Genomic DNA, 110,444 nt, shown 5'->3' with positions numbered 1-110,444 from the left:
CGACTCAACCGGGTGTTCAACTGCGCCACCAGACGCTCCATCCGTTTGCGGAAAAACCAACGGACCGAGGGGAATAGGAAGTGTGAGGCAAAGGTGACGGCGGCAAACCCCACCAGCAGAACCAGCGCCCACAGCGGCATTTCAACGCTTCTTGTCATGCGGGCACCATGCCGTGAAACGCGATGGGGGTAAATCTCGCACTGCAGCATTTTCTGACGCTGCGACGCGGCGAATTGACAAGGTTGCAAAATTCCACGTATCACTATCACAGCGAAATAAAGTTACCGACCCGATTCACAGTTCCCGGTAAGAGGAGAGGCCGCCATGACCGAGACCGCCCCAGAGCGCCAAAGAGACCGCCCCTGGCTGTTCCGAACCTATGCAGGCCATTCCACTGCCAAAGCGTCCAACGCGCTTTATCGCTCCAACCTGTCCAAGGGCCAAACTGGCCTTTCGGTGGCGTTCGACCTGCCAACCCAGACGGGCTATGACAGCGATCACATTCTGGCCCGCGGTGAGGTTGGCAAGGTGGGTGTGCCGGTCTGCCATCTGGGTGACATGCGGACCCTGTTTGACGAAATCCCGCTGGAACAGATGAACACCTCGATGACGATCAACGCCACCGCGCCGTGGCTCTTGTCGCTTTACATCGCGGTGGCCGAGGAACAGGGCGCCGACACCAGCAAGCTGCAGGGCACGGTGCAAAACGATCTTATCAAGGAATACCTCAGCCGAGGCACCTATATCTGCCCGCCCAAACCCAGCCTGAAGATGATCGCGGATGTGGCAGAATACTGCTATTCCAACGTGCCCAAGTGGAACCCGATGAACGTCTGTTCCTACCACCTGCAAGAGGCCGGCGCGACACCTGAACAGGAACTGGCCTTCGCCCTTGCCACCGCACAGGCGGTGCTGGACGAATTGCGCCCGCGCGTCCCGGCCGAAGATTTCCCTGCAATGGTTGGGCGCATCAGCTTCTTTGTGAACGCGGGCATCCGGTTTGTGACCGAGATGTGCAAAATGCGCGCTTTCGTCGACCTCTGGGATGAGATCTGTCAGCAGCGCTATGGCGTTGAAAACCCGAAATTCCGCCGCTTCCGCTACGGGGTTCAGGTGAACTCGCTTGGCCTGACGGAACAGCAGCCGGAAAACAACGTCTACCGGATCCTGATTGAAATGCTGGCGGTGACCCTGTCGAAAAAGGCCCGCGCCCGCGCCGTGCAGCTGCCCGCTTGGAATGAGGCCCTTGGCCTGCCGCGCCCCTGGGATCAGCAGTGGTCGCTGCGGATGCAGCAGATCATGGCCTATGAAACCGACCTGTTGGAATATGAGGATCTGTTTGACGGCAACCCCGCCGTGGACCGCAAGGTCGAAGCGTTGAAGGACGGCGCGCGGGCGGAACTGTCAAACCTCGACAGCATGGGTGGTGCCGTTGCCTCCATCGATTATATGAAATCGCGTCTGGTCGACAGCAACGCCGAGCGTCTGAACCGGATTGAGCGCAATGAAACCGTTGTGGTTGGCGTCAACAAATGGACGCAAGGCGAAGACAGCCCGCTGATGACCGGCGATGGCGGCATCATGGTGGTGGATCCGGCGGTGGAGGCCGAACAGGTCACCCGTCTGACGGAATGGAAAGCGGACCGCGATCAGGATGCGGTGGCCAAAGCACTGGCCGCCCTGCGCGCCGCTGCGGAAGCCGGGGAAAATATCATGCCCGCCTCCATAGCCGCGGCCAAGGCTGGGGTGACCACCGGCGAATGGGCCGCCCAGATGCGCAAGGTGCATGGCGAATACCGTGGCCCCACTGGCGTGTCGAAATCCGTCAGCAATAAAACCGAAGGTCTGGAAGACATCCGCGAAGCCGTGGACATGGTCAGCGACCGTCTGGGCCGCCGGTTGAAGTTCCTTGTCGGCAAACCGGGTCTCGACGGGCATTCCAACGGGGCTGAACAGATCGCTTTCCGCGCCCGCGACTGCGGTATGGATATCGACTACGAAGGCATCCGCCTGACGCCAGAGGAACTGGTTGCGGCGGCTCAGGAAAAACAGGCGCATGTGGTGGGGCTGTCGATCCTCTCCGGTTCGCACATGCCATTGGTGGAAGATCTTCTGGCGCGGATGCGGACGGCGGGCCTCAGCCATATCCCGGTGATCGTTGGCGGCATTATCCCGGACGCCGACGCCCAGCGCCTGCTGGAAATGGGGGTGGCCAAGGTCTATACGCCCAAGGATTTTGAGCTGAACGCCATCATGCGGGACGTTGTTGCGCTGGTGGACCCAAAGGCCGTGGCGGCTGAATAGCGCGCCCGGTCTGCGCGGCGAAGTTTTGGGGCGACTCAGGCGGATGTGTTAGGCTGAAGCCCTGCTCAGCCCAAAACCTCGGATCTCGCCATGCCCCATATCACCGTCGAAGCCCGCATCACCGGCAAGGTTCAAGGCGTCGCCTATCGCGCCTGGACCCAATCTCGTGCCCGCCGTCTGGCGCTGAACGGCTACGTGCAGAACGAACCTTTCGGATCTGTCCGCGCGGTCTTTGCCGGCGAACGCAATGCGGTCAATCAGATGCTGGATGAACTGTGGGAAGGCCCCGGCGCGGCCTCGGTGACGGATGTGCAATCCGCCCCGGTAGAGGCCAGCAAAACCACGGCGGAGGCGGCGCCCAGCCCAGCGGCGGACGGGTTTTCCATCCGCTACGGCGCTGACTGATCCCAAGCCGAATTGACCACTAGATATCAGCCTTCACTCACCGCGTAGCTGCCATCTGCCCGGTGCACCTCACGCCCACTGAGCGGCAGATTAAAGACGCACACAAGCCGCAGGTCGGCGCTGGTGGCGCGCACGATATGGCGATCAAGCAGTTAGATCTGCATCTTGGGTGTCGCTGTTTCTGCGGCGCGTCAATTGCGTCGAACTCCCCAAAGCGGGGGAACGGCTGCACCCTTCCACGCGCCGCGCGTTTTCAGCCCCAGAGCGGAGGGGCGGGAGTTGAAACGGCAGCGCTGTCCTGCTGGAAGCAGCCATTGTCGGGCATGGCGAGGTATCTGCGGGCGAAACCACGGACCTGAATGCCAGAAAATAGCGACTTCCAGGCCGGTGTTTTTGGGCTAGGCTCAGTCAGCAACGGGCAGATCAATCCAGCAAGGACCGGGCCACTTCACCGGTTTTCGCCAGCACCTCACCGGCTGATGCCGCCGCTTGGGTCGCGGCCTCCACCAGCGCCTGCGCTTTCGCCGGATCTTGCTGCGCCATTGCCCGCGCCACACCTGCCTCAGACAGGATCTGCATCCGGCGCATGTGATCGGTGGCATCCTGCAAGGCAATCGCAGCCGATTGTGACAGCGCCAGGCTGAGACCGGCCTTGGCCAGCTCGTTGGGGTTCTTGGCCACCAGTTCGCGCAGGGTTTTGGCCGCCTCCAACGCTTGCGAATTCAGCGCCGTTTTCTCTGGCGCGGCTGTTGCTTTTGCTTCGCTCATGACGTGCCTCCTGCCTTGGGCTGCATCGCAGCGGCCAGCAGCGCCTCGGCCAGGGTTTGACCTGCCTGCTGCCGGGACACGGCGTTTTCAAACCCCAGGCCCATCGCGTGGGACCAGACCTGCTGCTGGGTCATCAATGCCGACGCAGGCGCAGACCCTAGTGACAAAACGACGGTTTGTGTCACCGCGTCGGTGATCTGCCCGTTGACTTCTGTTGGTTCCGCCATGCTCAGCCCCCTGCCTTCAGCAGCTGTTTCACCGCCGCCGTCATCACCGCCTGCATCAAAGTGCTGCCCGCCTGCTGCGCCGCCACGGCGTTTTCCATCAGGATGCCGGACGAATGCGCCGAGGTCTGATAGAGCCCCGCCGCCGCCATTGCGGGCGCTTCGGCCACAACTTTGACATTCGCTTGTGTCACCGCATCGGTGATCTGATCATTAACACTGGTTGGAAATGCCATGTCTTAACCCTTCTTCTTATTTTTCACGTCATCAAATCCGGCAAGCCGCTCGGCGCTTGCCCCGGTTGAGGCATCATCGATGGAATAAAGCATCATCACGCCTTGGGTGGTGGCCGCCTGGGTCGCGCTATTGGCCTGGTGCTGCGAGGCAACGGCGTTTTCCATCATGATCCCGGTGGAATGCGCCATGCTCTGATAGAGGTTGCCCATCGCCATGGCCGGACCTTCTGACAGGACCTTGACGTTGGCCTGCGTCACCGCATCGGTAACCTGCTCATTCACGCCGGGGGTTTCGGTTGCAGTGTCTTTTTTCGCCATAAATACCCTCCACCTAAATATCTGTTGGGTCTTAAGTCAGTCTGCGTCATCAGCGCCCCCGATTGACTGGCCAGACAAAATCGCCTGACACCACTTTGCAACGTCCTGCATTTGGGCGTGCTGTGCTGCGTTCTGCCGTTCGGTCGCGGCAAGCAATTGGCGTGAAATATCTGTCGCAAAGGTAAGGTACGACTGGGCCAAGTCTTCGGGGGTCTGAATATCTTCTGCAGTATCTTTTTGTGTCACCTTACTCTCCCATAAGGTGGAAATGCCGCCAGATTACGCCACAAAAGTGAATTTGCACATCTTTTTTCTCTGCCCCCGCTCCCCTTGACCCTCGGCGGGAAATCCCGTCAACCTAGCGCCTCTTACCCGGGCCATCGCGGCCAGAACCAGCAAACGAACAGGTCATCACATGGGATTGGACATTCGCCCCCTTCGCGCCGACGACGAAGCCGACTGGCGCCGCCTCTGGGCTTCTTACATTGAGTTTTACGAAAGCTCGGTCCCGGAGGAGGTCTATGCCACCACCTTCAAACGCCTGATCGATGAAAACCGTCCACAACAAAATGGCCTGATCGCCACTTTGGATGGTGTGCCCGTCGGATTGGTTCATTATATCTACCACGCGCACAACTGGCAGCTGGAAGACACCTGTTACCTGCAGGATCTCTACGCCGACCCGGGTGTGCGCGGCAAAGGCATCGGGCGCGCCCTGATCGAAGCGGTCTACAAAGCCGCGGATGAAAACGGCACACCGAATGTCTACTGGATGACACAGGAATTCAACGCAACAGCGCGCCAGCTTTATGACCGTGTGGCGCGGCTGACGCCCTTTATCAAATACAGCCGATAGGAGCTGACATGACCGTACATATCGGAGCAAAACCCGGCGAGATCGCCGAAACCGTCCTGATGCCGGGCGACCCGTACCGCGCCAAATGGGCCGCGGAAAACTTCCTTGAGGATGCCGTTCTGGTGAACGAAGTGCGCGGCATGCTGGGCTTCACCGGGACCTACAAAGGCAACCGCGTCTCGATCCAAGGCTCCGGCATGGGCATGCCGTCCTTTTCGATCTACGCCAATGAGCTGATCCGCGATTATGGCGCCAAAACCCTGATCCGCATCGGTTCCTGCGGCGGCATGCAGGATAAGGTCAAAATCCGCGACGTGATCGTGGCGATGACCGCCACCACACTCAACAGCCCGTCCAGCGGCATCTTCAAAGAGCTGAACTTTGCCCCCTGCGCCGACTGGTCGCTGCTGAAAGCCGCCGTTGCCGCCGCTGAGGCCAAGAATGTGCCGCCCCATGTGGGTGGCATCTATTCCTCCGATGTTTTCTATGACGAACGCCCGGACCTGAACGAACAGATGACCCGTCACGGCATTCTGGGCGTGGAGATGGAAGCGGCCGAACTTTATAACCTTGCCGCCCGTCATGGCGTGCGTGGTCTGGCCGTGCTGACCGTTTCGGATCACCTGCTGACCGGTGAGGCACTGCCTTCGGAAGACCGCGAAAAGACCTTCGGCGACATGGTTGAGATCGCGCTGGACGCGGCCTTCGCCTAAGCGCCTTTCAAGGCTGCCACAAATCGCGCCAGCGGGTCCCGCACCGGCTGGCGCATCTCAAGCGACAGGGCCAATCCCGTAGCTACCGGCCGTTTGAAGGGCGCTACCAACCGACCGGCCTTCAACAAAGGCGCAATCAGGCTTTCGTGGCCCATCAACACACCCGCCCCATTGACCGCCTCCTGCACCGCCAGTGAATAAAGCGAATAGGTCGGCCCGCGCAGGCTCAACTCCGGCAGGCCCGCGCCGTCTTTCAGCCAATGCGACCAGTCATTGGCCCACACACTGCCCACCAGACACAGGCAATTGCTCAGATCCTCAGGCCGTTGCAACTGGGCTGCCAGGCTAGGGGCGCAGACCGGCTGGATCTGATCCGCAACCAGTGCCTGCCCCTTATCTGCCGGCATATAGAACACCGATAAATCATAAGGTTCCCGCTCCAGATTGGGCGGCTCTTCCAATGCGGTTACTGAGATTTCCAACTCTGGCATTTTCTGCCGCAGGGCCGGCAAACGCGGCGACAGCCACAGCTGCGCCACGGCCGGCAGGGCTGCGATGTGGATCCGGTTCGGGCTGGCCGCCACCCGGATGCCCTGCGCCAGATCGGCGATTTGGTCAAAGGCCCTCTCCGCCATCGGCAGCAACTGCCGCCCCAATGCGTTCAACTGCACGCCCTGCGCCTGACGGTCAAAAAACGGTGCGCCGGCCCAATCCTCCAGCTGTTTGATCTGCTGCGCCACTGCGCCCGGCGTCACGCAGAGCTCCTCCGCAGCGCGGGAAAATCCGCCCAGCCGCGCCGCAGCTTCAAAAGCCCGCAGCGCGTTTAACGGCGGCCCCATCGGGCGGGGTGGTTTGACGGACATGGCGACCTCCGGTCTGGCGGGCATGACACCCATAGTTTTTCTACGCCTACCCTACAGGAAATCTGATTTGCGCCCAGCCCTTATTGCGCCAATCCTTAAACACAAGATCCAAGGCCTCAGGAAAGGATGCCACCATGACCACACTCGCCAAACGGGACTGGGTGCCCGCCCCTTGTGAGACCCGGGTGCAAGAGATCAGCACCGCGGTCCGCGGCACCGGCAGCGCCGCACTGGCCGCCCGGGTGGAAGCGCTGGCAAGCCAGAACAAAGAGATCCACGAACGCGATTGCTTCAACCTCAACCCCGACACCCATGTGATGAACCCGCGCGCCGAGGCGCTGCTGGCCTCGGGCCTCGGCACAAGGCCATCTCTGGGCTATCCCGGTGACAAATATGAGATGGGGCTGGAAGCCATCGAAGAGATTGAGGTGATCGCCGCCGCCCTTGCCGCGGAGGTGTTTGAAGCACAGTTTGCCGAGATTCGCGCGCCATTGGTGGCCATGTCACTCACCACAGCGCAGGTTGTGCCGGACTTTACGGGCTGCAGAGCCATATGGCCCCGGTCACCGCAGATGGCTACACCGTCGATCTGCCCGCGCTGGAGGCACTGGTGCAAAAGGTAAAGCCCAAGCTGATCACCATCGGCGGCAGCCTGAACCTGACCCCACATCCGGTGGCCGAAATCCGCGCCATCGCTGATCAGGTCGGCGCCAAGGTGCTGTTTGATGCCGCCCACCAATGCGGCATGATCACCGGCAAAGCCTGGCCAAACCCGCTGGCCGAGGGCGCGCATCTGATGACGATGAGAACCTATAAATCGCTGGGCGGCCCGCCATCAGGGTTGATTGTAACCAATGAGGCCGCGATTGCCGAGCGGCTGGACGCCATTGCCTTTCCCGGCATGACCGCCAATTTCGATGCCGCCAAATCCGCAGCACTTGCAGTCTCGATGCTGGATTGGCGCGACCATGGCCGGGGCTTACGCCCAGGCGATGATCGACACGGCGCAGGCGCTGGCCGCGGGATTGGAGGCTGAAGGCCTCACCCCGTTTAAAACCCACGCAGGCGCCACACTGTCCCATCAATTTGCACTAGAGGCGGCAGAGTTTGGCGGTGGCCAAGCGGCCTCAAAGCATCTGCGCAAGGCGGGGTTCCTGGCCTGTGGGATCGGCCTGCCCATCGCTGAGGTGGCGGGGGATATGAACGGGTTGCGGATCGGTACGCCGGAACTGGTGCGCTTTGGCATGACGGTTGCGGATATGCCGCATCTGGCCAAGCTGCCGAAGTGGCAGAGTGGCGGGCCAGCTTTGACCAGCTGCAGTTCATCCACGAAAGCTGAATCGCTTTCAACGTTTCAAAAATACTCCGGGGCGCGGGGCAGCGCCCCGCACACTCCCCAAATTCATCACCGCCCGTGGCTGCGATCGTAGCCGTTGACCGGCGGGCTGACCCACTCGCCCAATGCACCCTCGGCCGGGGCAAAGACCTCCACCAGCATCGGGTGGCAGGCCGCCTCATCCGAGGAATGCTCAGACGAGCAATCGCCGCCGGGACAGGCAGACAGCACCCCCAGGAGGTCAATCTCGGCAAACATCTCCAGATAATCGCCGGGGCGCACCGGGCTGGCTTTCATGAAATACTGACCCGTGTCGCGGGTGAAGCCGGTGCACATGAAGACGTTCAGCACATCATGCACCTGCGGTTCCGCCTCGGCCAGCGCGATGCCTTCGTGATCGGCAAGGGCGCGGGTCAGGTTGGAGTGGCAGCAATGATGATACTGCCCCCCGCTCAGCAGGTTGTTGGTGTAGGGATCACAGCGGGTGCCGATCACATCATGCACCGAGCCGCCAAATTCATCGATCCCATACCAGCCCAGCGTATCCGCGGTGATCGTCGCCATCGGGCGCAGATAGGGGTGGCTGGACCACATGCGTTCGCCGGTGGTGATGTGGGTGCCATGCAGCGCGCGGGTCTTGCCGGAGTAGAACTTCTCACTCAGGTCATTGGCGTTGAACAGGTTCAGATCGCCCACCTGCGGCCCCTCGATTGAGGTGATGCGGAAAAACTGCCCGGCTTTGACGGTGAAACTGGCGCCGTCACGCGGGGGCACCGTGACCTCACCTACCTTAACCGCCGTCTGCCGCGCCGCGTGATAGAGCGCCAGATCAGGCGGCGCCAAAGTGTCATTCGGGTAGCAAATCACCGGTTTGACGGCGCGGCGGGCCTCTGCGTCTTCCGGGGTCATTTTCGGGGCAGTGGTAGCAGCGCCAGCCGTGTCAGCGGGGGTTTTGGTCATCTGTGAACTCCTTGCAAACGGGGCCGCTGGCAGCGCATCTAGAGCGACGGCGGCGGCACCTCGGTCCGGCAGATCTTTGGCGGCTTGCCATCGTTTGTAAAGCAGATCTCACCACAGACCACGCAACGGTGATAGCTTTGCCCATCGCGGTCACGCGACCGGTCCGCCCGCCATTTGCACTGACGGGTTTTGCGGTTGCTCAACAGCAGCATAAGAACAAAGGCGATGATCAGCCCGACGACGATAACCATGCCCGTGATGTGACAGAGCGGCGCGCGCGGCGAAAGCCCAAATCGGCGCTAGGCCCCGCTTAGACCGCCCGGCCCGCCGCCCGGCCTGAGAAGATACAGCCACCAAGGAAGGTGCCCTCCAGCGCGTTATAGCCGTGGTAGCCGCCGCCGCCGAAGCCCGCGACCTCCCCCGCTGCAAAGAGCCCGTCAAAGACCGATCCATCCGGCCGCAGAACCCGTGCCTGTTCATCCGTGTGCAGACCACCCAGCGACTTGCGGGTCAGGATGTTCAAACGCACCGCAATCAACGGCCCGGCCTCCGGATCCAGAATGCGATGCGGTTTGGCGGTGCGCACCAATTTGTCGCCGCGATACTGCCGCGCCTGCCGGATGGCGGTGACCTGTGCATCCTTGGCAAAGGGGTTGTCCATCTGGGCATCGCGCGCCTCAACCTGCGCTTTGATCGTCGCCAGGTCCAGCGGCGCATCCGGGGTGATCCGGTTCATGCCCGCAACGAGACCTTCCAGGGTGTCAGCCACCACAAAGTCCTCACCATGTTCCTTGAAGGCCTCCACCGGGCCGGTAGCTTGTTTGTTGAGGATGCGGGACTTGATCACCTCCAACCATTTGCCTGAGGTGAAATCGGGGTTCTGTTCGCTGCCCGAAAGCGCGAATTCCTTTTTGATGATCTTCTGGGTCAGGATGAACCAGCTGTGTTCATGCCCCGTCGACAGGATCCGCTTCAACGTTGCCAGCGTGTCAAAGCCCGGCAGGCAGGGCGCCTCCATCCGTTGGCCCAGAGCGTCAAACCACAGGGAGGACGGGCCGGGCAGGATGCGAATACCATGGTTGGGCCAGATCGGATCCCAGTTCGCCAGCCCTTCGGTGTAGTGCCACATCCGGTCTTCGTTGATGGCGCTGGCACCGGCGGATTTGGCGATCTGCTGCATCTTGCCGTCCACGTAATCCGGCACGCCCGCGACCATCCGCTGCGGTGGTTGGCCCAGCCGGTCCACCGGCCAGTTCTGGCGCACCTGATCGTGGTTGCCGCCAATCCCACCCGAGGTGATCACCACAGCGGAAGCGCGATGTTCAAAACTGCCGACAACCTCACGATTGGTGGAGCGGCCACGCGCGGCGCTGTCATCCGACAGCACATCGCCCTGCACCCCAACACACGTGCCGTTTTCGACGATCAAGCCGCTGACACGATGACGGAAGCCGAAGGTGATTTTGCCCTCTGCCACATGCTGGCGCACCAGCCGTTCGAAAGGCGCCACAACACCGGGGCCAGTGCCCCAGGTCAAGTGAAACCGCGGGACCGAATTGCCGTGACCATCCGCCAGCGCACCACCCCGTTCGGCCCAGCCCACCACCGGAAACCAGCGCATCCCAAGTGAGGCCAGCCAGGGCCGCATCTCACCAGCAGCAAACTCCAGATAGGCCTCAGCCACCTTGCGGGGATTGGCATCCTCCGGCCGGTCAAAACCAGCGCTGCCCATCCAATCGTTCAGCGCCAGATCCGCGCTGTCCTTGATCCCCATGCGCCGCTGTTCCGGCGTGTCGACCATGAAGAGGCCACCGAGTGACCAGAAGGCCTGTCCGCCAAGGCTCTGTTCACCCTCCTGATCCAGAAGCAGAACCTGACGGCCCCGCGATGCAGCCTCATGTGCGGCCACCAATCCAGCCAGACCGGCCCCAACAACGATGACATCGACCATAGGTTCTCCTCCCTTTCGGGAGGAAAGGTAAGGCCAGCCCCCGCTGCACCCAAGGCAAACCTCGCGTCACCCAGAAACAGCAAAGCGCCCCCGATACGGGAGCGCTCCACGCTGGTCCTGCCGGATCCGAGGGGGGTCAGGCGGCCGCAGCGTATTCGTAATATTCGACGGGTTCTTCCACCTCAGCCACCAGAACGGGGGTCGGAGTGTAATACTCATATGCCTGGTTCAGCGCCTCAAGGGCCAGCTCTGCGTCGGTTTTCTGGATCTGTGCGTCGGTCATGTCTGCACTCATTATATGGGGTGGAGGGAGTATCTTTCTGCAATGCAGCATACAGGGTTGGCGCGATTTTCTGCACCCACCAATCCGGTCATGCTGCTATGCAGCAGGCGCATGATTGACCATGGGGAAAGGGGCGGAACGAGTTACCCCAAACAAAAAGGCCCACCAAACCGGCGGGCCCTTCTGATAACTGTCTGTGCCTGGAGGCTGTGATCACACAGCGCGGCTCAGCTGCATCTTCTTGATCTCTGCGATGGCTTTTGCCGGGTTCAGACCCTTCGGGCAGGTCTTGGCGCAGTTCATGATGGTGTGGCAGCGGTAGAGCTTGAACGGATCTTCCAGCTGATCCAGACGCTCACCGGTGGCCTCGTCACGGCTGTCGATGATCCAGCGGTAGGCGTGCAACAGCGCTGCCGGGCCGAGGTATTTGTCGCCGTTCCACCAGTAGCTGGGGCAAGAGGTCGAGCAGCTGGCGCACATGACGCACTCATAAAGGCCATCAAGTTTCTTGCGGTCTTCGATCGACTGCTTCCACTCTTTCGCCGGACGGTTGGTCTTGGTTTCCAACCAAGGCATGATCGAGGCATGCTGGGCGTAGAAATGGGTCAGATCCGGGATCAGATCCTTCACCACCGGCATATGCGGCAACGGATAGATTTTGACCACGTCCGACTTGATCTCATCCATGCCGTAGATACAGGCCAGCGTGTTGATCCCGTCGATGTTCATCGCACAGGAGCCACAGATGCCTTCGCGGCAGGACCGGCGGAAGGTCAGGGTCGGATCAATCTCATTCTTGATCTTGATCAGCGCGTCCAAAATCATCGGACCACATTTGTCCATATCGACAAAATAGGTATCCACCCGAGGATTTTCGCCATCATCGGGGTTCCAGCGATAGATCTGGAACTTACGGATGTTGTTCGCACCGGTCGGCTTCGGCCAGGTTTTACCAACCTTAACCTTGGAATTCTTGGGGAGCGTCAGCTGGACCATATTCGCTTCTCCTAATATTCAGCGTGAAGCGGGCGCGCGCTGCGCCCGCATTTGCATATCTCTTGCTTGGCTCAGAAGGTCCGCGCTTTCGGCGCGATGGTCTTCAAGCTGATACCGCCTTCTGCTTCGGTGGTCAGCGGATCGGTGATCACCGGACGGAAGCTTAGGTCCACTTTGGAACCCTCAACATGAGCCACAGTGTGGACCCGCCAGTTTTCATCGTCCCGCTCAGCGTAATCCTCATGCGCGTGGGCGCCGCGGCTTTCTTTACGGGCTTCCGCACCTACGATGGTCGCCAGCGCGTTGGGCATCAGGTTGTCCAGCTCCAGCGTTTCCATCAGATCCGAGTTCCAAACCAGCGACCGATCGGTGACTTTCAGATCACCCATCTTGCCGGCAATGGCGGTCATCTTCTCAACACCCTCTTTCAGGGTCTTGTCGGTGCGGAACACAGCAGCGTCAGCCTGCATGGTGCGCTGCATTTCCAGACGCAGGTCTGCGGTGGGAATGCCACCTTTGGCGTGACGCAGGCTGTCGAAACGTTCAAACGCCTTATCGACCGAGGCCTGGTTCAGCGTCGGGTTCGGCGCGTCCTTGTCCACAACCTGACCGGCACGGATCGAAGCCGCGCGGCCAAAGACCACGAGGTCGATCAGCGAGTTCGAGCCCAGACGGTTCGCACCATGCACCGAGGCACAGCCCGCTTCGCCCGCAGCCATCAGGCCAGGAACAATCGCGGTCGGATCGTCTTTGGTCGGGTTCAGCACCTCACCCCAGTAGTTGGTCGGAATGCCACCCATGTTGTAGTGAACGGTCGGCAGAACCGGGATCGGTTCCTTGGTCACATCCACACCAGCAAAGATCTTGGCCGATTCCGAAATCCCCGGCAGACGCTCTGCCAGCGCCTCAGGCGGCAAGTGGCTGAGGTTCAGGTGAATGTGGTCGCCATGTTCACCAACACCACGGCCTTCACGGATCTCCATGGTCATCGAACGCGAAACATAATCCCGCGGTGCCAGGTCTTTGTAGTTCGGCGCATAACGCTCCATGAAGCGTTCACCTTCGGAGTTGGTCAGATAGCCACCTTCCCCCCGTGCGCCTTCGGTGATCAGACAGCCCGAACCGTAGATGCCGGTTGGGTGGAACTGAACAAATTCCATATCCTGCAGCGCCAGACCCGCGCGGGCCACCATGCCGCCACCGTCACCGGTGCAGGTATGTGCAGAAGTCGCCGAGAAATAGGCACGGCCGTAACCGCCTGTCGCCAGAACCACCATTTTGGCGTTGAAGACATGCATGGTGCCGTCATCCAGCTTCCAGCAGACAACGCCCTGACACTGACCGTCTTCGGACATGATCAGGTCGATGGCGAAGTATTCGATGTAGAATTCCGCGTTGTTCTTCAGCGACTGACCGTAGAGCGTGTGCAGGATCGCGTGACCGGTCCGGTCCGCTGCCGCACAGGTCCGCTGTACGGGCGGGCCTTCGCCAAATTCGGTGGTGTGACCACCGAAAGGACGCTGGTAGATCTTGCCCTCTTCGGTACGCGAGAAGGGCACGCCGTAGTGCTCCAGCTCATAAACCGCTTTGGGGGCCTCACGGGCGAGGTATTCCATCGCGTCCGTGTCACCCAACCAGTCCGAGCCTTTGACGGTGTCATACATGTGCCACTGCCAGCTGTCCGGGCCCATGTTGCCCAGGGACGCTGCGATGCCGCCCTGTGCCGCAACCGTGTGCGAGCGGGTCGGGAACACTTTGGTCACACAGGCGGTGCGCAGGCCCTGTTCGGCCATGCCCAGTGTCGCGCGCAGACCGGCGCCACCGGCGCCAACAACCACAACATCATAGTCGTGGGTTTCATATTCGTAGGATGCTGTCATGTTCTTATTCCTTCCCTACGCTTAGAGGGCGATTTTCAGCAGAGCGAAAAGACCGGCAGCCATCAGCGTGTAGCAAAAGGCCGTGACCGCAACGAGAGTCAGCTTGCGGTTGATACCGCCAACGTAGTCTTCAACGGCTTCGTGGGCTTCCATCATCAGGTGGCGAATGCCAACAACCAGACCCAGCGCGGCGATCAGCGCCGGGACGGGACGGGCAAAGAAGGCCAGAACCTCTTCGCGGCTGCCGCCAAGGGCAGAGCCGAAGACCACGATGAACAGTGGCACCAGAACCACGATCAGGATCGAGGAAACCAGCATTTTCCAGTGGTGATGGCTGCCGGCACCGCCAGCGCCCAGACCTTCGGCGCGTTTACGATCGGTAAGATACTTCATCGCCTCTCTCCTTACAGTACGATGGCTGCGATCAGCGCCAAAACCGTGGCCCCGGCAAACATGCCATAGCCCAGTTTCTCGGAGATCTTGATGTCCAGGCAATATCCGAAGTCCCAGACCACGTGACGCAGACGCCCCAGCATGTGGTAGAAAATCGCCCAGCTTGCCAGGAACAGGATCAGATCACCGATCAGGCTGGTCAGCAGACCGTCAATGAAGGCAAACGCCGCATCCGAAGTTGCCGCCGCCAGCAGCCACCAGACCAACAGCGTCACAGTGCCCAGCGAAGCCAAAGCGGTGATGCGCACCAGGATCGAGGAGATCGAGGTGATTTGAGGTCGGTAATATGGTCCGATCATAAACGGGGAGAGCGGACGTTTGCCGCGGTTCACATCAGCCATACCAGTTCCTTTCTAGGTTCCTTTGCTTGGCTCTTTCATAGCGAGTTTTACATATATGTCACGACGTAGGGACGACGTGACGCGGCTAATCTTTTAACAAATTACAGAAATAATGCATTTTGTGATCACACGGATATATCGCGTGATCACAAAAGGATTTCCAAGTTTTTTAGTCAGAAAAGCACCGTGATTCTGCCATGCAGCATTCTGCTCGGACAGGTTTAGCGCGACCTATTGCACTTCGAAGGCCGCGATTTCGCGCCTGCCGATTTTCTCAAAATGCGCTTTCAACTCAACCTCGATGGCAGTCCAATTGGCGATTTCAAGCGGCGATTCCAGCAAGGCCTCGGGCAAGCCGTTTATGAAAGCTTGACGATAGGCTGTCGGCGGATGGGTGGTGTCGAGGCTCAGCTTTTCGGCGGAATGTGCGGCCAGTGCACGCGCGGCCTGATCGGGGGGCAGCTGATCCACGGTGGCGGCCAGACGGCTGAGAAAGTCAAAGCCCGCCTCGCCTTGGCGTGGCAGGATGCCGGAACGCAACGCGCCGCTGGCATCGATCCGCACCAGTAGATCCAATGCCGCAAGCGAAGCCTGCCGTCCCGCGACGCGTAGGCCGCTGGCATCAGCAAGGTATTCTGCCTTTTGCGACTCGGCGAAGCTAAGCTTCAAAATGGCCCAGGTCAGCGTATCGACGATACCGCGCAGGGCCGCAGAAAAGAGATCGGCAAAAATGCCATTGCTTTCACGCTCCAAAACGCCGGTATGCGCATCAACGTAGTGATCCATATCCAGAAATTTCTGCCATGCATTCAGCACCATAAGGGCCCTGTCAGGCAGCGCGATCCGGCGTGTGTCACGATGGGCCAAGTGCCCCAGCTCATGGCCCAGAACTGCCAGGCGCTGCGGCCGATCCGAGGCCAGCCACAACAGGGCGCCGATCCCGACAATGGGGGTGTTGCGGGCCTCAGCCGCATAGGCGTTGAACTGGTTATCAAGCACCACTTTGGAAACCTTCGGGGCATCAAGCTGCGCTGAAATCGCGTCCAGCAAGGCAAAGGTTTCCGGCAAGCTGTCCCGCCCCACCGCCCCTACAGGCAGTTGCGGTTTTCGCGGTCTGAGCATCCAACCCAGCCCAAGAAAGGCCCCGCCAAAGACCAGCGTCAGCAGGTTGGGGAAATCCACGAACAGCAGCCCCGCGCCCAGCGCGGCAAACACATAGGGGCAGGCCACAACAAGGGCACTTAGCCCCCACAGCAGCGCCCCGGGCCGTTCGCGTGACGTTCGGCCTGAGGCAAAGTCTTGTAGCGCGGAGAGGTAGATGCCCTCGCCGATCTTTTGGTTGAGTTTCTGGATTCTCTTTTCAATCATTACATGGGCATCAAGGCCCAATAATCGATATCCAGCAAGACCTCAGGCGCATATTTCCCGTCTTCGCCTTTCAGCGCGAAGGGCTCCCCGCCTTTGGTGGCCACCAGACGCAGACGGATCGCGCCAACGCCGGGCGCCGGGGTCTCCGCTTTGTCCAGCACCTCGGTCCAGGCTTTGATGGTGTCGCCGGCGAAACAGGGGTTTGCATGCGCCCCACCATTCAGCCCCACGATCATCTGGGCATTGGCCAGCCCGTTGAACGACAGCGCCCTCGCCATTGAGATGACATGCCCGCCATAGATCAGCCGCTGCCCGTCGGGCCGGAAGGTGGCATCGAAATGCACCTTGGCGGTGTTCTGCCACAGGCGGGTCGCCATCATATGTTCGGCTTCTTCGATGGTGACGCCATCGACGTGATCGATCTTCTCACCCACCTCATAGTCACCCCAGCGATGCGGCTCACCGGATTGCTCAAAGTCATACTGGGTGAAATCAAGCCCCTCAGGGATCAGCAGATCCTCGGCCGGAATGGCGGCGCGCAGTTCAGGGATCACCGTATCGGGCGCCGGGGCGTCCAGATCCTTTTTGCGCACCATCACCCAGCGGACATATTCCAGAACCACCTCACCCATCTGGTTGAAGCCACGGGTATAGACCCAGACCACACCGGATTTGCCGTTGGAGTTCTGCTTCAGCCCGATCACCTCAGAAACCGACCGCAGGGTATCGCCGGGAAACACCGGTTTTACCCAACGCCCTTCGGCATAGCCAAGGTTGGCGACGGCGTTCAACGACACATCCGGCACGGTTTTGCCAAACACCACATGGAACGCTGCCAGATCATCGATCGGGCTGCCTTCAAGACCGCAGTCCCGCGCAAATTCATCCGAGGAATAAAGCGCATGACGCGCCGGATAGAGCGCATGATACAGCGCCCTTTCGCCCTCTGCCACGGTGCGTGGCACGGCATGGACGATCACATCGCCCAGTTTGTAATCCTCAAAAAAGCGGCCTGCATTGGTCTTTGCCATGTGCTTACTGAGCTCCCAGCTTGATGTCAGGTGTGTAGGTGCCTTCGACCTCTTTCACCACGGCCTGACCACAGCGCATCACCCCATTTGCCGCATCAAAGGCATAAGTGGGGGAGCCGTGCAGCTCCCAGCCTTTGTTCAGCGCGTCGGTGACTTTGTGGCAGAAGGCCGAAGTGTCGTCTTCGGTCAGCAGTCGATAAAGTTTCATGTTTTACCCCGGAAATGGTGATGGTCCGATCAGGCCGTGGATATAGCCGATCACACCCAATAGAACGATTGAGGCGACAAAGAACATAGCGTCTTTGGCGATGCTGCCCTTTTCGTTCGGTTGCCAGTCCGGTTCGGACTTGTTGATGGTAATGACCTCAATCACCGCCCAGGCCAGCAGCCCGCCAAACAGGATCAGAGAGGCCAGATCGCCATTGACCAGCAGGTGCGCCGCCGCCCAGATTTTGAACCCGGTCAGCATCGGGTGACGCATCTTGTAAAACAGCGCGCCTTTGCTGGGGCCGGGGCTGGTGAAATAGAGCGCAAACAGCATCAAGAGGTTGTTCAGGTGCAAAAGGAAGTAGGGCGGGTTGTAGACCGGGATAAAGTCCATCGCCCGGTAGCCGATCACCATCAAAACGATGGAGCCCACCAAGATCAGTGCGATCAGCCCTTTGCCCTTCTCCCCCAGTTTGGCGCGCGCATCGGGCGCGAACCGTTTGAACAGATGTGCGCCGCTCCACAGCAGCACGCCCAGAATAAGCCAGATCATAGATGCCTCCGTATGATACGTGGGTGTCAGGTTTCGTCTGGGCTGAGCTAAGTCTTATTCGGCACGCTCCGCAATAGCTGCGGCTTTCGCCAGCAGTTTTGTCGCGGTTTCAACATGCAGGTTTTCCACGATTTTCCCGTCCACGACGGCCACGCCCTGCCCCGCCGCCTCGCTTTCCTCAAAGGCGGCGATCTGGCGCTTGGCCAGGTCAATCTCGGCCTCCGACGGGGCGAAGGCCTCATTCGTGAGGGCAACCTGCGCCGGGTGGATCAGGGTTTTGCCGTCAAAGCCCAGATCGCGACCCTGATCACATTCAGCTTTCAGCCCCTCATCATCTTTGAACCGGTTATAGACGCCATCAACCGCCACAACACCATGCGCGCGGGCGGCCAGCAGCATGGTCTGCAGCGCCATCTGCATCGGCAGGCGGTCGGCCCGGTAGCGGCAGTTCAGTTCCTTGGCCAGATCATTGGTGCCTGCAACAAACCCCTGCAGCTGCGGGTGGGCGGCAATTTCCAGCGCGTTCAGCACCCCCAGCGGGGTTTCGATCATCGCCCAAATCGGGGTGTCATTGCCCAGAAGATCCGCCAGCGCCTGCACATCCGCGGCCGAGTTCACCTTGGGCAGCAGGAACGCATCTGCATCTGCGTCGCGCAGCGCAGCTACGTCCCCTTCGCCCCATTGCGTGTCCAGCCCGTTGATCCGCACGATCTTGGCACGGTTGCCATAGCCGCCCTCGGCCAGTGCAGCCTTCAGGGTGTCACGTGCGCCTTCTTTGGCATCTGGCGCCACCGCATCTTCAAGGTCAAAGATGATGGCATCCACCGCCAAGCCGCGGGCCTTGTCCAGTGCGCGATCCTTGGATCCGGGAATATAAAGAACCGATCGGTAAGGGCGGGCGGCCATGTCCATCTTTCGTCTCCTCGCAATATTGTTGCGCCACAAAGATCAAAAACGTTGCAAAACTTCAAGCCAAATTTCGCCGCATCGCAGAAAAACGCCAGATCTGCCGCAGCGTCTTGGCACTGGATCAGCGGTCTGGCGGCAGGAACGCAAGGGAAACGTGCTGCAAATTAACCAAATTTTCAGGCCTCAGGCGCAACCTGTTTCGCAACGGACCAATGGGAGGCCCGCAACCCGGTGACACAAAGTCCGACCTGACAGGGGTGTGAAATAACCCGCCATCGCAACCGCGCAGCGGGGACACAGCCCCAGATTCGAAAGGATGAGACCATGAAACCGATGTTTACCACCGCCATACTGCTTGCGCTGATCCTGCCTCACAGTGCCAACGCACAACGGACCTGCGCGCCGCGTGATGCCGTGGTGCAGAAACTGGCTGAGGATTATGGCGAAAGCCGCCAGTCGATTGGACTTGGTCACGACAATTCCGTGGTTGAGGTCTTTGCCTCACTGGCCTCCGGCAGCTGGACCATCACCGTCACCCGTGCCAGCGGACTGACCTGTCTGGTGGCCAGCGGTCAGGGCTTTGAAACACTACAGGAACAGGTCGCGGCACAGGGCGCGGAGCTTTAGCCTCAGCTCAGCCCGTCCCAGATCAGCTTGGCACCGGTTACCGTCAGCATCACATAGGTCAGGGCAAAGAAGGCCGTTTCAGGGATCTTGAAATGCAATTTGACGCCAATCCACGCCCCGATCAGCGCCACCGGCGCGAGGATCAGGTCGATGGTGAAGGTCTCAATGGTAAAGATCCCCAAGAAAGCATAGGGCACGAACTTGGCGATATTGATCACCCAGAACACGATCACTGTGGTCGCCTGAAACGGGGTTTTGCCCAATCCGCGTGACAGCAGGTAGACCGCCGCTGGGGGACCACCTGCATGGCTGACAAAGCTGGTGAAGCCCGCAACACAGCCCGCAAGCGCCCCACCCCAGGGTGGCATGGCCCGCCGTGCCGCCGGTATCATCCCCGCCTTGAGGGAGATTTGCCACATCACAAACCCGAGGGAGATGGCACCGATCAGCACCCGGAACACATCCGCATCCGCCACCTGATAGAGCCAGGCGCCCAAAGCGACCCCCGGCAACGAGCCCAGGATCAACACGCGGGCATCGGGCCAGGACCAGCGTTTCCAATAGGGTTTCAGCGCGGCCACATCGACCAGCATCAACAGCGGCAACATGATCCCAAGCGCCTGTCCCGGCTCCAGAACCAGCGCAAGAATCGCTGCCGAAGCAAAGGCCGCGCCAGAGCCAAAGCCCCCCTTTGAGATCCCGGCAAACAGCACTGCGGGGGCGGCAATCGCCAAAGTCGTCAAATCCAGCTGCACCATCTCTCCCCTCTGGTGTTAGCGCTATCTGCACTGATTTAGCAGGTAAAACCGTCACAAGACAGTCACAAAAATCCGCTTGCCGCATTGCAGCACTCTTGCGCGAGTCGCCGGAACAGACTACCCCATGCGCGATTTCAAAACGGACCGGAGATGAATTCCATGGCCAGACCCAAGATTGCCCTCATCGGCGCTGGACAGATCGGTGGCACCCTTGCACACCTCGCAGCCCTGAAAGAACTCGGCGACGTTGTACTGTTCGACATCGCGGAAGGCACCCCCGAAGGCAAAGCCCTCGACATCGCGGAATCGGGCCCCTCGGAAGGCTTCGACGCGAACCTGAAGGGTACCCAGGATTACGCTGACATCGCAGGCGCAGACGTCTGCATCGTCACCGCCGGCGTGCCGCGCAAACCCGGCATGAGCCGTGATGACCTGCTGGGCATCAACCTGAAAGTGATGAAGTCGGTCGGCGAAGGCATCCGCGACAACGCACCGGACGCATTTGTGATCTGCATCACCAACCCGCTGGACGCAATGGTCTGGGCCCTGCAGCAATTCTCGGGTCTGCCCGCGAACAAAGTCTGCGGCATGGCCGGCGTTCTGGACAGCGCCCGTTTCCGCCACTTCCTGGCAGATGAGTTCCAGGTGTCGATGAAAGACGTCACCGCCTTCGTTCTGGGTGGCCACGGCGACACCATGGTCCCGTCAGTGCGTTACTCCACCGTTGCCGGTATCCCGCTGCCCGACCTGATCGAAATGGGCTGGACCACGCAGGAAAAAATGGACGCTATCGTTCAGCGTACCCGTGACGGCGGTGCCGAAATCGTTGGCCTGCTGAAGACCGGTTCGGCCTTCTACGCGCCCGCCACCTCGGCAATCGAAATGGCCGAAGCCTACCTGAAAGACCAAAAACGCGTCCTGCCCTGCGCCGCCTACTGTGACGGCGACCTGGGTGTGAAAGACATGTATGTTGGCGTGCCCACCGTGATCGGTGCCGGCGGTGTTGAGAAAATCGTCAACATCAAGCTCAACAAAGAAGAGCAAGAAATGTTCGACGTCTCGGTCAAAGCCGTTCAAGGCCTGGTCGAAGCGTGCAAAGGCATCGACAGCTCGCTGGCGTAAGTCCAGTTTCAGAACCAAGTGCAACAGGGCCCGGCCACCACGCCGGGCCCTGTTTCTTTTTGCCATTTCAAATTGTAAAGCTTAGGTCGAACGTAGGCCGTTATTTTTGTGCCGAAGGAAGTGACATTGAAACAAAGCAATCTGGCGCAGCCATCACGGGGCTATATCTACGCCGCTACAGGTAAAAAGTACGTCACGCTGGCACGCCGCGCCGCCCGTGCCCTGCGCCAAGTTCATCCCGATGCTCAAATTGACCTGTTCACCGACGAACCGCTGACGGATTCCGTGTTCGATCAAATTCACATCCTTGATCGGGCGACCACCCGGCCAAAAATCGAAGCTTTGGCTCGCAGCCGGTTCGATCAGACGCTCTATCTGGATGCGGACACTTTGGTAATTGCGCCAATCGATGATGTCTTTGAATTGCTCGGCAAATATGAGTTCCTCGCCGCGCAGGGGCGCGGCAGCAATATGTCGCTGGCCTACGCACCAGTCTCACGTCAGGTACCGCATAGTTTTCCGATGGTGAATTCGGGTGTGGTGGCGCTGAAGAAATGCAAAAACAACGAAGCTCTTCTGGCCGACTGGGCCGAGAGCTGGCATGGGCGCGAAGCGGGCCCAGATCAGCCGCATCTGCGGCAACTGCTGTTCAAAAGCCCCGTTCTTTTGGGGATATTACCTCATGAATACAACATGATGATGCTAAGACGGCTTCATGCCTGGAGCAGCCATAGCCGCGCACCCAGGGTTTTACATGCACCGCAACTTCATCGCCGCAGCTATCAGGGTAATCCTGACAATCCACTGACCCTTGAGGACGTGCTGACAAAAGAGTTGTGTAAGCACGTTCGCGCTTTGCAAGCTGCAGATCGATCGATTCACGGCAACCGCGGATCTCATGTACCCGTTTTCGCACATATGCGGCGTAGCTATTCACCGCTGCGACTACTCGATAAGGTGGTTAACCATGCAAAGCGTCGAAAGAGTTAGCTTGCGAACACTCCTTAGCAACCATCCCTAAAAGAACCTACTCAGCAGCCTCGGTTCTGCCTTTTTGCCGTTTTCTTTCCTCGAACTCGGCCTCAGTTTTGGCACGCATTTGGATATGATCGGCAAGCGCTTTATCAATTGCTGCCGGTGACAGATCGACCGTCAGATCCGGGAATTGCGCCTTCAGCGCGGCCGGAACGTCGCAGACCATACGGTGCACCCGCCGCCAGCGCCGCAAGCGCAGCATTTGCCAGAGACTTAGCGTTTTGACCCTGCGAAACAGCTCGCTCCGCTTTTTCTGGTCATCCCCGATTTCCCACAGTTGGCGCACCTGGTTCTGCCGCTCCCGCACGGCCGGGTGGTTGGTCCGGCCCTTGTCAGATTTGCGGGTCATCTTGTCGAGCCAATGTTTGGCGGTGAACCCGTCAAAATGCACCACGCCCACCGCTTGATAATTGGCGATATGGGGCTTTGCCGATCCTGGTTCTTTGTTCTGGAGGGAATGAATACCGTAGTCAAAATCGCTTTTGACCCGGAAGAAACACTTCCCAATCGCGTATCCCGCTACACCGCGTCTGAGAAACCCGCTCCACTCACCATGGATCGCCTGAACGGCAGGGTGTTCCACATTGATGAACGGCGTGCGCAGCCAGCCGGAATAGATGTGCTTGGGGCGGGAACCGCGCAGCTCAACCCGTTCGGCGTTGTGCATATGAACGCAATAGATGTGATCCGGTTGCTTTGCTACAAAGGCCATAACGCTGGGGATGTGAACCGCAAATTCGTCAACATCGAGGTGGCCAATCCAATCCGCTTGTGACAGGTGTTTCACGATACGCCCGTTGGCGATCTGCCTTGACGTCAGTGGCCCACCAAATTCACGCCCGTGCAGTTCTGGCCAATCGGCACGACCCGCAGGAATCAATGTCACGCGGTCCAGATCTGCAACGATCTCTGCAAGGTCAGGATCTGGGGTCTCCATAAACATCCAGATATGGTTGGCCCCCTGCTGCAAGTGGTGCGCGATATAGGCCAAAAGGGTCGGCGTCGGCTCAGACGCCGTACAAAACAAATCCCATTTCATCTGCAATCCCCAGTTCCCCGTAAAAACGCAACTTTTCTAGAATATTCCGCCAAACGGCTCAACCGTCACGGCAGATCTGCCGTTATGGAGCATAATCACACGATTCGAGCCTGTGGATAACTTTCCATCCAGCAGGCGGCATGTGATTTGTGATCACGCCTTTTCCACGTGTGATCACAAATCGTAGAAAATCGGCCACAATCCCCCCCTCGCTTCAAAAACAGCTTAAATAATTGGTCACCCTGTGCGTATAGGGAGTCTAATCGTAGCAAGACGGGATAGGTTCATGAACATTCATGAGTATCAGGCGAAAGCACTGCTTCGCGAATACGGCGCCCCGGTTTCTGATGGACGTGTTGTCCTGAAGGCCGAGGATGCAAAAACCGCAGCTGGTGAACTTGACGGCCCGCTGTGGGTGGTTAAGGCCCAGATCCACGCAGGTGGGCGCGGCAAAGGCACCTTCAAAGAGGCTGACGCTGGTGAAAAAGGCGGTGTCCGTCTTGCCAAGTCGGTAGAAGAAGCTGCTGAAGAAGCCAAGAAAATGCTGGGCCGCACGCTGGTGACACACCAGACCGGCGAAGCGGGCAAACAGGTCAACCGCATCTACATCGAAGATGGTTCGGACATTGAGCGTGAGCTGTATCTGGCTCTGCTGGTTGATCGTCAGACCTCGCGCATTTCGTTTGTATGCTCGACCGAAGGCGGCATGGACATCGAAGAGGTCGCCGAAGCAACCCCTGAGAAGATCCTGAGCTTCTCGGTTGATCCGGCCACCGGCTACCAGCCCTACCACGGCCGCCGCATCGCCTTTGCTCTGGGCCTGGAAGGCGCCGCGGTAAAGCAGTGCGTTAAACTGATGAGCCAGCTGTACCAAGCCTTCACCGAGAAGGACATGGAGATGCTGGAGATTAACCCGCTGATCGTCATGCCCGGCAACGAGCTGAAGGTTCTGGACGCAAAACTGGGCTTTGACGGCAACGCGGTTTACCGCCATGCCGATGTTGCGGCCCTGCGCGATGAGACCGAAGAAGACCCCAAAGAGCTGGAAGCGTCGAAATACGACCTGAACTACATCGCTCTGGACGGTGAAATCGGCTGCATGGTGAACGGCGCTGGTCTGGCGATGGCCACCATGGACATCATCAAGCTCTACGGTGCGGAGCCTGCAAACTTCCTCGACGTTGGCGGCGGCGCCACCAAAGAGAAAGTGACCGAAGCCTTCAAGATCATCACCTCTGACAAAAACGTCAAAGGCATCCTGGTGAACATCTTCGGTGGCATCATGCGCTGTGACGTGATCGCAGAAGGCGTTGTTGCCGCGGTGAAAGAAGTTGGTCTGGAAGTGCCGCTGGTTGTGCGCCTCGAAGGCACCAACGTCGAAAAAGGCAAAGAGATCATCAACACCTCCGGCCTGAACGTCATCGCAGCTGACAACCTGTCGGACGGCGCTGAGAAGATCGTTAAAGCGGTTAAGGGTTAAGCCTCGAGATGGACGCCAGCGTTGATCCCAAAACTGTAACCAAACACCCCGGTGTTATGGTGTCGGTTGTCAGCTTGACGCGGGCAACCGATCGTCGGGCATTGGTCGCGGAGCAGTTCGCTCACGCCAATGTCGACGCGCAGTTTTTTGATGCAACCGATGGCGTCGTCACGCCCGAAGCTCTGTCTGCATTTGACGATTTCGGCCCTTGGGGGCCGATGGAAATGCACGCAAAGGCCTGCACGCATAGCCACATCCAGGCGCTGCGTGCATTCCTGAGCACCGACGAGAGCTACTGTCTGATGCTGGAAGACGACGTCTTCCTGTCTGAAGATCTGGGCGCATGGTTGGCTGACATGTCTTGGTGGCCAAATGATGCCGACGTTGTCAAAATTGAGCGCTGGCTTGATGATCGCTTGATCGTCCTGTTGGCGCCCAACGGTGCAACGCACTTGGGGCGTTGCATCAGTCGGCTTCGCTCACGCCACTCAGGCACCGCAGGCTATCTGGTGTCACGGACTGGGGCGCAGAAAATTGTCGCACATGACAATCGCAACGTCCCGATCGACCACAACCTTTTCAACGGTGCGGTCTCTCCACTGGCGCGGAAACTGGTGACCTATCAAGTGTCCCCTGCACTTTCAGTGCAAGGTAACCTGCCCCCTCAGACCAAAGGCGATGGCGGCGCAGCTGCACCAATGCACGCGCCGAAACCGTCCCCTTGGATGGGCAAGCAACGCAAAGCGCTGCTGCACGGCTGGCACGAAGCAAAGGTGCTTCCTAAGTACCTTCTTCTGTGGGCACTTGGGCGGGTGCAACCAAGCAAGATCGCGTGGCAAGACAAGGCCTCCATCTCATCTCAAAACACAACGCAAGGAACGGCGGGGCCGATTGGCGCCGCTGGTCCTTCAAACTGAATTCAGAAAACAGGAGAACGCCAAATGGCAATCCTCGTAGATGAAAATACCAAAGTGATCTGTCAGGGCTTCACCGGCTCGCAGGGGACCTTCCACTCGGAACAGGCGATCGCATACGGCACCAAAATGGTTGGCGGTGTGACCCCCGGCAAGGGTGGTCAGGATCACCTGGGCCTGCCCGTGTTCAACTCGGTGCATGAAGCCAAGGCAAAAACCGAAGCCAACGCCTCGGTGATCTATGTTCCGCCGCCCTTCGCGGCCGACTCGATCCTGGAAGCGATTGACGCGGAAATGGAACTGATCGTCTGCATCACCGAAGGCATTCCGGTGCTGGACATGATGCGCGTGAAGCGCGCGCTTGAAGACAGCTCCAGCCGTCTGATCGGCCCGAACTGCCCCGGCCTGATCACCCCCGGCGCCTGTAAGATCGGCATTATGCCCGGCCACATCCACAACCGTGGTTCGGTTGGCGTTGTGTCGCGTTCAGGCACCCTGACCTATGAAGCTGTGAAACAGACTTCGGACATCGGTCTGGGCCAGTCGACCGCCGTTGGTATCGGCGGCGACCCGATCAAAGGCACCGAGCACATCGACGTCTTGGACATGTTCCTGGACGATGATGAAACCACCTCGATCATCATGATCGGTGAAATCGGTGGTTCGGCAGAAGAAGAAGCGGCTGAGTTCCTGGCGGAACAGAAGAAAAAAGGCCGTTGGAAACCAACTGCTGGCTTCATCGCTGGCCGCACGGCGCCTCCCGGCCGCCGCATGGGCCACGCAGGCGCAATCGTCGCCGGCGGCAAAGGTGGGGCTGAGGACAAGATCGAAGCCATGAAATCGGCTGGCATCGTTGTTGCAGACAGCCCCGCAACCCTGGGTGAGGCTGTGCAGAAAGCCATCGAACTGGGCTAAGCCATTCGTGGGCGGGGTTTTTAACACCCCGCCCGCATTCTCATTTGCCGAAGCATCGCGGCAGGGACCGGAACCAAGATCACTCGGGTCTCTCTCCTGTTGCTTCAGGTCGGACACAAGGAACGCAAAAATGAACGATCAAAGCCCCAACGACCTCTTCCATGCCTCCTCTTTCATGCAGGGGCATAACGCGGAATATCTGGAACAGATGTACGCCCGCTACGCTGCCGACCCGAATGCGGTCGATGAGGTGTGGCAGGAGTTCTTCCGCCAGCTGGGTGATGCTGAGCTGGACGTGAAGGCCGAGGCCGCTGGCCCCTCCTGGGCGCGCTCTGACTGGCCGCCGATGCCCAATGATGACCTGACCGCCGCGCTGGACGGCCAGTGGCCCGCTCCGGCGGCCGAGGCAAAAGGCGCTGGCAAAAAGATCAAAGAAAAAGCCGCCGAAAAGGGTGTTGAGGTCTCGGATGAGGCGATCAAACGCGCAGTGCTGGATTCGATCCGCGCGCTGATGATCATCCGCGCCTACCGGATCCGCGGCCACCTGATCGCGGATATTGACCCGCTGGGCATGCGCGACCAGACCCCGCATCCTGAACTGGATTACAAATCCTACGGCTTCACTGACGCCGATCTGGACCGCCCGATCTTCATCGACAACGTGCTGGGGCTGCAGATCGCCTCGCTGCGTCAGATCATGGACATCGTGAAGCGCACCTATTGCGGCACCTTTGCCCTGCAGTACATGCATATTTCGAACCCCGAAGAGGCCTCATGGCTGAAAGAGCGGATCGAGGGCTACAACAAGGAAATCACCTTCACCCGTGAGGGCCGCAAAGCGATCCTGAACAAGCTGGTTGAGGCCGAGGGCTTTGAGAAGTTCCTGCATGTGAAATACATGGGCACCAAACGCTTTGGTCTGGATGGCGGCGAAGCGCTGATCCCGGCGATGGAACAGATCATCAAACGCGGCGGCAGCCTGGGCGTCAAAGAAGTGGTGATCGGCATGCCGCACCGCGGTCGTCTGAACATCCTGGCCAACGTGATGAGCAAGCCTTACCGTGCCATCTTCAACGAATTCCAGGGCGGCAGCTTCAAACCCGAAGATGTTGATGGCTCGGGCGATGTGAAATACCACCTCGGGGCTTCCTCCGACCGTGAGTTTGACGGCAACTCGGTGCACCTGTCGCTGACCGCGAACCCCAGCCACCTTGAGGCTGTGAACCCGGTTGTGCTGGGCAAGGCCCGCGCCAAAACCGACCAGCTGAAAGACGACGAGCGCACCTCGGTTGTGCCGGTGCTGTTGCACGGTGATGCGGCCTTTGCCGGCCAGGGTGTTGTGGCGGAATGTTTCGCCCTGTCGGGTCTGCGCGGTCACAAGACCGGCGGCACCATCCACATCGTGGTGAACAACCAGATCGGTTTCACCACCGCACCGCATTTCTCGCGCTCCTCGCCCTACCCCACCGACAACGCGCTGGTGGTTGAGGCGCCGATCTTCCACGTGAACGGTGACGACCCCGAAGCGGTGGTTCACGCCGCCAAGGTCGCAACTGAGTTCCGCCAGAAATTCCGCAAAGACGTGGTGATCGATATCTTCTGCTACCGCCGGTTTGGTCACAACGAAGGCGATGAGCCGATGTTCACCAACCCGCTGATGTATAAAAACATCAAGAAGCATAAGACCACGCTGCAGCTTTACACTGACCGTCTGGTCGCCGACGGGCTGATCCCCGAAGGTGAGATCGAGGATATGAAGGCCTCGTTCCAGGCGCATCTGAACGAAGAGTTCGAGACCGGCAAAGAGTATAAGCCCAACAAGGCTGACTGGCTGGATGGCCGCTGGTCGCATCTGGACAAACAGGATGAGGACTACCAGCGTGGTCAGACCTCGATCAAACCGGAAACCCTGGCCGAGGTTGGTGGTGCGCTGAGCCGCTTGCCCGAAGGTTTCCCGGCCCACAAGACCGTGGCCCGTATTCTGGATGCCAAGGCCAAGATGTTTGAAACTGGCAAAGGCTTTGACTGGGCCACGGCCGAAGCGCTGGCCTTTGGCTCACTGCTGACCGAAGGCTATCCGGTGCGCCTGTCTGGCCAGGATGCCACCCGTGGCACCTTCTCGCAGCGTCACTCGGGCATTGTGAACCAGGAAACCGAAGAGCGGTTCTTCCCGCTGAACCACATCCGTGACGGCCAGTCGCGCTATGAGGTGATCGACAGCGCCCTGTCCGAATATGCGGTTCTGGGCTTTGAATACGGCTATTCGCTGGCGGAACCTAACGCGCTGACCATGTGGGAAGCCCAGTTTGGCGACTTCGCCAACGGCGCCCAGATCATGTTCGATCAGTTCATCTCTTCGGGTGAATCGAAATGGCTGCGGATGTCCGGCCTGGTCTGCATGCTGCCGCATGGTTTCGAAGGCCAGGGTCCTGAGCACTCCTCGGCCCGATTGGAGCGGTTCCTGCAGATGTGCGGTGGCGACAACTGGATCGTGGCCAACTGTACAACGCCCGCAAACTACTTCCACATCCTGCGCCGCCAGCTGCACCGGACCTTCCGGAAGCCTCTGATCCTGATGACGCCGAAGTCGCTCCTGCGCCACAGGCTCTGCATCTCGGAAGCCGAAGACTTCACCACCGGCTCTTCGTTCCACCGGGTGCTGTGGGATGACGCGCAGAAAGGCAACTCGGACACCAAACTGGCGGCTGATGACAAGATCAAGCGTGTGGTCATGTGTTCCGGTAAGGTCTACTTCGACCTCTTGGAGGAACGTGACGCCCGCGGCATCGATGATATCTACTTGCTGCGTGTCGAACAGTTCTACCCGTTCCCGGCCATGTCGCTGACCAAAGAGCTGGAGCGTTTCAAAAACGCCGAAATGGTCTGGTGTCAGGAAGAGCCGAAGAACCAGGGCCCCTGGTCGTTCATCGAACCCAACATCGAATGGTGCCTGAGCCGCATCAAAGCCAAACACACCCGTCCGGTTTACGCCGGCCGCGCCGCCTCGGCTTCGCCGGCGACCGGTCTGGCCAGCCAGCACAAAGCACAACAAGCCGCGCTCGTGAACGAAGCGCTGACCATCGAAGGGAAATAACCCATGACGACTGAAGTTCGCGTCCCCACCCTGGGCGAATCCGTGACCGAAGCCACTGTCGCCACCTGGTTCAAGAAGCCGGGCGATGCCGTGGCTGCTGACGAAATGCTCTGCGAGCTGGAAACCGATAAGGTCACCGTCGAAGTGCCCAGCCCCGCCGCGGGTGTCCTGGCCGAGATTGTGGCCGCCGAAGGCGAAACCGTAGGTGTTGACGCCCTGCTGGCCAACATCACCGAAGGCGGCGCCGCTGCTGCACCAGCTCCGGCCGCCGCAAGCGCCCCGGCCGCTGCCCCTGCGGCAGACGCACAGGCGATCGACGTCATGGTGCCCTCCTTGGGTGAATCGGTGTCTGAGGCCACCGTTTCGACCTGGTTCAAAAAGGTAGGTGACAGCGTTGCACAGGACGAAATGCTGTGTGAGCTGGAAACGGACAAAGTGTCGGTTGAAGTGCCCGCGCCCGCCGCTGGCGTTCTGGCCGAAATCGTTGCCCCCGAAGGCACCACCGTGGATGCCACCGCCAAACTGGCCGTGATCTCTGCCGGTGCAGGCGCAGCTGTTTCTGCCGCCCCGGCCGCCGCTGCAGCCCCCGCCGCAGCCCCGGCAACCGGCGCCAAGGACATCAAGGATGGTCCTGCCGCTGAAAAAGCCATGGCCGAGGCAGGCCTCAGCCGTGACGCGGTGACCGGCACCGGCCGCGATGGTCGCGCCACCAAAACCGACGTGGCCCGCGCCGCTGCCGCCGCCGCTGCAGCCCCGGCACCCGCCGCCGCACCGGCCCCCACCGCGGTTCCGCGTGGTCCGGTCAGCGCCGATGATGCCTCGCGCGAAGAGCGTGTGAAGATGACCAAGATGCGTCAGACCATCGCCCGTCGTCTGAAGGACAGCCAGAACACCGCCGCGATGCTGACCACCTACAATGAGGTCGACATGACCGAGGTGATGGCGCTGCGCAAAGAGTATAAAGACCTGTTCGAGAAGAAACACGGCGTCCGTCTGGGCTTCATGTCCTTCTTCACCAAGGCCTGTGTGCACGCGCTGAAAGAAGTGCCTGAGGTGAACGCCGAAATCGACGGCACCGACATCGTCTACAAAAACTACGTCCACATGGGCGTGGCTGCGGGCACCCCGCAAGGCCTGGTGGTTCCGGTGATCCGTGACGCGGATGCCATGTCCTTTGCCGACATCGAGAAAGCCATCGCCGAAAAGGGCCGCCGCGCCCGTGACGGCAAACTGTCGATGGCGGAAATGCAGGGCGGCACTTTCACCATCTCCAACGGTGGTGTCTATGGTTCGCTGATGTCCTCGCCGATCCTGAACCCACCGCAGTCCGGTATCCTCGGCATGCACAAGATCCAGGACCGCCCGATGGCGATCAACGGTCAGGTTGTGATCCGTCCGATGATGTATCTGGCGCTCAGCTATGACCACCGTATCGTTGACGGCAAAGGCGCCGTGACCTTCCTGGTGCGCGTCAAAGAAGCGCTGGAAGATCCCCGCCGCCTGCTGATGGATCTGTAACAGGTCAAGCAACGTAAGTATTGAAACTTAAGGCACGCCAAATGCACGTTGATCGCCAAGATATCCAAAACGCGCGTTTTTACTTCATTTGGCGTGCCTGCCCCACACTCATAGGTTTGTGGTTGACCGCGCAGTTGTTTCTGCCGAACACATCTCACTCACTTGGGGCCAGTCTTGCTCTACATTACAGCTTTCTTTTATGTTTCTTGACATTGATGTTCCTTAACAAGGGCGCCCTCGCTTTGTTGGCGGGCCTCCAGCCAAGACTGCCGATACAGGCGATGAAGTACTTTGGTTTGGCCTTTGGAATCTTTTATGCCTTGACCGGGCGGGAGTATCTGAACTTCGAAAAGCTCCGGCCCTTTTTGTTTCTGACCTCCAGTTTGTATTTCAGCGTTCATGCGGTCGGGATCATCACCGCCCTTTTGAAACCCGCAGAGGCAGCTTTGGTTGTGAAACTACTGAAACAGCAGCGTAACCGATAGACTGCCTCACATGTTTATCTCGCAGCTATTTCCGTGCCACAGCCCATTGCCCAACAGGCACGGCGAGCCTTGTTGGTCAAGCACTTGTAGTTCACCACCGTTTTTCAGGGAAAGCCCGGGAAAATGGCTGTAACATTGACCCTCGCCTCCTGCATGCGCAATGAGGGGATCTTTGTGCTGGAATGGATCGCCTATCATCAGACCCTTGGGTTTGATGAGGTGGTGATCGTGACCAATGATTGCACCGATCACTCCGACCAGTTGCTGGACCTGCTGGCCCAGCACGGCGAGGTGAGCCATATCCGCCAGACGCTGACCGCCGGGGACAACCCGCAGGATAAGGGCATGGATCATGCCCTGGCCCATCTGCGTCAGAACAACACCACCTGGTGCCTGCATATCGACAGTGATGAGTTCCTGTTGATTGAGGCCGGGGATGGCAAGCTGCCGGCACTGCTGCAGAACGTGCAGGATGCCGATTGCGTGCCGATCATCTGGCGCACCTTTGGCGACAGCGGGCGGGCCCATTGGGCCCCCGGGGACACTGTGGTGCAGGCCTTCACCCGCGCGGAACCTGCGCCGGAGCCAGGGCAGAGCAAATCCAAATGCCTGTTCCGTGTCGCCAGTTTCAAGGCCGCCACCGATCACAACCCGCGCCAGCCCACCGTGGCGGATCCCAAAGTGGTCAACGCCGACGGCACGCCGCTGTCAAACGCATCGCTGAGCCAACGCAAATCCTCGCGCTTCCGCCCCCATGATCTGGCCTGCGCCGCCAAAACCGCGCGGATCAATCACTATGCCGTCAAATCGCAGGATCTGTTCCTGATGAAAAACGACCGCGGCGATGGTCAGGGCAAAACGGGCGAGCGCAAGTACCACCTCGGCTCGGCCTGGCATCGCAAAGCCAATCGCAACGATGTCGAAGACCGCGCCATCCTGCGCCATCTGCCCGCGCTTGAGGCCAATCTGGCCCGTCTGCGCGCCCTGCCCGGCGTTGCTGAGGCGGAACAGAAATGCCGGGACTGGTTCGAAACCCGCCGCAACGCTATCCTCACCGAAAGCCAGCGCAGACTATGGTCAACGGAGCATGCAAAATGACTTCTTCGTTTGCCAAAATAATTCCCCGGGGAACGGTCCGTTTGGGCCGCAGGGCGCATTGCCTGAACCCCATCCGAAACATATGTGACACCAATAAAGAGACCTGACGGAGACACCTCATGGCACAATATGACGTCATCGTAATCGGCGCCGGCCCCGGCGGCTATGTCGCAGCGATCCGCGCTGCCCAGCTGGGCCTGAAAACCGCCTGTGTAGAAGGCCGCGAGACGCTTGGCGGCACCTGCCTCAACGTGGGCTGCATCCCCTCCAAGGCGCTGCTGCACGCCAGCCACCAGCTGCACGAGGCAGAGCATAACTTTGCCAAAATGGGCCTGAAGGGCAAATCTCCGTCGGTCGATTGGGACCAGATGAAAGCCTACAAGGGCGAAGTTGTCGAAGGCAACACCAAGGGCATCGAGTTCCTGTTCAAGAAGAACAAGGTCGACTGGCTGAAAGGCTGGGGATCGATACCTGAGGCCGGCAAGGTCAAGGTGGGTGATGAGGTCCATGAGGCCAAGAACATCATCGTCGCCTCGGGCTCTGAACCCTCCTCGATCCCCGGTGTTGAGATTGATGAGAACCTGGTTGTGTCCTCGACCGGTGCGCTGGACCTGCCGAAGATCCCCAAGAAGATGGTTGTCATCGGTGCCGGTGTGATCGGTCTGGAACTGGGCTCGGTCTATCAGCGTCTGGGCACAGAGGTGACCGTTGTTGAGTATCTCGACAAGATCACCCCCGGCATGGATGGCGACATCCAGAAAAACTTCCAGCGGATGCTGAAAAAGCAGGGTCTGAAGTTTGTGATGAGCGCTGCGGTTCAGAAGGTGGAAACCACCAAGACCAAAGCCAAAGTCACCTATAAGCTGCTGAAGAAAGACACCGAAGAGACGCTGGACGCCGATGTGGTTCTGGTGGCAACCGGCCGCAAACCCTTCACCGATGGTCTGGGTCTGGAAGCACTGGGTGTGGAACTGTCCCCGCGCGGTCAGATCAAGACCAATGCGCATTGGGAAACCAACGTCAAAGGCATCTATGCGATCGGCGACGCCATCGATGGCCCGATGCTGGCCCACAAAGCCGAAGACGAAGGCATGGCAGCCGCCGAATGCATCGCCGGCAAACATGGTCACGTGAACTACGACGTGATCCCCGGTGTGATCTACACCACGCCCGAAGTTGCCAGCGTTGGCAAAACCGAGGAGCAGCTGAAAGAAGAAGGCCGCGCCTATAAGGTTGGCAAGTTCCCCTTCATGGGCAACGCCCGCGCCAAAGCGGTGCATCAGGGCGAAGGCTTTGTGAAACTGCTGGCCGATGCGGAAACTGACCGGATCCTCGGCTGCCACATCATCGGCCCGGCCGCAGGTGACCTGATCCATGAGATCTGCGTCGGCATGGAATTCGGCGCCTCCGCCGAAGACATCGCCCTGACCTGCCACGCCCACCCGACCTTCTCGGAAGCGGTGCGCGAAGCCGCCCTCGCCTGCGGCGACGGCGCCATCCACGCCTGATTCAACGGCTCAGAGAAATCTTGAAAGGCCACCCTTCGGGGTGGCCTTTTTGCTTCAGACTCTGTTTGTCGCTCATGCGCCGCGCGTGCTAACGTCTGGCGATTGGGACAGCAAAGGCATTGGTCATGACATCGGAAATCGCACGCAAACGCGTATTGGTCGCCGGGGGCGCCGGGTTTGTCGGCTCCCATCTGGTGGACGCGCTGATCGCCCTTGGGGCAACCCCGGTCATTCTGGACAATTTCCACACGGGTGATGCCGCCTTTCTGAGCCATCTGGATCAGCCCGAAATCATCGAACATGACATCACCCGGCCCTTGCCTGCCAGCATTGGACCCGTGGATCTGGTCTATAACCTCGCCTGCCCTGCAGCGCCGAAACACTATCAGGCCGATCCCCTGCGCACCTGGCGCACCTCAGTCTATGGCACGGACAATCTGGCTGAATTTGCCCGTGTCCATGGCGCGCGGATGGTGCAGGCCTCCACCAGTGAGGTCTATGGGGACCCGCTGGTGTCGCCACAAAGTGAAAGCTACACCGGCAATGTCTCGATGCATGGCATCCGCGCCTGTTACGATGAGGGCAAGCGCGCCGCTGAAACGCTGCTGATGGATATGATCCGCAGCTATGACATGGACATCCGCATTGCCCGGATCTTCAACACCTATGGGCCGCGCATGGCGCTGAACGATGGCCGGGTGGTGCCCAACTTCGTGCGTCAGGCACTGGAGGGCAAACCGCTGACCGTCTATGGCCACGGCCAGCAGACCCGCTGTTTCTGCTATGTGGCGGACACGGTGGATGGGTTGCTGCGGCTGGGCGCTAACGACGGGCTGCAGGGGCTTGTGGTCAATATCGGCAGTGATGTGGAACAAACCGTCTACAGCCTGGCCGAGGCTGTGGCCGCGCTGGTGGGCGTGCCCTTGCAGACGCAGGACTGCGATATGCCACAGGATGATCCGCAGGTGCGCCGCCCTGATTTGTCCCGCGCGCGGGACCGTTTGGGCTGGTCGCCCAGCACCCCGCTGGACAGTGGGTTGCAGCAAGTGATCCGCTATTTCCAAGACGACCACCGGGTGAAACGGGCGCTGTCCGTCTAAACCCTGATCTGCCAGAAGGTATCATGGGGGCACCATCAGTTGCCTGTGTCCGGGGGCGAAACCCGCCCCCGGCTTTTTTGTTGCTCATCGCATCAGGCGTTTTGGAACCAACAGCAGCAGCCGGTCCAGGATCAGGGCCAGGATCAGGCTGGCGCCCATCAGTGGCAGCAGCACTGACAGCACCACAACAAGCGCAATCATCCCCCAGCCCAGCGAGGCCTCAGGCGCCGCAGGTACCCCAAGCCGCCCGGCAGGGCGCCGTTTCCACCACGCCACAAAACCACTGAGCGACAGCACAAAGGCCAGCACTGCCGCCAGCGTGTTCTGTGCCAGGTTCAGCCAGCCATACATCTGCCCCTGATGGAAGGAGATGCCCCAGCTGACCGCCCGCGCCACCACGGGGTTGTCACCGAACTCATGCCGTTTCAGCACCGCGCCGCTGTATTGATCGATGATTAGCTCCGTCTGCTCAGCCCGGTCGCGGCTGGCGGAGCGCAGCCAAAACGCCGCGCTTTCGTTTTTCGGCGGCCGCATCTCGTAAGGGGCCACCAGCCCTTCCGCCTCTGCAATGGCAAAGACCTCGGCATAGGCCAGGGTCTCCCCCTCACTGGTCGTGGAACCGGGCACTTTGCGGGAAAACCGCAAGCTGCCGCTGCTTTGTCCGGTCTGTTTCTGCACATAGCTGAGGCCACCGCCCCAGACATCGGTCCAGGGCAGACCGGTCACCAGGATCGGCACCACCAGAACGGTGGCCAGCATGCCGGTGAACAAATGGGTCTCGCGCCACCAGCTACGGCCCCGGGTTTTCGGGGTGCCACGCGGGGGCTGAACCGCCTTGGCCAGGGAGCGCTTGCCACGTGGCCACCACAGATAGGCGCCGGTGACAAACATCACGATGGCCCAATGGGCAGAGAGTTCGACAAACTTGGTGCCGAACTTGCCCAATAGCAGCTCACCGTGGAACTTTTTCAGCATCCGCATCGGGGTCTCATCCCGGGCCACATGCCCCAGGAGCGCCCCGGTATAGGGATCGATCCAGGCATAGCTGCGGATGTTGTCGCTGGTGTTGAACTCCACAAAGGTGGAGCGGCTGGGATCATCAAACTGGGTGATGCCGCGTAGCCGTTTCACCCCGGGGCCCTCCTGCAATGCGGACAGCTGATCCTCAATAGGCAGGGGGGCGTCGCCCACATCCACATACATCTGATCTGCATAAAGCCAGCCTTCGATCTGCGGCTTGTAGAGGTAAATGCCACCGGTGATGGCCAGCATGGCCATGAAGGGCAGAACATAAAGAGAAGCGAGGAAGTGCCACTTCCACACAAGACGATAAAGCGCACCGCCCGAGACAGACTCGGGGGGCGCCGACGACAGGGTTGCGTCGGTCATGAGAATAATTTCCTACGTTTGGTTAGATTTGGATTTTGGGGAACTCAAATCAGCGCAGGCGGCCCGCGGGGCGGGTCCTGCTGACGTAGGTAATCGCAGGTCTGATAGGGATTGGGGGTTGCCACAAAGGGGCAGCGGTAGCTGCGCGCCAGGGCGACCCAGGGGGCCTCGGGCTGCGGCTGGTCCTGGATCAGATCGGCCAGCACACAGTGATCCACCGCCGGCTCAACCTCTTCGACGGGTTCGCCATCCGCGTTGAGCGTCAGCGTCACCATTTCGCTGCCGGTACAGATGGTCACCACCATAACGCCCGGCACCAGCGAGGCGACCACCGCCGACATCTTCGGCAGCAGCAGGCCCACCACAGTGGCCAGCACCAGAAGCGTATGAAATCCCACCCGGATCATGCCCGGCAAAGAGCATGAGGCGATGGTCAAAGGCAAGCCTCTTTCCACCACCTGCGGCACGGCGTCCGATGTGTTCCCTGTGACGCCCCGCCCGCAGGGCAAATCTGCGCGAGGGCTCGGGTGGGTCCGGGTGGGACGCCCGAGCGCAGATTTACATGCGGCTTAAAGCGCACTTACCACATCGACTGGGCGGCGCGGTCGGGCCATTCGCGGTCATAGGCGTCGCCGTCTATGTCGCCATCGGTCATCGCACTCAGAATCTCACCGATGGAGGGGAGATCACCGCTTTCGTCCTCACCCGACCACAGTTTAGACCGCATGATCGCGCGGGCGCACTGCACATAGATCTCGTCAATACGGATCACCGTAACGCTGCGCGGCTGCTTGCCCTGTTTTTCAAACCGGGCGCACAGCCCTTCGTCAAAGGTCACCCGCGCCTGGCCGTTGACCCGCACCGCATTGGTCGATCCCGGCACCATGAACATCAGGGCAATCCGGGAGTCGCGCACGATGTTGCGCAGCGTGTCGATCCGGTTGTTGCCGCGCCAGTCGGGCAGCGCCAGCGTGCGCTCATCTAATTCTTCGACCACCGGCCCCTCATCGCCGCGCGGACTGCCATCGGCACCCTCCGGCCCCACCGTGGAAACCACGCAGAAACGTGAGGCTTCGATCCAGCGGCGGTATTCCGGTGTCAGCCGTTTCGCGACTTTCGCGATTGAGGCGCCGCGCGCCTCACCATAAACGGCTTCCAGCTCAGCAACATCCTCAACCCATTTCATCGCATCTCACTCCTCAGCGAAGGTAAACCCAGCGTCGCGCATCAACGCATTGGACCGGCTTTCCACATCCTGTTCCAACCGGGCCATAAAATCATCCCGCGGCAAGCCCGCAGGGATACGCGGCAGGAACTCCACCACCGCAACACCTGCTTTGCGCACCACGCCACGTTTGGGCCACAGGACCCCGGCATTGGTGGCCACCGGGACCACATCCTGTCCGGTTTCCTCAGACAGCACATGGGTGCCGACCTTATAGGGCTTCTTGACCCCGGGCGCGACGCGGGTGCCCTGCGAATAGATCACCAGCTGGCCGGGATGCTGCGCCCCGCTGGCCACATCGGCCACCATCTTCTTGATGGCTTTGCCGCGTTTGCCCCGGTTCACCGGCACGCAGCCGATGCGGTAGCCGTATTGGCCAATGATCGGCATGAACAGGATTTCGCGTTTCATGATGAACTTGCCCGCGGGGATCGCGTTGAAAATCATCAGAATGTCGAGGAAGGACATGTGTTTGGCCGCGACGATCACCTCATCGGTCGGCACTTCACCGCGCACCTCGGTCTTCAGCCCCAGCATCCAGCTGGCGGTCCACAGAACCCAGCGGCAATAGGATTTGCAGGCAGCAAAGGCGCCTTTGCGGCTGAACAGCGCCCAGGGGAAGAAGACCACCCCCAGAACCGCCATGGCCACATACATCTGAATATTGAACACAAGACTGCGCAGCCAGCGCCAGGCATAGGCCATCACGGCAACTCCTTCAGTTTACGTTTTGCAGCCGCGCGTGTTGCGGCAAAGGCCACCAGCCCCCCCAGGAGCGGGATGCCCAGCGGCCAGAGCCAATGCAGCCCCTGAAAGCCAAGCCCGGTCAGGAAGCCCCCCGCAGCCTGCGCTTCGGGCAACAGCCAGACGGCCAGCGCGCCCAGCCCCGCGCCGATGCCCGCACCGGTAAAGCCGCGATAGGTGAAGCGGCGCACAAAGGCCCCGGCGATGTAACTGTCGCGCGCGCCCACAAGGCGCAGCACCGTGATCACCTGGGTGTTGGCCGAAAGCGCGGCATGGGCCGCCAGGGTGATCATCGCGGCCATCGCACCGCCAATCAGCACAAAGGCCGCCCAGCCCAGTATGCGGATCCGCGTTGCCGCCTCGACCAGTGGTTTGCGCCAGCGGGTGTGGTCATCCAGCACCGCGCCGGGCACCTCAGCCGCCAGCCGCAGCCGCAAACCAGTGCTGTCATAGCCCTGATCGGTCTCATTGATTTCAATCAGCTGCGGGATTGGCAGCTCTTCGATCGGCAGATCAGGGCCAAAGAAGGGCTCCAGCAGCGCCTTTTGTTCCTCTTCGCTGAGCGCGCGGGCGCTTTCGACACCGGGGGTGGTTTCCAGCACCCGCAGCGCCGCCGTGATCTGGGCCTGCATCTGCTCCTCAGGGGCTGAGATCCGCAAGGTGGAGGATCGCGCCAGCTCGTTCGACCAGCGATCCGCCAACCGGCCCGAGGCCAGTGTCAGCGCCAGCGCAAAAACCGCAAGGAACCCCATCGCAATGGCGCTGAAGGTGGTCAACGTTGCGGTGAACCCGGTGGGGGGCACCACACGGTCGGCCTGTGCATCGGGCACAAAGAGGGTGGTGAAACCTTTCAAAACGCTCATAGATCCGCCCCCGCCAGTTGTACCCGACGATTGGCGATCCGCAGCACCCGGGCCTGCACCTGCCCTTTGGCAGCGCGGATCAGGTTCATATCGTGGGTCGCGACCATGATGGTCTTGCCCATCCGGTTCAGCTCAACCAGCAGCCGCAGCAGGCGCTGTGACATTTCCCAATCGATGTTGCCGGTAGGTTCATCGGCCAGGATCACATCCGGTGACATGATCACCGCACGGGCCAGCGCGGCGCGTTGACGTTCGCCGCCCGACAGTTCCGGTGGCAATGCCTCAGCGCGGGATTTCAGACCGACCCAGGCCATCAATTCCTTGAGGTTGGCCAGTTCATCAATGTTGTCGCGGCCCGATACGTTAAGCGGCAGCGCAATGTTTTCGGCGATCGGCAGGTGATCCAGGAACTGACAGTCCTGATGCACCACCCCGATACGGCGGCGGTTCAGCGCCACCTCATCGCGGTCCATCTGGCGTACATCGCGGTCAAACAGGCGCACGTGACCCGCCGTCGGCAATAGCGCCCCATAGCAGAGCTTCATGAAGGTGGTTTTCCCCGCACCCGACGGTCCAGTCAGGAAATGGAAGGACCCCGGCGACAGCTTGAGTGAGATCTCACTGAGAAGCTCACCACCCCCATAGCTATAGGCCACATTTTCTAGCTCAATCACCGGCTGCCCCCATTTTTGCCTGCCTTTTCTGCACGAGCCTCGGCACAGATGCAATGCGCCAAAAACCGGGACGGCGGCTGTGTGCCAGACCGCAGAACAGGGTCAAAACGCTTTACGCTTTTCCAAATGCCTTTTCCGCCATATAGTTGCGCCATTCAGGTGTGTGTTAACGAAGGTTAACAAAAGCTGGGACAGACCAGCTGAGCAGGTGTGAGAGGCAAGCCAATGCGTTTGATCTGCCCGAATTGCGGGGCGCAGTACGAAGTGCCGGATGACGTGATCCCGGACGCCGGGCGCGATGTGCAATGCTCAAATTGCGGCAACACCTGGTATCAGCACCATCCCGACAATGATCCGGAGCTGCGCGAAGAGCTGATCGCCAGCGGACTTGAGCCGGAAACCACCGCTGGTGAGATGCCAGAGACCGATGTGGAGGCCCCGCCAGAGCCAGAGGCCCCGCCGGAACCAGACCCCGCGCCCGCAGAGACCACCGCGCAATCGCCGCAACGCCGGTCCCTTGATCCGTCGATTGCCGAGGTGCTGCGCGAAGAGGCTGAGCGTGAGGCCCGCGCCCGCGCCGCAGAAGGCGGCATCGAAACGCAGCCTGATCTGGGCCTTGGTGAGCCAGAGGATGAAGCCGATCGCCGCGCGCGTCAGGTGCGCGAGCGCATGGCCCGGATGAAGGGCCTGCCGGACGAACCAGACCCCGTGCCCGAGGTGGCCGAGGATGACACGCCGGTCTCCCGTCGTGATCTGCTGCCCGATATTGACGAAATCAACTCCTCCCTCCGTGCGGCCTCGGACCGGCGGCCTGCTGAAGCGGCTGATCACGAACTGCCCGGTGAGATGGAGCGCCCGGAAACCACTGTCGCCAGCGGCAAAAGCGGTTTCCGCCGTGGCTTTGCTTTGGCCCTGCTGCTGACCGCACTGCTTTGGGCCGCCTACAGCTTTGCCCCGCGCATCAGCGCGCAGGTGCCCGCGCTAGAACCGACGATGACGCGTTATGTCGCCATCGTGGATCAGGGCCGCGCCCTATTGGACGAACAGGTGCGCAAGCTGCTGATCCAGGTCGACGCGATGAGCGCCGAACAGGGCGATAGCTGATCGCGGGTCGCTGATCCTTAGCTGAGTTTTTTGTAGAGGCTGCTCAATCGGGCGGCCTCTTTTTCTGTGCCGAAGGGTGTGTTGACCACGATCATGCCCGACCCGATCATCCGGTGGCCTTGCCGGGCCGGCCCAAATGACACCTCATGGCGCAGCACCTTGGGCAAATCCAATGCCTCCAGCGCCTTTAGCATCGGCTTGTGCGCCCCGGTGGTCAGCACTGGATACCAGATCGCGATCACCCCCACGTTCCACTTGCGATGCAGCTTGGCGACGAAGCCGGGAATGGCGTCATATTCCGATTTCACCTCATAGGCCGGATCAATCAACAACAGTCCCCGGCGCGGTTCAGGCGGGGTCCGTTCCATCACCATCTGATAGCCGTCTTGCTTGACCACATTGGCCTGCCGGCGGGGGAACAGATCATCCAATGCTGCGTGTTCCTGCGGGTGCAACTCGGCCAGTGACATACGGTCCTGATCGCGCAACAGCTGCCGCGCCAACAGGGGCGATCCGGGATAGCTGCGCGGCCCGTGCTGGTCCCGCACCGCCTGCAGCGCCTGCATGTAGGGATGTGCCGCATCAAACCAGCCCAAGCCCGCCACGGCATCGATGCCCGCCGCAGCCTCCCCGGTTTTGACGGCCTCCGCCGCATCCAGCCCATAAAGGCCCCGGCCCGAGTGGGTTTCGAAGTAGTTGAGCGGTTTGTCCTTCACCGTCAGATAGGCCAGCATCTGGCACAAAAGCGCGTGTTTCTGCACATCCGCCAGGTTTCCGGCGTGGTAGATATGTTGATATGACAGCATGTTGCGCTTCCTTTCACTCCGCAGGCCGGCCCGCTGATGCGGCCTGCCCCTTACCCCCATCCTTGCCCCAGTGCCACGAAATTGACCAGCCTTGGCAAAAAGGCGCTGATCGGGTCCGGATGCACCCTTTCCCAAAGCGGCACAGGCCCGTATAAGCGTTTCTGCCTCCGACGGGGATCGGCGGCATTTGAAGGACTATCACCACCGCGGGGCACCATCCATATGGGAATCATCGACAATCTGCCGGGCCTGTTTTCGTCTGACATGGCGATCGACCTGGGCACGGCAAACACGCTGGTCTACGTCAAAGGCAAGGGCGTTATTCTAAGCGAACCGTCGGTGGTGGCCTATCACGTCAAAGACGGCGTGAAAAAGGTGCTGGCCGTGGGCGAAGACGCCAAGCTGATGCTGGGGCGGACCCCCGGCTCGATCGAGGCGATCCGCCCGATGCGCGATGGTGTGATTGCCGATTTCGACGTTGCCGAAGAGATGATCAAACACTTCATTCGCAAGGTGCACAAACGCTCGACCTTCTCCAAGCCGAAGATCATCGTCTGCGTGCCCCACGGCGCAACCCCCGTTGAAAAACGGGCGATCCGTCAATCCGTTCTCTCGGCAGGTGCGCGTCGCGCAGGTCTGATTGCAGAACCGATTGCAGCGGCCATCGGCGCCGGCATGCCCATCACCGACCCCACCGGCAACATGGTTGTCGACATCGGTGGTGGTACGACCGAGGTGGCGGTTCTGTCGCTGGGTGACATCGTTTACGCCCGCTCAGTCCGTGTTGGCGGGGACCGTATGGATGAGGCGATCATCAACTACCTGCGCCGCAACCAGAACCTTCTGGTCGGCGAAAGCACCGCTGAGCGCATCAAAACCACCATCGGCACCGCGCGGATGCCCGATGATGGCCGTGGTGCCTCGATGCAGATCCGGGGCCGCGACCTGTTGAACGGTGTCCCGAAAGAGACCGAAATCAGCCAGGCACAGGTTGCCGAAGCGCTGGCCGAACCGGTGCAGCAGATCTGCGAAGCGGTGATGACCGCGCTGGAAGCCACCCCACCGGATCTGGCAGCTGATATTGTCGACCGTGGCGTGATGTTGACCGGTGGCGGCGCGCTGTTGGGTGATCTGGATCTGGCGCTGCGCGAACAGACTGGGCTGTCAGTTTCCATTGCGGATGAAAGCCTGAACTGTGTGGCCATGGGCACCGGCAAAGCGCTGGAATACGAAAAGCAGCTGCGCCACGCGATTGACTACGACAGCTAACCTCCCCACCTTTTCCTGAAAAGGGGGTACCTTGGCCAAGGACCGTTCACAGAGCGAAGACTATCTGGGACCGCTGAAGCGTTTGCTGACAGGGGTCCTGATCCTGTGTCTGATCGGCCTGTTCATCCTCTGGCGTATCGACAGCCCACGCGTGGAACGGTTCCGCGCGCAGGTTGTTGATAAGGTGGTGCCGTCCTTTGACTGGGCGATGGCGCCGGTCACCGGCATGGTCAATCTGGTGCGTGACTTTCAAAGTTATCAGCGCATTGTTGAGCAGAACCAGGAACTGCGCAGCGAGCTGCAGCAGATGAAAGCCTGGAAAGAGGCCGCGCAGCAGCTGGAGCAGGAAAACGCACGGCTGCTGGATTTGAACAACGTACGGCTGGACCCGCGACTGACCTATGTGACCGGTGTGGTGCTGGCCGACAGCGGTTCGCCCTTCCGCCAATCGGTGCTGCTGAACGTCGGCGCGCGCGACGGGATCCTGGATGGCTGGGCCACGATGGATGGCATTGGTCTGGTCGGTCGCATCTCTGGTGTGGGGCCGAACACTGCGCGGGTGATCCTGCTGACCGATACCTCCAGCCAGATCCCGATCACCATCCAGCCCTCAGGCCAACAGGCGATCCTCAGCGGTGACAACACCGCCGCACCCTTGATCACCTTCCTTGAAAACGGCGATCTGGTGCGCGCCGGTGACCGGGTGATCACCTCAGGTGATGGCGGTGTGTTTCCCGCCGGCGTTCTGGTGGGCCACCTGGCCGAAGATCCTTCGGGCCGGCTGCGGGTGCGCCTGTCGGCAGATTATGAGCGGCTGAAATTCCTGCGCGTGCTGCGCAATCAGGCGGCACCGCTGATCAGCGATCCCGGTGCCCTGATCACCCCCGGCGGTGCGCCGCTAGCGCGGGCGGACACCGAAGCGGAGGAAGGGGAGGTCAGCCAATGAGCGACAGCGCCCCGACCAAACCCTGGGTGATGCAATGCGCCTTTGCCGCGCTCACGCTGGCGGTGATCTTTTTCCAACTGCTGCCCCTTGAAACCACACCCCGGCGCTGGACCGGCCCGGATCTGGTCTTGCTGATCAGCTTTGCCTGGGCCCTGCGCCGCCCGGATTACGTGCCCGCCTATCTGGTTGGGCTAATCGCCCTGATGGCGGATCTGATGCTTCAACGCCCCCCTGGACTGATGGCTGCCCTGGTGGTGATCGCCGTGCAAACCTTGAAAAAACGATCCCGCCTGCTGCGCGATCAGGGGTTTGCGGTGGAATGGCTGACCGTGGCCTCAACCCTGCTGGCGGTGATGCTGGCCTTCCGTCTGGTGCTGACGCTGACCGCCGTGCCACAGGCCCCGATGGGGCTGACCCTGATCCAGCTGGTCATGTCCGTAATCTGTTACCCCGCCGTGGCCGCGCTAGCGCATTTTGCTTTTGGGGTGCGCCGCGTGGCCCCTGGCGAAGTGGATGCATGGGGGCATAAGCTATGAAGCGCAACAATCGCGATAGCGCCGACAGCGCCCGCCGCATCACCCGCCGCGCCCTGCTGCTGGGCGGTGCCCAGCTGGCCTTTGGTGGCGTGCTGGCCATGCGGATGCGCTACATGCAGGTGGATCAGGCAGATGAGTTCCGCCTGCTGGCGGAGGAAAACCGCGTCAAGGTGCGCCTCCTGCCGCCTGCCCGCGGTGAGATGTTTGACCGCAACGGTGCGGTGATCGCCAAAAACGAACCCAGCTACCGCATTGTTCTAGTGCCCGAGGACGCAGGCGACGTCGAACAGGTGATTGCCCGTCTGGCCAATCTGATTGAGCTGGACCCCGATGAACTGGCCAAGGCGCGCAAGGAAATCTCGCAGAATGCGCCCTTCCGCCCGGTGACATTGGCCGATCGTGTCAGCTGGGAGGCGATCAGCCGCGTCGCCGTCAACGCCCCCGCCCTGCCCGGCATCACGCCCGAGGTTGGCCTGTCCCGGCAATACCCGCTGGGCCCGGACATGGCCCATGTCGCGGGCTATGTTGGCCCGGTCTCTGATTATGACCTGTCAAAAATCGATGCTCCGGACCAGTTGCTGCTGATCCCGCGCTTTCAGATCGGCAAAGTGGGGGTTGAGGCCAAGCTGGAGGATTCCCTGCGCGGTAAAGCCGGCAATAAACAGGTTGAGGTGAACTCCGCCGGGCGCGAAATGCGTGAGCTGAATCGCCGTGAGGGCCAGCCGGGCGCCAACCTGCAGCTGACCATCGATCACCGGCTGCAGAACTATGTGCAGGCGCGGCTGGGCCGCGAAAGTGCTGCCGCCGTGGTGATGGACTGCGAAAGCGGCGATATCCTTTGTGCGGCCTCCGCGCCAAGCTTTGACCCCAACCTGTTTGTGCGCGGCATTTCCGTCAAAGACTACCGCGACCTGACAGAAAACAAATACCGCCCGCTGGCCAATAAGGCGGTGCAGGGTCTCTACCCACCCGGCTCCACCTTCAAGATGGTCACCGTTCTGGCCGCGCTGGAGGCCGGGGAAGTCACCCCCGATGAAACCGTCTACTGCCCCGGCCATATGGAAATCTCCAACCGCCGTTTCCACTGCTGGAAACGTGCCGGACACGGGCAGGTGGATCTGCTAACCTCGCTACGCGAAAGCTGCGACGTTTATTATTACGATCTGGCGCTGCGGGTCGGTATCGAAAAGATCTCGGAAATGGCGCGCAAGCTGGGCCTTGGGGAACGTTATGACATCCCGATGTCCGCCATCGCCCGTGGCCGCGCCCCTACGAAGGACTGGAAGCTGGAAACCTACGGTCAGGATTGGGTGGTGGGCGATACTGTCAACGCCTCCATCGGGCAGGGCTACGTGCTGGCCTCCCCGATCCAGCTGGCGGTGATGACCGCGCGCATGGCAACAGGCCGCGCCCTGGCCCCGCGTCTGGTGAAATCGATCGACGGGGTGGAGCAGCCGATGCCCTCGGACGCGGAACTGGACGTGAACCCTGAACACCTACGGCTGGTCCGCCGCGCAATGTATTCGGTTTCCAACCACCGCAAGGGCACCGCCTATGGATCGCGGATCATTGAGGATGAGTTGCGCCTTGCCGGCAAGACCGGCACCAGCCAGGTCCGAAACATCACCGCCGAGGAACGCCGCCGTGGGGTGACCCGGAACGAGGATCTGCCTTGGGAACGCCGCGACCATGCGCTGTTTGTGAACTTCGCCCCCTATAAAGACCCCAAGTTTGCCGTGGCCGTGGTTGTTGAACATGGCGGCGGTGGCTCAACCGCGGCAGCGCCGATTGCACGCGACATCACGCTACAGGCCCTTTACGACGGCGAACCGCCACTGGAGGCCTACCCGAAAGCCGCACGTTCCAAGGTGAAGGCCCAGCAGGAACGGCTGCGCCGCGAACGGCGTGAGTTCCTCAAGCGGGAAAGTGACCGCGCATGAGTTATCTTGAGTATGCCGTCAAAACCGTGCCCTCGGGCCTGCGCAAGGTGCTTTACCTGAACTGGCCGCTGATCCTGTTGCTGACGGCGGTCTGTTCGGTCGGGTTCCTGATGCTCTACTCAGTTGCGGGCGGGTCCTTCCAACCCTGGGCAGAGGCGCAGATGAAACGGTTCGGCCTTGGCATGGCTGTGCTGTTCGTGGTGGCCATGGTGCCGATCTGGTTCTGGCGCAACGTGGCGGGCGTGGCCTATCTGGCCTCACTGGCGCTGCTGCTGTTTGTGGAGTTCTTTGGTTCTGTCGGGATGGGCGCGCAGCGCTGGATCGATCTGGGCTTCATGCGGTTGCAGCCCTCTGAGATGGCGAAGATCACCTTGGTGATGCTTTTGGCCGCCTATTACGATTGGCTGCCGATGAAAAAGGTTTCCCACCCGATCTGGGTGGCGGTGCCGCTGTTCCTGATCCTGCTGCCCACGGCGCTGGTGCTGAACCAGCCGGACCTTGGCACGTCGCTCCTGCTGGTCTTTGGTGGTGCGGCTGTGATGTTCTTTGCCGGGGTGCATTGGGGCTATTTCACTGCCGTTATCGGCATTGGCATTGGTCTGGTGACAGCCGTGTTTCAGACCCGTGGCACCCAGTGGCAACTGCTGAAAGATTACCAGTACCGCCGCATCGATACCTTTCTGGATCCCGCCAGTGATCCGTTGGGCGCCGGCTATCATATCACCCAGTCCAAGATTGCGCTTGGCTCAGGCGGTTGGACCGGCCGCGGTTTTATGCAGGGCACGCAGTCCCGGCTGAACTTCCTGCCGGAAAAACACACTGACTTCATCTTCACCACCCTGGCGGAGGAGTTTGGCTTCATCGGCGCAGTCTCCCTCCTGGTGCTCTATGTGCTGATCATCATCTTCTGCGTCGCCTCGGCCGTTGCCAACCGCGATCGCTTCTCGTCGCTGCTGATCCTGGGGATCGGGGTGACCTTCTTCCTGTTCTTTGCGGTGAACATGTCGATGGTGATGGGCATGGCGCCCGTTGTGGGCGTGCCGCTGCCGCTGGTCAGCTATGGTGGCTCGTCGATGCTGGTGCTGCTGGGCGCCTTTGGTCTGGTGCAAAGCGCCCATGTCCATCGCCCCCGCTAGGGGATTGCCTTAACCGCTGATCCCCAACACCTGCCGCAACACCTGCTGCACCGGGCGGCGGCTGTCGCGCTGCCAGGACAGCAGCCCAACCTGCCGGGTCGCCCCGCCCAAGGGAGTGAACTGCGCATCAGGGTGGCGGCGCTGCAATCCGGCCCATTCCGGCACAACGGCGCGGCCAACGCCATCCTCAACCAGTTGGGCAATGGTTTCCAAAGCATCCATTTCGCACAGCACCCGTGGGGCGCCAAACCGCTGCTGCAACAGCCGATGGCAGGCCGCCCCACCCCAGGCCGCCCGCGCATACAGCAGGAAGGGCAGGTCCACCTCGCCCCCGCGCGGCTGCAACAGGCCAAGACGTTGTTCAGCCATGACATCAAAGCGCATGGTTTTGGGCAGGACAAAAGGCGGGGCAACGATCAGCGCCGCCTCCAGCCGACCGGCTTCAAAGGCATCATACAACTCGGCTGAGGCACCCGGGCTCAGCGTCAGATCCACCTCAGGCGCGGCCTGTTTCAACCCCTGCACCAGATCCGCCGCATGATCCCCCAGCGCGGTCGAAATCAGCCCAAGGCGCAATGGCCCCACCAGCTGATCCTGCGCCAAAACCTGGCCCAGACCTGCCCGGATTGACACCAGCTTGCGCAGCTCCGGCAGCAGGGCCTCACACTCCGGCGTTGCCGCCATGCCGCGCCCGGACCGGATCAGCAGCGGCACCTGCAGCTCAGTTTCCAGCGCCTCCACGCGCTGCGCCACGGCGGCGGGGGTCACGCCAAGACGCCGCGCGGCGGCGGCAAGTGAGGTCTCATCCACGGCGGCAATCAGGGTTTCCACAAATCTCAAATCCATAGAAAACCTTATGTTTGAAGTCACAAAAACAAGCTAGCCTTTTTACAACCGCCTCCGCTATTCCTGTGCCCAAGCAACATTGCACCGACGAACAAAGGGACGCTTTGATGAGTATTTTCCACCTCGCCTATCACGTCGATGACCTCGACAAGGCCCGCGCGTTTTACGGCGACCTCCTGGGCTGCACCGAGGGCCGCAGCACTGAAACATGGGTCGATTTCAATTTCTTCGGCCATCAGATCAGCCTGCACCTGGGCCCTGTTATCGCCACCGCCAACACCGGCAAAGTGGGCGAGCATATGGTGCCGATGCCGCATCTGGGGGTGATCCTGCCAACCGATCAATGGCAGACCCTGGCCGAAAAACTGACCGCCGCCGGTGTCGCCTTCACCATCGCCCCCACCACCCGCTTTGCTGGTGAGCCCGGGGAGCAGAACACCATGTTCTTCCACGATCCCGCCGGCAACCCGATTGAGATCAAAGGATTTGCAGATATGGCCGGGGTGTTTGCCACATGATCAACGTCCTCTTCGCCGCCCTGCCCGAACGCTGGGACAGCTACGCCCCCGCCCTGCGCAAAGCCTTCGACGACGCCGGGCTGCAGGTTGACCTGCAACAGAATTTCGCCCCAGACTTGGTCGACTATATCGTCTATGCGCCAAACTCGACGCTGCAGGATTTCACCCCCTACACCCGCTGCAAGGCGGTGCTGAACCTCTGGGCGGGGGTCGAGGCAATCGTTGGCAATCAGACCCTGACCCAGCCGCTGGCGCGCATGGTGGATTTCGGCCTGACGCAGGGCATGGTGGAATGGGTCACCGGCCATGTGCTGCGCCATCATCTGGACATTGACTATAACCTCGAACGTCAGGCCGGCGTTTGGGACAAGCATCTGCCGCCGCTGTCGCGTGACCGGCCGGTGACCGTTTTGGGCATCGGTGAATTGGGCGGCGCCTGTGCGCAGGCCATTGCAGGGCTGGGCTTCCCCGTCACCGGCTGGAGCCGCACCCAGAAAGAGATCGATGGCATCACCTGCCTTTCGGGTGAGGCGGGTCTGAAACAGGCGCTGTCGACGGCACAGATTCTGGTATTGCTCCTGCCCCTGACGGCCGGCACAGAAAACGTGATCAATGCTGAGAGTTTGGCGCTGATGCCGAAGGGTGCCTATATCATCAACCCCGGCCGGGGACCGCTGATCGATGATGCCGCGCTCCTGGCGGCGCTGGACAGTGGCCAGATTGCACGGGCCACGTTGGATGTGTTCCGGGTTGAACCTCTTCCTGCCGAGGACCCCTATTGGTCCCACCCCAAGGTCACGGTCACCCCGCATATAGCGGCGGAAACCCGACCGGGAACCGCGGCAGAGATCATCGCCGACAACATTCAGCGGGCTGAGGCGGGGGAACCGCTGCGCTTCCTCGTGGATCGCGGCGCTGGCTACTAAACAAAAGAACGGGGGGCCCTGCCCCCCGCTTAAGAAACCGCAAAAGCGCTTTCACTGTTTCCTAAATACTCATGTCACTGCATCAGCGCAGGATCGGCGGCTTCTCGGGGTCAGAACCGGGGGCTGACAGCCCCACTTCCTGTGCCTCTTCGTGCTGCGGCAGGTCAAACCGCAGCCCCCATTGCGCCAGTTTCGCCGCCAGCGGATCACTGGCCCGCAGGAAGCTGACATCCAGCGCACCGGCCTCAATCCCCGAAAAGGTCAGCGCCTCAGACACCGCCTGCGCCAGCGCCCCTTCGGCGGCGGGCACCGCATCGATAAAGGCCAACAGGTGGTTGCGCGCGCCGCCCTCATAGGTGGCGCCTGCCAGATAGGCCGAATGGGCCAGCCCGGTGGCGGTAGCCAGTTTCGCATCCAACGCGGTCAGCAGCGCCTCAGGCAGCCCCATGGGGCGGCCAATCTCTTCGATCCGCGCCTCAGCCTCTTCAGGGGTTTGCCCCAGGGTCTGATCCAGCCAGACCACCGCCTCGGACGGGATCAAGATCGACGATGGCGCCACCTCAAGGTTCACCCCCAGACCAATCCCCTGCCCGGCCAGGATCGAGGCGATCATCCGCCCCGACAGCGCTGCATAGGGCGCTTCGCGGCCAACGAATTGCGCCAGCCGGTCTTCGCGGTCAAAGATCAGCACGAAGCGATCGTCGGAGACCTCAAACAGCTCGGGCGTCACATTGTCATCAACCGGTTCTTCTGCCAGCAGCAGAAACATCTCGCTATCGGCCAGACGCTCGTAAAACCGCAGCCGTGCAGTGTCATCGCTTTCATCCGCCAACATGGCAGCATGGGCGAGGTCCAGTGCGGTCTGATCAGTGGGGGCGTTTGTCATCTCGGGCTTCCTGACACTCGTTGCGCAATTCGGGCTTGCCCTGCGGTAGCCTGCGCGCCAGCTTAGGGCAAGAGCTGAGCAAGGACAGATATCCCGATGCCCCCGCAAAAGCCCGCAGCGTCACAGCCTGACCTGCCGCAGGAGATCGCCCGCTGTCGTCTCTGCGCGCCGCGCTTTGCTGCCACCCGAACCGCCCATAGCCCGCGCCCTGTGCCCTGGTTCCACCCCAAGGCGCGGATCCTGATCGCCGGACAGGCCCCGGGACTGCGGGTTCACGAAAGCGGCCGACCCTTTGATGACAGGTCGGGGGATCGCCTGCGCGATTGGCTGGGGATCGACCGGGCCACGTTTCATGATCAGGCGCTTTTGGCCTGTGTGCCAGCGGCCTTCTGCTTCCCAGGTTATGACGCCAAAGGATCCGACCTGCCGCCGCCAAAACTCTGTGCTGAAACCTGGCAGGACCGGGTCATGACCACCCTTTCAGCGGTGAAGCTGACAGTGCTGGTCGGCGGCTATGCCCACCGCGGCCATCTGGGGCTGAAAACCAGCGTCACGGAAAATGTCCGACACTGGCGTGACTATGCACCTGCAACGTTTTTGCTGCCGCATCCCTCCTGGCGCAACACCGGCTGGCTGCGCAAAAATCCCTGGTTTGAGCAGGAGTTGCTGCCTGAACTGCGCCGCAGCGTTGCCGCCTGTGTGACACCGCCGCCTTGATAGGCGGCCCGATTGCCGTCGTCTGCGTCAACCCACCGGCGGCAATTGGCCGATTTCCCTGGAGGTGGATTAAGTTCCAGTCAATTTTTGTCAGGTTTTCAAACGCACTAAACTTGCTGCACCCGGCCAAATAGCCTAATCCTTTCTCATCTCCGAGGGGAAATGCGCACATCAGGCAATCTGGGGCGAACAGGGCAGGAGGCACTATGTACCGCGTTTGGAATTTCATCACGAACTACTCACTATTGCTGATCCTTGGGGCGCTGACCGCCCTGGTTTGGGCAAATGTGAACCCGCACAGCTACCACGAATTTGTTGAGTTCAAGATCTGGGATCACGCCCCGATTGGCCATCTGCATGACGGCCACCGGACGTTGACCCTGCACTATCTGGTCAATGACATGTTGATGGCCTTCTTCTTTGCCATTGCGGCCAAAGAAGTTTGGGAAGCCATTGCTCTCAAGAACGGCTCGCTGCGCGGCAAGAAGGCAGCCACCCCGCTTTTTGCCACGGTGGGGGGTATGATTGGGCCAATTGCGGTCTACCTCGGGCTGGCGCTGCTCTTGGGCTCGGAAACCTATGATGCTGTCAAGAACGGCTGGGCGATCCCAACCGCAACAGACATCGCATTCTCATACCTTGTGGGCCGTATGGTCTTTGGCGCAGGTCACCCGGCCGTGCGCTTCCTGCTGTTGTTGGCCATTGCCGACGATGCGGCAGGTCTGATCGTTCTGGCCGTTTTCTACCCCTCGGCCGAGTTGATGCCGGAATGGCTGCTGCTGTCGGCCGGATCGGCCATAGCTGTTTATCTGCTGGCCAACTGGCTGCCACGTCGGATGGACCGCCACAACCAGCTGCGCCCCAACTCAACCTGGATGCGCAAGAAGCTGGGCTTCTGGCCCTATCTGATCGCGGGCTGCGCCAGCTGGTATGGCTTCATGATGGCAGGGATTCACCCGGCGCTTGGCCTGTTGCCGATCGTGCCAACCATCCCACATGCCGACCGCGCCTTCGGGATCTTCAGCGAGGCAGAGCAATATCTGACCGATCTGCTGAACCATATCGAACACGCGCTGAAACATCCGGTTGAGGTGGTGCTGTTCTTCTTCGGCCTGTTGAACGCAGGTGTCGAATTTTCGGCAATCGGTGCCCCGACCTGGCTGGTACTGGCCGGTCTGATCGTCGGCAAACCCATCGGTGTTCTGATCTTTGGCGTCATCGGCGCCCATGTGCTGCGGCTGGGTCTGCCCCAGGGGATGCGCACATCGGATCTGTTCATCATCGGCTGTGTGGCCGCCATCGGCTTTACCGTTTCGCTCTTTGTGGCTTCGGTCGCCTTCCCGCCGGGTGATGTTCAGGATGCTGCTAAAATGGGGGCGCTGTTCAGCTTTGGCGCAGCGGTGCTGTCCTGGCTGGCGGGCAAGCTGCTCAGGGTCGAAAAACAGACGCTGTAACAGCACGCTTTCTGTAAACAATCTTGTGAAACCGGCGCTATTAGGTGTCGGTTTTTCAACATTAGGCCTTAATTTTGCCCCCTTGCCCGTGTCATAATCTAATCAAAAGCCCAAATGGGCCGTTCTTAGGAACATCCCACCTCACCAAGGGCGAGCAGGAGAGCACAGGCCGCACATGCTTGAGTTTGACAATGTCAGCAAGTCCTTCTGGACCGGCACCCAACGCAAAGTGATCCTTGAGAAAGGATCATTCCGGGTAGACTTGGGCCAATCGCTGGGCATCCTGGCCCCCAATGGCACCGGGAAAACCACGCTGATCAACATGATGGCCGGTTTGGAAAAACCGGACGAAGGGGTGATCCGCCGCGGCTGCAAAGTCTCCTTCCCGCTGGGGTTCATGGGCGGCGTTGTCTCCAAACACACCGCCGTGGAAAACAGCCGCTACATCGCCCGGCTTTATGGCTTGGATCCCGACTATGTGGAATCCTTCTGCCGCTGGCTGTGCAACCTGGGCGAATACTTCAACCAGCCGCTTGGCACCTACAGTTCCGGGATGCGCGCGCGGTTTTCCTTTGCGCTGCTGCTGGCGCTGGATTTTGACATCTACCTGATCGACGAAGGCATGCCCTCCTCGACCGATGTCGATTTCAACAAAAAGGCCGGGGACCTGCTACGTGAGCGGCTGAACCGGACCACCGTGATTATCGTGTCGCACTCGCCCGCGACGCTACAACAATTTGCCCGTTCAGCGGCCGTTCTGATGAATGGCAAGCTGCATATGTTTGACACCTTGGAAGAAGCGAAACAGCTCTATGACTACGAAACCCAAGGCTAAAAAGTTCCGCATCCGCCGTGGTGGCTCCTCTGACGGGGCCACCGGTGCACCTGCGGCCAACGCCCCGGCCCCTCAACCTGAGGCGCCCGCCAATCAGGCTGCGCAAACGCCGCGGCCGACCCGCCCGCAACAGGGCGCGCGCGACTACGCCGAGCAGATGCGCAAACAGGCCGCCCAATCGCTGCAGCCGCAAGAAGGGGGCGAAGAGGAAATGCAAAGCCTCGCCGCTATTGCCGCCCGCCGCAAAGCGCAGGCGCAGGCTCAAACGCAGGCACAGCCCCAGCCTCAATCGCCGTCGCCGGCACGCCCAGCGGCCCGTGCTCAGCAGGCCCAGCCCCAGCAACCTGCTCAACAGGCCGCACAGCGCCCGCAACAGGCTCAGGCTCAATCTCAGGCCCAATCTCAGGCAGCACGTGAGGGCATGGTCGCCTCGCCGCAGGAAGTGACCGCCGATCAGGAAATTGACGCCATTCGCCGCGAAGGGCTGACCGGGCGCCAGCTGCGCATGGCCCGCCGGGTGGCGCAGAAACACGGGCTCGCCCCAACCTCGGATTTTGACGCCGTGCGCCTGTTGCGCGCCAGCGGCATTGAGCCGTTCAAACGCACCAACCCGCTGGAACTCGTGGTGCCCTCCGCCGCCAAAGACGGCGCTGAGGCCGCAACACAACTGCCCCAGACCGTTACGCCCGAGGCCAGCAAACTGCCCTCAACCGAAATGGCCCCGGCAGAACGACGTCTGCAGGAAATCAGCGAAATTCAACGCGATATCATGCGCCGCCGCCGTCGCAAGATGATCCTGCTGCTGACGCGCCTCAGCTTTTTCGTGTTCCTGCCGACCCTGCTGGTGACCTGGTACTTCACCTTCATCGCCTCCCCGCTTTACTCGACCAAGTCCGAGTTCCTGGTGCTACAGGCCGATTCCGCAGGCGGTGGCAGCATGCGCGGTCTGCTGGCCGGCACACAGTTTGCTACCAACCAGGATGCCATCGCGGTGCAGAAATTTCTGACCTCAAGGCCAGCGATGATCCGGCTGAACGAAGAGTTCGGCTTCAAGGAACACTTCAGCCAGGACAGCATTGACCCGATCAAACGTCTTGAACCTGATGCCACCAATGAGGCTGCCTATAAGCTGTTCAAACGCTACGTGAAAATCGGCTACGACCCGACCGAAGGTGTGGTCCATATGGAAGTGATCGCCGCTGATCCGGTGGTGGCCACAACCTTTGCCGAGGCACTGATTTCCTATGCTGAGGAAAAGGTCGATGAACTGTCGCTGCGCAAACGGGATGACCAGATGCGCGAAGCCCGCGCCAGCCTGGAACAGGCCAAACAGGAACGGACCGAAGCACAGCGCAAACTGGTAGAACTGCAAGAGGGCACTCTGCTGGATCCGCAGGGCGAAATGGCCGCGATCCGGGCGCTGATCAACAATGTTGAGATCCAGCTGCAGGACAAGGAACTGCAACTGCAGACCCAGCTGAACAACCAACGCCCCAACAAGCCCAAAGTGCAGGCGCTGGAGGTTGAGATCCGCATTCTGAAGGCCGAGCTGGACCGCCAGCAGGCCCGCCTGAATGAGGCGCAGAACGGCGACAGCTCACTGGCCGCCAAGGCAGCGCAGATCCAGATGGCGCAGGCTGATCTGGCCACCGCAGACCTGTTCCTGCAATCGGCAGTCCAGAACGAAAAGCAGACCGCCCAGGCCGCCGCACGGCAGGTGCGTTATCTGACAACGGCTGTGGCCCCGGTTGTGCCCGATGCGGCCTCTTACCCGCGGGTCTTTGAAAACTCGATCCTCGCCTTCCTAGTGCTGTCGGGCGTCTATCTGATGATTTCGCTCACCGCATCGATCCTGCGTGAGCAGGTTTCAACCTAAGCTCTTACCCCCTGTTCATTCAGAACGGGGGGCTAACCCTCTGGATAGGGGGTATCCCCGTCTGTTTTGTTGAATCGTAACGGTTTGCTGGGCATAACAGGTTCAGCATCGCCTTCCCCATCCTCCCGGGGTGGGCGCGCCGAAAAATGCCGGACCAACCCTTTCAAAGTGAGTAATTTCAGTGACCAAACCTCTTGCAGATGTGACACCAAACACTTGGGATTTCCTCAAACTGCCGATGATCAAACCCACCGGCTTTCGCGAATATGACGCCCGCTGGAAATTCCCGGATGAGATCAACCTGCCCGGCATGACCGCCCTGGGTCTGGGCATTGGCACCCAGATGCGCCTGCATGGGCTGGAGCCAGTGATCGCCGTCGGCAATGACTATCGCGACTATTCGTTGTCGATCAAAAACGCCCTAATCGTCGGTCTGATGCAGGCCGGCATCAAGGTGAAGGACATCGGCCCCTGCATCACGCCGATGGCCTATTTCAGCCAGTTCCATCTGGACGCACCCGCCGTGGCGATGGTCACCGCCTCGCACAATCCAAACGGTTGGACCGGTGTCAAAATGGGTTTCCAGCGCCCGCTGACCCATGGCCCCGATGAGATGGGTGAGCTGAAGGATATTGTGTTGAACGGCAAGGGCCAGCCCCATGAAGGCGGCATGTATGAATTCGTCGATGGCGTCTGGGACGCCTATATGGATGACCTCGTTGGGGATTTCAAAATGTCCCGCAAGCTGAAGGTTGTCTGCGCCTCGGGCAATGGCACCGCCGCAGCTTTCGGCCCCGCACTGTTTGAACGGTTGGGTGTGGAAATGGTCGATAGCCACAACCGGCTGGACTACACCTTCCCCAACTACAACCCGAACCCCGAAGCGATGGAAATGCTGCATGACATGTCAGACAGCGTAAAAGCCTCAGGCGCGGATTTTGCGCTTGGCTTTGACGGGGATGGCGACCGCTGCGGAGTTGTCGATGATGAGGGTGAGGAGATCTTTGCCGATAAGGTTGGCGTCATCATGGCCCGCGACCTGGCCAAGCTCTACCCCGGATCGACCTTTGTGGCGGATGTGAAATCCACCGGCCTCTTTGCTTCGGACCCTGAGCTGCAGAAATATGACATCAAGGCCGATTACTGGAAAACCGGCCACAGCCACATGAAACGCCGGGTGCATGCGATTGGCGCGCTGGCGGGTTTTGAAAAGTCGGGCCACTACTTCCTGTCGGGTGACATTGGCCGCGGCTATGACGACGGCATGCGCGTCGCGGTGGAGATCTGCAAACTGATGGACCGCAACCCCGACATGAAAATGTCAGACCTGCGCGAGGCGCTGCCAAAAACCTGGTCCACCCCCACCATGTCGCCCTATTGCGCCGATACCGAGAAATACGGCGTGCTGGACCGGTTGGTGGAAAAACTGGTGGCCAAGGCAGAGGCTGGCGAAACCCTGGCCGGCAAGGCGATCAAAGAGGTAGTGACCGTCAACGGTGCCCGGGTGATCCTGGAAAACGGCTCCTGGGGGTTGGTGCGCGCCTCATCCAACACGCCGAACTTGGTGGTGGTCTGCGAAAGCAGCGAAAGCGAAGCAGAAATGCGCGCCATCTTTGCCGAGATCGACGCGGTGATCAAAACCGAGCCGCTGGTCGGGGAATACGACCAAACGATCTAAGGGTCTCGCGATGCGATCTCTTTGGTTCTCTTTGGGGTTACTCAGCCTCATTGCCGCCTTTGCATTGCCCCTGCTGACATCTGATGCGGGGGCAGTCCATCAGGCTTTTCTGGTCGGATTAGCCATTTGCTGCGCTCTTTTGTGGATCCTTTCCCGGCCACGGCGCCCCAAGCCCGGGAAGCGTCAGGCGATCCTGATTGACGGATCAAACGTCTTGCACTGGCGCGGCGGCGTTGCTGATATCGCAACTGTGGCGGATCTGGTACGCAGCCTGGAGGACACCGGATATCGCCCGGGCGTCGTGTTTGATGCAAACATCGGCTACAAAATCGCTGACCGGTTTCTGAACGACCGCCAGCTTGCCAAGGTTTTGGCCCTGCCCGTGAAACAGATCCTTGTTGCACCCAAAGGCACCCCGGCCGATGCCTATCTGCTGCAAGCAGCGCGCGACATGGACGCCCCGATCATCACCAATGATCGCTTTCGTGACTGGGCCGACGACTTCCCCGAATTGACCCAAGAGGGCCGTTTGATCCAGGGCGGCTATCGGGAGGGTGCGCTTTATCTGAAACAGCCGTAAGCGCTGCGCAGGGCCCCGCCACCCATCCAAAAAATCCGCATAAGCCAGATGCAAACTCGTAAATTCCGCATACGCTGATCAGTCGCTATCTAACCGCTATCGCCCAAACGGGCCCTTCAAAACGAAAAAGCGATTAGAGAAAGCGAACCCTGCCATGCATCTGAAATTTCATCACCATATTCTTGCCCTGTCTGCCCTGATCACCCTGGCCGCCTGCGCCGATCCACTGGATCGTCAGGTGCAGCTGTCAGGTCCCGCCGGGGCTAATTTTGCGGCTGATCAGGCCGCCTGCCGTCAGGTGGCCAAATCCTACACCGATGAACGTGCCCGCCGCGGCACATATGCCGGCGTTGCCGTTGGTGGCTTGGCGGGCGCTGCTGAGGAAGAAGACCTAGAAGGCGCGCTGATTGGCGCCGCGCTTGGCGGTGTCATTGGCCGCGCCGAAGCGGAGGCAGAAATCAACGAAGACCGCCGCGCCGTGATGCTGCGCTGCCTGCAAAACAAAGGCCACCCCGTTGTGGGGTGACCTTCGATCAAATCAACGCTGCATCCCGGGCCCTGCCCCGGGGTGCATCACTTAGCTGAGGCCGCGCCCTTTAAGCAGCGCCTCAACCCCGGGCATCCGGCCCCGGAACGCCACATAAAGCTCTTCGGCCTCTTTCGATCCGCCGGTGGACAGGATGTTGTCCTCCAGCGCCTTGGCCTTCGTCGGATCAAAGGCGCCACCGACCTCTTCAAAGGCGGCGAAAGCATCGGCATCCATCACCTCGGACCACATGTAGCTGTAATAGCCGGACGAATAGCCGTCACCGGCAAAGACATGGGCAAAATGCGGCGTCGCATGGCGCATGGCGATCTGTTTCGGCATGCCTAGCCCGGCCAGAACCTCCGCCTGTTTTGCCATCGGATCCGCGGCAGCCGCGCCGCGGTGGAACGCTAGATCCACCATGGCTGAGGCGACATATTCCACCGTCTGAAAGCCCTGATCAAAGTTGGCCGCGCCCAGCACCTTTTCCAGCATTGCGGCGGGCATGGCCTCGCCGGTTTCGGCGTGGGTGGCAAATTCCTGCAGCACCTCTGGCACCTCAAGCCAGTGTTCATAGAGCTGGCTGGGCAGTTCCACGAAGTCCCGCGCCACCGAGGTGCCGGAAATGCTTTCATAGGTCACATTTGACAGCATCTGGTGCAGCGCATGGCCAAATTCATGGAACAGGGTGCGCGCATCGTCATAAGACAGCAGGGCCGGGTCGCCCTTGGCAAAGTTGCAGACGTTGATCACCACCGGCGCCTGCACCTTCGGGAACTTCGCCTGTGCTCGCATCGCCGAACACCAGGCGCCGGATCGTTTGGAGCCACGGGCGAAATAGTCACCAATAAAAACGGCCACATGTTCGCCGTTCCTCGTCACCTCCCAGGCGCGACAATCCTCATGGTAGAGCGGCACATCCAGCGGTGTGAACTCCAGCCCGAACAGGCGGGTGGCGCAGGCAAAGGAGGCCTCAATCATCCGTTCCAGCTGCAGGTAGGGCTTCAGCTCAGCCTCATCCAGATCATGTTCCGCCTTGCGCCGTTTGGCGGCGTAATAGTGCCAGTCCCAGGCTTCCAGATCACCGTTGATGCCTTCGGCGTGCATCATCTCTTCCAGCACGGTGGCATCTGCCTCGGCGCGGGCCTTAGCCGGCTGCCAGACCGCTTCCAGCAATTCAGCCACCCGATCCGGCGTCTTGGCCATTTCGGTTTCCAGTTTGTAGCTAGCAAAATCGGCATAGCCCAAGAGATGCGCACGTTCTTCGCGCAGGCTCAGGATCTCAGCCGCGATGGCGCGGTTGTCATTGTCATTGCCGTTGGCCCCACGCGCGGTAAAGGCCTGATAGGCCTTCTGGCGCAGATCGCGGCGGGTGGAGAATTGCAAAAACGGGGTGATGATCGATCGTCCCGTGGTCACCACTGGCCCGTCCGCGCCCTTTTCAACGCCCGCTGCGCGCATCGCCTCGACGGCGAAATCGGGCAACCCGTCCAGATCGTCTTCGGTCAGTTCCATAAACCAATCGCGCTCATCCGCCAGCAGGTTCTGGGTGAACTGGGTGCCCAGCACCGCCAATCGGCCCTTGATTTCGCCCATGCGGGCATCGGCTGCGCCTTCCAGCGCGGCGCCGGCGCGCACGAAACCACGGTGGCTCAGCATCAGGACGCGTGCCTGTTCCGGGCTGAGGCCCAGATCATCGCGCCGCGCCCACAGATCAGCCAGACGGGTAAACAGCGCCTTGTTTGAGGAAATCGCAGCAAAATGCGCCGCCATTTTGGGCGAGAAGTCGCGCTGCAACGCCTCTCGCGCCGGGTTGCTGTCGGCACCTGCGACGGTGAAAAACACCGAAAGCACCTTGTTCAGCGCCTCACCCGCGGCCTCCAGCGCTTCGACGGTGTTGGCAAAGGTCGGTGTGTCCGTGTTTTCGGCGATGGCTGCAATTTCAGCGTTATGCGCGTCCAGCGCTGCCTCAAACGCGGGGGCAAAATCCTCATCACGGATGGTGTCAAACGGGGCAAGTTCAAAGGGGGTGTCCCATTGGGACATCAGCGGATTGGTCATAACGATCTCCTTTGAGGGAAAGCTATGCCCGCGCATTGGGATCGTCCAGAGGAGGGGCGCAAAAAGGATGTGATCAGGGGCGCAAACCGGACCACAGCGCGCCCCAGTAGAAGGCCGTCACCCCACGTCCTTGCGCCGCAGATGCCGCTCAAACCGTCTGAGCAGCAGCGACAGGCCAATCGTCATGGTCAGATAGATCAGCGCCACCACGTTATAGGTCTCAAAATAGCGGAAGTTGCTGGCGGCGGTGACCTTGCCCAGCTGGGTCACATCCAGAACCCCCAGCACTGACACCAGTGAGGAATCCTTAACCAAGGCCACGAAATCATTGCCCAACGGCGGCAGGATCGTGCGGATCGCTTGTGGGAAAATCACCAGCCGGAACCGATGCCAGCGGCTGAGGCCCAAGGCCTGCGCCGCCTCAATCTGGCCGGTATCAACAGATTGCAGACCCGCGCGGAACACCTCGGAAATAAAGGCGCTATAGGCAATCATTAGGGCAAGGATGGCACGCCACAGCAATGGGAAATGCCGGGTGCGGATCGGATCAAGGCCAATCATCTCCCCCAGATAATTGTAAAGGGCGACCAGCGCCGGGGCGAGGGCGAAGGCCACATAAAGCAGCAGCACAATGATCGGCACGCCGCGCACCACTTCGACGTAGAACCGGCAGAGCTGACGCACCACCAGATAGCGTGACCCAGACCCCACCGCCAGGAGCAGCCCCAGACCCGAAGCCAAGACAAAGCTGACCAAAGTGACAAAAACTGTCAGTTTGACACCTTTGCTGAGGGTCGAAAGGATCTGCACATAGAGGTCATCCGTGACCACTTGCCAGCCCAGATACAGCCCAATGGCCACCACGGCGACCAGCCACCAGGGGAAGTCTTCTTTGTTCTCGCGGACCGGGCCCATCTTGCCTGCCTTTCAGAAAAATCCCCGACACGCAGGTTGCGGCCGGGGATCTGTCATCAACTTTATTCGATCTTACTGACCCAGTTTATATTCCAGGAACCACTTGGTGTTCAGCGCGTCCAGCGATCCATCCGCCTCCATCGAAGCGATCGCGGCATTGATCGGGGCAACCAGATCCGAGCCTTTGGGGAAGATGAAACCAAAGTCTTCGGTGCCCAGCGGATCGCCGATGATCTTCAGACGGCCGTCAGATGCCGCCACATAGCCGTTGGCCGCGGTGCTGTCGGACAGGGCCAGATCCACATCGCCCACGCGCAGGGCCTGAATGGCCGCGCCGAAGGTTTCAAACAGGGTGATGCGCGGGTTGGCCTCATCGCCATCCAGAATATCATAGACGGTGACGTAGAACGGCGTGGTGCCCGGTTGCGCGCCGGCCAGCAGATCGGCGTTGGCGGCAAAGCTTTTGGCATCGTCAAACCGGGTTTCATCGCCCGCAACAATCATCCGCATCTGCGAGGTCATGTATTTGTCCGAAAAGTCGACCTTTTCCTTGCGGTCTTCGCGGATGGTGATGCCGGTCATGCCCAGATCGAACTGACCTTCGGAGACCGCGGGAATCATCGCGTCCCAGCTGATGTTTTCGTAAACAACGGTGATGTTGATGCGCTTGGCAATCTCTGCCATCGCGTCATATTCCCAGCCGATCGCCTCGCCGGTTTTGGGATCAACAAACTGCAGCGGCGGATAGGCGTTTTCGGTCACAACAACCACTTCCTTGCCGCCCAGATCCGGCAGGTCCGCCGCCATAGCGGTGGAGGTCAGGCCCAATGCGGCCACCATCGACAGAACAAATTTCATGCTTAAACCCTCTCTGTTCACGCCGAAGGCTTTCCGGCTTATGGCACTGTTTTAGCGGATCGCGGCAGTTGCTCAACCATCCGTTTTGCCACAAATCGGGCAATCAGCGCGCGGTTTTACCGTGAATTTACGGGTTTCCCCCCAAAGCGCGTCGTAAATCATCATCTCACCGCGCAGCACCGCGCCCGCGCGGGTGATCAGTTTCATCGCCTCAACCGCCATCATCGTGCCAATGACCCCAGGCAGCGGCGCGATCACCCCGGCTTCGGCACAGCTGGGGGCCAGCCCGGCAGCAGGCGCTTCGGGGAAGATACATTGATAGCAGGGTCCCCCCTTTTTGGGATGAAAGACGCTGATCTGCCCTTCCCATTGCGACAGCGCGCCGGAAATCAGCGGCTTGCCCTGGTCTACGCAAATCCGGTTGGCCAGATAGCGGGTGTCAAAGTTATCCGTGCCGTCCAGCACGATGTCATACTCCGCAATCAAATCCGCGGCTGTCTCCGCCTCCAACCGCCGTTTGTAGGGGCGCACCTCCACGAAGGGGTTTTGCGCCTTCATGGCCTTTTCAGCGGAAAACACCTTGGGCAGGCCGATGTCTGCATCGCGGTGGATCACCTGACGCTGCAGGTTGGAATTGTCCACCTCATCATCATCAATCACCCCAATGGTGCCCACACCCGCTGCCGCCAGATAAAGCAGCGCTGGGGAGCCAAGACCACCTGCACCAATGACCAGAACCTTGGCGTTTTTCAACCGCTTCTGACCGGTGCCGCCCACCTCACGCATGACGATATGGCGGGCGTAGCGGTTCAGTTCTGTCTCAGAAAACGTTGGTTTCGGCGCGCTGTCTTCCACCTCATCCGGCTGGGCACGCTGGCGCAGCCAGCCAAGGCCCATCCGGTAAAGCCAGACCAAAACACCGGCCCCCGCCAGCATCAGCCAGAGCGCAACCGATCCACCCGTGGCCTCCCGCAGGGGATGACCCTCAGGCAGCGTCAGCTGGGCCAGCACCACGGCGAGCCATAGCAGGAAGGTCAAGGACCAGCGCATGCCTTTGGGCAGGCCGATCAGCTGTCCGACGCCCCAGATCATCCCAACAAATGCAAATACCAGCAGCATTGACCGCCTTTACCTTTCTGCCCCGCTTATTGACGCCCGTTTACTGACGCCCTGTGGAGCCAAAGCCCCCCGCGCCGCGCGCCGTGTACTCTAGATCTTCGGCCACGGAAAAGGCCGCCATTACCACAGGGGCCACCACCATCTGCGCGATCCGGTCACCGTGATTGATCTGGAACGCCTCCTGACCGGCGTTCATCACAATGACGCCCAATGGGCCGCGATAATCGCTGTCAATGGTTCCGGGGCTGTTGGGCAGGGTGATGCCGTGTTTCAGCGCCAGACCCGAACGGGGGCGCAGCTGCACCTCATAGCCTTCGGGGATCGCCATCCGCAGCCCCGTCGGCACCAGCGCGCGGGCGCCGGGCGCCAGTTCGATACCGCTGTCGCGCAGATCCGCGCCAAAATTCGCCCGCAGATCTGCGCCCGCGGCGCCCGCGGTGGCATAGCCCGGCAGGCCAAGGGATTGATCCGCCTCGGGCAGCCAGCTCAGCACAATTTCAACCATGGTCACGTACTCTTTCAATGTTCCCAAAATACTCTCGCCGAAGGCCGCTGCGCCTCAGCGCAGCACCGCCTCAGCAATGCGGTTGGCCAGTTTCACCGCCACCGCATCTTTGCCCATACGGGGCCAGTTTTCCGCGCCATCCTCGGAAATCAGGGTCACGGCATTTTCGCTGCCGCCCATGATGCCGGTTTCCGGGCTGACGTCATTGGCCACGATCCAGTCACAGCCTTTGCGCTGGCGTTTGGCCGTGGCATTGGCGATCACATCGTCGGTTTCCGCGGCAAAACCCACCACCAGACCGGGGCGGCCCTGATCCAGCTGGCTGATCGTTGCCAGAATGTCGGGGTTCTCGGCAAATTCCAAAACCGGCAGTTTGCCGTTCTGTTTCTTGATTTTTGAACCTGAAGCCGAGGCCACGCGCCAATCCGCAACGGCGGCAGCGAAAACACCCGCATCCACCGGCAACGCCGCCTCAACTGCCGTTAACATATCCTTGGCGCTTTCCACCTGGCGCAGCACCACCCCCTCCGGCGGGGGCACGTCTGCGGGCCCGGTGACAAAGACCACCTCTGCCCCCAGCGCCACCAAGGCCTTGGCAATTGCCGTGCCCTGCGCCCCGGAAGAACGGTTGGCGATATAGCGCACCGGATCAATCGGTTCATGGGTCGGGCCCGAGGTGACAAGGATCCGTTTGCCTTTGAGGGGACCGTCAGTCAGCGCCGCCTCAATCCCGGCCAGAATCTCCATCGGTTCAACCATGCGGCCCGGACCATATTCGCCGCAGGCCATATCGCCCTCATTCGGGCCCAGAACAGTGATGCCATCACCTTGCAACAGCGCCAGATTGCGCTGGGTCGCCGGGTGATCCCACATCCGCACGTTCATCGCAGGCGCAATCATCACCGGGGTGTCGGTGGCCAGCAGCAGGGTCGAGGCCAGATCATTGGCCTGACCTTGCGCCATTTTCGCCATCAGATCGGCGGTCGCCGGGGCCACCACCACCAGATCCGCCACACGCGACAGCTGGATATGGCCCATCTCGGCCTCATCGGTCAGATCGAACAGATCCGTGTAGACCTTTTCTCCCGCCAGCGAGCCGATGGTCAGCGGGGTGACAAATTCCTGTGCAGCCTTGGTCAGAACCGGCGTCACCGAGGCCCCGCGTTCGCGCAGGCGGCGGATCAGTTCGGGCAGTTTAAAGGCCGCGATCCCGCCCCCGATAATCAACAAAATGCGCTTGCCGTTCAGCATGTTCACCCCCGCAGTAACCTGTGGCGGACAGTAGGGCGCTGCGCAGCCAAGGACAAGGGCGCGCGCGGGTCGGGGCGGCGCTTAGCGGAAGGCATCGCAGGGATCCCCCCGGTCAACGCCGGGGCTGTCGATGATCAGATCAAAGCCACCGTCGGGCGTTTGCCCATCCTCAGATTGCCCCAACGCGATGACCGTGATCTCAGCGTCCAGCTGGCGGATCAGGGCGGTTGCCCCCCAATCGCTGCGGGCATGGCCATTGCCGGTGATCACCGCAACCGGCCCGCCCGTTTCCAAGAGGGCCTGCATCGCAGCACGCGCCAGATAGGCATCCCGCAGGCGTTGCAGCGCCACCATTGGGGTCAGGCTTTCCCGTGGGATCGCCTCACAATGGGCCTGAAACTGCAATGTCAGACGCGCCTGCATCTGATCGGCCGGCAAATCCTTGGTCAGACCGTAGGCCTCAGAATAGGCGCCGAAACTGTCGGAGATACCGTTGGAATAGGCGGCTCTGGCCTCCGCCCGGGGCAAGCCGGCGCCATAGAGCTGCGCCATGGGGGCCGCGGCAAACACAGGCGCGTAGATCTGGAAATCGGGCCAGCCACTGTCAGCCCAGCCCAGCGCCCCGGCCAATGCGGCCAAATCCTGACGATCAACCCCCTCTGCTGCGGCGACCTGCGCCGGTGTCAGCATTTCAAAAACCAGCGCCGCGGGTTGCATCAACGTGACGATGCGGGCCTGCTGAAGGTGATGGTCGGGATTGTCATGCACCTCGCCCAGCAGGGCGATGTCAGCGGCAGTGAACAAAGCATCCGCCACCTCATCTGCATGAAGCGGCGGTGCAACGAAAGTGGCCAGAACGGCAGCAATCAACATCCTCATAAGAGGAGATCTTGCACCTCTTCGCTTTCGGCTTCCAGCTGTTTCCGCATCTTCTTCAGCGCTGCGGCCTCCAGCTGACGCACCCGTTCTTTCGACAGGCCCAACTCAATCCCGAGGGATTCAAGCGTGCGCACAGGTTCGCGCAGTTTCCGTTCCCGGATGATGAACTGTTCGCGTTCATTGAGGCGCGACACCGCATCGGTCAGCCAGCTGCGCAATGCCTTGCGATCATGCTGATCCGCAACGATCTCAGCCGCCTGTGAACGGTCATCTTCCAGCGTATCAATCCATTCCCGCCCCTCATCTTCGGAGCTTTGCGTGGCGTTGAGGGAGAAGTCGCTGCCAGAAAGCCGCCCCTCCATCATCTCCACATCATGGATCGGAACCCCAATCTCCATCGAGATGGCCTGACGCATCTGATGCCGGTCCAGCTCTTCACCGCGGGAAAACGCTTCCCGCTCCAGCCGGGCCTGAACCCGACGCATGTTGAAAAACAGCGACTTCTGAGACGAGGTCGAGCCGGTGCGCACCATAGACCAGTTGCGCATGACGTAGTCCTGAATGGATGCTTTGATCCACCAGACCGCATAGGTTGAAAAGCGAACGCCGCGATCTGGATCAAATTTGTCCGCGGCTTTCATCAGCCCTAACCCAGCCTCCTGGATCAGGTCATTCATCGGTGCGCCATATCGTTTAAATTTGGCCGCCATCGAAATGGCGAGGCGCATGTAGGCAGTAATTAATCGGTGCAGGGCCGCTTCATCGCGATGATCGCGCCATGCGTATGCCAATTGTCTTTCCGTTTCCGCATCCAGCAATTCAGCCTTCATGGCTGTGCGGGACAGCGAGAGGTCCTTGGGTGAATCAAGTGCCATGATATTCCCCCATGTTTGTGACGCGTGAAATAATCTTGCGTCTTGTTATCTTAGCCGCATGAATGCTACGCACCGCAAGGTGTACTGGATCACAATAAGGTGTGAAAAACATGCTGCAGAAGCTGACACTGGTCCTTGGCGGGGCCTCCTCCGGCAAGTCTGCATTCGCCGAAAACATCGTGATTCAAAGTGGTTACACCCGCATCTACCTGGCCACATCGCAGGCCTGGGATGATGAAATGAAAGAGAAAATTCAAAGACATATTCAACAGCGTGGCGAAGGCTGGAAAACCGTTGAGGCGCCTTTGGACCTCACTGAGGTGCTAGCCGCTGTGAAGAAGAAAGAGGTCGTGCTGCTGGATTGCGCCACCATGTGGCTGACCAATCATCTGCTGGCGGACCACGATCTGAAGGCCGAAAGCAAACGGCTGCTGAAAGCACTGAAAGACTGCAAAGGCCATGTGGTTGTGGTCAGCAATGAGGTCGGTCTTTCGGTGGTTCCGGAAAATGCGCTGGCGCGCCGGTTCCGTGATGCGCAAGGCACGTTGAACCAACAGTTGGCCGCCCGCGCCGATACCGTGGTTGCGGTGATGGCGGGCCTGCCGCTGGCGCTGAAGGGGACCTTGCCATGAGCCGCTTCTTCTGGGTACGCCACGGGCCAACCCATGCCAAAACCATGGTCGGCTGGTCGGATCTGCCTGCCGATCTGTCTGATACCGCACAGGTTGATCGGCTGGCCGGGCATCTACCGGAAAACGCTTTGGTGATCTCTTCCGATCTCAGCCGGGCGCGGGCCACTGCAGACGCCATTCAGGGCCAGCGTGACCGTTTGGCCCATGATATGGATCTGCGGGAAATCCATTTCGGCGACTGGGAGCTGAAACGTTTTGATGAGATTGAGGATGAGGCGCTGATCCGCAATTTCTGGGACAATCCCGGCGATGTGCGCCCGCCCAACGGCGAAAGCTGGCATGAGGTCAGCGCCCGTGTCGACCGCGCCGTCGCCCGTGTGATGGCGGCCCACCCCGGCCGGGACATCATCGCAGTGGCGCATTTCGGGGTGATCCTGACCCAGGTTCAGCAGGCCTTGCAGACCGGCGCTTATGAGGCCTTTGCCCATCGGATCGAAAACCTTTCGGTCACTGAACTGCATTGGCAGGGTGGACGCTGGCACGCCAAGGGCATCAATCACCTTCCGTGATGCAGTTACCGCACAGATTTTCGTTTCACAGACAGGGTGTTGCCGCCTAGCTTGCCACCAGAACAACGCGGACAGGCACGGAGGCCCCCATGAGCTACGAACTCTTCATCGGTGATCGCACCTTTTCCAGCTGATCGCTACGCGGCTGGCTGATGCTGGAGAAGTTTGACCTGCCGTTTCAGACCACCACGCTGAGTCTTTATGACGGCAGCTTCCGCAGCGCGCTGGCCCCTTTGGCGCCCGCGCGTCTGGTGCCGGTTGTGCGCTGTGCAGACGGAACGGTGATAGGCGAAACCCTGGCGATTGCTGAGGAGCTGAATCAGCGCCACCCCGAGGCGCAGATGTGGCCCGCCGACCCTGCCGCCCGCACCTTTGCCCGCTGGATCTCGGCCGAGATGCACGCCGGGTTCATGGCGCTGCGCAGTGAATGCCCGATGCAGCTGATCCATCAATATCAGGATTTCCCGGTCAACGATGCCGTCGCCGCTGATCTGGCCCGGGTTGAGGATCTGTGGACCCGGGCGCGCCAACAGTTTGGCGCCGAAGGCCCCTGGCTCTTTGGGCGCTACTCACTGGCGGATGCGTTTTACGCGCCGGTTGCGGCCCGGATCGCAGGCCACGGCTTACCGGTAGGCCAGATCGCTGCGGACTATGTGGCAACCACGCTGGCCGATCCCAGTTTCCGCCGCTGGCGCGCCCTGGGTCTGACCCGCAGCTATGATCCTGTGCCTTACGCAAACGATCATGCCACCACGGTTTGGCCCGGGCCCGCGCGCCTGCCTGCGGTGGCGGTCGACGGCAAAACACCGGTCAACGCCGCCTGCCCCTATTCGGGCCGCCCCTCCACCCATTGTCTGGAACTGGACGGCGTGGTCTACGGGTTCTGCAACGCCACCTGCCGCGACAAAACCGTTGCGGATGCCGAGGCCTGGCCGAAGTTCACCGCTCTGCGGGCCGAACATGGGGCTTGAAGCCCCCGTTCCGCTCAATCGTTAACGCTTCGGTAAGCACTGCGCGGTTAACGTTCCCCTAACCAAGGGGGAAAGCTATGGTTGCGCGGGCCTATACCGTTGCTTTTGAAGGCGTATCTGCCCGGCGGGTTGAGGTGCAATGTGCCCTGTCGCCCGGCTTGCCTGCGTTTTCCATCGTGGGCCTGCCGGATAAATCCGTCTCAGAGGCGCGGGACCGGGTGCGCGCCGCGCTCAGCGCTTTGGCCATCGCGCTGCCGTCGAAACGGATCACGATCAACCTCTCCCCCGCCGATCTGCCGAAAGAGGGCAGCCATTTTGATCTGCCCATCGCCATGGCGCTGCTGGCCGCGTTGGAGATCATTCCGCCGGATGCGGCAGAGGCAATCACCGCCTTGGGCGAACTGTCCCTTGATGGCGCATTGATCCCGGTGATCGGTGCCCTGCCCGCCGCCATGGCCGCCGCGGAGGAGGACCGCGCGCTGCTCTGCCCTGCTGCCTCGGGGGCGGAGGCTGCCTGGGTCGGGGCCTGCCAGGTCATTGCCGCACCAGCACTTTCTGACGTGGTGCGCCATTTCACCGGCCAGTCCCCGCTGCCCCCTGCCGAACCCGGGGAGGTCACAGGCACATCCGGCGGCCGTTGCCTGCGCGATGTCAAAGGTCAGGAACGGGCGAAACGGGCGCTGGAAATCGCTGCCGCTGGACGCCATCACCTGTTGATGAGCGGCCCGCCGGGGTCCGGCAAATCGATGCTGGCGGCGCGACTGCCCGGCATCTTGCCGCCCCTCAGCGCAGCGGAGGCATTGCAAACCTCCATGATCCATTCGCTTGCAGGCCTTTTGGACGAGGGCGGCATTTCACGCAGCCGCCCGTTCCGTGAACCGCATCACACCGCCTCGATGGCGGCGATTGTGGGCGGTGGGCGCAGCGCCAAACCGGGGGAGATTTCGCTGGCCCATAATGGCGTGCTGTTCCTTGACGAATTGCCTGAGTTCAACAGGTCCGTTCTGGAAACCCTGCGCCAACCCATTGAAACCGGGGAGGTTATGATCAGCCGCGCCAATGCCCATGTGACCTACCCTTGCCGGTTCATGCTGGTGGCCGCGGCCAATCCCTGCCGTTGCGGCCACCTGACCGATCCGGCCCGCGCCTGCAATCGCGCCCCTAACTGTGGCGAGGATTACATGGGCCGGATCTCAGGTCCGTTGCTGGATAGATTTGACCTGCGCCTTGAGGTGCCGCCGGTCAGTTTCACCGATCTGGACCTGCCCGCCACGGGTGACAGCTCGGCGCAGGTGTGCAGCCGCGTCGCCAAAGCCCGGGCGCGACAGGCCGCGCGGCATGGTGCCGAAGATGGTTTTGCCAATTCCGATCTTGAAGGCGGCGCGCTGAGCGAGGTGGCGACGCCTGATTCTGAGGGGCAGGCCCTGCTGGGGCAGGTGGCGGAACGGTTTGGCCTAACGGCGCGGGGCTATCACCGGGTCCTGCGGGTGGCGCGCACCATTGCCGATCTGGATCTCAGCGACACAGTGCGCCGCCCCCATGTGGCTGAGGCGATCAGCTACCGGCTGATGCAGCCGCAGTCGGGTTAGGTGAAGCGCTGCAGGAAGCGGGCGACGTCGCGCAGGGCGGCACGTGCCTCTGGAAACCAACCATCAAAGATCTGCCAGACATGCGGGGCGTCCTGCCAGATCTGCAGGATGACCTCCGCACCTGCGTCGTGCAGCTTATCGGCCATCCGACGGGCATCATCATAGAGGATCTCAGCGTCCGAGACCTGGATCAGCACCGGTGGGCAATCCGGAAAATTGGCATATAAAGGTGAGGCGCGCGGATCGTCGGGCGCCAGATCTCCCAGGATCATCTGCGCCAGATAGGGCCCGCGGTCACCGGGAAAAAAGTGATCCCGCCGCCCGTTGCCCTGCACGGAGGCCCCCGTGAAGGCAAGATCACAAAAGGGCGAAAGCGCAAAAGCGGCCGCCGGGGGCTGACTGTTTTGACACAGCTCCGCCAACAGCGCCAGGGCCAGACCGCCGCCGGCACTGTCACCGCCAAGGATGATCTGATCGGGCCGATAGCCCCTCTGCAGAAGATGGGCATGGGCGGCCCTGGCGTCCTGCAGCGCGGCGGGCAACGGATGTTCAGGCGCCAGACGATAGTCCGGTACAAAGGCCCGCAGACCGGTCATGCGGGATATCCGGGCCACCATGGCCTGATGGGTTTTCGGGCTGCCGGCGATATAGCCGCCGCCGTGCAGATAAAGCAGCACCTGATCCGACATGACCGGCCCCGCCCCGACCCAGAGTGCATCGCGGACCGCGTGCAGATCTGATCCGGGGGCGGGAAACTGGCAGGGAATGGCGTGCATGTGCGGCACCGGTCGGAACCAGCGCCGCGCCGCACGTTCGAAATGGTGCCGCATTTTCTGCGGATCCGTGGCGCGCCGCATCATCGGGCGCACCGTGAGGCGCATCATCGCGCCCATAAGGCGGAGCGTTAGGCTCACGCCCGCTTGGCCTCAATCGCCTCCCAGATTTTCTGGGCGGTATTGGTGCCGTCAAACCGCTCCAGCTCCTGAATGCCGGTGGGGGAGGTGACGTTGATCTCCGTCAAGTAGTCGCCGATGACATCGATGCCGACAAAAACCTGACCTTTTTCCCGCAACAGCGGGCCGATCCGCTCACAGATTTCACGGTCACGGTCGCTGAGCGCGATTTTCTCAGGCCGGCCGCCCACATGCATGTTGGAGCGGGTTTCGCCAGCCTGCGGCACCCGGTTGATGGCACCCACCGGCTCGCCGTCCACCAGAATGACCCGTTTGTCGCCTTTGGAGACATCCGGCAGGAACTTCTGCACGATCAGCGGTTCGCGGCTGAACCCGGTGAACAGCTCATGCAGCGAGGTCAGGTTGCGGTCACTTTCGGTCAGACGGAAGACACCAGCGCCGCCATTGCCGTAAAGCGGTTTCAAGATGATGTCGCCGTGTTTGTCTTTGAACTCCCGAATGGTCTGCAGATCGCGCGCGATGGTGGTCGGCGGGGTCAGGTCAGGGAAATCAAGCACCAGCAGTTTTTCCGGGTAGTTACGCACCCAGAACGGATCATTGACCACCAGCGTGTCCGGATGGATCCGGTCCAGCAAATGGGTGGTGGTGATGTAGAACATGTCAAACGGCGGGTCCTGACGCAGCCAGACCACATCAAAACTTGCCAGATCCACCTCTTGCTCAGGGCCGGTGGCATAGTGGTCCCCTTCGACCTTTTGCACAGTCAGCGGCCAACCGCGGGCGACGATGCGCCCCTCCTGATAGGAAAGGCGATCGGGCGTGTAATAAAACAGCTCATGCCCACGCGCCTGCGCCTCAAGCGCGATGCGGAAGGTGCTGTCTGCATTGATGTCGATGGGACCGATCGGATCCATCTGAAAGGCGATTTTCATGTCTGCCACCTGTTCTGGCCAAGGGAGGTATCGACAGAATACATGACCCAAGCCCGCCAGAGTGGCAAATCAGAAATCAACAATCGCACGTATCAGTGATCACTTAAGTGGTCCCAGCCGCCCCCGGCGAAGGCATTTTCCAGCACCTCAATCTGGCCCTGCGTGTCAACCATGGCCACGTCAAACCGCATATTGGTCAACAGGCCCGCCCCACATTGACCCAGAAATTCCTCAGCCGCGCGCATGATCCGTTGGGCCTGACGGGGGCTAACCCGCGCCAGGGCGTGACCGAAAGAACGTGATTTCTTAACCTCGACAAAAACGAACCCATCGCGATCCGGTGGCCGCAGGATCAGGTCAATTTCCCCCGCCTTGCCACGCCAGCGCGCGGCCTCAAGGTGATAGCCGCGGGTCAGGTAGTGGGTCACCACCTGATCTTCGGCGGCGAGCCCGGCCAGATAGGCCAATTGGCCACGGTGGTGTTTGTGTAGCCCGCGATGCCGCTGCCGCGCGGGCGGCGCGGCCAAAGGCATATCCAGATCAAAGCACAGCTGGGTCAATCCGCCCCCGTTTCAGCCCTGATCCAGCGCCAGCGCCATCTGATAGATTTTCCGGCGTTTCACACCGGTTTTTGCTGCCAGTTCATCCGAGGCATCGCGCACAGACATGGTTTCCAGCAGCAGTTTCAGCTCTGCTTCTATATCAACTTCACTAACATTTGGTGAACGCGGCCGGTCGATCAGCACCACAATTTCCCCCTTCAGGGAACGATCCGCACAGATGTCTGCGAGGTCCTGCAATGGGGCGCGAATGACCTCTTCGAATTTCTTGGTCAACTCGCGGCACACCGCCGCGTCGCGCGCGCCTCCCATGACATCGGCGGCATCTTTCAGCATGGCCGCCACCCGCTTGGGGCTTTCGTAAAACGCCAGTGTGGCGGGGATCGCTGAAAGCTCCTCCAGCATCTTGCGGCGGGCGCCTTTGGCGTTGGGCAGGAAGCCTGCAAACATAAACCGGTCGGTGGGCAGGCCGGCGAGTGTCAGCGCCGTCACCACAGCAGAGGGACCGGGGGCGGAGATCACGTCATAGCCTTCGTCCCGTGCAGCGCGCGCCAGATCAAAACCGGGATCGGCCACCATCGGCGTTCCCGCCTCAGAGGCATAGGCCAGCGATTTGCCCTCTGCCAAGAGCCCCATCAGCCGTGGCCGCATCTGGGCGCCGTTGTGATCGTGATAGGACAGCACCACCCGTTCCCCCAAGGGGACGCCGTGGATCTCCATCAGTTTGCGCAGGCTGCGGGTGTCTTCGGCCACCAGCACATCCGCGCTGGCCAGAACATCCAAGGCACGCAGCGTGATATCGCGGGCAGTTCCAATGGGTGTGGCCAGCAGGTAGACACCGGCCGCCAGTTTTTTCGGTTGCAGATTCAGCACTGGACCCGCCCCTTCCTGTGTTTATTATCGGCGCAAAGACCATTCTGCGCATTTTCGCCGGTCCCGAAGGAGCCATTTATCCAATGTTCGCCGTTTTCAGCAGCGCCCGCAAGACTGCCCGTCGGGCAATTGTCCCGCTTTTCTCCGCCCTTTCACTGACCGCTTTGGCCGCTTGTGTGCCAGCCACCAGCGGCGGCCCCTCTATCAACACCTCCAAACCCGTGCCCGTGGCCCTGCTGGTGCCCGGTGGCAGCGAAAACGCTGGCGATGTCATCCTGGCGCAAAGCCTTGAAAACGCAGCCCGTTTGGCAATCACCGATCTGGACGGCGTGAACATTGACCTGCGCGTCTACAACACAGCCGGCAACGCGGATCAAGCCGCCAGTCAGGCTGTGGCCGCGGTACAGGATGGCGCCAAAATCATCCTTGGCCCGGTCTATTCTGCCTCAGCCAATGCGGCGGCGGTGGCGGTGGCCCCGCGCGGCGTGAACGTTCTGTCGTTTTCCAACAACACCTCGGTTGCCGGTGGTAACCTGTTTATCCTTGGCCCGACCTTCCAGAACACCGCGAACCGGCTGATCGCCCATGCGGCATCGCAGGGCAAAGGCAATGTAGTGATTGCCCATGATGCCTCGGTTGCGGGGACCCTGGGGCGCGATGCGATCTCAGGCGCAATCAGCCGCACAGCCGGTGCCTCGCTGGCTGAGGCCGTGCCTTATGAGCGCTCACAGCAAGGTGTTATTCAGGCGATCCCCACCATCCGCTCGGCCGTTTCAAGAGGCGCGAGCTCCGTCTTCCTGACCGCCAGCTCCGAAGGTGCGCTGCCGCTTCTGAGCCAGCTGCTGGATGAATCCGGTGTGGACCCGGCTGAGACCCAGTATATCGGCCTGACCCGTTGGGACGTGCCGCCGCAGACGCTTGAGCTGCCCGGCGTGCAGGGTGGCTGGTTTGCCAAGCCGGATCCGGCGCTGACGCAACAGTTCAGCAGCCGTTACAGCGCCGCCTTTGGTGCCACGCCACACCCGATCGGTGGTCTGGCCTATGACGGCATTGCCGCGATCGGTGCTTTGGTCAACGCCGGCAACCGTGACGCGCTGACCGCCAGCGCGCTGACACAGGGTGCTGGCTTCCAGGGGGTCAACGGGATCTTCCGTCTGCGCCCGGATGGCACCAATGAACGGGGTCTGGCCATTGCCCAGATCCAGGACAAGAAAGTGGTTATCATCAGCCCGGCGCCCCGCAGTTTCGGCGGCACCGGTTTCTGAACCAACATTCGGGGGGCCCAGCGCCCCCCGTTTCTGTTGCCCAACCACCGATGCCCCCTTCCGCGACCCTGCCGTGCTGACCCGGATCTATGCAGCCGCCCTGTTCCGCAGCCACGCAGGCCCCACCTGACCCGATAGAAGACGCCCCAAAGACAAAGGCCCACAGATGCTGAACCTCCCTAAAGCGCCGGACAAACTGATTTGCCCGGCAGGCGACATCTTTGATGCCCAGGCCGTTGGCGCCGAAATCGCTGAGGCGGCGCAAACCGCACCGGATGCGGCCCAGTTGCGCAGCGCGGTGGTGCCGATCCTTCTGAAGGCGCGCAAGGCCGGGATGGCCGCCATTGCCGAAGCTTTTGCTGCCGATCCCTTTAAGGCGCGCCCCACCACACGGGCCTACACCTGGCTGACCGATTGTCTGGTGGTGACCGCCAAACATGTGGCCACCCAGCATATGCATCCGAACCCGGATGCCGGTGAAGAGGACCGGTTGAGCCTGCTGGCCGTAGGCGGCTACGGGCGTGGTGAAATGGCACCGCAGTCTGACGTCGACCTGTTGTTCCTAACCCCGAAACAGATCACCCCCTGGGCCGAGAAGGTGATCGAATCGATGCTCTATATCCTGTGGGACCTGCGGCTGAAGGTCGGCCATGCCTCGCGCACGGTGCGCGATTGCCTGAAGCTGGGGCGCGAAGATTTCACCATCCGCACCGCATTGATGGAACATCGCTATCTGACCGGGGACGCGGAACTGCCGACGGAACTGGCGAAACGGCTGACCTCGGAGCTGTTCAAAGGCACTGCGGCGGAATTTATTGAGGCCAAGCTGGAAGAGCGTGACGCACGTCATGAACGCCAGGGAGGGCAGCGCTATGTGGTGGAGCCAAACGTCAAAGAGGGCAAAGGTTGCCTGCGTGACCTGCAATCGCTGTTCTGGATCGCCAAATACGTCCACAACGTCCGCAACGTGAAAGAGCTGGTGAAGCTCAATGTCTTCAGTGAGGACGAGTTTCAGCTGTTCAAACGGGCTGAGGATTTCCTCTGGGCGGTGCGTTGTCATCTGCATCTGATCACCAACCGGCCCTCGGATCAGCTGACCTTTGACCTACAGGTCGAGGTTGCGGCCCGGATGGGCTATGAGGACAAGGAGGGCCGCCGCGCGGTGGAACATTTCATGCAGGAATATTTCCGCAATGCCACCGCCACCGGCGATCTGACCCGCATCTTCCTGACCAAACTGGAAGCGATGCACGTCAAGAATGAGCCGCTGTTGCAACGGATCTTCCGCCGCAATCCGCGTGTCAAAAAAGGCTACAAGGTGGTCCACAACCGTCTGGCGGTGGACAATGAGAAGGCCTTCCTCTCTGACAAGCTGAACCTGCTGCGCCTGTTCGAAGAAGCGCTGCGCACCGGCATGTTGATCCATCCGGATGCGATGCGCCTGGTCTCTGCCAACCTTGATCTGATCGACGATGAGATGCGCAACGACAAAGAGGCGCGGCGGCAATTTCTGGATCTGATGCTGAAACACGGCAACCCCGAACGCGCCCTGCGCCGGATGAATGAACTGGGGGTTCTGTCGACCTTTATCCCCGAGTTTGAGCCGATCGTGGCGATGATGCAGTTCAACATGTACCACCACTACACAGTGGATGAGCACACGATCCAATGTATCCGCAACCTCAGCGAAATCGAACATGGCGATCTGGTGGAAAGCCTGCCGTTGGTTTCTGGCATCCTGAAAGAAGGGGTGAACCGCAAGGTGATCTATGTGGCGCTGCTGCTGCACGACATCGGCAAAGGCCGTGATGAAGATCACTCAATCCTTGGCGCCAAGATCGCGCGCAAGGTGGCGCCGCGTCTGGGCCTGTCCAAGTCTGAGGTTGAAACGGTGGAATGGCTGGTGCGCTATCACCTGTTGATGTCGGACATGGCGCAGAAACGCGATATCTCTGATCCGCGTACGGTGCGTGCCTTTGCCAAGGCGGTGAAAACCCGCAAGCGGTTGGATCTGCTGACCGTGCTGACGGTCTGTGACATTCGTGGCGTGGGCCCTGACACCTGGAACAACTGGAAGGCCGTGCTGATCCGCCAGTTGCACCGCGATACCGCGCAGGCGCTGGAACACGGGCTGGAAGAGGTCAATCGCGAAAACCGCGGCGCCGAAGCACGCAAGCTGCTGCGCGAACGGCTGTCAGATTGGGACAGCGCCCCGTTGCGGACGGAAACCGGCCGCCATTACCCGCCTTATTGGCAAGGTCTCGACACCAACACCCATGCGGTGTTTGCCACCTTGCTGCGCGACATCCCTGATGATGAGGTGCGCATCGACCTGCACCCGGATCTGGACCGCGATGCGACCCGCGCCTGTTTTGCCATGATCGACCACCCCGGCATCTTTTCACGCCTCAGCGGCGCGCTGGCGCTGGTCGGGGCCAATGTGGTGGACGCGCGCACCTATACCTCCAAGGATGGCTATGCCACCGCGGTTTTCTGGGTGCAGGACGCTGATGGCCACCCCTATGAGGAAGAGCGCCTGCCGCGGCTGACCCAGATGATCAAAAAGATCCTGCTGGGTGAGGTGAAAGCCACCGAAGCGATGAAATCGCGCGACAAAATCAAGAAACGCGAACGTGCCTTCCGCGTACCGACCTCGATCACCTTTGATAACGAGGGATCGGATATCTACACCATCATCGAGGTGGACACCCGCGACCGGCCCGGTCTGTTGTTTGATCTGACCCGAACGCTGGCCAACAACAACGTCTATATCGCCTCAGCCGTGATCGCGACCTATGGCGAACAGGTGGTCGACAGTTTCTACGTCAAAGACATGTTCGGGCTGAAATTCCACTCCGCCCCGCGCCAGAAACAGCTGGAAAAGAAGCTGCGCGAAGCCATCACCAAAGGCGCGGAAAGGGCCAATTCATGAAGTCGATCCGCCTGATTTCCGGCTTCCTGACGGTTGGGGCCTGGACCTTGCTGAGCCGGGTTCTGGGATTTGTTCGCGATGCGATGATCCTGGCCTATCTGGGCACCGGCCCGGCCTATGAGGCCTTTGTGGTGGCGTTCCGCCTGCCCAATATGTTCCGCCGCTTCTTTGCCGAAGGCGCGTTCAACATGGCTTTCATTCCGCAATATTCCAAACGGCTAGAAGGCGATGAAGATCCCAGCGGTTTTGCCAGTCAGGCCATCAGTGGTCTGGCCACCGTGCTGATCGTTCTGACCCTTCTGGCGCAGCTGTCGATGCCCTGGCTGATCTACGGTCTGGCCTCGGGCTTTGCCGGGCAGGAACAGTTTGACCTCTCCGTCGCTTTTGGGCGGATCGCCTTTCCTTACATCCTGTTTATCTCCCTCGCGGCGCTGCTGTCTGGCGTATTGAACGCCCATGGCCGGTTTGCGGCCGCGGCGGCGGCGCCGGTCCTGCTGAACATCCTGATGGTGGGCGCCATGCTGGGTGCGGTTCTGGTCGGGGGCGATGTTGCGCAAAGCTTGATCTGGATGGTGCCCTTTGCCGGGATCGCGCAGATGGCGCTGGTCTGGATTGCGGCGCAACGTGCTGGCATCAGCATCCGGTTGCAGCCGCCCCGGTTCAGCCCCGAGATGAAGCAACTGGTGATCGTGGCCGTGCCCGCCGCCCTTGCGGGTGGTGTGGTGCAGGTGAACCTCTTGGTCGGCCAGCAGGTCGCCAGCTATTTCGACCGTGCCGTAGGCTGGCTCTATGCAGCGGACCGGCTGTACCAGCTGCCCCTTGGTGTGGTGGGCATCGCCATCGGTGTGGTGCTGTTGCCGGACCTGTCACGCCGGCTGAAGGCCGGGGATCACGACGGATCGCGCAACGCGCTGAGCCGGGCGGCAGAAATCTCATTGGCGCTAACCATCCCGGCGGCTGTGGCTCTGGTGGTTGTTCCGCTGCCGCTGGTTTCGGTCCTGTTTGAACGGGGCGCGATGACCTCAGACGACAGCGCGGCCATTGCGGTGGCGGTTGCGATCTATGGCCTTGGTCTGCCGGCCTTTGTGCTGCAGAAAATCCTGCAGCCGCTGTTCTTTGCCCGCGAAGATACCAAAACCCCGTTCCGCTATGCCCTTGGGGCCATGATTGTGAACGCGGTGATTGCCGTTGGCCTTGCACCGTTTATTGGCTGGATCGCCTCGGCAATTGCGACCACGCTGGCAGGCTGGGCGATGGTGGCCATGCTCGGCATTGGCGCGCGCGGATTTGGCGATGTGGCCCGCTTTGATCGCCGGTTTCACAGTCGGATCTGGCGCATCGTCGCCGCTTCGCTTGCGATGGGGGCAGTGCTGTGGATGGCCAATGTGGCGCTGACACCGTTTCTGGGCATGGCGGGCCTGCGCTATGGCGCTTTGGCCGTGCTGGTTCTGATCGGGATGGCCAGCTACTTCGGCATTGGACAGCTGATCGGTGCCTTCCGTCTGGCCGAGTTCAAAGGCGCGATGCGTCGGGGCGGCTGAAAACCAGGCTGAAAACGGGGCGGCGAAGGCTGCCCCGATCTATTCACCACCCAAACGATACCAAAATCAGCGGGTGCGCAGGCGATCCCGCAGACGGCGCAGACCGCCAGGGATCAGGAACACCGCCAGTACCAACCCGGTGACAAAGCCCGCCACATCAGCCAGCCAGTCCGGCGTGCCGCCAAACAGCGCACCAAAGAGCAGCTGAATACCCAGCAGGAAACCGATCAGCGAAAACGCCCGGATCTGCTGTTCGCCCAGCATACCAAGGCGCAGCCACAGCAGGTAGGTATAGGCCCCGATCATCGCATAGGCACCGGGATAGGCCCCGATCAGAGGGGTATCCACATCCAGAACCAGCCCGTAGATCAGCGCCCCGTTGGCCGCCCCCATCACAAAGAACAACAGCAGGGCAAACTGGTTATAAACCTCGCCCGCCATCTTGCCGAGCGCCAGAAGGATCACACAGCCAAACAGCGCATGCACAAAGCTGAGATGCACAAACCCGTAGGTGACAAAGCGCACCATATGTTCAAACGGATACTGCCCGGTGGCCCGCATCCATTCAAAGATCTCATCCGAAAAGGCGTATTTCTGCAGCGCCGCCAACCGCCAGCCCACCGCCTCGGGCCCGCCAAGGATGCCGCGCGCACCGAGATTGAACAGAACCTCAATCCCCAGAATGAACAGGAACAGCGCCACGATCACCGGCGGCAGCGGGTTCACCGGGTTGTTGTCTGCTTGCATGTTTTCGTCGTTCATTCCCTGCTCCTCAGATGCCCGCCTTGACGGGGGTATGGGGCATGGGTAAGCCACCAGAACAGATAAATCCAGACGGAGAACCACCATGTCGGATGCGGTCCAAACGCAATCCACCCCGAACGCCGGGTTTACCCCCCGGGTGTTTTCGGGCATCCAGCCCTCTGGCGGGCTGACCCTTGGCAACTACCTTGGCGCGATCAAACGTTTCGTCGAGAAGCAGGCAGAGCCGATTGAGCAGGTCTACTGTGTTGTGGACATGCACGCCATCACCGTCTGGCAAGACCCTGAGGCCCTGCGGCGCCAGACCCGCGAATTGACCGCCGGTTATCTGGCCGCCGGGATCGATCCGACCCGCTCGATCCTGTTCAACCAAAGTCAGGTGAAAGAACACGCCGAACTGGGCTGGATCTTCAACTGCGTCGCCCGCATGGGCTGGATGCAGCGCATGACCCAATGGAAGGACAAGGCGGGCAAGAACACCCAGAACGCCTCGCTCGGACTCTTGGCCTACCCCTCGCTGATGGCGGCAGACATTCTGGTTTACCACGCTACCGAAGTGCCGGTGGGTGAGGATCAGAAACAGCACGTGGAGCTGACCCGCGACATCGCGACCAAGTTCAACCACGACTACGGTGTAGATTTCTTCCCGATCCCCGAACCCCGGATCGAAGGCGCGGCCACCCGCGTCATGTCGCTGCGCGATGGCTCCAAGAAGATGTCGAAGTCGGACCCGTCGGATGCCAGCCGCATCAACATGACCGATGACGCCGACACGATCGCCAAGAAGATCCGCAAGGCCAAGACCGATCCCGAGGCGCTGCCCTCTGAGGCCAAAGGCCTGGAAGACCGCCCCGAGGCCCGCAACCTGGTGAACATCTACGCCGGTCTGGCCGAAATGTCGGTCGATCAGGTGCTGGCCGAAGCCGGTGGCAAGCAGTTCTCGGAGTTCAAACCGATGCTGTCGGAACTTGCGGTGGCCAAACTGTCGCCGATCTCAAATGAAATGTCCCGCCTGATGCAGGACCCGGCTGAGATCGACCGCATCCTGGGCCAAGGTGCTGATCGCGCCCGCGAAATCGCCGCGCCGATCCTGACCAAAACCAAAGAGATTGTCGGGATGGTTGGCTAAGATCCCGATGCCAGACAGGAAAAGGGCCCCTCGCTGGGGCCCTTTTTTGTTTGGGGGCGACTGTGCCGCAGAAGACGATCCGCTACCGTAGATGCCCCCACTGGACGGCCCGGCGGATCCCCCCTAGGTTGCCCCCACGCAAAGATCACGATCACGGGGTTCAAACCATGGCGCTCAGCAACACCATCCGCACCTATTACAAAGGCACCTGGCATCAGGGCGATCTGCCGGTGATGAACGCCGCCGATCACGGCGCCTGGCTGGGCTCTACCGTGTTTGACGGGGCGCGGTTTGTGAACGGGCTGACCCCAGACCTCGACAAACACTGTGCCCGCACCAACCGGTCCGCCAAGGCGCTGATGCTGAACCCCACCGTTTCACCCGAGGAGATGGAGCAGATCGTTCTGGAGGGGCTGCGCGGCTTTGATCCCGGCGCGGCGGTCTATATCCGGCCGATGTATTGGGGCATTCACGGTGATGCCACCGGCATTGTCCCGGTGCAGGAGGAAACCGGTTTCTGCATCTCGCTCGAAGAGATTCCGATGGCCCCGGAAGGCGCCTCCACCACGCTGACCCGCACCCGGTTCCGCCGCCCGGTGCTGGAGGATGCGGTGGTCGATGCCAAAGCTGGCTGCCTCTACCCCAACAACGCCCGCATGATCGCTGAGGCGAAATCCAAAGGTTTCGGCAACGCACTGGTGGCGGATGCCATGGGCAATGTGGCTGAAACCGGCTCGGCCAATATCTTCATGGTCAAAGATGGGGAGGTCTTCACCCCGATCCCCAATGGCACCTTCCTGGCGGGGATCACCCGCGCGCGCCACATTGCGAACCTGCGCGCTGACGGAGTGACCGTGCATGAAACCGTGCTGAGCTTTGAGGATTTCCACGGCGCGGATGAGGTCTTCATGTCCGGCAATATGAACAAGGTCACCCCTGTCACCGCCTTTGACGACACCAAGTATCAGATCGGTCCTATGACCAAACGGGTGAAAGAGCTCTACTGGGACTGGGCCGCCAGCACGCGCTAGGCTCGCGCTTTCACTGTTTCAAAAATACTCAAAATCCCGCCGTGCGTCCCCCGCGCGGCGGTGTCTTATTGGGGCTGCACTTATTGAGACAAGGCTTATTGGGGCTGCGGCAGCGTCGCCAGAAACCCGTCTGCCGCCGCTTCGATCAGCTCAACCACAGCATCAAACTCGCCAGTGTAGTAAGGATCCGGCACATCGCCGATGTCACGACCGGCGAAAGGCGCAAACCGTTTGACCGGGGTCAGATTGCCCGGCGGGCGCATCGCCTCCACATCGGCCTGATTGCGGCCATCCATCACCAGGATCATATCAAACCGCATAAAATCGGCCGGGTGAAACGGGCGCGAAACCTGCTCGGTGATGTTATAGCCTTTGCGCAGGGCTGCGTGCTGCATCGGCACATAAGGCGGATCCCCCGCATGCCAGTCCGAGGTGCCGGCAGAATCCACCAGCAGATGCGGCGCTTTCTGGCGCAGCACCCCTTCTGCCATTGGGGAACGGCAGATATTTCCAAGGCACACAAAGAGGATACGTCTGGTCATCACCTTCTCCTTCGGGGCAGAGTGTAGCGGTCCCCAATCCCACCGCAAGGAGACCCACCCCAATGAGTGCTGAAAAAATCGTTATCCTGACCGGGGCGGGTATTTCCGCCGAAAGCGGCCTTGGCACCTTTCGCGATGAAGACGGGCTCTGGGCGCAGCACCGAATTGAGGATGTGGCCACCCCGGAAGGCTTCGCCGCCAATCCGCAACTGGTACATGATTTCTACAACGCCCGGCGCGCCCAATCAGTTGCTGCCACCCCCAATGCCGCCCATCAGGCGCTGGCGCGGCTGGAGGCCGCGCACCCCGGTGAGGTGCTGGTGGTGACCCAGAATGTCGACGGGTTGCATGAGGCGGCCGGATCAAAGGCAGTGATGCATATGCACGGGGCGCTTTCAGGGGCGCTTTGCGCGGCCTGTGAGAACCGCTGGCCGGCCCCTATGGTCATGGCGCCCAGTGATCCCTGCCCCGTCTGTGCCAAGCCCACCACGCGCCCTGATATCGTCTGGTTTGGCGAAATGCCCTATGACATGGACCAGATCTGGGATCACTTGCGGGCGGCGGATCTGTTTGTGGCGATTGGCACCTCGGGCAATGTCTATCCGGCGGCAGCCTTTGTGCAGGACGCCGCACGATACGGCGCCCATACGGTTGAATTGAACCTGGAAGCCTCCGCCACTATCAGCGATTTTGCTGAGGCGAGGTTTGGCAAGGCCAGTGAGGTGGTGCCAGCCTGGGTGGCAGAGGTGCTTGGCACATAAAAACGGCCCCGAAGGGCCGTTGATCTGTTCAGCAGTGTGACGCCCTTAGTGGGACATCTTGTGATCGCCGTGGCCGCCTTTGCGCTTCAGGTCAACGGGTACGTCAACCACCACGTCACCGGCTTTTTCAAAGGTCAGCGTGACCTCGATCACCTTGCCCTGCTCAAAGCTTTCGGTCAGGCCCATCATCATCACATGGTGGCCGCCGCGCTCCAGCATCAGCATGTCACCCGCTGCGATCTCAAAGCCTTCGGGCACATGCATCATCTGCATCACGCCGTCGCTGATTTCTTTGTGGGTGTGCAGCTCGACCTTCTTGGCCACCGTTGCCTTGGCATCGATCAGCCGGTCATCCTGACCGGAGTGGTTCATGATCATCATGAAGGCCGCGCCGGTTTTCGCCATCGGGGTGGCGGCACGGGCGTAGGGGTCTTTGACCATGATGCCTTCGGCCAGGGCAGGCATAGCAACAAAAGCGGCAGCCGCCGCGGCGAGGAGGGTGGTTTTCAACGACATAATTCTGGTTCCTGTAGTCTGTCTGTCTTTGGGGCCCGATGGAGCGGGCGATAAGGATCAGGACAGAACCGGCGGACCACGCGCGCTGGCTGGTATGACCTCAGCGGCAATTGCCTTTTGGTCACGCTCGATTCGCAGTACAACACCCTGCCCCAGAGGACGCAAATTTGGGACAAAGCTGGGCTGAAGGAGCGCCACCAGACTGACCGAGCAGTCGGGGCAATAATGCGGAGGATCAACGGGCTGGCCGTCTTCGTCGTAGTAGACTGTAACGGTCTCATTGCCGATACAGAGCACCATTTCGCCCACAGGGTCCGACATGCCACGCGCCAGTGCCATGGTCTGTGTGGTCAGAACCATGCAAAGCGCGATCAACACCGCCAGATATGTGCGCAAAAGTGCCATAGGTTCCCTATAGGCCGATCTGATCGGAAGGGAAAGATGACAAAAGGAAACAGCCCCATCCCAAAGGGGATGAGGCTGCTTTATCCTTGAAGGATCCGGAAGAGATTAAGCGGAGGCCTGTGCCTTCGCGATCTGCTTCTTGATCTTCAGCGCGTTGGCCGACAGCTCAACGTCTTTGGCTTTTGCCAGGAACGCGTCCAGACCACCACGGTGGTCAACGGAGCGCAGAGCAGCCGCCGAAATGCGCAGTTTGAAGCCGCGGCCCAGGGCCTCGGACTGCAGGGTAACGTCGTTCAGGTTCGGCAGGAAACGACGTTTGGTTTTGTTGTTAGCATGGCTGACATTGTTGCCAGACATCGGGCCTTTTCCGGTCAGTTCGCAACGGCGCGACATGGGTCTATCCTCGTCTCTTCGCGGGGCGCTAGACGACCCCTTCAACATAAATGGGTGCCGCCAACAGCGGTGCCCAGAATTCCGTTCGGCGTCATTAGGCGGAATCAGTAGGGAGGTCAAGGGCCAGATCCGAAGCCGCAGCGGATTCCTTGCCGCTTTGACCGTCCTGATCCCCAACGTCCCCGATAAACCCACCAGACTGACGTGCCCAGAGCCCCGCATAGACGCCGCCCTTGGCCAACAGATCGTCATGGCTGCCATCCTCGATGATCCGGCCTTCGTCCATGACGACAATCCGGTCCATCTGCGCAATGGTCGACAGACGGTGGGCAATGGCGATCACCGTCTTGCCTTCCATCAGGCCAAAAAGCGTGTCCTGAATGGCGGCTTCCACCTCACTATCAAGGGCCGAGGTGGCCTCATCCAGCACGAGGATCGGCGCATCTTTTAGGATGACGCGGGCAATGGCGATCCGCTGCCGCTGTCCGCCGGACAGTTTCACACCCCGTTCGCCCACATGGGCATTGTAGCCCTTGCGGCCTTTGGGATCTTCCAGCGTGGCGATGAACTGATCTGCCTCCGCACGGGCTGCGGCGGCCATCATCTCGGCCTCGCTGGCGCTTTGGCGGCCATAAAGGATGTTGGCACGAATCGACCGGTGCAGCAGCGAATTGTCCTGACTGACCATACCGATCTGCTGCCGCAGCGAGGTTTGCTTCACCTCGCGAACATCCTGACCGTCGATCAGGATCTGGCCGTTCTCCGCATCACGGAACCGCAGCAACAGGTTCACGAGCGAAGATTTCCCTGCCCCGGAACGCCCCACCAACCCAACTTTCTGGCCCGGTGCGATGGACAGGTTCACATGGTCCAGTCCACCACGCCCTTTGCCGTAGTGGTGACTGACATCGCGAAACTCGATCGCCGCCTTTTCCACTGACAGCTTAGGCGCAACCTCCCGGTCGGTCACATCATGGGCGACCGCAACGGATTGCAGACCCTCACGGATCACACCGGCATGTTCGAACAGGCGCACCGTGACCCACATGATCCAGCCGGACATGCCGTTCAGACGAATGGTCAGCGCCGACGCTGCCGCCACCTCACCGACCGAGATCACACCGTTCGACCACAGCCAGACCGCCGGGCTCATCATGCCAAGGATCAAAACGCCATTGATGACGTTCAGACCAAAGCTCAGCTCAGTCATCAGGCGCAGGAACCGCTGGAAGCGCAGGCGCAACCGGCGCATGGCCGACAGGACATAGCGTTCTTCGGTGCCTTCATCGGCAAACAGCTTGATGGTTTCGATGTTGGAATAGGCATCCACCACCCGCGCTGTCACCATGGACCGTGCGCCCGACCATTTCTCCGAGGCGTGGGCGACGCGCACAGCAATGTAGCGCACGTAGAAAACGTAGATCACCACCCAGACCAGCAGCGGCACCGCCAAGAGCGGATGCACGCCCGACAGGATCAATGCAGCAGACACCACATAGGTCAAGGCATACCAGATGCCTTCAAAGGACATGTAAACGGCATCTTCCACTGCGCCGCCCATCTGCATCACCCGGTTCGACAGCCGGCCAGCAAAATCGTTCTGGAAGAAGCTGGTGGATTGCCCCAGCAGGTGTTTATGCGCGCGCCAGCGCACCTGTTCCTGCATGTTGCCCGCCAAGAGCTGTTCCAGGAACAGGTGGTTGATGGCAATAAACAGGGGCCGGATCATCAGGATGAACGCTGCCGCCAGCAGCAGCTCAGTACCGTGATTGTCAAACAGTTCAGCCGGAGTGTTGCCGCCCAAAAGGTCGATCAACCGGCCAGAATAAAAAATCAGCCCAGTTTCCACGAGCGCCACAAGGACGCCGGTGATGGCCATCGCCACTATCCATTTGCGGAACGGGCCGACTTGGGTTTTCAGATAGGCCCAAAGGGTTTTGGGCGGTGTGGCCTCATCAAAAGAGGCAAAAGGATCAACAAGGTTCTCAAAGAATCGGAACATGACGGGACCTACGGGTTAAATGGAAACCGCAAAACTGAAGATCAGCAAAGCGTTTCAGTGTCTGATTGTCAGAAAGTAACGGGCAAGGATGTATGCGAAGATACGGGGCGGTGGCTTAGGGTCACCGTCACGCAGGGAACGGCGACCTTAGGAAAAGGTGCGTGGAATTCCCTGATACATCTGATTGCCTCCGTCATTAGGTGAGACAGTGCTAGCGCAAGCAATTTGCGCTGTCACGTCTTTTCTAGGGTTTTCTGAGTATGCAATTGCACACCTTTCAGCTGTGCTTCAGCTGCTCCAGCATCCGCTGCGCCGCCACACTTGGGCTAACTGCACCGGTGGCCACGTCCAGCCCCAGCTGATCCATCGCGCCTTTTGCCGCCGCGGTCTGCAGCTGGGCCAGCAAGGCCTGCTTAACCTCTTCTTCGAACCAGAACCGGGCCTGCGCGGCGCGGCGGCCCTCAAAATGGCCATTCTCACGCCGCCAATCGGTCAGCGTGCGCATTTCCTCCCAGGCCTTAGTCAGCCCATCCTCCTCCAGCGCCGAAACCGTCATCGCCTTGGGGAAGTCTTGGGGATCCTGGGGCCGTTTGCGCAACAGCCTGAGGGCGCCGGAGTAATCCGCGCAAGTGCGCGTTGCAGTGGCTTTCAGATCGCCATCGGCCTTGTTCACAAGGATGATATCGGCCATCTCCATGATGCCGCGTTTCACCCCCTGCAACTCATCACCGCCTGCGGGCGCCAGCAGCAGGATGAACAGGTCCGACATTTCCGCCACAACGGTTTCCGATTGGCCAACGCCCACGGTCTCAATCAGGATGACGTCAAACCCCGCCCCCTCACAAAGCGCCACCGCCTCACGGGTACGCCGCGCCACGCCGCCCAGATGTGACTGGCTGGGCGAGGGGCGGATAAAGGCGTTGGGATTGCGGCTGAGCCGCTCCATCCGGGTTTTATCGCCAAGGATCGAGCCGCCAGAACGCGCCGAACTGGGGTCAACTGCCAGCACCGCCACCCTAAGGCCCTGTTCGGTCAAAAAGGTGCCAAAGCTTTCGATAAAGGTGGATTTCCCCACCCCCGGCGTGCCCGACAGACCGATGCGCACCGCCTGATGCGGGGCTTTGCGGCGGATCTCCTCCACCAGCGCAGCGGCCTGGGCACGATGATCTTCGCGGCTGCTTTCCACCAGGGTGATGGCGCGGGCCAAGGCCCGACGGTCCTGTGCCACAACCTTGTCGCTCAAGCCCTGAATATCCATACCGCCCCCTGCTGCGCCGCTTCCTTGCCGCGTTTTTGCCAAGGTGGCGCGTCCCTGTCCAGTGCTGGTGCCCGCCTGCGGCTTTACCCCGCGCCCGCCATGACGGATAAGCAGGGCATGTCCCAATTGACCCGACTGCCGATCCACGACGCCCTGCCCGATCTGATCTCTGCGCTGAAAACGCGGGGACGTGCGGTGTTGCAGGCGCCACCCGGTGCTGGGAAAACCACCGTGGTGCCGCTGGCCATGCTGGAAGCAGGCCTGACCGAAGGCCGCATCCTGATGTTGGAACCGCGCCGCCTGGCGGCCCGTGCGGCGGCAGAACGTATGGCACAGACCCTTGGTGAACCGCTGGGCCAGACCGTGGGCTACCGCATTCGCGGCGAAAGCAAACGCTCGGCCGCAACCCGGATTGAGGTGGTGACGGAGGGCATCCTGACCCGGATGATCCAATCCGATCCTGAGCTGACGGGCATCGGCGCGGTGATCTTTGATGAATTTCACGAACGCTCCCTCACCGCGGATCTGGGGTTAGCCTTGTGCCTGGAGATTGCCGAGGCGTTGCGCGACGACCTGATCCTGCTAGCCATGTCGGCCACATTGGACGCAGAACCGGTGGCGGGCATCATGGGGGACGTGCCGGTGGTGACCTCCGAAGGGCGGGCCTATCCGGTGGATCTGAAATGGCTCGACCGGCCGTTGCCGCCAAAACATCGCCTGCCCGAAGAGGTGGCCAAACTGGTCACCCATGCGGTTTCTGAAACTGAAGGCGGCGTGTTGGTCTTCCTGCCCGGGGAAGGTGAGATCCGCCGCACTGAGGCGCTGCTGAAGGACCGGCTGCCGTCGGAGTGTTCACTGCACATGCTGTTTGGTGCAATGGAGTTTGCCAAGCAACGCGCCGCAATTGAACCGGCCAAACAGGGCCGCAAGGTGGTGCTGGCGACCTCAATCGCGGAAACCTCACTGACCATTCAGGATGTGCGGGTGGTGGTGGACGCAGGCCGCGCCCGCCGCGCCCGGTTTGACCCCGGATCGGGCATGTCGCGGCTGGTGACGGAAAAGGTGACCAAGGCCGAGGCGACCCAACGCGCCGGGCGTGCAGGCCGTGTGGCTGAGGGCACCTGTTACCGGCTGTGGACCAAGGGGGAAGAAGGCGGGCTGCACCCCTTCCCCCCGGCGGAGATTGACACGGCCGACCTCGCGGGCCTCGCTTTGGAACTGGCGCTCTGGGGGGCGGGACCTGCTGATCTGGCCTTCCTGACGCCGCCCAATGCGGGCACCTATGCTGAGGCGCAGGCGTTGTTGCGGATGCTGGGCGCGCTGGATGAGGCAGGCCGGATCACTGAACATGGCCGCCGCATTGCCGCCCTGCCGCTGCATCCGCGACTGGCCCATATGCTGAGCGTCGCAGGCCCGGACGCCGCGCCTCTGGCGGCGCTCCTGGCCGATCGCGATCCCTTGGCGCGGTCCGCACCGGCGGATCTGGCGCTGCGCATTGCGGCGGTGCGCGATTTCCGCAGCTACAGTGAGCGCCATCCCCATACCGCCAATCGCGGCGCGGTGGAGCGGATCAAACAAGAGGCCAAGCGGCTGGCCCGTCAGGCTGGCAAAACCGATGGCGGGTATTCCGACGCGGAATTGGCCGCATTGGCCTACCCCGACCGCATTGGCTTGCGCCGCAAAGGCGATGCAGCGCGATTTGTGCTCTCGGGGGGCAAAGGCGCGGTGATGGAGGATCACGACCCGCTGGCCGGCAGCCGCTTGATCGTGGCCACTGATTTGGACGGCAACCCGCGAGAGGCCAAAATCCGGCAGGCGATCCAGATCTCTGAGGCCGAGGTGCGCAGCCTTTATACAGACCAGATCAGCTGGGTCGACAGCTGCGCCTGGTCGAAACGCGAACGCCGGGTGATTGCCCGGCGGCAGGAACGGTTCGGCACTGTAGCGCTGGATGACCGCATCTGGAAAGACGCCCCCGGTGAGGCCGTGGCCGAGGCGATGCTGGACGGGGTGCGTGATCTGGGGCTGCGCCCCTCGGACGCTGCGAAACGGTTCATTGCCCGTGTCATGCTGGTGCGGGACACATTGCCGGATCTGCCGGACATGTCCGAAGACGCGCTGATGGAGGGTATCGAGGATTGGCTGCTGCCGCATCTCGGCGGGGTGAAAACCGCCGATCAGTGGAAGAAGTTTGATATCCTCAATGCCCTGCGCGCCATGTTAGACTGGAACCAGATGCAGGCGCTCGACAAGGCAGCGCCGGCGCATTTCACCACCCCGCTGGGACGGCAGATTCCGATCGATTATTCCGGCGAGGTGCCCGAAATCAGCCTGCGCCTGCAGGAAATGTTCGGCCAGAAAACCCACCCGATGGTCGGCCGCACCCCCTTGCGGGTTACCCTGCTGTCACCTGCACAACGCCCGGTTCAGACCACCATGGATATCCCCGGGTTCTGGGCCAGTTCCTATGCGGATGTGCGCAAAGACATGCGCGGCCGCTACCCCAAACACCCCTGGCCCGAGGATCCCACCGAGGCCGATCCGACCCTCAGGGCGAAACGGCGCGGCAATTGACATCCAATTGATACATTCTGCAGGCACTTTTGCCTTTTGTCACAATTCCTATATAAGGCTCTGTCAAAACAAACGAGCAGCCGCAAATTGATGCAGAAGACCGTGCGTAAAGCCTGGACCGAGTTTATCCAACCGCTTCTTTATCGCCCGCCCCAGGTACAGGTGGCGGCGCTGCCGGTGCGCGGCAAAGGCAAAGACAAAGAGGTGCTGCTGATCACCTCACGCGGGACCGGGCGCTGGATCATCCCGAAGGGCTGGCCGATGACCGGCAAGACCGATGCCGAAGCGGCGGCACAGGAAGCCTGGGAAGAGGCGGGAATCAAAGCCCGCAAAGTCTCCCCCGCGCCGATTGGCAGCTACCGTTATGCTAAATCCGGCGCCGGCGGTATCGTCACACCGATGCAGGCGATGGTTTACCTCTTGAAGGTGGACACGCTGGCCAAGAAATACCCCGAAGTCTCTGAACGCAAACGCAAATGGTTCTCCCCCGAGGAGGCAGCGCAGCGGGTCGATGAAATGGGGCTGAAAGATCTGCTGTTGAAGCTGTAACAGTTTTTCAAAGTTTTTATGACAAAAACCTTGAGTTTAGAGCGCGTGCGCTCTAGGCCGCAGGCAAATTTTGCAAGGTGGATGTCATGGCCGACAAACCGACGGATAAAAACTGGAAGACGCTCGATAAGGATCTCGGGCGGATCAGCCAATTTGAAAACGCTGCAAGCTATGTCTCGCGCCCGATGGTCGCGCCGGGCATCGCGCTGATCTTTATCGTGCTGGCCGGTCTGGCAGCAGGGATCTTCTTTGGCGGTGCCTCAGGTTCAGCCATTGTGGTGGTTGCGGCCATCTTTGGCGCCTATATGGCGATTAACATCGGTGCCAACGATGTGGCCAACAACATGGGCCCTGCGGTGGGTGCAAATGCGCTGACCATGGGTGGTGCGATCCTGATCGCGGCCATCTTCGAAAGCGCCGGTGCGCTGCTGGCAGGTGGCGATGTGGTTTCAACCATCTCCAAAGGGATCATCGATCCAGCCGGAATCGCGGACAGCGGCATCTTTATCTGGGCGATGATGGCGGCGCTGGTGTCGTCGGCGCTTTGGGTCAACCTGGCAACCTGGGTTGGCGCGCCGGTTTCGACCACCCATTCGGTTGTTGGTGGTGTGATGGGCGCAGGGATCGCAGCGGCCGGCATGGCAGCCGTGAATTGGCCCACCATGGGCAAAATCGCCGCCAGCTGGGTCATCTCACCTGTCTTGGGCGGTGTCATTGCGGCGATGTTCCTGGCCTTCATCAAAGCCCGCATCGTCTATCAGGAAGACAAGCTCGCCGCCGCGCGCCGCTGGGTGCCGCTGCTGATTGCGATCATGGCTGCGGCCTTTGCCGCCTACCTGTCGCTGAAGGGTCTGAAAAAGATCATCAAGATCGACATCACCACCGCGCTGCTGATTGGCGTGGCTGTTGGTGCCGCCTCATACTTCATCTCAAAGCCGCTGATCGCCAAACAGTCAGAAGGGCTGGAGAACCGCAATAAATCGCTGAAAGTGCTGTTCTCGATGCCGCTGGTTTTCTCGGCGGCGATGCTGTCGTTTGCTCATGGCGCCAATGATGTGGCCAATGCTGTTGGCCCGCTGGCCGCCATTGTCCACGCAACCGAGTTTGGCGATTTCGCCGCCAAGGTTGCCATCCCCAGCTGGGTCATGGTGATCGGGGCCTTCGGGATCTCCTTCGGTCTGTTCCTATTCGGCCCCAAGCTGATCCGCATGGTCGGCAGCCAGATCACCAAGCTGAACCCGATGCGCGCCTACTGTGTGGCGCTGTCGGCAGCGATCACTGTGATTGTGGCCAGTTGGCTGGGCCTGCCGGTCAGCTCCACCCACATTGCGGTGGGCGGTGTCTTTGGTGTGGGCTTTTACCGCGAATGGCACACCGAGCGCCGTCGTCGCCAGAACCTGGCCACCAAAGCCATCAAACCGGTGACCGCCGAGGAGCGCCGTCGCCGCAAGCTGGTGCGCCGCTCGCACTTCATGACCATTGTCGCGGCTTGGGTCATCACCGTACCTGCAGCCGCTGCCATGTCGGCAGTGATCTTCACGCTGCTGCACGCAGTGGCCGGCTAACGACCGCCACAGCAACACGACAAGCGACAAGACAATCGGGCGGCCTGCGGGTCGCCCTTTTCCTTTGGCTGAATCACAGGGCGGCACAATCGACCAAAAGAAAACGCCCCACACCAGAGGTGCAGGGCGTTGTCCTGAAAACAGTCTGTCGCTTAACGGCGACGATCGCGGCGCGATGACATCGGCTGGAACGCCACGCCCACATGCGCTTCGCAATAGGGTTTGCCGGACTGCACCGGCAGACCGCAGAACCAGAAGTCATCGGTGGCCGGGTCGCCTACGGGCCATTTGCAGGTCCGTTCGGTCAGCTCCAGCAGGCTGAGCTTCTTCGATTTCTTTTCGACCTCATTCACCTTGGCCAGCGCTTCGGGGCTGATCTCATTGGCGGAGGGCTGCGGCGGCAGCGGCTGGCCGGCAGGAATGATCGCCTTGCGCGCTGGGCTGACCGCCGGGCGCGGTGCCGGGGCTGCAGCAGGCTCTGGTGCGGGGGCGGCGGCCTCTTTCACCTTGGGCTTTGCCGCCTCTTTCTTGGCGGCAGGCTTGGCCTTGGCTTCGGTCTTCGACGAATCGGTTGAGCCGCCACCACTGGAACGGTTGGACAGACCCAAACGATGCACCTTGCCGATGACCGCATTTCGGGTCACGCCGCCCAATTCTTTAGCGATCTGGCTTGCCGATTGGCCTTCGCCCCACATTTTCTTCAGAAGTTCGACGCGTTCGTCGGTCCAGGACATGCCGGTTTCCTTCGGTAAAAAGCGGCCCGTGGAATCGAGCCGCCCTGAAATTCTTGATCAGCCCCTATTCTAGCCAACAGGGGCTGAGTTACAAGGCGTCGAATCGGGCTGTGCAAAGGCGTGGCTGCGACAGCACATTGAGACAGGCCCAAGGGCCGTACAGAGGAATGCAGATCATGAGCCAGACCAGCGACAGCACAACCGTTGCCAACAGCAGCCTCGCCAATATGGGGGATCGCCGGTTTGGCCGGTTCAACTGGCTAGGCATGGTGACACTGGCCCGGCGTGAGATCCTGCGGTTTCTGGTGGTCTGGACGCAAACCCTGGTGGCGCCGCTGACCACAGCCGCGCTGTTCCTGATGATCTTCTCAGTTGCGATTGGTCAGACCCGTGGTGAGGTGATGGGCCTGCCGTTCACCCATTTCATTGCGCCCGGCATCCTGATGATGACCGTGATCCAGAACGCCTTTGCCAACACCTCCTCCTCAATCGTGATTTCGAAGGTGCAGGGCAATATCGTTGATACGCTGATGCCACCGCTGTCCCCGCTGGAGCTGGTGCTGGGCTATCTGGCAGGCGCCGTGGCGCGCGGGGTGATTGTGGCACTTTTGTTGAGCGTCGGGCTGGTGCTGTTCCTCGGCATCGTGCCAGCCCATCCGCTGCTGGCACTGGCCTTCGTCATTCTTGGCGCGGCGCTCTTGGGGTCAATCGGCATGGTGGCCGGGATCTATTCCAACAAGTTTGACCAGATGGCCGCGATCACCAATTTCATCGTGACGCCTTTGGCCTTCCTCTCGGGCACCTTCTATTCGGTGCAGGCCCTGCCGCCGGTGATTGCCGATATGACCCGTTTCAACCCGATCTTCTACCTGATCGACGGGGTGCGCTATGGCGTGCTTGGCGTGTCTGACAGCGCGCCGATGCTGGCGCTGACCGTTTCAGCGCTGGTGACATTGGCGATTTCCGCGCTGGCCTGGGCCCTGTTCCGCAGCGGCTACCGGTTGAAAAACTGACGCCGACGCTCAGGCTTTCTGGCGTGTGGCAAGCCCTGCCTCGCGCCAGGCCAGCAATGCGGCCCCGCTGACAATGATGCCTGCCCCCAGATAGGAAATCAGATCGGGCAGCTGGGCAAAGACCACCCAGTCATAAAGCGTGGCAAACACCAGCGTGGCATAGGCAAAGGGCGCAACAAAACTGGCCTCAGCCCGCGCCACCGCGTTGATGAAACAGGCCTGCGCCAGCGCCATGCAGATCCCAAGGCTGGCCAGCACCGCCCATTGCGCCAAACTGGGCCCCTGCCAGAAAGCAATGACCGCGATCGTTGCGATCACCACCCCAATGGCATTGTTGATCAAGAGGATCTGCAGCGGCGGCTCACGCCCAGCCAACTTCTTGATGAAGATCAGCTCAAACCCCATCGCCACCGCCGCCGCCAGCGCCACCAAAGCCGCCAGTTGAAAGCTTTCCGGCGTTGGGCGCAGCAGCACCATCGCCCCGATCAACGCAATGCCCGCTGCCGCCCAGCGCACCGGGCCCACCCGTTCCCCCAGAAAGGGGATCGCCAGCATCATGGCAAAGACCGGGTTCAGAAAGCTGATCGCAGTGGCATCGCTGTGCGGGATATAGGCCGCCGCCGCAAACATGCAGGTGGCCCCCAGCCAGCCGAAAAACGTCCGCCCCAGATGCAGCCCCCAGGCAGGGCGGCGGATCTTCAACCGCATCGCCGAGGCCACGCCAGCATAAAACAGAAAGGCAAAGACAAATCGCCCGTGGCTGACTTGCAGCGGGTGCAACGGATCGCCCAGCGCGTCGGTGCCCAGCGCCTTGGCCATCAAGGTGGTGCCCGCGATGAACGCCGTGGCCGACAGCATCAGCACAACGGCAAGACGCGGGTTTGCGGCAGGGGGCTTGGAAGCGTGTTCGGAGGGGGCAACAACATCGGACATGCCTCAGCTATCGGCCAGAGCTGCCTTTCCTACAAGCCCCAAACCGCCGCCAAAATGACTAGTGCGCCACGAAAACAGCGCAAATTGCCAAGCCTGACAAAAAACGCTTTGCATTTTGAAAATTCCTGCCTATGCAGACGACATGTTCAAACGACGCCATATCCTGACCAGCCGACGCCGACGCCGTAGCGCCTGACGTCCGCCCTGCTATGTGCGCCCCGTAGATTTACCGTGCACTGGCTGTTTGAACCGCTGCAATCGCAGCAAAACCACCCGAAATTGTTGACACCCCTGCCCCGTAATGCATCTTCGGGGCTTCCCAAGGAACAAGGATGATCCAATCATGATCGCTTCCGTTTTGCCGACCTATTCCCGTGCCCCTCTGACCTTTGTCAAAGGTGAAGGCTCCTGGCTGATTGAGGCAGATGGCCGACGTTTCCTGGATCTCGGCGCAGGCATTGCGGTGAACGCCCTGGGCCACGCCCATCCGGCCTTGGTTGAGGTGCTGAGCACCCAGGCCGAGACCCTCTGGCATGTCTCCAACCTCTATAACATCCCGCAACAACAGGCGCTGGCCGATCAACTGGTTGAACACAGCTTTGCCGATACGGTGTTTTTCACCAATTCCGGCACCGAAAGCTGTGAACTGGCGGTCAAAATGGCGCGGAAATACTGGTTTGAAAAAGGTCAGCCCGAAAAGGTTGAGATCCTGACCTTCGAAGGTTCCTTCCACGGCCGCTCCTCCGCCGGTATCGCCGCCGCCGGATCCGAAAAAATGACCAAAGGCTTCGGTCCCATCCTGGGTGGGTTCACTTCCCTGCCCTGGGGCGATCTGGACGCGGTGACCGCCGCCATCGGCCCGCAGACCGCAGCCATCATGGTGGAACCGGTACAGGGCGAAGGCGGCATTCGCCCAATGGCGGACGTCGATCTGAAGGCGCTGCGCCAAATCGCCGATGAAAACGACCTGCTGCTGATCCTTGATGAGGTACAATGTGGCGTCGGCCGGACCGGCAAGCTGTTTGCCCATGAATGGGCCGGCATCACCCCTGACATCATGATGGTCGCCAAAGGCATCGGCGGCGGCTTCCCGCTGGGCGCCGTGCTGGCCCGTGAAGAGGCTGCCAGCGGCATGACCGCGGGCACCCATGGCTCGACCTATGGCGGCAACCCGCTGGCCTGCGCCGTCGGGGGCAAGGTGATCGAGATCGTCTCGGATCCGGAGTTTCTGGACGCCGTGCGCGCCAAGTCCGGCCTCTTGCGGCAAAAGCTGGAAGGGCTGATCGCCGACAACCCCGAGGTCTTTGAAGAGGTGCGCGGCACCGGGCTGATGCTGGGCCTCAAATGCAAGGCAACCAATATGGATGTGGTCAACGCAGGCTACGCGCATGAGGTCATTACCGTGCCCGCCGCCGACAATGTGATCCGCCTGTTGCCGCCCCTCACCATCACCGAGGCCGAAATAGACGCCGCCATCACCCTTCTGGATGCCGCCGCCAAATCCCTCAGCTGAGTCACCGTTTCCAAAATACTCCGGGGGAGTCGCGCATCGCGCGGCGGGGGCAGCGCCCCCACCCCGCCCTCCAGAAAGCAAAACCTATGAACCATTTCCTCGATATTCACAAAACCGCGCCCGAAGATTTGCGGGCCATGATCGACAGTGCCCGCAGCATCAAAGAAGCGCGCAACGGCAAACCCAAAGGCACCCCGGATGCCGATCAGCCGCTGGCCGGTCACATGGTGGCGCTTATCTTTGAAAAGCCCTCCACCCGGACCCGTGTCAGCTTTGACGTGGGCGTGCGGCAGATGGGCGGGGAGACCATGGTGCTCTCCGGCGCGGATATGCAACTGGGACATGGCGAAACCATCGCTGATACCGCCCGGGTGCTCAGCCGCTATGTCGATCTGATCATGATCCGTACCTTCGAAGAGCAGACGCTCTTGGAAATGGCCGAATATGCCTCGGTTCCGGTGATCAACGGGCTGACCGACCGCACCCACCCCTGCCAGATCATGGCGGACGTGCTGACTTATGAGGAACACCGCGGCCCGATCAAAGGCAAAAAGGTGGTCTGGTGCGGCGATGGCAACAATGTCTTTGCCTCCTTCGCCCATGCGGCTGGCCAGTTTGGCTTTGACCTGACCTTTGCCGGCCCTGAGACGTTGGATCCCGAAATGGTCTTCGTCGAAGAGGCCCGCGCCAAAGGCTCCAAGGTTGAAATCATGCGCGATCCAATTGCCGCCGTGCAGGGCGCCGATCTGGTTGTCACCGACACCTGGGTCAGCATGCATGATCCGCAATCCGCCCGCGAACGCCGCCACAACCAGCTGCGCCCCTATCAGGTCAACGAGGAGCTGATGAGCCACGCCAAATCGGATGCGCTGTTCATGCACTGCCTGCCGGCGCACCGCGATGATGAGGCCACCAGCGCCGTGATGGACGGGCCGCATTCGGTGATCTTTGATGAGGCTGAAAACCGCCTGCACGCACAGAAGGCGGTGATGCGCTGGTGTCTGGGCAAGTAAGGCCCACACACCAAAACGCCTGGGTCCTGGCCATATAGGCAACAGGGGCTTTGCCCCTCTACTGCCCTCTATGAGGGCCGTATTCACCCCAGAGTATTTCGGGCAAGATGAAACGCCCTCGGCAGGAAATGGCCGGGGGTGTTTTGCTGTCTGGGACTGGCGGCGGGCCTTGGCTAAGCTGACCCCAGTTTGGCCGCGTTGGAGGGTCCTGTGATGCGTTATTCCCGTCGTTTCTTTGTCCTATCCGGGCTGATGCTCGCCGCTTGTGGCCGTCGCCGCGCACCGGCCCCGGTGGAACCACCGCTTTATCCCAATGAAACGCCTGAGATCCGGGCGCTGATCAATCAATACGCCGACCTCTATGAGGTGCCCCGCACCCTTGTTCACCGGGTGGTGCAACGCGAAAGCATGTATCGGCCTGGTGCTCGCAACGGGCCCTATTGGGGGATGATGCAGATCCTGCCCGCCACAGCCCGTTCCATGGGGTTCCGCGGCCAGCCCAGTGACCTGTTGGATGCAGAAACCAACCTGAAATACGCGGTGAAATATCTGCGGGGTGCCTGGCTGGTGTCTGACGGCGATGAGCCCACCGCGGTCATGTGGTACGCCCGCGGCTACTACTACGAGGCCAAGCGTCGTGGGATGCTTTATGAGACGGGCCTGCGCAGCTAGGAACGCTGCAGTCAAGCTGATTGACACTTAAGGAAGTCCTGATTACCAAAAAGCTACCTTAAATTGAATATCAATCAGGATTTCCAATGTTCAAGCGATTTAGCCTTATCACACCTGTCCTTCTGCTCGCGGCTTGTGGTGCGACGTCATCCAGCAACCCTGAAATGTTCTCCTTCTTTGCCAGCGAACGCGGCATCAAAGGCAGCTACAACTTGGCCACCTATAGCCAAGCGCATGTGCGCGCGCGGGTGGCGGGCCTCGCCTGCAAATCCGGCAAGCTGGCGTCGTACTCAGAAACAAACAAGGACGGAATCGTAAGCTTCGACAGCGCTTGCGTGGGCCCGCAGAGCTATGAGGAAAGCACTGCGTTCACCGTGAACGATGTGCAGAAAACCGGCCACATCACCACATCGATGGACGGCCAGCTGATCCAAAAGAAGCTTTGAGTTAACCCATTCCCAACCGCCGCGCCTGATCAGACTGATTTAACCTGATCGGGCGTGGCGTCTTTAGCCGGCATCAGCGCAATAGCTTGCCAAGCCCTTTCAACAGCTCATCTTCCAGCGTGCGTTTGGCGGCATCTTCCAGGCTTTCACCGTCTTCCTGTTTGATGCCCAGCTCTTTCTTCACCTTGTTTTCCAATTCGGCCTTGGCTTTGGCTTTTTCCTCTTTCAGGTTCAGATCCACAGCCTTTTCCAGATCCGGCCAGACCTTGGGCGCGGCCCAGGGGCCTTTGATCCGCACCGGGATCGCCAGGCCGCCCTGGCTTTCCAGGCTGCCCAGCTGCGGCGTGAAGAGGTAATCGATGTCCTGTTGGCCAAGCCCTACCCGGCCTTTGCCGGTGGCGGTGACCACGGGCAACTGCAGCAGCAGATCGGGGTTTTGCAGATCGCCGTTTTCCATCGTGAAACTGGCCGAGAGCTGATCAAAGACGGTGGTGCCCCCTGTGGCCAGACCCTGCCGCATCAAGCTGTCCAGATCGATGCCCTCAATGGTGCCGCGCCCCATGTGGATACGCCCATCACCCGACAGGGAATTCATGATCTGATGCAGGCTTTCCCCCACCCCCAAATAGGCGATGCGGGCCTCGGCCTGACCGGTAAACCGGGTCACCCCCACCAGATCTCCCAGCAAGGTTTTCATCTCCACACCGCTGGCCTGCACATCGCCGCCAACGCTCAGCCCGTTGCGATTGTTGGCCACCACCTGACCGGCAAAGCCCCCGTCATAGCCCTGCAACTCATTCAGTTTGACCACAAGGCGCGCCCGATCCAGCGTTGCCCGTACGTCCAGCGTTTGCAGGCTCAACCCCGCCACCGACAGGGAAGGCGCCGTGAGTGAGATATCAGCGTTCAGCAGATGCAGGGCAGAGGCATCGATCGGCGCTTTGGACCAGCCCGTCTGAACGGGGGTGTCCGTTGTTGCGGTGCCAGTATCGCCAGAGCTGAGGCCATTCAGATCCAGCGCCGAGGCCGCCAGCCGGGCAGTCAGATAGGGACGCTGCTGGGCCAGATCCAGATCCAGCCCGCCGTTGATCTGATGCTGATCCAACGTCAGCTGCATTTCCCGCAGGCTCAGCTGCAATGCCTCGGTCAGGGTCACCTCTGCCGACAGACCAGCGGCCCGGCCCAAGCCCTGCGGCAGTGTAACCCCCGGCAGCCCAGCAGCCGCCAAAGCGGCGCCGGTGTCGGGGCTGCCCAGGGCAATCCGCCCCTGCACCTGCAGAGGTATCCCAACCTGACCTGTAAACGAGGCCCTGCTGCCGCCCAGCTGGGCCGTGGCCGCAACATCGGTGATCTGCCCCTCAATCAGCGCGGCCAGATCGCTGACGTCACCCGTGAGGCTCACCGCCTCCGCCCCATCCGGGCGCAGGCTCAGCGCGAAATCTGCAGCGCCACGATAGACCGGCCAGCTGAGATCCAGTGAGATATCGCGGAAGGTCATATCGCTGCCCGCCGCATGATCCAGATAGCGCAGCTGGCCGCCTGAGATCAGCGCCCGGTCCAGTGACAGGGCCAGGGCGTTATCCGCCCCCGCAACTGGGGCCGACTGACCCGAGGGGCTGACCCCATCCACGCCAATTTCCCAATTGGCGCGGCCATCAGCGTGGCGCTCCATCAGGATCTGCGGAGACAACAGCTCCAATCCGGTGATCTTGATATCGCCCTGCAGCAGCGCCGCCAGATCCACGCCGATCTTCAACGCCTCAGCCCGCAACAACGGCCCGGCTTGCGACCAGTCTGCATTGGCAATCTCAACCGCGCCGGTGCGGGCGCCAAGGATCGGGTAATAGCTGAGCTTCACCTCACCGTTCAGACGCACCTGCCGACCTGTCTGCGCCTCAATCTGATCCAGCGCCACCCGGGCAATCCGTTCCCCCGGCAACAGCAACAGCCCAGCCACCGCCAGCACAGCCAACAGCCCCAGCATCACAACAACACGCAACAACCACCGCATTCCCGGTCCCCCTACCGTCTTTGTGCCAAGGTTAGGCGAGCCGTCGCCGCAGAACAACAAAGCAAGGGGCGCCACGGCGCTTTTTGGCGCAAAAGCCTTTGCCACAGTCGCATCGCTCTACTATATGCCGCCCCATGACCAGCAATCCGCCAGATCTACGCCCCGACCTCGCCCCCCGTGCCCAGTTCAGCGACACACCCCGTGACGGCCAGCCGACCATCGGCATGGTCTCGCTCGGCTGTCCAAAGGCGCTGGTCGACAGTGAGCGGATCCTGACCCGGCTGCGGGCCGAGGGCTATGGTATCTCACCGGATTACACCGGTGCCGATGCGGTGATCGTGAACACCTGTGGTTTTCTGGACAGCGCCAAGGCCGAAAGCCTGGAAGCCATTGGTGAAGCACTGAATGAAAACGGCAAGGTCATCGTCACCGGCTGTCTGGGGGCGGAACCTGAATATATCACCGGTGTGCATCCCAAGGTGCTGGCCGTCACCGGCCCTCATCAATACGAACAGGTGCTGGATGCGGTGCATGGCGCGGTGCCACCCAGCCCCGATCCCTTTGTGGATCTGCTGCCGGCCTCCGGCGTCAGCCTGACGCCCCGCCACTACAGCTACCTGAAGATTTCCGAGGGCTGTAACCACAAGTGCAAATTCTGCATCATCCCCGATATGCGCGGCAAGCTGGCGTCGCGCCCGGCCTTTGCGGTGATGCGTGAGGCTGAGAAGCTGGTAGAAAACGGCGTCAAGGAACTGCTGGTCATCTCACAGGACACCTCGGCCTATGGGCTGGACCGCAAACACGAGACGGAGCGTGGCTATCGCAGCCACATCACCGATCTGGCGCGCGATCTCGGCTCACTCGGGGCGTGGGTGCGTCTGCATTACATCTACCCCTACCCCCATGTGCGTGAGTTGATCCCGCTGATGGCCGAGGGGCTGGTGCTGCCCTATCTGGACATCCCGTTCCAACACGCCCATCCCGACACGCTGAAACGCATGGCCCGTCCCGCAGCCGCAGAACGCACGCTGGACCGGATCGCCGAATGGCGCAGCATCTGCCCGGATATCACCCTGCGTTCGACCTTCATCGTCGGCTACCCTGGGGAGACCGAGGCGGAGTTCCAAACCCTGCTGGACTGGATGGATGAGGCGCAGTTGGATCGCGTTGGCTGCTTCCAGTACGAAAACGTCGAAGGCGCCCGCTCCGCCGCGCTGCCCGACCATGTGCCAGATGAGGTCAAGCAGGAGCGTTGGGAACGTTTCATGGAAAAGGCACAAGCCATTTCCGAGGCCAAACTGGCCGCCAAAGTAGGTCAGGTGATGGATGTGATCGTCGATGATATCGACGAAGACGGCATCGCCACCTGCCGCACCAAAGCCGACGCCCCCGAAATTGACGGCAACCTGTTCATCGACGAAGACACCGAAGGCCTGTCCGTCGGGGACATCGTCAGCGTCGAGGTGGATGAAGCTGGTGAGTATGATTTGTGGGGTCAGCTGAAACGCTAAAGCCAATTCCCCCGGGGCACACGCCCCGGTCGCGCCCGACCCCGCCCCCAAGGGCGGGCGCGAATTGCAACGTTTCTGATCGGATAGACGTTGTTGGGGCCGAAGGGGTAGCGCACCACGGCACCCCGCCCTCGGGCTCGGGCGCGACCTCTCTACCGGAATCGGATGCGGCTGACTTGCTTCAGGCCGAGGCCCACCAACATCCTCCCGTGGGGAGGGTCGGGCGCTGCCAAATCTTTGATTTGGATTTAGAGGCTCAGCCCCAGAGCACCACCACCCAGGCGACACCGGCGGCGATGGCGGTGACAGCCACCGCGGCGGAGCCTGCGTCTTTGGCTTGTTTGGCCAGCTCATGCTGATCCAGCGAGATGTAATCGACCACCCGTTCAATCGCTGAATTCATCAGCTCCATCGCCAGCACCAGAATGCCCAGCGACAGGATCAGCGCGCGTTCCCCCGGGCTCAGCGGCAGGGTGAAGGCCAGCGCGGCCGAGGCCAGATTGGCCCAGACCCAGCTGCGGAAACTGTGTTCGGTGCGCCAGCTGTCGAGCCATCCGGCCCAGCTCCAGATGCAGCGCAGTTTCAGGCGGTGTAGAAAGTCAGTCATTGGTCCTCCGGTCCGTTTTCTTGAACCGAAGGCTCCGTTGCGTCAAGGGTGAAGGCCTACGGGTTTTGGGCGGATTTTCAGGACACCGCGCGACGGAACCTGTGATCGGCCCCGTATAAGCCCCTGTTCCGGATGCGGATGGGCCCTTGGGCCAGCCGCAGCTGGGGCGCAGGGCGGGGCACATTCACATCCCCTACTGCACCTCCCCGCCCTGCTCTCTTCTCTGAGGGGATGAAAACCCAACGCCGCCTTGCCTCACCAAAGCGGCGTCTTGGGTCAGCCCTGTGGTCAGCCCTGTTTTTCGGTGTCTTTTGCCAGCCGCTGCAACATCTCCTTGTTGCGGCAATAGTCTGGCGCGGCGTCGGCCTGATGCACCCGTTCGATCCAGGCGCGGCAAGCGCCATCTTTGGAACACTGGGCGCAGCGCATCAGCGCGTCACGGTATTCTGCTGCGGCATAGGGGCTGTGGTCCATCCGATCCGCCCAATCTATCCCTAATCGCTGCGCAAGGCGCGGCATCAGGTCCACATTGCGGACCAGTCGGTCGAAGAAGCTCATATTGGGGTCCTTATCTGAGTTTCTTATGGTGAAAACTAGTGCCGTAATCGGTTGAAGATTGCGGCGTTGAGACAGTGATCCGGCGCCTCAGGGGCGCAGGTGCTTTGGGCCAGCCAAGCCTGACAGGCACTGACATGCGGGCATTGGCGGCACCGGGTCACCATATCGGCATAGGACTGCGGCGAGAGCAGGTCATCGGCCATCGCGTCACTCAGGTTCACGCCAAGCCTGCGTGCCATGGAACGGGTCAGCCAGAAATGCGTCTCAGGCGAGCCAAGGGGAAAGATCTTGCCCATGTCACTGCCCCCGATCGGAGGCAGCATCCTCCGGGCTCAGCGCCCGGCGCACCTCAGAAAACCGGTCCCCGTTGAGGCAAAAAGACGGTGCCTCGGCCCGTCCCCCCGACTGCTCGGCCGTCGCCAGCCAGCGGGTACAGCGCTCAGGTTCGCTGCAACTGCGGCAGCGTGTGACCATCGCGGCCCATTCGGGTTGACGCAGCTGGCCCGCCTCACGCGCGTTTGCCAGATCCGTCCCGGTTGCCTTGGCCATGCGTTTGGCCAGCCAGAAATGTCGTTTAAACCGTCCTAGGGGTTTCATTGCCTTGCCCTCCTGTGATCAGCCGGAGCTTATACAGTCAGGGCGGGGTGTTCTTTGACCCGCATCAACCAAGACGCACGTTGCGCTGGCCTGCATCAGTCCTGCGGCAGCTTACCCAGCACCCGCTGGATCCGCAGGAAGGTGGCATTGCGGCAATAGCCCGGCGGCAAATCTTCCTCACCGGGGGCGGCGTGTTCCAGCCAGACCTTGCAGGCACCGGGACCGGCGCAGCCTTTGCAACGTTCAATAGACTGGCTCAGATCTTCGAGCTTCAACCGTCCGGACAGGAGTTCTTTTTCAAGGTTAACGCCCATGGCATCCGCCATGTGATGGAAAAGAGCCATATGGTTCTTTTCAGGGGTGCGATCGCTCTGCATCGGGGGCCTCTCTGCAGCTATAGTGAGAGGTCGTTAACTAATTATCGAGTCGGAAAGAGGCTTTGATCCAGATCAACTAATGCAGGCATTCAGCTTTTTAAAAGCTCTTCCAGATAGGTATTTACACAGGTCTGCACATGGCGAAACCGGTCCCCACCCAGATGTTTACCGCCATACCAGCGTGTCACCACCACGATATGATCGCGCAGGTCTTCGCGTTCCAGCATACGTAGAATCACATTGCCCGCGCCGCTCTCGCCATCATCGCCTTTGCGCTGGGTGCCATCCCCCTGCAACATCGCCCAGGTGTTATGGGTTGCCTTGGCGTATTTCTTGGCGCGTTTCAGCTGTTTGAGGAAGGCAGCCACCTCCGCCTCATCGCGCACCACCCCGCCCGAAACCGCATAGCGTGAGCCGCGGTCGCTGACGACATTTTCAATTTGCAGCATCGTCTTGTTGGCCCGTCTCGTTACATCGCAGCCGCGGCTTTGCGCACGGTGGCCAAGCGGTCTGCGTTCGGCGGGTGGGTGCCAAGGAACTGGTTGCCGGGATCAGGAAGGCGACTAAAGAACTCGGCCCCGCGCACCGCGTCATAGCCCGCTTTCAGCGTGATGATCGTGCCCAAAGCATCCGCTTCCAGCTCAAAATCCTTGGAGTAGCGTCGCGCGCCCAGGATTGCGCCAAGCTCTTGTGCTTCTTCAACTTCTTTGGCGTTGCCCCCCTGCATGGAGACCAATCCCCCCATGATCGCAGCGCCCTGCAGCGCGCTTTGGGTCTGCTTTTCCAGATGGCCCGCAATATGATGCGCCGCCTCATGGCCCATCACAAAAGCCAGCTCATCGGCGTTGCGCACGGACCGGATCAGCGCAAGGTTGAAGGCGATGACCGGCTGGCCGCTGTCACTCAGAAATTGGTGGGCGTTGGGCGGCTGGTTGGGGCGATCATCAACAACAATCAGGAAGTCACAGTTGGACCCGAACGCACGGCGGCGGCATTCCCGCTCGGCCACAGGTTCCACCGTCTCCACCACGGCAACAAACTGCTGTGCTGCTGCGCGCGAGGGCACATTTTCCAGCGACCCGTTCACGCCAGACACCGGCGCCACGGTACAGCCCGCCAACGCAAGACCTGCCACCATTATCATTGCCCAAATACGCATAAACACCTCTCCTTCCCCACATATGTATCACTGTTTGGCCGCCTTACCAGTCTGAAGCCACAGCAAAACCTTGCGGAATGGGTTTAATCGCCTATCGTTGAGATATGTTTACGATCGAACACGATTTCGACGCCACCGTGGTGACCCTGATTGATGAGGGCGACAGCCCCCTCCAAGAAGACATCACCATTCACGCTTTTCAGGAATGCGTCACGCTGGAACAGTATGATCCCCGCGATGATGAGGTGAAAAAGATCACCCTCTCGCTGCATCAACTGCAGGAACTGGCCGCCGCGCTTGATCTGCCTGAAGGGGTCTACAAACTGCAGGGCAAAGGTGCCAACGCAGGCTGAGCCACGGCTAGCTGTCGATCTGAAAGACCTTATCGCGGCTGGTCTGGCCGCGGATCAAACGCAGCTTGCTTTTGGCCAGCCCCAGTTCCTTGGCCAAAAGCTTCTGCACGGCGGCATTGGCTTTGCCAGCGTCGGGCACGGTGGTCACATAGACACGCAGCTGCCCGCCATCGATCACGATCCGGTTGCGCGCCGCTTTTGGGGTGACTTTCACGCTCAGCTGGCCATCGCGCAGACACTGCCACAGATCGCTCTGGTCCATACACCTTCCCCTTGCAGCCATTGATGATGGACAACCCAATCCTCGCGCCAGATAGTGGCCCCCAAGTCAGGGAGAAGACAAGATGAGCACGGGATTTTTCTGGGATGAGCGGTGTTTCTGGCATGGCGGTGGCGACTATGCGCTGACCCTGCCCTTGGGTGGGGCAATGGGCGGCCATGTGCAGCCCCTTGCAGCAGGCGGCCTGCCCGAGAACCCTGAAACGAAACGGCGCCTGAAAAACCTGATGGAGGTCACAGGGTTGATTGGGGATCTGAGTGTCCGCACTGCGCCGGCCGCCACCGCACAGGATCTAGCGCGGGTGCATCCGGAAACCTATCTGCAAAACTTCAAGGCGATGTCGGATCAGGGTGGCGGCGAATTAGGCCTGCGCACCCCATTTCTGAAAGGTGGCTATGACATCGCCAGCCTGTCTGCCGGTCTGGCGACATCCGCCCTTGATGCGGTTTTGAAAGGCGAGCTGCGCAATGCCTACGCTCTGTCGCGCCCACCCGGCCACCATTGCATGCCCGATTGGCCTAATGGGTTCTGCCTGCTCAACAATATTGGCATCGCGATTGAGGCCGCCCGCGCCGCAGGGCTGGCCAAGCGGTTCGCCGTCGTCGATTGGGACGTGCATCACGGCAATGGCACCGAGGCGGTGTTTTATGACCGCGAGGATGTGCTGACGATCTCGCTCCATCAGGAATGGAACTACCCGCTGGACACTGGTGCGGTGACCGATCGCGGCACTGGTGCGGGCCTTGGCTATAACCTCAATGTGCCGCTGCCGCCCGGCGCGGGGCATACCGCCTATCTGGAGGCGATGGAGCAGATCACCCTGCCCGCGCTGGCCCAGTTTCAGCCTGACGTGATCATCGTCGCCTGCGGGTTTGACGCCTGCATCTTTGATCCGCTGGCCCGCATGATGGCGACACCCGAAACCTTCCGCCTGATGACCCGTCAGGTGATGCAGGCCGCCGATCACTTATGTGACGGGCGCCTCGTCTTGGTGCATGAAGGCGGCTATAGTGAGGCCTATGTGCCTTTCTGTGGACACGCCGTGATGGAGGAGCTGTCAGGCTCCGACAAAACCGCCGTTGATCCCATGGCCGAGGCCGTGAAAATCCGCCAGCCATCAGACCGCATGAATGCGGTCTACAGCACGCTGATCCGTGAAATCGCTGCTGAACTGCTGCCCCTTGGCGCGCCAGCCTGATCCAAACCTTGACCCTTGCGCCCCGAGGCCCGACATAGGGGCAACGCCAGAACAGAGAGGCCCCATGCCTGACACCACCACACCTGTAATCAAACCGCTGGAAAAGGATGAGGCCGCGCTGGCCTTCCTGCTGAGCCGCCGCTCTCGCCCGGCAAAGACGCTTGTCACCCCGGTGCCCAGCCGTGATGAGCTGCTGCCGATGCTGACCGCCGCCGCCCGCACCCCCGACCATGGCAAACTGGAACCCTGGCGTTTCATCGTGCTGGAAAAACCGGCGCTGGACCGTCTGGCCGGTGTTGCCCGCACCCGGGGCGAGGCGCTGGGTCTAGACCCGGCGCAGGTGCAAAAAGGCGTCGATCAATTTGCCAATGGCAACCTGGCCGTTGCGGTGATTGAGATCATCAAACCCAATGAAAAAGTGCCCGCCGTAGAAATCACCTATTCCGCCGGCGCCGCCTGCCTGCAGCTGTTGAATGCGGCGCTGGCCTCAGGCTGGGGCGCAAACTGGCTGTCAGGCTGGGCCAGCCATGACCGCGGCTTTTGCACCGAAGCATTGGGTCTGGCGGAAAATGAACGTATCGCCGGGCTGATCCATATCGGCACCGAAAAAGCCACCCCGCCGGAGCGCCCGCGCCCAGATCTAGAGGCGATTACGACATGGCTTTCGGAATGATCTTTTCGTCTTTTTTCAGCACATTAGGCCAGCTGGACGATCCGCGCTTCCGGCGTGTTCTGGGCCTTGGCATTGTGCTGAGCATCCTCTTGCTGATCCTGGCCTATGTGGGGTTCCTGTGGTTCCTGCAGGCCATCCTGGGCGAAAGCAGCACCCTGCCCTTGGTGGGTGAGGTCACATGGATCAACGATCTGGCCACCTGGACCAGCCTGCTGTTGATGATCGTGCTGTCGGTGTTTCTGATGATCCCGGTGGCTTCTGCCATCACTTCGCTGTTTCTCGATGATGTGGCCCAGGCGGTGGAGGATAAGCACTACCGCCATCTGCCACCTGCCATGAAGGTCCCCTTCGCCGAAGCGTTCAAAGATACCGTGAACTTCCTCGGCGTGCTGATCGCCGCCAACATCCTGGCCTTCATCCTTTATGCGATGTTTGCGCCGGCGGCGCTGTTCATCTTCTGGGGGTTGAACGGCTTCCTGTTGGGAAGGGAATATTTCACCCTGGCGGCCATTCGCCGGGTCGGACGCGTGCGCGCCAAAGAGCTGCGGCGCAAACATCTGGGCACAATCTGGCTGGCCGGGACGCTGATGGCGGTGCCGTTGTCGATCCCGCTGATGAACCTGGCCATTCCAATCCTGGGGGCAGCGACCTTCACCCATATCTACCACAAGCTGACGCAGGCCTGATCGGCCGCGGACCTCAGTCCAGACACAAAAAAACGGCGCCTCAACCGGGCGCCGTTTTCGTATCTTCCCTTTGGGTGGATCAGCTCAGATCCGGCTGGCTCATCTTGTTGAACCAATCCAGATCGCGCACGGTAATCGTCTCGGTCAGGATGATCCCGGCGATGATCCCCCACAGAACGGCCGCAATCACGGTGGTGATCAGGGCCTTTTTCTTGAGGTTTGTCTCATAAGGTGCACCGGCATGAGTGCCGGGCACGATC

At 60.9% G+C, this 110,444-nt stretch carries 119 protein-coding genes and 1 pseudogene (2 of these 120 only partly in view); 57 read left to right on the top strand and 63 right to left on the bottom strand.

The features are described from left to right. Window positions 1–158, bottom strand: partial view of a 1-acyl-sn-glycerol-3-phosphate acyltransferase gene (locus tag TL5118_RS01820; RefSeq protein ID WP_058260713.1) — the beginning only. Its footprint begins 1,231 nt before the window's first position; 158 of the gene's 1,389 nt are visible here — the first part of the coding sequence; the start codon lies at window positions 156–158; its stop codon lies beyond the left edge, outside the window. Between the two features lie 166 nt (window positions 159–324). On the opposite strand from TL5118_RS01820, the gene TL5118_RS01815 reads away from it, so the two are divergent. Both TL5118_RS01815 and TL5118_RS01810 read left to right on the top strand, forming a co-directional pair. Next, the gene (locus TL5118_RS01815; protein ID WP_058243270.1) at window positions 325–2,304 is read left to right on the top strand and encodes an ethylmalonyl-CoA mutase; all 1,980 of its coding nucleotides are present in this window, start codon (window positions 325–327) and stop codon (window positions 2,302–2,304) included. Window positions 2,305–2,394: 90 nt separating this feature from the next. Continuing rightward, the gene (locus tag TL5118_RS01810; RefSeq protein WP_082626252.1) at window positions 2,395–2,709 is read left to right on the top strand and encodes an acylphosphatase; all 315 of its coding nucleotides are present in this window, start codon (window positions 2,395–2,397) and stop codon (window positions 2,707–2,709) included. Between the two features lie 26 nt (window positions 2,710–2,735). Here TL5118_RS01810 and TL5118_RS21560 read toward each other — a convergent pair whose 3' ends face one another. The 6 genes from TL5118_RS21560 to TL5118_RS21135 form a co-directional block, all read right to left on the bottom strand. Further along, entirely contained in the window at window positions 2,736–2,843 is a 108-nt protein-coding gene (locus TL5118_RS21560; RefSeq protein WP_278044370.1) for an ectoine synthase, read from the bottom strand. A 289-nt stretch (window positions 2,844–3,132) separates the two neighbouring features. After that, entirely contained in the window at window positions 3,133–3,477 is a 345-nt protein-coding gene (locus TL5118_RS01805) for a hypothetical protein (RefSeq protein WP_058243271.1), read from the bottom strand. After that, entirely contained in the window at window positions 3,474–3,704 is a 231-nt protein-coding gene (locus tag TL5118_RS01800) for a RebB family R body protein (RefSeq protein ID WP_058243272.1), read from the bottom strand. Before TL5118_RS01800 ends, TL5118_RS01805 begins: the two co-directional genes overlap by 4 nt. Window positions 3,705–3,706: 2 nt before the next feature. Continuing rightward, window positions 3,707–3,937 carry a RebB family R body protein gene (locus TL5118_RS01795; RefSeq protein WP_082626254.1) on the bottom strand — a complete coding sequence of 77 codons (231 nt, stop codon included), beginning with the start codon at window positions 3,935–3,937 and terminating at the stop codon, window positions 3,707–3,709. Between the two features lie 3 nt (window positions 3,938–3,940). Further along, window positions 3,941–4,255 carry a RebB family R body protein gene (locus TL5118_RS01790; protein WP_058243273.1) on the bottom strand — a complete coding sequence of 105 codons (315 nt, stop codon included), beginning with the start codon at window positions 4,253–4,255 and terminating at the stop codon, window positions 3,941–3,943. Between the two features lie 36 nt (window positions 4,256–4,291). Further along, complete coding sequence (locus tag TL5118_RS21135) at window positions 4,292–4,501, bottom strand: hypothetical protein (protein WP_058243274.1); 210 nt, start codon at window positions 4,499–4,501, stop codon at window positions 4,292–4,294. A 169-nt stretch (window positions 4,502–4,670) separates the two neighbouring features. Between TL5118_RS21135 and TL5118_RS01785 the strand changes: the two genes are divergently transcribed. Both TL5118_RS01785 and deoD read left to right on the top strand, forming a co-directional pair. Further along, the gene (locus tag TL5118_RS01785; RefSeq protein WP_058243275.1) at window positions 4,671–5,111 is read left to right on the top strand and encodes a GNAT family N-acetyltransferase; all 441 of its coding nucleotides are present in this window, start codon (window positions 4,671–4,673) and stop codon (window positions 5,109–5,111) included. A gap of 8 nt (window positions 5,112–5,119) precedes the next feature. Continuing rightward, window positions 5,120–5,824 (top strand): purine-nucleoside phosphorylase, encoded by a 705-nt coding sequence (deoD, locus tag TL5118_RS01780; RefSeq protein ID WP_058243276.1) that lies wholly within the window; start codon window positions 5,120–5,122, stop codon window positions 5,822–5,824. Here deoD and TL5118_RS01775 read toward each other — a convergent pair. Further along, window positions 5,821–6,687: a LysR family transcriptional regulator gene (locus TL5118_RS01775; protein WP_058243277.1), complete on the bottom strand. Its 867-nt coding sequence runs from the start codon at window positions 6,685–6,687 to the stop codon at window positions 5,821–5,823. The genes deoD and TL5118_RS01775 overlap by 4 nt on opposite strands. Before the next feature lie 134 nt (window positions 6,688–6,821). Between TL5118_RS01775 and TL5118_RS21775 the strand changes: the two genes are divergently transcribed. The 3 genes from TL5118_RS21775 to TL5118_RS21765 are packed head-to-tail and all read left to right on the top strand — an operon-like array spanning window position 6,822 to window position 8,117. Next, on the top strand, window positions 6,822–7,310 hold the full coding sequence (locus TL5118_RS21775; protein WP_370701661.1) for a hypothetical protein: 489 nt from the start codon (window positions 6,822–6,824) through the stop codon (window positions 7,308–7,310). Next, window positions 7,241–7,723: a hypothetical protein gene (locus tag TL5118_RS21770; protein ID WP_370701660.1), complete on the top strand. Its 483-nt coding sequence runs from the start codon at window positions 7,241–7,243 to the stop codon at window positions 7,721–7,723. Before TL5118_RS21775 ends, TL5118_RS21770 begins: the two co-directional genes overlap by 70 nt. Continuing rightward, on the top strand, window positions 7,656–8,117 hold the full coding sequence (locus TL5118_RS21765) for a PLP-dependent aminotransferase family protein (RefSeq protein ID WP_370701659.1): 462 nt from the start codon (window positions 7,656–7,658) through the stop codon (window positions 8,115–8,117). The genes TL5118_RS21770 and TL5118_RS21765 overlap by 68 nt, the downstream gene beginning before the upstream one ends. Here the strand turns inward: TL5118_RS21765 and TL5118_RS01765 are convergent. From TL5118_RS01765 to TL5118_RS01710, 13 genes are all read right to left on the bottom strand, one after another. Further along, the gene (locus tag TL5118_RS01765) at window positions 8,093–8,983 is read right to left on the bottom strand and encodes an urea carboxylase-associated family protein (RefSeq protein WP_370701658.1); all 891 of its coding nucleotides are present in this window, start codon (window positions 8,981–8,983) and stop codon (window positions 8,093–8,095) included. The two genes, TL5118_RS21765 and TL5118_RS01765, sit on opposite strands and share 25 nt — an antisense overlap. A gap of 38 nt (window positions 8,984–9,021) precedes the next feature. Continuing rightward, window positions 9,022–9,234 (bottom strand): hypothetical protein, encoded by a 213-nt coding sequence (locus tag TL5118_RS01760; protein ID WP_058243278.1) that lies wholly within the window; start codon window positions 9,232–9,234, stop codon window positions 9,022–9,024. A gap of 59 nt (window positions 9,235–9,293) precedes the next feature. After that, a complete protein-coding gene (locus TL5118_RS01755) occupies window positions 9,294–10,934 on the bottom strand; it encodes an FAD-binding dehydrogenase (RefSeq protein WP_058243279.1) in 1,641 nt (546 codons plus the stop codon). A gap of 136 nt (window positions 10,935–11,070) precedes the next feature. Next, window positions 11,071–11,217, bottom strand: coding sequence for a hypothetical protein (locus tag TL5118_RS21280; protein WP_165590004.1), 147 nt, complete (start codon window positions 11,215–11,217; stop codon window positions 11,071–11,073). A 213-nt stretch (window positions 11,218–11,430) separates the two neighbouring features. Next, the gene (locus TL5118_RS01750) at window positions 11,431–12,213 is read right to left on the bottom strand and encodes a succinate dehydrogenase iron-sulfur subunit (RefSeq protein ID WP_058243280.1); all 783 of its coding nucleotides are present in this window, start codon (window positions 12,211–12,213) and stop codon (window positions 11,431–11,433) included. Between the two features lie 71 nt (window positions 12,214–12,284). Then, a complete protein-coding gene (sdhA, locus tag TL5118_RS01745; protein ID WP_058243281.1) occupies window positions 12,285–14,093 on the bottom strand; it encodes a succinate dehydrogenase flavoprotein subunit in 1,809 nt (602 codons plus the stop codon). 21 nt (window positions 14,094–14,114) lie between these two features. Continuing rightward, window positions 14,115–14,486, bottom strand: a complete 372-nt coding sequence (locus tag TL5118_RS01740) for a succinate dehydrogenase, hydrophobic membrane anchor protein (RefSeq protein ID WP_058243282.1) — start codon at window positions 14,484–14,486, stop codon at window positions 14,115–14,117. A gap of 11 nt (window positions 14,487–14,497) precedes the next feature. Next, a complete protein-coding gene (gene sdhC / locus TL5118_RS01735) occupies window positions 14,498–14,887 on the bottom strand; it encodes a succinate dehydrogenase, cytochrome b556 subunit (protein ID WP_058243283.1) in 390 nt (129 codons plus the stop codon). Between the two features lie 231 nt (window positions 14,888–15,118). Beyond that, window positions 15,119–16,255, bottom strand: coding sequence for a M48 family metalloprotease (locus tag TL5118_RS01730; protein ID WP_058243284.1), 1,137 nt, complete (start codon window positions 16,253–16,255; stop codon window positions 15,119–15,121). After that, a complete protein-coding gene (locus tag TL5118_RS01725) occupies window positions 16,255–17,286 on the bottom strand; it encodes a MaoC family dehydratase (RefSeq protein WP_058243285.1) in 1,032 nt (343 codons plus the stop codon). The genes TL5118_RS01730 and TL5118_RS01725 overlap by 1 nt, the downstream gene beginning before the upstream one ends. A gap of 4 nt (window positions 17,287–17,290) precedes the next feature. Further along, window positions 17,291–17,494, bottom strand: a complete 204-nt coding sequence (locus TL5118_RS01720) for a DUF1737 domain-containing protein (RefSeq protein WP_058243286.1) — start codon at window positions 17,492–17,494, stop codon at window positions 17,291–17,293. A gap of 3 nt (window positions 17,495–17,497) precedes the next feature. Beyond that, entirely contained in the window at window positions 17,498–18,046 is a 549-nt protein-coding gene (locus tag TL5118_RS01715; protein WP_058243287.1) for an NnrU family protein, read from the bottom strand. A 54-nt stretch (window positions 18,047–18,100) separates the two neighbouring features. Next, window positions 18,101–18,958, bottom strand: coding sequence for an HpcH/HpaI aldolase/citrate lyase family protein (locus TL5118_RS01710; protein WP_058243288.1), 858 nt, complete (start codon window positions 18,956–18,958; stop codon window positions 18,101–18,103). Window positions 18,959–19,279: 321 nt separating this feature from the next. Between TL5118_RS01710 and TL5118_RS01705 the strand changes: the two genes are divergently transcribed. After that, entirely contained in the window at window positions 19,280–19,582 is a 303-nt protein-coding gene (locus TL5118_RS01705) for a hypothetical protein (protein ID WP_058243289.1), read from the top strand. Window positions 19,583–19,584: 2 nt separating this feature from the next. On the opposite strand, the gene TL5118_RS01700 is transcribed toward TL5118_RS01705, so the two are convergent. Further along, the gene (locus tag TL5118_RS01700; protein WP_058243290.1) at window positions 19,585–20,340 is read right to left on the bottom strand and encodes a sulfite exporter TauE/SafE family protein; all 756 of its coding nucleotides are present in this window, start codon (window positions 20,338–20,340) and stop codon (window positions 19,585–19,587) included. 159 nt (window positions 20,341–20,499) lie between these two features. On the opposite strand from TL5118_RS01700, the gene mdh reads away from it, so the two are divergent. After that, window positions 20,500–21,462 (top strand): malate dehydrogenase, encoded by a 963-nt coding sequence (gene mdh / locus TL5118_RS01695; RefSeq protein ID WP_058243440.1) that lies wholly within the window; start codon window positions 20,500–20,502, stop codon window positions 21,460–21,462. Window positions 21,463–21,588: 126 nt separating this feature from the next. Then, entirely contained in the window at window positions 21,589–22,452 is an 864-nt protein-coding gene (locus TL5118_RS01690; protein ID WP_058243291.1) for a glycosyltransferase family protein, read from the top strand. A 37-nt stretch (window positions 22,453–22,489) separates the two neighbouring features. Here the strand turns inward: TL5118_RS01690 and TL5118_RS01685 are convergent, their stop codons facing one another. Further along, window positions 22,490–23,536 carry a glycosyltransferase family 2 protein gene (locus TL5118_RS01685; RefSeq protein WP_058243292.1) on the bottom strand — a complete coding sequence of 349 codons (1,047 nt, stop codon included), beginning with the start codon at window positions 23,534–23,536 and terminating at the stop codon, window positions 22,490–22,492. 286 nt (window positions 23,537–23,822) lie between these two features. Between TL5118_RS01685 and sucC the strand changes: the two genes are divergently transcribed. The 9 genes from sucC (at window position 23,823) to TL5118_RS01640 (ending at window position 35,648) form a co-directional block, all read left to right on the top strand. Beyond that, entirely contained in the window at window positions 23,823–25,016 is a 1,194-nt protein-coding gene (gene sucC, locus TL5118_RS01680) for an ADP-forming succinate--CoA ligase subunit beta (RefSeq protein WP_058243293.1), read from the top strand. Between the two features lie 8 nt (window positions 25,017–25,024). Then, complete coding sequence (locus TL5118_RS01675) at window positions 25,025–25,933, top strand: glycosyltransferase family 25 protein (protein WP_058243294.1); 909 nt, start codon at window positions 25,025–25,027, stop codon at window positions 25,931–25,933. Between the two features lie 24 nt (window positions 25,934–25,957). Further along, window positions 25,958–26,845 carry a succinate--CoA ligase subunit alpha gene (gene sucD, locus TL5118_RS01670; protein ID WP_058243295.1) on the top strand — a complete coding sequence of 296 codons (888 nt, stop codon included), beginning with the start codon at window positions 25,958–25,960 and terminating at the stop codon, window positions 26,843–26,845. A 130-nt stretch (window positions 26,846–26,975) separates the two neighbouring features. Continuing rightward, entirely contained in the window at window positions 26,976–29,939 is a 2,964-nt protein-coding gene (locus TL5118_RS01665) for a 2-oxoglutarate dehydrogenase E1 component (protein ID WP_058243296.1), read from the top strand. 3 nt (window positions 29,940–29,942) lie between these two features. Beyond that, window positions 29,943–31,457, top strand: coding sequence for a 2-oxoglutarate dehydrogenase complex dihydrolipoyllysine-residue succinyltransferase (gene odhB / locus TL5118_RS01660; protein WP_058243297.1), 1,515 nt, complete (start codon window positions 29,943–29,945; stop codon window positions 31,455–31,457). A gap of 41 nt (window positions 31,458–31,498) precedes the next feature. Continuing rightward, window positions 31,499–31,942, top strand: coding sequence for a hypothetical protein (locus TL5118_RS01655; protein WP_058243298.1), 444 nt, complete (start codon window positions 31,499–31,501; stop codon window positions 31,940–31,942). Window positions 31,943–32,065: 123 nt separating this feature from the next. Continuing rightward, window positions 32,066–33,040: a glycosyltransferase family 2 protein gene (locus TL5118_RS01650; protein WP_082626255.1), complete on the top strand. Its 975-nt coding sequence runs from the start codon at window positions 32,066–32,068 to the stop codon at window positions 33,038–33,040. Window positions 33,041–33,159: 119 nt separating this feature from the next. Continuing rightward, window positions 33,160–34,548, top strand: a complete 1,389-nt coding sequence (lpdA, locus tag TL5118_RS01645) for a dihydrolipoyl dehydrogenase (protein ID WP_058243300.1) — start codon at window positions 33,160–33,162, stop codon at window positions 34,546–34,548. A gap of 125 nt (window positions 34,549–34,673) precedes the next feature. After that, a complete protein-coding gene (locus TL5118_RS01640; RefSeq protein WP_058243301.1) occupies window positions 34,674–35,648 on the top strand; it encodes an NAD-dependent epimerase/dehydratase family protein in 975 nt (324 codons plus the stop codon). A gap of 84 nt (window positions 35,649–35,732) precedes the next feature. Here TL5118_RS01640 and TL5118_RS01635 read toward each other — a convergent pair whose 3' ends face one another. The 6 genes from TL5118_RS01635 to TL5118_RS01610 all read right to left on the bottom strand — a co-directional run bounded on the left by TL5118_RS01635 (window position 35,733) and on the right by TL5118_RS01610 (window position 40,543). Continuing rightward, window positions 35,733–37,037: a PepSY-associated TM helix domain-containing protein gene (locus TL5118_RS01635; RefSeq protein ID WP_058243302.1), complete on the bottom strand. Its 1,305-nt coding sequence runs from the start codon at window positions 37,035–37,037 to the stop codon at window positions 35,733–35,735. Between the two features lie 44 nt (window positions 37,038–37,081). Next, complete coding sequence (locus tag TL5118_RS01630; protein WP_058243303.1) at window positions 37,082–37,474, bottom strand: hypothetical protein; 393 nt, start codon at window positions 37,472–37,474, stop codon at window positions 37,082–37,084. Window positions 37,475–37,617: 143 nt separating this feature from the next. Next, window positions 37,618–38,223 (bottom strand): pyridoxamine 5'-phosphate oxidase family protein, encoded by a 606-nt coding sequence (locus TL5118_RS01625; protein WP_058243304.1) that lies wholly within the window; start codon window positions 38,221–38,223, stop codon window positions 37,618–37,620. A gap of 6 nt (window positions 38,224–38,229) precedes the next feature. After that, the gene (locus TL5118_RS01620; protein ID WP_058243305.1) at window positions 38,230–38,967 is read right to left on the bottom strand and encodes a lysophospholipid acyltransferase family protein; all 738 of its coding nucleotides are present in this window, start codon (window positions 38,965–38,967) and stop codon (window positions 38,230–38,232) included. Continuing rightward, on the bottom strand, window positions 38,967–39,869 hold the full coding sequence (locus TL5118_RS01615; RefSeq protein WP_058243306.1) for a cell division protein FtsX: 903 nt from the start codon (window positions 39,867–39,869) through the stop codon (window positions 38,967–38,969). The genes TL5118_RS01620 and TL5118_RS01615 overlap by 1 nt, the downstream gene beginning before the upstream one ends. Further along, window positions 39,866–40,543: a cell division ATP-binding protein FtsE gene (locus TL5118_RS01610; protein WP_058243307.1), complete on the bottom strand. Its 678-nt coding sequence runs from the start codon at window positions 40,541–40,543 to the stop codon at window positions 39,866–39,868. The genes TL5118_RS01615 and TL5118_RS01610 overlap by 4 nt, the downstream gene beginning before the upstream one ends. Window positions 40,544–40,768: 225 nt before the next feature. Between TL5118_RS01610 and TL5118_RS01605 the strand changes: the two genes are divergently transcribed. Next, window positions 40,769–41,647 (top strand): zinc-ribbon domain-containing protein, encoded by an 879-nt coding sequence (locus TL5118_RS01605; protein ID WP_058243308.1) that lies wholly within the window; start codon window positions 40,769–40,771, stop codon window positions 41,645–41,647. Window positions 41,648–41,664: 17 nt separating this feature from the next. Here the strand turns inward: TL5118_RS01605 and TL5118_RS01600 are convergent, their stop codons facing one another. Continuing rightward, window positions 41,665–42,453: a 23S rRNA (adenine(2030)-N(6))-methyltransferase RlmJ gene (locus TL5118_RS01600; protein WP_058243309.1), complete on the bottom strand. Its 789-nt coding sequence runs from the start codon at window positions 42,451–42,453 to the stop codon at window positions 41,665–41,667. A 222-nt stretch (window positions 42,454–42,675) separates the two neighbouring features. Here TL5118_RS01600 and TL5118_RS01595 point away from each other — a divergent pair, with 222 nt between their 5' ends. From TL5118_RS01595 to rodA, 5 genes are read left to right on the top strand one after another with little or no spacing between them, the layout of a single operon-like run. Next, complete coding sequence (locus TL5118_RS01595) at window positions 42,676–43,722, top strand: rod shape-determining protein (protein WP_058243310.1); 1,047 nt, start codon at window positions 42,676–42,678, stop codon at window positions 43,720–43,722. A 31-nt stretch (window positions 43,723–43,753) separates the two neighbouring features. After that, window positions 43,754–44,668 (top strand): rod shape-determining protein MreC, encoded by a 915-nt coding sequence (mreC, locus tag TL5118_RS01590; RefSeq protein ID WP_058243311.1) that lies wholly within the window; start codon window positions 43,754–43,756, stop codon window positions 44,666–44,668. Beyond that, a complete protein-coding gene (locus TL5118_RS01585; protein WP_058243312.1) occupies window positions 44,665–45,204 on the top strand; it encodes a hypothetical protein in 540 nt (179 codons plus the stop codon). The genes mreC and TL5118_RS01585 overlap by 4 nt, the downstream gene beginning before the upstream one ends. Continuing rightward, window positions 45,201–47,144, top strand: a complete 1,944-nt coding sequence (gene mrdA, locus TL5118_RS01580; RefSeq protein WP_058243313.1) for a penicillin-binding protein 2 — start codon at window positions 45,201–45,203, stop codon at window positions 47,142–47,144. Before TL5118_RS01585 ends, mrdA begins: the two co-directional genes overlap by 4 nt. Next, window positions 47,141–48,280, top strand: coding sequence for a rod shape-determining protein RodA (gene rodA / locus TL5118_RS01575; RefSeq protein ID WP_058243314.1), 1,140 nt, complete (start codon window positions 47,141–47,143; stop codon window positions 48,278–48,280). The genes mrdA and rodA overlap by 4 nt, the downstream gene beginning before the upstream one ends. 9 nt (window positions 48,281–48,289) lie before the next feature. On the opposite strand, the gene TL5118_RS01570 is transcribed toward rodA, so the two are convergent. Continuing rightward, window positions 48,290–49,126, bottom strand: coding sequence for a LysR family transcriptional regulator (locus tag TL5118_RS01570; protein ID WP_058243315.1), 837 nt, complete (start codon window positions 49,124–49,126; stop codon window positions 48,290–48,292). A 107-nt stretch (window positions 49,127–49,233) separates the two neighbouring features. Between TL5118_RS01570 and TL5118_RS01565 the strand changes: the two genes are divergently transcribed. Both TL5118_RS01565 and TL5118_RS01560 read left to right on the top strand, forming a co-directional pair. Further along, window positions 49,234–49,644 carry a VOC family protein gene (locus TL5118_RS01565; protein WP_058243316.1) on the top strand — a complete coding sequence of 137 codons (411 nt, stop codon included), beginning with the start codon at window positions 49,234–49,236 and terminating at the stop codon, window positions 49,642–49,644. Continuing rightward, window positions 49,641–50,570 (top strand): 2-hydroxyacid dehydrogenase, encoded by a 930-nt coding sequence (locus TL5118_RS01560; protein WP_058243317.1) that lies wholly within the window; start codon window positions 49,641–49,643, stop codon window positions 50,568–50,570. The genes TL5118_RS01565 and TL5118_RS01560 overlap by 4 nt, the downstream gene beginning before the upstream one ends. Before the next feature lie 82 nt (window positions 50,571–50,652). Here TL5118_RS01560 and TL5118_RS01555 read toward each other — a convergent pair whose 3' ends face one another. Further along, a complete protein-coding gene (locus TL5118_RS01555; RefSeq protein ID WP_058243318.1) occupies window positions 50,653–51,456 on the bottom strand; it encodes an SseB family protein in 804 nt (267 codons plus the stop codon). Window positions 51,457–51,552: 96 nt separating this feature from the next. On the opposite strand from TL5118_RS01555, the gene TL5118_RS01550 reads away from it, so the two are divergent. From TL5118_RS01550 to TL5118_RS01520, 7 genes are all read left to right on the top strand, one after another. Then, window positions 51,553–52,173: a uracil-DNA glycosylase family protein gene (locus TL5118_RS01550; RefSeq protein ID WP_058243319.1), complete on the top strand. Its 621-nt coding sequence runs from the start codon at window positions 51,553–51,555 to the stop codon at window positions 52,171–52,173. A gap of 206 nt (window positions 52,174–52,379) precedes the next feature. Then, window positions 52,380–53,627 carry a Na+/H+ antiporter NhaA gene (locus TL5118_RS01545; RefSeq protein ID WP_058243320.1) on the top strand — a complete coding sequence of 416 codons (1,248 nt, stop codon included), beginning with the start codon at window positions 52,380–52,382 and terminating at the stop codon, window positions 53,625–53,627. A gap of 175 nt (window positions 53,628–53,802) precedes the next feature. Continuing rightward, complete coding sequence (locus tag TL5118_RS01540) at window positions 53,803–54,462, top strand: ABC transporter ATP-binding protein (RefSeq protein ID WP_058243321.1); 660 nt, start codon at window positions 53,803–53,805, stop codon at window positions 54,460–54,462. Next, the gene (locus TL5118_RS01535) at window positions 54,440–56,338 is read left to right on the top strand and encodes a KpsE/RkpR family capsule polysaccharide export protein (protein ID WP_058243322.1); all 1,899 of its coding nucleotides are present in this window, start codon (window positions 54,440–54,442) and stop codon (window positions 56,336–56,338) included. Before TL5118_RS01540 ends, TL5118_RS01535 begins: the two co-directional genes overlap by 23 nt. 181 nt (window positions 56,339–56,519) lie before the next feature. Continuing rightward, on the top strand, window positions 56,520–58,016 hold the full coding sequence (locus TL5118_RS01530) for a phosphomannomutase/phosphoglucomutase (protein ID WP_058243323.1): 1,497 nt from the start codon (window positions 56,520–56,522) through the stop codon (window positions 58,014–58,016). Between the two features lie 10 nt (window positions 58,017–58,026). Further along, a complete protein-coding gene (locus TL5118_RS21695; protein WP_082626256.1) occupies window positions 58,027–58,596 on the top strand; it encodes an NYN domain-containing protein in 570 nt (189 codons plus the stop codon). 154 nt (window positions 58,597–58,750) lie between these two features. Further along, window positions 58,751–59,122 carry a glycine zipper domain-containing protein gene (locus tag TL5118_RS01520; protein ID WP_058243324.1) on the top strand — a complete coding sequence of 124 codons (372 nt, stop codon included), beginning with the start codon at window positions 58,751–58,753 and terminating at the stop codon, window positions 59,120–59,122. Between the two features lie 51 nt (window positions 59,123–59,173). Here TL5118_RS01520 and TL5118_RS01515 read toward each other — a convergent pair whose 3' ends face one another. From TL5118_RS01515 to TL5118_RS01480, 8 genes are all read right to left on the bottom strand, one after another. After that, window positions 59,174–61,183 carry a M3 family metallopeptidase gene (locus TL5118_RS01515; protein ID WP_058243325.1) on the bottom strand — a complete coding sequence of 670 codons (2,010 nt, stop codon included), beginning with the start codon at window positions 61,181–61,183 and terminating at the stop codon, window positions 59,174–59,176. A gap of 117 nt (window positions 61,184–61,300) precedes the next feature. Further along, the gene (locus TL5118_RS01510) at window positions 61,301–62,098 is read right to left on the bottom strand and encodes an amino acid ABC transporter permease (RefSeq protein WP_058243326.1); all 798 of its coding nucleotides are present in this window, start codon (window positions 62,096–62,098) and stop codon (window positions 61,301–61,303) included. Window positions 62,099–62,170: 72 nt separating this feature from the next. After that, window positions 62,171–62,956 carry a transporter substrate-binding domain-containing protein gene (locus TL5118_RS01505; protein ID WP_058243327.1) on the bottom strand — a complete coding sequence of 262 codons (786 nt, stop codon included), beginning with the start codon at window positions 62,954–62,956 and terminating at the stop codon, window positions 62,171–62,173. Between the two features lie 72 nt (window positions 62,957–63,028). Further along, the gene (locus TL5118_RS01500) at window positions 63,029–64,075 is read right to left on the bottom strand and encodes a HesA/MoeB/ThiF family protein (protein WP_058243328.1); all 1,047 of its coding nucleotides are present in this window, start codon (window positions 64,073–64,075) and stop codon (window positions 63,029–63,031) included. Between the two features lie 40 nt (window positions 64,076–64,115). Next, window positions 64,116–64,580, bottom strand: coding sequence for a dUTP diphosphatase (dut, locus tag TL5118_RS01495; RefSeq protein WP_058243329.1), 465 nt, complete (start codon window positions 64,578–64,580; stop codon window positions 64,116–64,118). Between the two features lie 54 nt (window positions 64,581–64,634). Then, entirely contained in the window at window positions 64,635–65,831 is a 1,197-nt protein-coding gene (coaBC, locus tag TL5118_RS01490) for a bifunctional phosphopantothenoylcysteine decarboxylase/phosphopantothenate--cysteine ligase CoaBC (RefSeq protein WP_058243330.1), read from the bottom strand. 81 nt (window positions 65,832–65,912) lie between these two features. After that, entirely contained in the window at window positions 65,913–66,710 is a 798-nt protein-coding gene (locus TL5118_RS01485) for a ChaN family lipoprotein (protein WP_058243331.1), read from the bottom strand. Beyond that, window positions 66,707–67,585 carry an RNA polymerase factor sigma-32 gene (locus TL5118_RS01480; protein ID WP_058243332.1) on the bottom strand — a complete coding sequence of 293 codons (879 nt, stop codon included), beginning with the start codon at window positions 67,583–67,585 and terminating at the stop codon, window positions 66,707–66,709. The genes TL5118_RS01485 and TL5118_RS01480 overlap by 4 nt, the downstream gene beginning before the upstream one ends. Before the next feature lie 110 nt (window positions 67,586–67,695). Between TL5118_RS01480 and cobU the strand changes: the two genes are divergently transcribed. From cobU to TL5118_RS01460, 4 genes and pseudogenes are all read left to right on the top strand, one after another. After that, complete coding sequence (gene cobU / locus TL5118_RS01475) at window positions 67,696–68,217, top strand: bifunctional adenosylcobinamide kinase/adenosylcobinamide-phosphate guanylyltransferase (RefSeq protein WP_058243333.1); 522 nt, start codon at window positions 67,696–67,698, stop codon at window positions 68,215–68,217. Further along, complete coding sequence (locus TL5118_RS01470) at window positions 68,214–68,786, top strand: histidine phosphatase family protein (protein WP_058243334.1); 573 nt, start codon at window positions 68,214–68,216, stop codon at window positions 68,784–68,786. Before cobU ends, TL5118_RS01470 begins: the two co-directional genes overlap by 4 nt. A gap of 146 nt (window positions 68,787–68,932) precedes the next feature. Beyond that, window positions 68,933–69,757: pseudogene (locus TL5118_RS01465) on the top strand (glutathione S-transferase); the annotation flags it as partial. Between the two features lie 77 nt (window positions 69,758–69,834). Beyond that, complete coding sequence (locus TL5118_RS01460; protein ID WP_058243336.1) at window positions 69,835–71,346, top strand: YifB family Mg chelatase-like AAA ATPase; 1,512 nt, start codon at window positions 69,835–69,837, stop codon at window positions 71,344–71,346. On the opposite strand, the gene TL5118_RS01455 is transcribed toward TL5118_RS01460, so the two are convergent. The 4 genes from TL5118_RS01455 to rsmI all read right to left on the bottom strand — a co-directional run bounded on the left by TL5118_RS01455 (window position 71,343) and on the right by rsmI (window position 74,625). Continuing rightward, window positions 71,343–72,260 (bottom strand): alpha/beta hydrolase, encoded by a 918-nt coding sequence (locus TL5118_RS01455; protein WP_082626257.1) that lies wholly within the window; start codon window positions 72,258–72,260, stop codon window positions 71,343–71,345. The two genes, TL5118_RS01460 and TL5118_RS01455, sit on opposite strands and share 4 nt — an antisense overlap. Continuing rightward, window positions 72,257–73,192 (bottom strand): glutathione synthase, encoded by a 936-nt coding sequence (gene gshB / locus TL5118_RS01450; RefSeq protein ID WP_058243338.1) that lies wholly within the window; start codon window positions 73,190–73,192, stop codon window positions 72,257–72,259. Before gshB ends, TL5118_RS01455 begins: the two co-directional genes overlap by 4 nt. A gap of 92 nt (window positions 73,193–73,284) precedes the next feature. Continuing rightward, complete coding sequence (locus TL5118_RS01445; protein WP_242601699.1) at window positions 73,285–73,752, bottom strand: YraN family protein; 468 nt, start codon at window positions 73,750–73,752, stop codon at window positions 73,285–73,287. Between the two features lie 12 nt (window positions 73,753–73,764). Further along, a complete protein-coding gene (gene rsmI, locus TL5118_RS01440; RefSeq protein ID WP_242601698.1) occupies window positions 73,765–74,625 on the bottom strand; it encodes a 16S rRNA (cytidine(1402)-2'-O)-methyltransferase in 861 nt (286 codons plus the stop codon). Between the two features lie 83 nt (window positions 74,626–74,708). Here rsmI and TL5118_RS01435 point away from each other — a divergent pair, with 83 nt between their 5' ends. From TL5118_RS01435 to murJ, 3 genes are all read left to right on the top strand, one after another. Beyond that, window positions 74,709–75,890, top strand: a complete 1,182-nt coding sequence (locus TL5118_RS01435) for a penicillin-binding protein activator (protein ID WP_058243339.1) — start codon at window positions 74,709–74,711, stop codon at window positions 75,888–75,890. A gap of 166 nt (window positions 75,891–76,056) precedes the next feature. Beyond that, window positions 76,057–78,822: a [protein-PII] uridylyltransferase gene (locus TL5118_RS01430; RefSeq protein WP_058243340.1), complete on the top strand. Its 2,766-nt coding sequence runs from the start codon at window positions 76,057–76,059 to the stop codon at window positions 78,820–78,822. Further along, window positions 78,819–80,363 carry a murein biosynthesis integral membrane protein MurJ gene (gene murJ / locus TL5118_RS01425; protein ID WP_058243341.1) on the top strand — a complete coding sequence of 515 codons (1,545 nt, stop codon included), beginning with the start codon at window positions 78,819–78,821 and terminating at the stop codon, window positions 80,361–80,363. Before TL5118_RS01430 ends, murJ begins: the two co-directional genes overlap by 4 nt. A gap of 66 nt (window positions 80,364–80,429) precedes the next feature. Here the strand turns inward: murJ and TL5118_RS01420 are convergent, their stop codons facing one another. Then, a complete protein-coding gene (locus TL5118_RS01420) occupies window positions 80,430–81,125 on the bottom strand; it encodes a rhomboid family intramembrane serine protease (protein WP_058243342.1) in 696 nt (231 codons plus the stop codon). Window positions 81,126–81,210: 85 nt separating this feature from the next. On the opposite strand from TL5118_RS01420, the gene trpS reads away from it, so the two are divergent. Both trpS and TL5118_RS01410 read left to right on the top strand, forming a co-directional pair. Continuing rightward, window positions 81,211–82,254, top strand: a complete 1,044-nt coding sequence (gene trpS, locus TL5118_RS01415; RefSeq protein ID WP_058243343.1) for a tryptophan--tRNA ligase — start codon at window positions 81,211–81,213, stop codon at window positions 82,252–82,254. Between the two features lie 167 nt (window positions 82,255–82,421). Continuing rightward, window positions 82,422–83,285 carry a branched-chain amino acid aminotransferase gene (locus tag TL5118_RS01410; protein WP_058243344.1) on the top strand — a complete coding sequence of 288 codons (864 nt, stop codon included), beginning with the start codon at window positions 82,422–82,424 and terminating at the stop codon, window positions 83,283–83,285. Between the two features lie 95 nt (window positions 83,286–83,380). Here the strand turns inward: TL5118_RS01410 and TL5118_RS01405 are convergent, their stop codons facing one another. Beyond that, window positions 83,381–83,827 (bottom strand): low molecular weight protein-tyrosine-phosphatase, encoded by a 447-nt coding sequence (locus tag TL5118_RS01405; RefSeq protein ID WP_058243345.1) that lies wholly within the window; start codon window positions 83,825–83,827, stop codon window positions 83,381–83,383. A gap of 62 nt (window positions 83,828–83,889) precedes the next feature. Between TL5118_RS01405 and TL5118_RS01400 the strand changes: the two genes are divergently transcribed. Beyond that, a complete protein-coding gene (locus tag TL5118_RS01400; RefSeq protein WP_058243346.1) occupies window positions 83,890–84,588 on the top strand; it encodes an NAD-dependent deacylase in 699 nt (232 codons plus the stop codon). A gap of 45 nt (window positions 84,589–84,633) precedes the next feature. On the opposite strand, the gene TL5118_RS01395 is transcribed toward TL5118_RS01400, so the two are convergent. From TL5118_RS01395 to meaB, 5 genes are all read right to left on the bottom strand, one after another. Further along, window positions 84,634–85,104, bottom strand: coding sequence for a copper chaperone PCu(A)C (locus TL5118_RS01395; RefSeq protein WP_058243347.1), 471 nt, complete (start codon window positions 85,102–85,104; stop codon window positions 84,634–84,636). A 57-nt stretch (window positions 85,105–85,161) separates the two neighbouring features. Then, window positions 85,162–85,509, bottom strand: coding sequence for a hypothetical protein (locus TL5118_RS01390; RefSeq protein ID WP_058243348.1), 348 nt, complete (start codon window positions 85,507–85,509; stop codon window positions 85,162–85,164). 105 nt (window positions 85,510–85,614) lie between these two features. Continuing rightward, window positions 85,615–85,902, bottom strand: coding sequence for a 50S ribosomal protein L28 (gene rpmB, locus TL5118_RS01385; RefSeq protein ID WP_058243349.1), 288 nt, complete (start codon window positions 85,900–85,902; stop codon window positions 85,615–85,617). Window positions 85,903–85,996: 94 nt separating this feature from the next. Then, window positions 85,997–87,904 (bottom strand): ABC transporter ATP-binding protein, encoded by a 1,908-nt coding sequence (locus TL5118_RS01380; RefSeq protein ID WP_082626258.1) that lies wholly within the window; start codon window positions 87,902–87,904, stop codon window positions 85,997–85,999. Window positions 87,905–88,181: 277 nt separating this feature from the next. Further along, window positions 88,182–89,162 (bottom strand): methylmalonyl Co-A mutase-associated GTPase MeaB, encoded by a 981-nt coding sequence (gene meaB, locus TL5118_RS01375; RefSeq protein ID WP_058243350.1) that lies wholly within the window; start codon window positions 89,160–89,162, stop codon window positions 88,182–88,184. Between the two features lie 117 nt (window positions 89,163–89,279). On the opposite strand from meaB, the gene hrpB reads away from it, so the two are divergent. The 3 genes from hrpB to TL5118_RS01360 all read left to right on the top strand — a co-directional run bounded on the left by hrpB (window position 89,280) and on the right by TL5118_RS01360 (window position 93,850). Next, entirely contained in the window at window positions 89,280–91,736 is a 2,457-nt protein-coding gene (hrpB, locus tag TL5118_RS01370) for an ATP-dependent helicase HrpB (RefSeq protein ID WP_106404161.1), read from the top strand. Between the two features lie 90 nt (window positions 91,737–91,826). Beyond that, complete coding sequence (locus TL5118_RS01365) at window positions 91,827–92,285, top strand: NUDIX hydrolase (protein WP_058243352.1); 459 nt, start codon at window positions 91,827–91,829, stop codon at window positions 92,283–92,285. Window positions 92,286–92,371: 86 nt separating this feature from the next. Continuing rightward, on the top strand, window positions 92,372–93,850 hold the full coding sequence (locus tag TL5118_RS01360; protein WP_058243353.1) for an inorganic phosphate transporter: 1,479 nt from the start codon (window positions 92,372–92,374) through the stop codon (window positions 93,848–93,850). Between the two features lie 152 nt (window positions 93,851–94,002). Here the strand turns inward: TL5118_RS01360 and TL5118_RS01355 are convergent, their stop codons facing one another. Then, on the bottom strand, window positions 94,003–94,584 hold the full coding sequence (locus tag TL5118_RS01355) for a GcrA family cell cycle regulator (protein ID WP_058243354.1): 582 nt from the start codon (window positions 94,582–94,584) through the stop codon (window positions 94,003–94,005). A 176-nt stretch (window positions 94,585–94,760) separates the two neighbouring features. Between TL5118_RS01355 and TL5118_RS01350 the strand changes: the two genes are divergently transcribed. Continuing rightward, a complete protein-coding gene (locus tag TL5118_RS01350; RefSeq protein ID WP_058243444.1) occupies window positions 94,761–95,597 on the top strand; it encodes an ABC transporter permease in 837 nt (278 codons plus the stop codon). Window positions 95,598–95,606: 9 nt separating this feature from the next. Here TL5118_RS01350 and TL5118_RS01345 read toward each other — a convergent pair whose 3' ends face one another. Continuing rightward, entirely contained in the window at window positions 95,607–96,530 is a 924-nt protein-coding gene (locus TL5118_RS01345; protein ID WP_058243355.1) for a DMT family transporter, read from the bottom strand. A gap of 343 nt (window positions 96,531–96,873) precedes the next feature. Between TL5118_RS01345 and TL5118_RS01340 the strand changes: the two genes are divergently transcribed. The 4 genes from TL5118_RS01340 to TL5118_RS01325 all read left to right on the top strand — a co-directional run bounded on the left by TL5118_RS01340 (window position 96,874) and on the right by TL5118_RS01325 (window position 100,174). Then, complete coding sequence (locus tag TL5118_RS01340; RefSeq protein WP_058243356.1) at window positions 96,874–98,043, top strand: aspartate aminotransferase family protein; 1,170 nt, start codon at window positions 96,874–96,876, stop codon at window positions 98,041–98,043. Window positions 98,044–98,129: 86 nt separating this feature from the next. After that, window positions 98,130–99,056 (top strand): ornithine carbamoyltransferase, encoded by a 927-nt coding sequence (gene argF / locus TL5118_RS01335; protein WP_058243357.1) that lies wholly within the window; start codon window positions 98,130–98,132, stop codon window positions 99,054–99,056. A gap of 213 nt (window positions 99,057–99,269) precedes the next feature. Then, window positions 99,270–99,728, top strand: a complete 459-nt coding sequence (locus TL5118_RS01330; protein ID WP_082626259.1) for a transglycosylase SLT domain-containing protein — start codon at window positions 99,270–99,272, stop codon at window positions 99,726–99,728. Window positions 99,729–99,814: 86 nt separating this feature from the next. Next, the gene (locus tag TL5118_RS01325) at window positions 99,815–100,174 is read left to right on the top strand and encodes a hypothetical protein (protein WP_058243358.1); all 360 of its coding nucleotides are present in this window, start codon (window positions 99,815–99,817) and stop codon (window positions 100,172–100,174) included. Between the two features lie 73 nt (window positions 100,175–100,247). Here the strand turns inward: TL5118_RS01325 and TL5118_RS01320 are convergent, their stop codons facing one another. Then, complete coding sequence (locus TL5118_RS01320; RefSeq protein WP_058243359.1) at window positions 100,248–102,185, bottom strand: AsmA family protein; 1,938 nt, start codon at window positions 102,183–102,185, stop codon at window positions 100,248–100,250. Between the two features lie 134 nt (window positions 102,186–102,319). On the opposite strand from TL5118_RS01320, the gene rimO reads away from it, so the two are divergent. Continuing rightward, window positions 102,320–103,696 (top strand): 30S ribosomal protein S12 methylthiotransferase RimO, encoded by a 1,377-nt coding sequence (gene rimO / locus TL5118_RS01315; RefSeq protein ID WP_058243360.1) that lies wholly within the window; start codon window positions 102,320–102,322, stop codon window positions 103,694–103,696. Between the two features lie 256 nt (window positions 103,697–103,952). On the opposite strand, the gene TL5118_RS01310 is transcribed toward rimO, so the two are convergent. From TL5118_RS01310 to TL5118_RS01280, 7 genes are all read right to left on the bottom strand, one after another. Continuing rightward, the gene (locus tag TL5118_RS01310) at window positions 103,953–104,303 is read right to left on the bottom strand and encodes a diacylglycerol kinase (RefSeq protein ID WP_058243361.1); all 351 of its coding nucleotides are present in this window, start codon (window positions 104,301–104,303) and stop codon (window positions 103,953–103,955) included. 288 nt (window positions 104,304–104,591) lie between these two features. Further along, window positions 104,592–104,861, bottom strand: a complete 270-nt coding sequence (locus TL5118_RS01305) for a DUF6455 family protein (protein ID WP_058243362.1) — start codon at window positions 104,859–104,861, stop codon at window positions 104,592–104,594. Between the two features lie 35 nt (window positions 104,862–104,896). After that, entirely contained in the window at window positions 104,897–105,157 is a 261-nt protein-coding gene (locus TL5118_RS01300; protein WP_058243363.1) for a DUF6455 family protein, read from the bottom strand. A gap of 1 nt (window position 105,158) precedes the next feature. After that, window positions 105,159–105,458, bottom strand: a complete 300-nt coding sequence (locus TL5118_RS01295; protein WP_058243364.1) for a DUF6455 family protein — start codon at window positions 105,456–105,458, stop codon at window positions 105,159–105,161. A 95-nt stretch (window positions 105,459–105,553) separates the two neighbouring features. Then, window positions 105,554–105,835: a DUF6455 family protein gene (locus tag TL5118_RS01290; protein WP_058243365.1), complete on the bottom strand. Its 282-nt coding sequence runs from the start codon at window positions 105,833–105,835 to the stop codon at window positions 105,554–105,556. Between the two features lie 89 nt (window positions 105,836–105,924). Further along, window positions 105,925–106,284, bottom strand: coding sequence for a YigZ family protein (locus TL5118_RS01285; protein WP_058243366.1), 360 nt, complete (start codon window positions 106,282–106,284; stop codon window positions 105,925–105,927). Window positions 106,285–106,304: 20 nt separating this feature from the next. Beyond that, on the bottom strand, window positions 106,305–106,994 hold the full coding sequence (locus TL5118_RS01280) for a M48 family metallopeptidase (RefSeq protein WP_058243367.1): 690 nt from the start codon (window positions 106,992–106,994) through the stop codon (window positions 106,305–106,307). 104 nt (window positions 106,995–107,098) lie between these two features. Here TL5118_RS01280 and TL5118_RS01275 point away from each other — a divergent pair, with 104 nt between their 5' ends. Further along, window positions 107,099–107,347, top strand: coding sequence for a DUF8831 family protein (locus TL5118_RS01275; RefSeq protein WP_058243368.1), 249 nt, complete (start codon window positions 107,099–107,101; stop codon window positions 107,345–107,347). A gap of 7 nt (window positions 107,348–107,354) precedes the next feature. Here TL5118_RS01275 and TL5118_RS01270 read toward each other — a convergent pair whose 3' ends face one another. Beyond that, window positions 107,355–107,609, bottom strand: coding sequence for a DUF167 domain-containing protein (locus tag TL5118_RS01270; RefSeq protein ID WP_058243369.1), 255 nt, complete (start codon window positions 107,607–107,609; stop codon window positions 107,355–107,357). Window positions 107,610–107,691: 82 nt separating this feature from the next. Between TL5118_RS01270 and TL5118_RS01265 the strand changes: the two genes are divergently transcribed. The 3 genes from TL5118_RS01265 to TL5118_RS01255 all read left to right on the top strand — a co-directional run bounded on the left by TL5118_RS01265 (window position 107,692) and on the right by TL5118_RS01255 (window position 110,184). Continuing rightward, the gene (locus TL5118_RS01265) at window positions 107,692–108,825 is read left to right on the top strand and encodes a histone deacetylase-like amidohydrolase (RefSeq protein ID WP_058243370.1); all 1,134 of its coding nucleotides are present in this window, start codon (window positions 107,692–107,694) and stop codon (window positions 108,823–108,825) included. Between the two features lie 64 nt (window positions 108,826–108,889). Next, window positions 108,890–109,498 (top strand): nitroreductase family protein, encoded by a 609-nt coding sequence (locus TL5118_RS01260; protein WP_058243371.1) that lies wholly within the window; start codon window positions 108,890–108,892, stop codon window positions 109,496–109,498. Then, the gene (locus TL5118_RS01255; RefSeq protein WP_058243372.1) at window positions 109,495–110,184 is read left to right on the top strand and encodes an EI24 domain-containing protein; all 690 of its coding nucleotides are present in this window, start codon (window positions 109,495–109,497) and stop codon (window positions 110,182–110,184) included. The genes TL5118_RS01260 and TL5118_RS01255 overlap by 4 nt, the downstream gene beginning before the upstream one ends. 79 nt (window positions 110,185–110,263) lie before the next feature. Here the strand turns inward: TL5118_RS01255 and TL5118_RS01250 are convergent, their stop codons facing one another. Next, window positions 110,264–110,444, bottom strand: the 3' portion of a protein-coding gene (locus tag TL5118_RS01250; RefSeq protein WP_058243373.1) for a DUF1467 family protein. The gene runs 101 nt beyond the window's last position; the window shows 181 of its 282 coding nt (coding positions 102–282); its start codon lies beyond the right edge, outside the window — the gene reads right to left on this strand; it ends in the stop codon at window positions 110,264–110,266.

Source organism: Thalassovita autumnalis, assembly GCF_001458255.1.
Classification (GTDB): Bacteria; Pseudomonadota; Alphaproteobacteria; order Rhodobacterales; family Rhodobacteraceae; genus Thalassobius; species Thalassobius autumnalis.
This window is presented reverse-complemented; position numbering and strand designations above follow the sequence as displayed.

Excerpts from the sequence above, each read along its gene's own strand:
- lpdA (WP_058243300.1), top strand. The coding sequence starts at position 33,160 with ATGGCACAATATGACGTCATCGTAATCGGCGCCGGCCCCGGCGGCTAT.
- TL5118_RS01760 (WP_058243278.1), bottom strand. The coding sequence starts at position 9,234 with ATGGTTATCGTCGTCGGGCTGATCATCGCCTTTGTTCTTATGCTGCTG.
- TL5118_RS01570 (WP_058243315.1), bottom strand. The coding sequence starts at position 49,126 with ATGGATTTGAGATTTGTGGAAACCCTGATTGCCGCCGTGGATGAGACC.
- TL5118_RS01640 (WP_058243301.1), top strand. The coding sequence starts at position 34,674 with ATGACATCGGAAATCGCACGCAAACGCGTATTGGTCGCCGGGGGCGCC.
- TL5118_RS01565 (WP_058243316.1), top strand. The coding sequence starts at position 49,234 with ATGAGTATTTTCCACCTCGCCTATCACGTCGATGACCTCGACAAGGCC.
- murJ (WP_058243341.1), top strand. The coding sequence starts at position 78,819 with ATGAAGTCGATCCGCCTGATTTCCGGCTTCCTGACGGTTGGGGCCTGG.
- TL5118_RS01755 (WP_058243279.1), bottom strand. The coding sequence starts at position 10,934 with ATGGTCGATGTCATCGTTGTTGGGGCCGGTCTGGCTGGATTGGTGGCC.
- TL5118_RS01400 (WP_058243346.1), top strand. The coding sequence starts at position 83,890 with ATGAGTGCTGAAAAAATCGTTATCCTGACCGGGGCGGGTATTTCCGCC.
- TL5118_RS01555 (WP_058243318.1), bottom strand. The coding sequence starts at position 51,456 with ATGACAAACGCCCCCACTGATCAGACCGCACTGGACCTCGCCCATGCT.
- TL5118_RS01320 (WP_058243359.1), bottom strand. The coding sequence starts at position 102,185 with ATGCGGTGGTTGTTGCGTGTTGTTGTGATGCTGGGGCTGTTGGCTGTG.
- TL5118_RS21280 (WP_165590004.1), bottom strand. The coding sequence starts at position 11,217 with ATGACCGACGCACAGATCCAGAAAACCGACGCAGAGCTGGCCCTTGAG.
- TL5118_RS01275 (WP_058243368.1), top strand. The coding sequence starts at position 107,099 with ATGTTTACGATCGAACACGATTTCGACGCCACCGTGGTGACCCTGATT.
- TL5118_RS01685 (WP_058243292.1), bottom strand. The coding sequence starts at position 23,536 with ATGAAATGGGATTTGTTTTGTACGGCGTCTGAGCCGACGCCGACCCTT.
- TL5118_RS01775 (WP_058243277.1), bottom strand. The coding sequence starts at position 6,687 with ATGTCCGTCAAACCACCCCGCCCGATGGGGCCGCCGTTAAACGCGCTG.
- argF (WP_058243357.1), top strand. The coding sequence starts at position 98,130 with ATGAACCATTTCCTCGATATTCACAAAACCGCGCCCGAAGATTTGCGG.
- TL5118_RS01765 (WP_370701658.1), bottom strand. The coding sequence starts at position 8,983 with ATGACCAAAACCCCCGCTGACACGGCTGGCGCTGCTACCACTGCCCCG.
- TL5118_RS21695 (WP_082626256.1), top strand. The coding sequence starts at position 58,027 with ATGCGATCTCTTTGGTTCTCTTTGGGGTTACTCAGCCTCATTGCCGCC.
- TL5118_RS01785 (WP_058243275.1), top strand. The coding sequence starts at position 4,671 with ATGGGATTGGACATTCGCCCCCTTCGCGCCGACGACGAAGCCGACTGG.
- TL5118_RS01810 (WP_082626252.1), top strand. The coding sequence starts at position 2,395 with ATGCCCCATATCACCGTCGAAGCCCGCATCACCGGCAAGGTTCAAGGC.
- TL5118_RS01380 (WP_082626258.1), bottom strand. The coding sequence starts at position 87,904 with ATGTTCCGATTCTTTGAGAACCTTGTTGATCCTTTTGCCTCTTTTGAT.
- TL5118_RS01655 (WP_058243298.1), top strand. The coding sequence starts at position 31,499 with ATGCACGTTGATCGCCAAGATATCCAAAACGCGCGTTTTTACTTCATT.
- TL5118_RS01295 (WP_058243364.1), bottom strand. The coding sequence starts at position 105,458 with ATGAAACCCCTAGGACGGTTTAAACGACATTTCTGGCTGGCCAAACGC.
- rodA (WP_058243314.1), top strand. The coding sequence starts at position 47,141 with ATGAGTTATCTTGAGTATGCCGTCAAAACCGTGCCCTCGGGCCTGCGC.
- TL5118_RS01795 (WP_082626254.1), bottom strand. The coding sequence starts at position 3,937 with ATGGCATTTCCAACCAGTGTTAATGATCAGATCACCGATGCGGTGACA.
- TL5118_RS01360 (WP_058243353.1), top strand. The coding sequence starts at position 92,372 with ATGGCCGACAAACCGACGGATAAAAACTGGAAGACGCTCGATAAGGAT.
- TL5118_RS01505 (WP_058243327.1), bottom strand. The coding sequence starts at position 62,956 with ATGAAATTTGTTCTGTCGATGGTGGCCGCATTGGGCCTGACCTCCACC.
- TL5118_RS01285 (WP_058243366.1), bottom strand. The coding sequence starts at position 106,284 with ATGCTGCAAATTGAAAATGTCGTCAGCGACCGCGGCTCACGCTATGCG.
- TL5118_RS01710 (WP_058243288.1), bottom strand. The coding sequence starts at position 18,958 with ATGGACATGGCCGCCCGCCCTTACCGATCGGTTCTTTATATTCCCGGA.
- meaB (WP_058243350.1), bottom strand. The coding sequence starts at position 89,162 with ATGGATATTCAGGGCTTGAGCGACAAGGTTGTGGCACAGGACCGTCGG.
- TL5118_RS01405 (WP_058243345.1), bottom strand. The coding sequence starts at position 83,827 with ATGACCAGACGTATCCTCTTTGTGTGCCTTGGAAATATCTGCCGTTCC.
- TL5118_RS01550 (WP_058243319.1), top strand. The coding sequence starts at position 51,553 with ATGCCCCCGCAAAAGCCCGCAGCGTCACAGCCTGACCTGCCGCAGGAG.
- TL5118_RS01520 (WP_058243324.1), top strand. The coding sequence starts at position 58,751 with ATGCATCTGAAATTTCATCACCATATTCTTGCCCTGTCTGCCCTGATC.
- TL5118_RS01305 (WP_058243362.1), bottom strand. The coding sequence starts at position 104,861 with ATGAGCTTCTTCGACCGACTGGTCCGCAATGTGGACCTGATGCCGCGC.
- TL5118_RS01675 (WP_058243294.1), top strand. The coding sequence starts at position 25,025 with ATGGACGCCAGCGTTGATCCCAAAACTGTAACCAAACACCCCGGTGTT.
- TL5118_RS01255 (WP_058243372.1), top strand. The coding sequence starts at position 109,495 with ATGATCTTTTCGTCTTTTTTCAGCACATTAGGCCAGCTGGACGATCCG.
- TL5118_RS01350 (WP_058243444.1), top strand. The coding sequence starts at position 94,761 with ATGAGCCAGACCAGCGACAGCACAACCGTTGCCAACAGCAGCCTCGCC.
- coaBC (WP_058243330.1), bottom strand. The coding sequence starts at position 65,831 with ATGCTGAACGGCAAGCGCATTTTGTTGATTATCGGGGGCGGGATCGCG.
- TL5118_RS01815 (WP_058243270.1), top strand. The coding sequence starts at position 325 with ATGACCGAGACCGCCCCAGAGCGCCAAAGAGACCGCCCCTGGCTGTTC.
- trpS (WP_058243343.1), top strand. The coding sequence starts at position 81,211 with ATGTCGGATGCGGTCCAAACGCAATCCACCCCGAACGCCGGGTTTACC.
- sucC (WP_058243293.1), top strand. The coding sequence starts at position 23,823 with ATGAACATTCATGAGTATCAGGCGAAAGCACTGCTTCGCGAATACGGC.
- TL5118_RS01545 (WP_058243320.1), top strand. The coding sequence starts at position 52,380 with ATGTACCGCGTTTGGAATTTCATCACGAACTACTCACTATTGCTGATC.
- mdh (WP_058243440.1), top strand. The coding sequence starts at position 20,500 with ATGGCCAGACCCAAGATTGCCCTCATCGGCGCTGGACAGATCGGTGGC.
- odhB (WP_058243297.1), top strand. The coding sequence starts at position 29,943 with ATGACGACTGAAGTTCGCGTCCCCACCCTGGGCGAATCCGTGACCGAA.
- TL5118_RS01325 (WP_058243358.1), top strand. The coding sequence starts at position 99,815 with ATGTTCAAGCGATTTAGCCTTATCACACCTGTCCTTCTGCTCGCGGCT.
- TL5118_RS01625 (WP_058243304.1), bottom strand. The coding sequence starts at position 38,223 with ATGAAATGGGTTGAGGATGTTGCTGAGCTGGAAGCCGTTTATGGTGAG.
- TL5118_RS01585 (WP_058243312.1), top strand. The coding sequence starts at position 44,665 with ATGAGCGACAGCGCCCCGACCAAACCCTGGGTGATGCAATGCGCCTTT.
- TL5118_RS01270 (WP_058243369.1), bottom strand. The coding sequence starts at position 107,609 with ATGGACCAGAGCGATCTGTGGCAGTGTCTGCGCGATGGCCAGCTGAGC.
- TL5118_RS01290 (WP_058243365.1), bottom strand. The coding sequence starts at position 105,835 with ATGCAGAGCGATCGCACCCCTGAAAAGAACCATATGGCTCTTTTCCAT.
- TL5118_RS01485 (WP_058243331.1), bottom strand. The coding sequence starts at position 66,710 with ATGAGGATGTTGATTGCTGCCGTTCTGGCCACTTTCGTTGCACCGCCG.
- TL5118_RS01410 (WP_058243344.1), top strand. The coding sequence starts at position 82,422 with ATGGCGCTCAGCAACACCATCCGCACCTATTACAAAGGCACCTGGCAT.
- TL5118_RS01515 (WP_058243325.1), bottom strand. The coding sequence starts at position 61,183 with ATGACCAATCCGCTGATGTCCCAATGGGACACCCCCTTTGAACTTGCC.
- TL5118_RS01650 (WP_082626255.1), top strand. The coding sequence starts at position 32,066 with ATGGCTGTAACATTGACCCTCGCCTCCTGCATGCGCAATGAGGGGATC.
- cobU (WP_058243333.1), top strand. The coding sequence starts at position 67,696 with ATGCTGCAGAAGCTGACACTGGTCCTTGGCGGGGCCTCCTCCGGCAAG.
- TL5118_RS01395 (WP_058243347.1), bottom strand. The coding sequence starts at position 85,104 with ATGTCGTTGAAAACCACCCTCCTCGCCGCGGCGGCTGCCGCTTTTGTT.
- TL5118_RS01310 (WP_058243361.1), bottom strand. The coding sequence starts at position 104,303 with ATGACTGACTTTCTACACCGCCTGAAACTGCGCTGCATCTGGAGCTGG.
- sdhA (WP_058243281.1), bottom strand. The coding sequence starts at position 14,093 with ATGACAGCATCCTACGAATATGAAACCCACGACTATGATGTTGTGGTT.
- TL5118_RS01620 (WP_058243305.1), bottom strand. The coding sequence starts at position 38,967 with ATGGCCTATGCCTGGCGCTGGCTGCGCAGTCTTGTGTTCAATATTCAG.
- TL5118_RS01300 (WP_058243363.1), bottom strand. The coding sequence starts at position 105,157 with ATGGGCAAGATCTTTCCCCTTGGCTCGCCTGAGACGCATTTCTGGCTG.
- TL5118_RS01635 (WP_058243302.1), bottom strand. The coding sequence starts at position 37,037 with ATGACCGACGCAACCCTGTCGTCGGCGCCCCCCGAGTCTGTCTCGGGC.
- TL5118_RS01665 (WP_058243296.1), top strand. The coding sequence starts at position 26,976 with ATGAACGATCAAAGCCCCAACGACCTCTTCCATGCCTCCTCTTTCATG.
- gshB (WP_058243338.1), bottom strand. The coding sequence starts at position 73,192 with ATGAAAATCGCCTTTCAGATGGATCCGATCGGTCCCATCGACATCAAT.
- TL5118_RS01725 (WP_058243285.1), bottom strand. The coding sequence starts at position 17,286 with ATGGCAAAGACCAATGCAGGCCGCTTTTTTGAGGATTACAAACTGGGC.
- TL5118_RS01510 (WP_058243326.1), bottom strand. The coding sequence starts at position 62,098 with ATGGGCCCGGTCCGCGAGAACAAAGAAGACTTCCCCTGGTGGCTGGTC.
- TL5118_RS01800 (WP_058243272.1), bottom strand. The coding sequence starts at position 3,704 with ATGGCGGAACCAACAGAAGTCAACGGGCAGATCACCGACGCGGTGACA.
- TL5118_RS01340 (WP_058243356.1), top strand. The coding sequence starts at position 96,874 with ATGATCGCTTCCGTTTTGCCGACCTATTCCCGTGCCCCTCTGACCTTT.
- TL5118_RS01260 (WP_058243371.1), top strand. The coding sequence starts at position 108,890 with ATGCCTGACACCACCACACCTGTAATCAAACCGCTGGAAAAGGATGAG.
- TL5118_RS01480 (WP_058243332.1), bottom strand. The coding sequence starts at position 67,585 with ATGGCACTTGATTCACCCAAGGACCTCTCGCTGTCCCGCACAGCCATG.
- rimO (WP_058243360.1), top strand. The coding sequence starts at position 102,320 with ATGACCAGCAATCCGCCAGATCTACGCCCCGACCTCGCCCCCCGTGCC.
- TL5118_RS01720 (WP_058243286.1), bottom strand. The coding sequence starts at position 17,494 with ATGAAACTTTATCGACTGCTGACCGAAGACGACACTTCGGCCTTCTGC.
- TL5118_RS01430 (WP_058243340.1), top strand. The coding sequence starts at position 76,057 with ATGCTGAACCTCCCTAAAGCGCCGGACAAACTGATTTGCCCGGCAGGC.
- TL5118_RS01500 (WP_058243328.1), bottom strand. The coding sequence starts at position 64,075 with ATGCTGCTGGTATTTGCATTTGTTGGGATGATCTGGGGCGTCGGACAG.
- TL5118_RS01605 (WP_058243308.1), top strand. The coding sequence starts at position 40,769 with ATGCGTTTGATCTGCCCGAATTGCGGGGCGCAGTACGAAGTGCCGGAT.
- sdhC (WP_058243283.1), bottom strand. The coding sequence starts at position 14,887 with ATGGCTGATGTGAACCGCGGCAAACGTCCGCTCTCCCCGTTTATGATC.
- TL5118_RS01560 (WP_058243317.1), top strand. The coding sequence starts at position 49,641 with ATGATCAACGTCCTCTTCGCCGCCCTGCCCGAACGCTGGGACAGCTAC.
- deoD (WP_058243276.1), top strand. The coding sequence starts at position 5,120 with ATGACCGTACATATCGGAGCAAAACCCGGCGAGATCGCCGAAACCGTC.
- TL5118_RS01540 (WP_058243321.1), top strand. The coding sequence starts at position 53,803 with ATGCTTGAGTTTGACAATGTCAGCAAGTCCTTCTGGACCGGCACCCAA.
- TL5118_RS01470 (WP_058243334.1), top strand. The coding sequence starts at position 68,214 with ATGAGCCGCTTCTTCTGGGTACGCCACGGGCCAACCCATGCCAAAACC.
- dut (WP_058243329.1), bottom strand. The coding sequence starts at position 64,580 with ATGGTTGAAATTGTGCTGAGCTGGCTGCCCGAGGCGGATCAATCCCTT.
- TL5118_RS21770 (WP_370701660.1), top strand. The coding sequence starts at position 7,241 with ATGGCCCCGGTCACCGCAGATGGCTACACCGTCGATCTGCCCGCGCTG.
- TL5118_RS01750 (WP_058243280.1), bottom strand. The coding sequence starts at position 12,213 with ATGGTCCAGCTGACGCTCCCCAAGAATTCCAAGGTTAAGGTTGGTAAA.
- TL5118_RS01740 (WP_058243282.1), bottom strand. The coding sequence starts at position 14,486 with ATGAAGTATCTTACCGATCGTAAACGCGCCGAAGGTCTGGGCGCTGGC.
- TL5118_RS01280 (WP_058243367.1), bottom strand. The coding sequence starts at position 106,994 with ATGCGTATTTGGGCAATGATAATGGTGGCAGGTCTTGCGTTGGCGGGC.
- TL5118_RS21775 (WP_370701661.1), top strand. The coding sequence starts at position 6,822 with ATGACCACACTCGCCAAACGGGACTGGGTGCCCGCCCCTTGTGAGACC.
- TL5118_RS01355 (WP_058243354.1), bottom strand. The coding sequence starts at position 94,584 with ATGTCCTGGACCGACGAACGCGTCGAACTTCTGAAGAAAATGTGGGGC.
- TL5118_RS01535 (WP_058243322.1), top strand. The coding sequence starts at position 54,440 with ATGACTACGAAACCCAAGGCTAAAAAGTTCCGCATCCGCCGTGGTGGC.
- hrpB (WP_106404161.1), top strand. The coding sequence starts at position 89,280 with ATGTCCCAATTGACCCGACTGCCGATCCACGACGCCCTGCCCGATCTG.
- TL5118_RS01705 (WP_058243289.1), top strand. The coding sequence starts at position 19,280 with ATGAAACCGATGTTTACCACCGCCATACTGCTTGCGCTGATCCTGCCT.
- TL5118_RS01600 (WP_058243309.1), bottom strand. The coding sequence starts at position 42,453 with ATGCTGTCATATCAACATATCTACCACGCCGGAAACCTGGCGGATGTG.
- TL5118_RS01365 (WP_058243352.1), top strand. The coding sequence starts at position 91,827 with ATGCAGAAGACCGTGCGTAAAGCCTGGACCGAGTTTATCCAACCGCTT.
- TL5118_RS01715 (WP_058243287.1), bottom strand. The coding sequence starts at position 18,046 with ATGATCTGGCTTATTCTGGGCGTGCTGCTGTGGAGCGGCGCACATCTG.
- mrdA (WP_058243313.1), top strand. The coding sequence starts at position 45,201 with ATGAAGCGCAACAATCGCGATAGCGCCGACAGCGCCCGCCGCATCACC.
- TL5118_RS01390 (WP_058243348.1), bottom strand. The coding sequence starts at position 85,509 with ATGGCACTTTTGCGCACATATCTGGCGGTGTTGATCGCGCTTTGCATG.
- TL5118_RS01345 (WP_058243355.1), bottom strand. The coding sequence starts at position 96,530 with ATGTCCGATGTTGTTGCCCCCTCCGAACACGCTTCCAAGCCCCCTGCC.
- TL5118_RS01435 (WP_058243339.1), top strand. The coding sequence starts at position 74,709 with ATGTTCGCCGTTTTCAGCAGCGCCCGCAAGACTGCCCGTCGGGCAATT.
- TL5118_RS01330 (WP_082626259.1), top strand. The coding sequence starts at position 99,270 with ATGCGTTATTCCCGTCGTTTCTTTGTCCTATCCGGGCTGATGCTCGCC.
- TL5118_RS01700 (WP_058243290.1), bottom strand. The coding sequence starts at position 20,340 with ATGGTGCAGCTGGATTTGACGACTTTGGCGATTGCCGCCCCCGCAGTG.
- TL5118_RS01730 (WP_058243284.1), bottom strand. The coding sequence starts at position 16,255 with ATGATTGAAAAGAGAATCCAGAAACTCAACCAAAAGATCGGCGAGGGC.
- TL5118_RS01615 (WP_058243306.1), bottom strand. The coding sequence starts at position 39,869 with ATGAGCGTTTTGAAAGGTTTCACCACCCTCTTTGTGCCCGATGCACAG.
- TL5118_RS01790 (WP_058243273.1), bottom strand. The coding sequence starts at position 4,255 with ATGGCGAAAAAAGACACTGCAACCGAAACCCCCGGCGTGAATGAGCAG.
- sucD (WP_058243295.1), top strand. The coding sequence starts at position 25,958 with ATGGCAATCCTCGTAGATGAAAATACCAAAGTGATCTGTCAGGGCTTC.
- TL5118_RS01595 (WP_058243310.1), top strand. The coding sequence starts at position 42,676 with ATGGGAATCATCGACAATCTGCCGGGCCTGTTTTCGTCTGACATGGCG.
- TL5118_RS01805 (WP_058243271.1), bottom strand. The coding sequence starts at position 3,477 with ATGAGCGAAGCAAAAGCAACAGCCGCGCCAGAGAAAACGGCGCTGAAT.
- TL5118_RS01420 (WP_058243342.1), bottom strand. The coding sequence starts at position 81,125 with ATGAACGACGAAAACATGCAAGCAGACAACAACCCGGTGAACCCGCTG.
- rpmB (WP_058243349.1), bottom strand. The coding sequence starts at position 85,902 with ATGTCGCGCCGTTGCGAACTGACCGGAAAAGGCCCGATGTCTGGCAAC.
- TL5118_RS01460 (WP_058243336.1), top strand. The coding sequence starts at position 69,835 with ATGGTTGCGCGGGCCTATACCGTTGCTTTTGAAGGCGTATCTGCCCGG.
- TL5118_RS01265 (WP_058243370.1), top strand. The coding sequence starts at position 107,692 with ATGAGCACGGGATTTTTCTGGGATGAGCGGTGTTTCTGGCATGGCGGT.
- TL5118_RS21765 (WP_370701659.1), top strand. The coding sequence starts at position 7,656 with ATGGCCGGGGCTTACGCCCAGGCGATGATCGACACGGCGCAGGCGCTG.